This window comes from Roseomonas aerilata DSM 19363 (assembly GCF_000711725.1).
Classification (GTDB): domain Bacteria; phylum Pseudomonadota; class Alphaproteobacteria; order Acetobacterales; family Acetobacteraceae; genus Roseomonas; species Roseomonas aerilata.
Genome location: NZ_JONP01000008.1, coordinates 1 through 111210, shown reverse-complemented (window position 1 = coordinate 111210; position 111210 = coordinate 1). Strand labels below are relative to the sequence as shown.

Annotated in this window: 108 protein-coding genes (1 of these 108 only partly in view); 59 read left to right on the top strand and 49 right to left on the bottom strand. The window is 72.3% G+C overall.

Translation table 11 applies throughout. The features are described 5' to 3' along the window. The 4 genes from eutC to acnA form a co-directional block, all read right to left on the bottom strand. A protein-coding gene (gene eutC, locus BO39_RS11335; RefSeq protein WP_043833121.1) for an ethanolamine ammonia-lyase subunit EutC crosses the window boundary here: on the bottom strand, positions 1 to 673 show its 5' portion. It extends 92 nt beyond the left edge of the window; 673 of the gene's 765 nt are visible here — the first part of the coding sequence; its start codon is at positions 671 to 673; its stop codon lies beyond the left edge, outside the window. Further along, positions 666 to 2066: an ethanolamine ammonia-lyase subunit EutB gene (locus BO39_RS11330; protein WP_043833119.1), complete on the bottom strand. Its 1401-nt coding sequence runs from the start codon at positions 2064 to 2066 to the stop codon at positions 666 to 668. Before BO39_RS11330 ends, eutC begins: the two co-directional genes overlap by 8 nt. Positions 2067 to 2217: 151 nt before the next feature. Then, positions 2218 to 3213 carry a GntR family transcriptional regulator gene (locus BO39_RS11325; RefSeq protein WP_052401959.1) on the bottom strand — a complete coding sequence of 332 codons (996 nt, stop codon included), beginning with the start codon at positions 3211 to 3213 and terminating at the stop codon, positions 2218 to 2220. A 15-nt stretch (positions 3214 to 3228) separates the two neighbouring features. After that, positions 3229 to 5859, bottom strand: coding sequence for an aconitate hydratase AcnA (acnA, locus tag BO39_RS11320; RefSeq protein WP_043833117.1), 2631 nt, complete (start codon positions 5857 to 5859; stop codon positions 3229 to 3231). 405 nt (positions 5860 to 6264) lie between these two features. Between acnA and otnK the strand changes: the two genes are divergently transcribed. Then, positions 6265 to 7521: a 3-oxo-tetronate kinase gene (otnK, locus tag BO39_RS11315; RefSeq protein ID WP_043833116.1), complete on the top strand. Its 1257-nt coding sequence runs from the start codon at positions 6265 to 6267 to the stop codon at positions 7519 to 7521. A 5-nt stretch (positions 7522 to 7526) separates the two neighbouring features. Further along, a complete protein-coding gene (gene otnC / locus BO39_RS11310; RefSeq protein ID WP_043833114.1) occupies positions 7527 to 8159 on the top strand; it encodes a 3-oxo-tetronate 4-phosphate decarboxylase in 633 nt (210 codons plus the stop codon). Between the two features lie 319 nt (positions 8160 to 8478). Here otnC and cysG read toward each other — a convergent pair whose 3' ends face one another. Next, positions 8479 to 9807 (bottom strand): siroheme synthase CysG, encoded by a 1329-nt coding sequence (cysG, locus tag BO39_RS11305; protein ID WP_052401958.1) that lies wholly within the window; start codon positions 9805 to 9807, stop codon positions 8479 to 8481. A 136-nt stretch (positions 9808 to 9943) separates the two neighbouring features. On the opposite strand from cysG, the gene BO39_RS11300 reads away from it, so the two are divergent. Continuing rightward, positions 9944 to 11635, top strand: a complete 1692-nt coding sequence (locus tag BO39_RS11300; protein WP_043833113.1) for an NADPH-dependent assimilatory sulfite reductase hemoprotein subunit — start codon at positions 9944 to 9946, stop codon at positions 11633 to 11635. Between the two features lie 50 nt (positions 11636 to 11685). Beyond that, positions 11686 to 11862, top strand: a complete 177-nt coding sequence (locus tag BO39_RS32555) for a hypothetical protein (RefSeq protein ID WP_156963651.1) — start codon at positions 11686 to 11688, stop codon at positions 11860 to 11862. 45 nt (positions 11863 to 11907) lie between these two features. Here the strand turns inward: BO39_RS32555 and BO39_RS11295 are convergent, their stop codons facing one another. Next, a complete protein-coding gene (locus tag BO39_RS11295; RefSeq protein WP_084698042.1) occupies positions 11908 to 13026 on the bottom strand; it encodes an SDR family oxidoreductase in 1119 nt (372 codons plus the stop codon). A 229-nt stretch (positions 13027 to 13255) separates the two neighbouring features. On the opposite strand from BO39_RS11295, the gene BO39_RS11290 reads away from it, so the two are divergent. Next, positions 13256 to 14356, top strand: coding sequence for a baeRF3 domain-containing protein (locus BO39_RS11290; protein ID WP_043833110.1), 1101 nt, complete (start codon positions 13256 to 13258; stop codon positions 14354 to 14356). Positions 14357 to 14366: 10 nt separating this feature from the next. Then, positions 14367 to 14693 carry an HPF/RaiA family ribosome-associated protein gene (locus tag BO39_RS11285; protein ID WP_043833107.1) on the top strand — a complete coding sequence of 109 codons (327 nt, stop codon included), beginning with the start codon at positions 14367 to 14369 and terminating at the stop codon, positions 14691 to 14693. A 42-nt stretch (positions 14694 to 14735) separates the two neighbouring features. Here the strand turns inward: BO39_RS11285 and BO39_RS11280 are convergent, their stop codons facing one another. After that, positions 14736 to 15722: a 2-dehydropantoate 2-reductase gene (locus tag BO39_RS11280; RefSeq protein ID WP_043833104.1), complete on the bottom strand. Its 987-nt coding sequence runs from the start codon at positions 15720 to 15722 to the stop codon at positions 14736 to 14738. 314 nt (positions 15723 to 16036) lie between these two features. Here BO39_RS11280 and BO39_RS29860 point away from each other — a divergent pair, with 314 nt between their 5' ends. Then, complete coding sequence (locus BO39_RS29860; protein ID WP_052401957.1) at positions 16037 to 18679, top strand: ATP-binding protein; 2643 nt, start codon at positions 16037 to 16039, stop codon at positions 18677 to 18679. Between the two features lie 52 nt (positions 18680 to 18731). Here the strand turns inward: BO39_RS29860 and BO39_RS11270 are convergent, their stop codons facing one another. Continuing rightward, complete coding sequence (locus tag BO39_RS11270) at positions 18732 to 19697, bottom strand: Bug family tripartite tricarboxylate transporter substrate binding protein (protein ID WP_043833382.1); 966 nt, start codon at positions 19695 to 19697, stop codon at positions 18732 to 18734. Between the two features lie 523 nt (positions 19698 to 20220). Between BO39_RS11270 and BO39_RS11265 the strand changes: the two genes are divergently transcribed. The 10 genes from BO39_RS11265 to BO39_RS11220 all read left to right on the top strand — a co-directional run bounded on the left by BO39_RS11265 (position 20221) and on the right by BO39_RS11220 (position 30415). Continuing rightward, the gene (locus BO39_RS11265) at positions 20221 to 20964 is read left to right on the top strand and encodes a uroporphyrinogen-III C-methyltransferase (RefSeq protein WP_342666320.1); all 744 of its coding nucleotides are present in this window, start codon (positions 20221 to 20223) and stop codon (positions 20962 to 20964) included. Then, positions 20954 to 21958, top strand: coding sequence for a glycosyl transferase family protein (locus BO39_RS11260; RefSeq protein ID WP_052401954.1), 1005 nt, complete (start codon positions 20954 to 20956; stop codon positions 21956 to 21958). The genes BO39_RS11265 and BO39_RS11260 overlap by 11 nt, the downstream gene beginning before the upstream one ends. Positions 21959 to 22150: 192 nt before the next feature. After that, positions 22151 to 23110, top strand: a complete 960-nt coding sequence (locus tag BO39_RS11255) for an ABC transporter substrate-binding protein (RefSeq protein ID WP_043833102.1) — start codon at positions 22151 to 22153, stop codon at positions 23108 to 23110. Position 23111: 1 nt separating this feature from the next. Next, positions 23112 to 23933, top strand: coding sequence for an ABC transporter permease (locus tag BO39_RS11250; RefSeq protein ID WP_211257432.1), 822 nt, complete (start codon positions 23112 to 23114; stop codon positions 23931 to 23933). After that, positions 23930 to 24721 carry an ABC transporter ATP-binding protein gene (locus BO39_RS11245; protein ID WP_211257431.1) on the top strand — a complete coding sequence of 264 codons (792 nt, stop codon included), beginning with the start codon at positions 23930 to 23932 and terminating at the stop codon, positions 24719 to 24721. The genes BO39_RS11250 and BO39_RS11245 overlap by 4 nt, the downstream gene beginning before the upstream one ends. Next, a complete protein-coding gene (locus BO39_RS11240) occupies positions 24714 to 26432 on the top strand; it encodes an FAD-binding protein (RefSeq protein WP_245615110.1) in 1719 nt (572 codons plus the stop codon). The genes BO39_RS11245 and BO39_RS11240 overlap by 8 nt, the downstream gene beginning before the upstream one ends. Continuing rightward, positions 26429 to 26785 (top strand): 2Fe-2S iron-sulfur cluster-binding protein, encoded by a 357-nt coding sequence (locus BO39_RS11235; protein WP_052401953.1) that lies wholly within the window; start codon positions 26429 to 26431, stop codon positions 26783 to 26785. The genes BO39_RS11240 and BO39_RS11235 overlap by 4 nt, the downstream gene beginning before the upstream one ends. Next, positions 26782 to 29118: a xanthine dehydrogenase family protein molybdopterin-binding subunit gene (locus tag BO39_RS11230; RefSeq protein ID WP_043833098.1), complete on the top strand. Its 2337-nt coding sequence runs from the start codon at positions 26782 to 26784 to the stop codon at positions 29116 to 29118. Before BO39_RS11235 ends, BO39_RS11230 begins: the two co-directional genes overlap by 4 nt. After that, positions 29115 to 29945: an FAD binding domain-containing protein gene (locus tag BO39_RS11225; RefSeq protein WP_043833096.1), complete on the top strand. Its 831-nt coding sequence runs from the start codon at positions 29115 to 29117 to the stop codon at positions 29943 to 29945. The genes BO39_RS11230 and BO39_RS11225 overlap by 4 nt, the downstream gene beginning before the upstream one ends. Continuing rightward, complete coding sequence (locus BO39_RS11220) at positions 29942 to 30415, top strand: (2Fe-2S)-binding protein (protein ID WP_043833093.1); 474 nt, start codon at positions 29942 to 29944, stop codon at positions 30413 to 30415. Before BO39_RS11225 ends, BO39_RS11220 begins: the two co-directional genes overlap by 4 nt. On the opposite strand, the gene BO39_RS11215 is transcribed toward BO39_RS11220, so the two are convergent. From BO39_RS11215 to BO39_RS11200, 4 genes are all read right to left on the bottom strand, one after another. Next, entirely contained in the window at positions 30412 to 30936 is a 525-nt protein-coding gene (locus BO39_RS11215) for a MarR family winged helix-turn-helix transcriptional regulator (RefSeq protein WP_043833091.1), read from the bottom strand. The two genes, BO39_RS11220 and BO39_RS11215, sit on opposite strands and share 4 nt — an antisense overlap. Before the next feature lie 270 nt (positions 30937 to 31206). Then, the gene (locus tag BO39_RS11210; protein WP_043833088.1) at positions 31207 to 32445 is read right to left on the bottom strand and encodes an FAD-dependent oxidoreductase; all 1239 of its coding nucleotides are present in this window, start codon (positions 32443 to 32445) and stop codon (positions 31207 to 31209) included. A 122-nt stretch (positions 32446 to 32567) separates the two neighbouring features. Then, entirely contained in the window at positions 32568 to 33215 is a 648-nt protein-coding gene (locus BO39_RS11205; RefSeq protein WP_052401952.1) for a GntR family transcriptional regulator, read from the bottom strand. Between the two features lie 77 nt (positions 33216 to 33292). Next, complete coding sequence (locus BO39_RS11200; RefSeq protein ID WP_043833086.1) at positions 33293 to 34036, bottom strand: maleate cis-trans isomerase family protein; 744 nt, start codon at positions 34034 to 34036, stop codon at positions 33293 to 33295. 82 nt (positions 34037 to 34118) lie between these two features. Between BO39_RS11200 and BO39_RS11195 the strand changes: the two genes are divergently transcribed. Continuing rightward, the gene (locus BO39_RS11195; protein ID WP_043833084.1) at positions 34119 to 35099 is read left to right on the top strand and encodes a Bug family tripartite tricarboxylate transporter substrate binding protein; all 981 of its coding nucleotides are present in this window, start codon (positions 34119 to 34121) and stop codon (positions 35097 to 35099) included. Positions 35100 to 35122: 23 nt separating this feature from the next. On the opposite strand, the gene BO39_RS11190 is transcribed toward BO39_RS11195, so the two are convergent. From BO39_RS11190 to BO39_RS11165, 6 genes are all read right to left on the bottom strand, one after another. Beyond that, entirely contained in the window at positions 35123 to 36319 is a 1197-nt protein-coding gene (locus tag BO39_RS11190) for an FAD-dependent oxidoreductase (protein WP_043833082.1), read from the bottom strand. A gap of 277 nt (positions 36320 to 36596) precedes the next feature. Continuing rightward, positions 36597 to 37229 carry an isochorismatase family protein gene (locus BO39_RS11185; RefSeq protein ID WP_043833080.1) on the bottom strand — a complete coding sequence of 211 codons (633 nt, stop codon included), beginning with the start codon at positions 37227 to 37229 and terminating at the stop codon, positions 36597 to 36599. Between the two features lie 246 nt (positions 37230 to 37475). Continuing rightward, the gene (locus tag BO39_RS11180) at positions 37476 to 38468 is read right to left on the bottom strand and encodes a Bug family tripartite tricarboxylate transporter substrate binding protein (RefSeq protein ID WP_084698037.1); all 993 of its coding nucleotides are present in this window, start codon (positions 38466 to 38468) and stop codon (positions 37476 to 37478) included. A 12-nt stretch (positions 38469 to 38480) separates the two neighbouring features. Further along, the gene (locus BO39_RS11175; protein WP_043833078.1) at positions 38481 to 39362 is read right to left on the bottom strand and encodes an isocitrate lyase/PEP mutase family protein; all 882 of its coding nucleotides are present in this window, start codon (positions 39360 to 39362) and stop codon (positions 38481 to 38483) included. A gap of 28 nt (positions 39363 to 39390) precedes the next feature. Further along, entirely contained in the window at positions 39391 to 39873 is a 483-nt protein-coding gene (locus tag BO39_RS11170) for a LeuD/DmdB family oxidoreductase small subunit (protein WP_245615108.1), read from the bottom strand. An 8-nt stretch (positions 39874 to 39881) separates the two neighbouring features. Then, the gene (locus tag BO39_RS11165) at positions 39882 to 41165 is read right to left on the bottom strand and encodes an aconitase/3-isopropylmalate dehydratase large subunit family protein (protein ID WP_043833073.1); all 1284 of its coding nucleotides are present in this window, start codon (positions 41163 to 41165) and stop codon (positions 39882 to 39884) included. 333 nt (positions 41166 to 41498) lie between these two features. On the opposite strand from BO39_RS11165, the gene BO39_RS11160 reads away from it, so the two are divergent. The 5 genes from BO39_RS11160 to BO39_RS11140 all read left to right on the top strand — a co-directional run bounded on the left by BO39_RS11160 (position 41499) and on the right by BO39_RS11140 (position 45252). Next, positions 41499 to 42554 (top strand): LacI family DNA-binding transcriptional regulator, encoded by a 1056-nt coding sequence (locus tag BO39_RS11160; RefSeq protein ID WP_052401950.1) that lies wholly within the window; start codon positions 41499 to 41501, stop codon positions 42552 to 42554. 99 nt (positions 42555 to 42653) lie between these two features. Further along, a complete protein-coding gene (gene metX, locus BO39_RS11155; protein WP_043833071.1) occupies positions 42654 to 43808 on the top strand; it encodes a homoserine O-acetyltransferase MetX in 1155 nt (384 codons plus the stop codon). A gap of 50 nt (positions 43809 to 43858) precedes the next feature. After that, positions 43859 to 44461, top strand: a complete 603-nt coding sequence (gene metW, locus BO39_RS11150; RefSeq protein ID WP_043833361.1) for a methionine biosynthesis protein MetW — start codon at positions 43859 to 43861, stop codon at positions 44459 to 44461. Between the two features lie 23 nt (positions 44462 to 44484). Further along, a complete protein-coding gene (locus BO39_RS11145) occupies positions 44485 to 44790 on the top strand; it encodes a hypothetical protein (protein WP_245615106.1) in 306 nt (101 codons plus the stop codon). A gap of 54 nt (positions 44791 to 44844) precedes the next feature. After that, a complete protein-coding gene (locus BO39_RS11140) occupies positions 44845 to 45252 on the top strand; it encodes a hypothetical protein (RefSeq protein ID WP_043833067.1) in 408 nt (135 codons plus the stop codon). A 319-nt stretch (positions 45253 to 45571) separates the two neighbouring features. Here BO39_RS11140 and BO39_RS11135 read toward each other — a convergent pair whose 3' ends face one another. Continuing rightward, positions 45572 to 46066 carry a BLUF domain-containing protein gene (locus tag BO39_RS11135; protein WP_052401949.1) on the bottom strand — a complete coding sequence of 165 codons (495 nt, stop codon included), beginning with the start codon at positions 46064 to 46066 and terminating at the stop codon, positions 45572 to 45574. Continuing rightward, entirely contained in the window at positions 46066 to 47436 is a 1371-nt protein-coding gene (locus BO39_RS11130) for a putative bifunctional diguanylate cyclase/phosphodiesterase (protein WP_084698036.1), read from the bottom strand. The genes BO39_RS11135 and BO39_RS11130 overlap by 1 nt, the downstream gene beginning before the upstream one ends. A gap of 177 nt (positions 47437 to 47613) precedes the next feature. Between BO39_RS11130 and BO39_RS11125 the strand changes: the two genes are divergently transcribed. The 5 genes from BO39_RS11125 (at position 47614) to BO39_RS11105 (ending at position 51242) form a co-directional block, all read left to right on the top strand. Further along, a complete protein-coding gene (locus BO39_RS11125) occupies positions 47614 to 48144 on the top strand; it encodes a CHAP domain-containing protein (RefSeq protein ID WP_245615104.1) in 531 nt (176 codons plus the stop codon). 135 nt (positions 48145 to 48279) lie between these two features. Continuing rightward, positions 48280 to 48474, top strand: coding sequence for a twin transmembrane helix small protein (locus tag BO39_RS11120; RefSeq protein WP_043833353.1), 195 nt, complete (start codon positions 48280 to 48282; stop codon positions 48472 to 48474). Positions 48475 to 48688: 214 nt separating this feature from the next. Next, entirely contained in the window at positions 48689 to 49441 is a 753-nt protein-coding gene (locus BO39_RS11115) for an electron transfer flavoprotein subunit beta/FixA family protein (RefSeq protein WP_043833065.1), read from the top strand. Continuing rightward, positions 49438 to 50355, top strand: coding sequence for an electron transfer flavoprotein subunit alpha/FixB family protein (locus tag BO39_RS11110; protein WP_043833063.1), 918 nt, complete (start codon positions 49438 to 49440; stop codon positions 50353 to 50355). Before BO39_RS11115 ends, BO39_RS11110 begins: the two co-directional genes overlap by 4 nt. Continuing rightward, the gene (locus BO39_RS11105; protein WP_281175543.1) at positions 50352 to 51242 is read left to right on the top strand and encodes a 3-hydroxybutyryl-CoA dehydrogenase; all 891 of its coding nucleotides are present in this window, start codon (positions 50352 to 50354) and stop codon (positions 51240 to 51242) included. Before BO39_RS11110 ends, BO39_RS11105 begins: the two co-directional genes overlap by 4 nt. 204 nt (positions 51243 to 51446) lie before the next feature. Here the strand turns inward: BO39_RS11105 and BO39_RS11100 are convergent, their stop codons facing one another. Continuing rightward, positions 51447 to 52349 (bottom strand): LysR substrate-binding domain-containing protein, encoded by a 903-nt coding sequence (locus BO39_RS11100; protein ID WP_043833061.1) that lies wholly within the window; start codon positions 52347 to 52349, stop codon positions 51447 to 51449. A gap of 136 nt (positions 52350 to 52485) precedes the next feature. On the opposite strand from BO39_RS11100, the gene pcaH reads away from it, so the two are divergent. Together pcaH and pcaG are read left to right on the top strand one after the other, a co-directional pair. Then, positions 52486 to 53199 (top strand): protocatechuate 3,4-dioxygenase subunit beta, encoded by a 714-nt coding sequence (gene pcaH / locus BO39_RS11095; RefSeq protein WP_043833059.1) that lies wholly within the window; start codon positions 52486 to 52488, stop codon positions 53197 to 53199. A 2-nt stretch (positions 53200 to 53201) separates the two neighbouring features. Further along, positions 53202 to 53804, top strand: coding sequence for a protocatechuate 3,4-dioxygenase subunit alpha (gene pcaG / locus BO39_RS11090; protein ID WP_052401947.1), 603 nt, complete (start codon positions 53202 to 53204; stop codon positions 53802 to 53804). Between the two features lie 4 nt (positions 53805 to 53808). On the opposite strand, the gene BO39_RS11085 is transcribed toward pcaG, so the two are convergent. Next, the gene (locus tag BO39_RS11085; RefSeq protein WP_043833057.1) at positions 53809 to 55053 is read right to left on the bottom strand and encodes an amidohydrolase family protein; all 1245 of its coding nucleotides are present in this window, start codon (positions 55051 to 55053) and stop codon (positions 53809 to 53811) included. A gap of 128 nt (positions 55054 to 55181) precedes the next feature. On the opposite strand from BO39_RS11085, the gene BO39_RS11080 reads away from it, so the two are divergent. Both BO39_RS11080 and BO39_RS11075 read left to right on the top strand, forming a co-directional pair. Next, positions 55182 to 56183 carry a Bug family tripartite tricarboxylate transporter substrate binding protein gene (locus BO39_RS11080; RefSeq protein ID WP_043833055.1) on the top strand — a complete coding sequence of 334 codons (1002 nt, stop codon included), beginning with the start codon at positions 55182 to 55184 and terminating at the stop codon, positions 56181 to 56183. A gap of 5 nt (positions 56184 to 56188) precedes the next feature. Next, positions 56189 to 56599, top strand: coding sequence for a nuclear transport factor 2 family protein (locus BO39_RS11075; RefSeq protein ID WP_043833052.1), 411 nt, complete (start codon positions 56189 to 56191; stop codon positions 56597 to 56599). 39 nt (positions 56600 to 56638) lie between these two features. Here BO39_RS11075 and BO39_RS29855 read toward each other — a convergent pair whose 3' ends face one another. Continuing rightward, complete coding sequence (locus tag BO39_RS29855) at positions 56639 to 57259, bottom strand: DUF992 domain-containing protein (RefSeq protein ID WP_052401946.1); 621 nt, start codon at positions 57257 to 57259, stop codon at positions 56639 to 56641. Between the two features lie 41 nt (positions 57260 to 57300). Continuing rightward, positions 57301 to 58128: a methyltransferase domain-containing protein gene (locus tag BO39_RS11065; protein WP_052401945.1), complete on the bottom strand. Its 828-nt coding sequence runs from the start codon at positions 58126 to 58128 to the stop codon at positions 57301 to 57303. A gap of 39 nt (positions 58129 to 58167) precedes the next feature. Between BO39_RS11065 and gloB the strand changes: the two genes are divergently transcribed. The 4 genes from gloB to BO39_RS11045 all read left to right on the top strand — a co-directional run bounded on the left by gloB (position 58168) and on the right by BO39_RS11045 (position 60407). Continuing rightward, positions 58168 to 58917, top strand: a complete 750-nt coding sequence (gene gloB / locus BO39_RS11060; protein ID WP_043833049.1) for a hydroxyacylglutathione hydrolase — start codon at positions 58168 to 58170, stop codon at positions 58915 to 58917. A gap of 4 nt (positions 58918 to 58921) precedes the next feature. Further along, positions 58922 to 59563 carry a flavin reductase family protein gene (locus BO39_RS11055; protein WP_052401944.1) on the top strand — a complete coding sequence of 214 codons (642 nt, stop codon included), beginning with the start codon at positions 58922 to 58924 and terminating at the stop codon, positions 59561 to 59563. Continuing rightward, on the top strand, positions 59560 to 60009 hold the full coding sequence (locus tag BO39_RS11050) for a cupin domain-containing protein (RefSeq protein ID WP_043833047.1): 450 nt from the start codon (positions 59560 to 59562) through the stop codon (positions 60007 to 60009). Before BO39_RS11055 ends, BO39_RS11050 begins: the two co-directional genes overlap by 4 nt. 83 nt (positions 60010 to 60092) lie before the next feature. Beyond that, on the top strand, positions 60093 to 60407 hold the full coding sequence (locus BO39_RS11045) for a hypothetical protein (RefSeq protein ID WP_043833045.1): 315 nt from the start codon (positions 60093 to 60095) through the stop codon (positions 60405 to 60407). Between the two features lie 233 nt (positions 60408 to 60640). Here the strand turns inward: BO39_RS11045 and BO39_RS11040 are convergent, their stop codons facing one another. Together BO39_RS11040 and BO39_RS11035 are read right to left on the bottom strand one after the other, a co-directional pair. Next, a complete protein-coding gene (locus BO39_RS11040; protein ID WP_043833043.1) occupies positions 60641 to 60952 on the bottom strand; it encodes a hypothetical protein in 312 nt (103 codons plus the stop codon). Further along, on the bottom strand, positions 60949 to 61626 hold the full coding sequence (locus BO39_RS11035) for an AzlC family ABC transporter permease (RefSeq protein WP_043833040.1): 678 nt from the start codon (positions 61624 to 61626) through the stop codon (positions 60949 to 60951). Before BO39_RS11035 ends, BO39_RS11040 begins: the two co-directional genes overlap by 4 nt. Before the next feature lie 98 nt (positions 61627 to 61724). Here BO39_RS11035 and BO39_RS11030 point away from each other — a divergent pair, with 98 nt between their 5' ends. Continuing rightward, on the top strand, positions 61725 to 63032 hold the full coding sequence (locus BO39_RS11030) for an NAD(P)/FAD-dependent oxidoreductase (RefSeq protein WP_043833038.1): 1308 nt from the start codon (positions 61725 to 61727) through the stop codon (positions 63030 to 63032). 233 nt (positions 63033 to 63265) lie between these two features. Here BO39_RS11030 and BO39_RS32550 read toward each other — a convergent pair whose 3' ends face one another. The 3 genes from BO39_RS32550 to hslV form a co-directional block, all read right to left on the bottom strand. Then, positions 63266 to 63424, bottom strand: a complete 159-nt coding sequence (locus tag BO39_RS32550; protein WP_156963649.1) for a hypothetical protein — start codon at positions 63422 to 63424, stop codon at positions 63266 to 63268. A gap of 73 nt (positions 63425 to 63497) precedes the next feature. Then, the gene (gene hslU, locus BO39_RS11025) at positions 63498 to 64835 is read right to left on the bottom strand and encodes an ATP-dependent protease ATPase subunit HslU (protein ID WP_156963648.1); all 1338 of its coding nucleotides are present in this window, start codon (positions 64833 to 64835) and stop codon (positions 63498 to 63500) included. 2 nt (positions 64836 to 64837) lie between these two features. Next, the gene (hslV, locus tag BO39_RS11020; protein WP_043833337.1) at positions 64838 to 65401 is read right to left on the bottom strand and encodes an ATP-dependent protease subunit HslV; all 564 of its coding nucleotides are present in this window, start codon (positions 65399 to 65401) and stop codon (positions 64838 to 64840) included. 242 nt (positions 65402 to 65643) lie between these two features. On the opposite strand from hslV, the gene BO39_RS29850 reads away from it, so the two are divergent. From BO39_RS29850 to BO39_RS10985, 7 genes are read left to right on the top strand one after another with little or no spacing between them, the layout of a single operon-like run. Then, complete coding sequence (locus BO39_RS29850; protein ID WP_052401943.1) at positions 65644 to 66813, top strand: energy transducer TonB; 1170 nt, start codon at positions 65644 to 65646, stop codon at positions 66811 to 66813. A 58-nt stretch (positions 66814 to 66871) separates the two neighbouring features. Continuing rightward, positions 66872 to 67477: an imidazoleglycerol-phosphate dehydratase HisB gene (hisB, locus tag BO39_RS11010; protein WP_043833035.1), complete on the top strand. Its 606-nt coding sequence runs from the start codon at positions 66872 to 66874 to the stop codon at positions 67475 to 67477. Next, a complete protein-coding gene (locus BO39_RS11005; RefSeq protein ID WP_052401942.1) occupies positions 67477 to 67842 on the top strand; it encodes a DUF2628 domain-containing protein in 366 nt (121 codons plus the stop codon). Before hisB ends, BO39_RS11005 begins: the two co-directional genes overlap by 1 nt. After that, entirely contained in the window at positions 67839 to 68489 is a 651-nt protein-coding gene (gene hisH / locus BO39_RS11000; RefSeq protein WP_043833032.1) for an imidazole glycerol phosphate synthase subunit HisH, read from the top strand. Before BO39_RS11005 ends, hisH begins: the two co-directional genes overlap by 4 nt. Beyond that, positions 68486 to 69061 (top strand): GNAT family N-acetyltransferase, encoded by a 576-nt coding sequence (locus BO39_RS10995; protein ID WP_043833030.1) that lies wholly within the window; start codon positions 68486 to 68488, stop codon positions 69059 to 69061. The genes hisH and BO39_RS10995 overlap by 4 nt, the downstream gene beginning before the upstream one ends. Positions 69062 to 69089: 28 nt before the next feature. Further along, a complete protein-coding gene (gene hisA / locus BO39_RS10990) occupies positions 69090 to 69806 on the top strand; it encodes a 1-(5-phosphoribosyl)-5-[(5-phosphoribosylamino)methylideneamino]imidazole-4-carboxamide isomerase (protein WP_043833027.1) in 717 nt (238 codons plus the stop codon). A gap of 7 nt (positions 69807 to 69813) precedes the next feature. Continuing rightward, positions 69814 to 71205 carry an MFS transporter gene (locus tag BO39_RS10985; RefSeq protein WP_052401941.1) on the top strand — a complete coding sequence of 464 codons (1392 nt, stop codon included), beginning with the start codon at positions 69814 to 69816 and terminating at the stop codon, positions 71203 to 71205. Positions 71206 to 71377: 172 nt separating this feature from the next. Here the strand turns inward: BO39_RS10985 and BO39_RS10980 are convergent, their stop codons facing one another. Both BO39_RS10980 and BO39_RS10975 read right to left on the bottom strand, forming a co-directional pair. Then, positions 71378 to 71875, bottom strand: coding sequence for a hypothetical protein (locus BO39_RS10980; RefSeq protein WP_052401940.1), 498 nt, complete (start codon positions 71873 to 71875; stop codon positions 71378 to 71380). Between the two features lie 95 nt (positions 71876 to 71970). Continuing rightward, complete coding sequence (locus tag BO39_RS10975; protein WP_408735168.1) at positions 71971 to 72609, bottom strand: bactofilin family protein; 639 nt, start codon at positions 72607 to 72609, stop codon at positions 71971 to 71973. A gap of 422 nt (positions 72610 to 73031) precedes the next feature. Between BO39_RS10975 and BO39_RS10970 the strand changes: the two genes are divergently transcribed. Both BO39_RS10970 and BO39_RS10965 read left to right on the top strand, forming a co-directional pair. Then, complete coding sequence (locus tag BO39_RS10970) at positions 73032 to 74027, top strand: adenosine kinase (RefSeq protein WP_043833025.1); 996 nt, start codon at positions 73032 to 73034, stop codon at positions 74025 to 74027. Positions 74028 to 74149: 122 nt separating this feature from the next. Further along, on the top strand, positions 74150 to 74785 hold the full coding sequence (locus BO39_RS10965; protein WP_043833023.1) for a hypothetical protein: 636 nt from the start codon (positions 74150 to 74152) through the stop codon (positions 74783 to 74785). Between the two features lie 49 nt (positions 74786 to 74834). Here BO39_RS10965 and BO39_RS10960 read toward each other — a convergent pair whose 3' ends face one another. Continuing rightward, positions 74835 to 75065, bottom strand: coding sequence for a DUF4170 domain-containing protein (locus BO39_RS10960; RefSeq protein WP_043833021.1), 231 nt, complete (start codon positions 75063 to 75065; stop codon positions 74835 to 74837). Positions 75066 to 75263: 198 nt separating this feature from the next. Between BO39_RS10960 and BO39_RS10955 the strand changes: the two genes are divergently transcribed. Both BO39_RS10955 and BO39_RS10950 read left to right on the top strand, forming a co-directional pair. After that, a complete protein-coding gene (locus tag BO39_RS10955; protein ID WP_043833019.1) occupies positions 75264 to 76586 on the top strand; it encodes a putative DNA modification/repair radical SAM protein in 1323 nt (440 codons plus the stop codon). Further along, complete coding sequence (locus BO39_RS10950) at positions 76579 to 78258, top strand: UdgX family uracil-DNA binding protein (RefSeq protein WP_043833018.1); 1680 nt, start codon at positions 76579 to 76581, stop codon at positions 78256 to 78258. Before BO39_RS10955 ends, BO39_RS10950 begins: the two co-directional genes overlap by 8 nt. A gap of 284 nt (positions 78259 to 78542) precedes the next feature. Here BO39_RS10950 and BO39_RS10945 read toward each other — a convergent pair whose 3' ends face one another. Further along, a complete protein-coding gene (locus BO39_RS10945) occupies positions 78543 to 79370 on the bottom strand; it encodes an alpha/beta fold hydrolase (RefSeq protein WP_043833016.1) in 828 nt (275 codons plus the stop codon). A 98-nt stretch (positions 79371 to 79468) separates the two neighbouring features. Between BO39_RS10945 and rfaE1 the strand changes: the two genes are divergently transcribed. Next, entirely contained in the window at positions 79469 to 80926 is a 1458-nt protein-coding gene (gene rfaE1 / locus BO39_RS10940; RefSeq protein ID WP_043833324.1) for a D-glycero-beta-D-manno-heptose-7-phosphate kinase, read from the top strand. 238 nt (positions 80927 to 81164) lie between these two features. Here the strand turns inward: rfaE1 and purH are convergent, their stop codons facing one another. Continuing rightward, positions 81165 to 82739, bottom strand: coding sequence for a bifunctional phosphoribosylaminoimidazolecarboxamide formyltransferase/IMP cyclohydrolase (gene purH / locus BO39_RS10935; RefSeq protein WP_043833322.1), 1575 nt, complete (start codon positions 82737 to 82739; stop codon positions 81165 to 81167). Between the two features lie 376 nt (positions 82740 to 83115). Here purH and BO39_RS10930 point away from each other — a divergent pair, with 376 nt between their 5' ends. Next, entirely contained in the window at positions 83116 to 83943 is an 828-nt protein-coding gene (locus tag BO39_RS10930; protein ID WP_052401939.1) for an SDR family oxidoreductase, read from the top strand. Continuing rightward, the gene (locus BO39_RS10925; protein ID WP_043833013.1) at positions 83943 to 85724 is read left to right on the top strand and encodes a glycoside hydrolase family 15 protein; all 1782 of its coding nucleotides are present in this window, start codon (positions 83943 to 83945) and stop codon (positions 85722 to 85724) included. Before BO39_RS10930 ends, BO39_RS10925 begins: the two co-directional genes overlap by 1 nt. A gap of 280 nt (positions 85725 to 86004) precedes the next feature. On the opposite strand, the gene BO39_RS10920 is transcribed toward BO39_RS10925, so the two are convergent. From BO39_RS10920 to BO39_RS10910, 3 genes are all read right to left on the bottom strand, one after another. Then, positions 86005 to 87504 (bottom strand): tripartite tricarboxylate transporter permease, encoded by a 1500-nt coding sequence (locus BO39_RS10920; protein ID WP_043833011.1) that lies wholly within the window; start codon positions 87502 to 87504, stop codon positions 86005 to 86007. Continuing rightward, positions 87504 to 88013, bottom strand: coding sequence for a tripartite tricarboxylate transporter TctB family protein (locus BO39_RS10915; RefSeq protein ID WP_052401938.1), 510 nt, complete (start codon positions 88011 to 88013; stop codon positions 87504 to 87506). The genes BO39_RS10920 and BO39_RS10915 overlap by 1 nt, the downstream gene beginning before the upstream one ends. Before the next feature lie 109 nt (positions 88014 to 88122). Further along, positions 88123 to 89112: a Bug family tripartite tricarboxylate transporter substrate binding protein gene (locus tag BO39_RS10910; protein WP_043833010.1), complete on the bottom strand. Its 990-nt coding sequence runs from the start codon at positions 89110 to 89112 to the stop codon at positions 88123 to 88125. Positions 89113 to 89401: 289 nt separating this feature from the next. Between BO39_RS10910 and BO39_RS10905 the strand changes: the two genes are divergently transcribed. Then, a complete protein-coding gene (locus BO39_RS10905) occupies positions 89402 to 90835 on the top strand; it encodes a hypothetical protein (protein WP_043833008.1) in 1434 nt (477 codons plus the stop codon). After that, positions 90832 to 91719 (top strand): hypothetical protein, encoded by an 888-nt coding sequence (locus tag BO39_RS10900; RefSeq protein WP_043833006.1) that lies wholly within the window; start codon positions 90832 to 90834, stop codon positions 91717 to 91719. The genes BO39_RS10905 and BO39_RS10900 overlap by 4 nt, the downstream gene beginning before the upstream one ends. A 289-nt stretch (positions 91720 to 92008) precedes the next feature. Here the strand turns inward: BO39_RS10900 and BO39_RS10895 are convergent, their stop codons facing one another. The 11 genes from BO39_RS10895 to BO39_RS10845 form a co-directional block, all read right to left on the bottom strand. Continuing rightward, complete coding sequence (locus tag BO39_RS10895) at positions 92009 to 92545, bottom strand: NUDIX domain-containing protein (RefSeq protein ID WP_043833003.1); 537 nt, start codon at positions 92543 to 92545, stop codon at positions 92009 to 92011. After that, a complete protein-coding gene (fabG, locus tag BO39_RS10890; RefSeq protein WP_043833001.1) occupies positions 92542 to 93258 on the bottom strand; it encodes a 3-oxoacyl-ACP reductase FabG in 717 nt (238 codons plus the stop codon). The genes BO39_RS10895 and fabG overlap by 4 nt, the downstream gene beginning before the upstream one ends. After that, positions 93255 to 93665 (bottom strand): hotdog family protein, encoded by a 411-nt coding sequence (locus tag BO39_RS10885; RefSeq protein WP_043833000.1) that lies wholly within the window; start codon positions 93663 to 93665, stop codon positions 93255 to 93257. The genes fabG and BO39_RS10885 overlap by 4 nt, the downstream gene beginning before the upstream one ends. Next, positions 93662 to 94465 (bottom strand): beta-ketoacyl synthase chain length factor, encoded by an 804-nt coding sequence (locus BO39_RS10880; protein WP_156963646.1) that lies wholly within the window; start codon positions 94463 to 94465, stop codon positions 93662 to 93664. The genes BO39_RS10885 and BO39_RS10880 overlap by 4 nt, the downstream gene beginning before the upstream one ends. Then, a complete protein-coding gene (locus BO39_RS10875; protein WP_043833315.1) occupies positions 94462 to 95643 on the bottom strand; it encodes a beta-ketoacyl-ACP synthase in 1182 nt (393 codons plus the stop codon). The genes BO39_RS10880 and BO39_RS10875 overlap by 4 nt, the downstream gene beginning before the upstream one ends. Positions 95644 to 95738: 95 nt before the next feature. Beyond that, a complete protein-coding gene (locus tag BO39_RS10870) occupies positions 95739 to 98105 on the bottom strand; it encodes an MMPL family transporter (protein ID WP_052401936.1) in 2367 nt (788 codons plus the stop codon). Beyond that, positions 98102 to 99604 carry an LpxL/LpxP family acyltransferase gene (locus BO39_RS29845; RefSeq protein WP_052401935.1) on the bottom strand — a complete coding sequence of 501 codons (1503 nt, stop codon included), beginning with the start codon at positions 99602 to 99604 and terminating at the stop codon, positions 98102 to 98104. The genes BO39_RS10870 and BO39_RS29845 overlap by 4 nt, the downstream gene beginning before the upstream one ends. Further along, a complete protein-coding gene (locus BO39_RS29840) occupies positions 99601 to 99888 on the bottom strand; it encodes an ApeI family dehydratase (protein ID WP_052401934.1) in 288 nt (95 codons plus the stop codon). The genes BO39_RS29845 and BO39_RS29840 overlap by 4 nt, the downstream gene beginning before the upstream one ends. Then, positions 99885 to 101225: an AMP-binding protein gene (locus tag BO39_RS10855; RefSeq protein ID WP_052401933.1), complete on the bottom strand. Its 1341-nt coding sequence runs from the start codon at positions 101223 to 101225 to the stop codon at positions 99885 to 99887. Before BO39_RS10855 ends, BO39_RS29840 begins: the two co-directional genes overlap by 4 nt. Then, on the bottom strand, positions 101218 to 101706 hold the full coding sequence (locus BO39_RS29835; protein WP_052401932.1) for a hypothetical protein: 489 nt from the start codon (positions 101704 to 101706) through the stop codon (positions 101218 to 101220). The genes BO39_RS10855 and BO39_RS29835 overlap by 8 nt, the downstream gene beginning before the upstream one ends. Before the next feature lies 1 nt (position 101707). Then, a complete protein-coding gene (locus BO39_RS10845) occupies positions 101708 to 101983 on the bottom strand; it encodes a phosphopantetheine-binding protein (protein ID WP_281175540.1) in 276 nt (91 codons plus the stop codon). 92 nt (positions 101984 to 102075) lie between these two features. Here BO39_RS10845 and BO39_RS10840 point away from each other — a divergent pair, with 92 nt between their 5' ends. Both BO39_RS10840 and BO39_RS10835 read left to right on the top strand, forming a co-directional pair. Beyond that, on the top strand, positions 102076 to 102960 hold the full coding sequence (locus tag BO39_RS10840) for a DUF3473 domain-containing protein (protein WP_084698033.1): 885 nt from the start codon (positions 102076 to 102078) through the stop codon (positions 102958 to 102960). A gap of 192 nt (positions 102961 to 103152) precedes the next feature. Next, a complete protein-coding gene (locus BO39_RS10835) occupies positions 103153 to 104916 on the top strand; it encodes a DEAD/DEAH box helicase (protein ID WP_043832999.1) in 1764 nt (587 codons plus the stop codon). A 20-nt stretch (positions 104917 to 104936) separates the two neighbouring features. Here BO39_RS10835 and BO39_RS10830 read toward each other — a convergent pair whose 3' ends face one another. Continuing rightward, positions 104937 to 106337 (bottom strand): efflux transporter outer membrane subunit, encoded by a 1401-nt coding sequence (locus tag BO39_RS10830; RefSeq protein ID WP_043832998.1) that lies wholly within the window; start codon positions 106335 to 106337, stop codon positions 104937 to 104939. Positions 106338 to 106503: 166 nt separating this feature from the next. Between BO39_RS10830 and BO39_RS32545 the strand changes: the two genes are divergently transcribed. The 4 genes from BO39_RS32545 to BO39_RS10815 form a co-directional block, all read left to right on the top strand. Then, positions 106504 to 106659 (top strand): hypothetical protein, encoded by a 156-nt coding sequence (locus tag BO39_RS32545; RefSeq protein ID WP_156963645.1) that lies wholly within the window; start codon positions 106504 to 106506, stop codon positions 106657 to 106659. A gap of 42 nt (positions 106660 to 106701) precedes the next feature. After that, a complete protein-coding gene (locus BO39_RS10825) occupies positions 106702 to 108870 on the top strand; it encodes a peptidase domain-containing ABC transporter (protein WP_211257430.1) in 2169 nt (722 codons plus the stop codon). After that, entirely contained in the window at positions 108867 to 110309 is a 1443-nt protein-coding gene (locus BO39_RS10820; RefSeq protein WP_052401930.1) for an HlyD family type I secretion periplasmic adaptor subunit, read from the top strand. Before BO39_RS10825 ends, BO39_RS10820 begins: the two co-directional genes overlap by 4 nt. Before the next feature lie 400 nt (positions 110310 to 110709). Next, positions 110710 to 111210: hypothetical protein (locus tag BO39_RS10815; protein WP_420493638.1), on the top strand; the 501-nt coding region annotated here is incomplete at its 3' end.

Here is a 111210-nt window from a genome sequence, read left to right as displayed (position 1 = left end):
CTTCCCGCATCAACCAGGCGAGCTTCGCCGCCGCCAGTTCCGGCGCGAGGCCGCCGGCGGCGTGGATGTTGGAGATGCAGTTGCGCTCGGAATCGCGGCGCCCGGTCCGGGGCTCGTAGGTGAGATAGATCCCCAGGCTGTCGGGCACGCTCAGCCCCGGGCGCTCGCCGATGAGCACGGCGACGAGGCGCGCGCCCAGCCGCGCCCCGATCTCGTCACCGAGCGCCACGCGCGCCTGGGTGGCGATGACGGCGGGCGCGATCCTCCAGCCTGCCAGCCGTTCGAGGCAGGCGTGGAACACCGGCGCGGCGTGGCGCTGCACGGCCGTGGCGGAGAGCCCGTCCGCCAGCACGAAGGCCACGTCGCAGGAGGCGCCCTCGGACAGGTCGAGGCTTTCCGGGCTCAGACGCCGGCCGAGATCGGGACGACGCAGGTAGGTGCTGCGGTCCGGCGCCATGCTGCGGGCATGCAGCACGGGATGCGGGCGCAACGCCGCTTCGAGCGCTTTCCCATCCAACGGCGTGTGCACGGCATCGCGCGCCAGGGCATGGGCCATCTGGAAGTCCAGCACCTCGCGCAGCGGGAGCGCGTCGCCGGTCAGGCCGAGGCCGATCCGGGCACGGGTGGCGGCGCGCAGCCGGGCCCAGGGGTCCTGCACGGGCGCGTCAGCCACGCGCGCCGGCCTCCTGCGCGAGTTGCATGAGGCGGGAGGAGGCGAGTTCCGGCGGGTGGATGGCCCCGTTTGGCCCGGCGATGCCCATGCGGGCCAGCCAGGCCTCGAATTCCGGTGCCGGGCGCAGGCCGAGCATGCTGCGCAGCGCGAGAACGTCGTGGAAGGAGAGGCTCTGGTAGTTGAGCATGATGTCGTCGGCGCCGGGCACGCAGATGAGGAAGTGCACGCCCGCGACAGCGAGAAGGGTCATCAGCCCGTCCATGTCGTCGCCGTCAGCCTCGGCATGGTTGGTGTAGCAGACATCGACGCCCATCGGCAGGCCGAGCAGCTTGCCGCAGAAATGGTCCTCCAACCCGGCGCGGATGATCTGCTTGCCGTCGTAGAGGTATTCGGGGCCGATGAAGCCCACCACCGTGTTCACCAGAAGCGGCCGGAAGGCGCGGCAGACGGCGTAGGCGCGGGCCTCCAGCGTCTGCTGGTCCACACCGTGATGCGCCTCGGCCGAGAGGGCGCTTCCCTGGCCGGTCTCGAAATACATCACCTCGCCCGAAGGGCCGGCGCGGCCCAGGGCCAGCGCCGCGTCGCGCGCCTCGCGGAGGATGGCGAGATCGACACCGAAGCCGCGATTGGCACCCTCCGTGCCCGCGACCGACTGGAAGACGAGGTCCACGGGCGCGCCGCGGCGCATGATCTCGATCGCGTTGGTCACATGCGTCAGCACGCAGGTCTGCGTCGGGATGTCGTAGCGGGCGCGCAGCTCGTCGAGCATCCTCAGCAGGGCCATTGCGTTCGGCACGCTGTCCGTCGCGGGATTCACGCCGATGACGGCGTCGCCCGAGCCGTTCAGCAGCCCGTCGAGCGTGGAGGCGGCGATGCCGCGCGGATCGTCGGTCGGGTGGTTGGGCTGCAACCGCGTCGCCAGCCGCCCCTCCTGCCCGAGGGTGGAGCGGAAGGCGGTGACCACTCGGCGCTTGCGGGCCACCGTGATCAGGTCCTGGTTCCGCATGAGCTTCGAGACGGCCGCAGCCATCTCCGGCGTCAGGCCGGGGGAGATCGCGGCGAGGGCCGCGGCATCCGCCTCGTGCGAGAGCAGCCAGTCGCGCAGCCCGCCGACGGTCAGGTGGGCGATGGGGGCGAAGGCGGCGGCGTCATGCGTGTCGAGGATGAGCCGCGTGACCTCGTCGGCCTCGTAGGGCACCACGGCCTCGTTCAGGAAGGCGCGCAGGGGCAGGTCCGCCAGGGCGAAGCGGGCGGCCACGCGCTGCGCGTCACTGGCAGCGGCGAGGCCGGCCAGTTCGTCGCCGGAGCGGCGCGGCGAGGCGGCGGCGAGCAGATGGGGCAGGCCGTCGAACACGTGCCGCTCCCCACCGGCGATGGCGCTCCAGCTCCCCATAATCAGGCCACCGCCGTTTGGCACGGGCCGGCGGCGGGGGGTCGATACCTCATGCGTCAGGCCTTGTTGCGGCCGTGCGATCCTGGCGGTGGGCCATCGCCGTCAGCGGCGGAATGTGCCGCATTGGGCATTTCTCCGCCCCGGCTGTCCATCATCGATTCACGGCGTCCCCGTCGCCGGTCGGCCCGCCTGACACGCCCCGTCCGGGGCTGCCGAGGGCGCCCCTGCCCTCCGGCGCGAGGGCCGTCAGCCCTTCCAGCTTCAGCCGCGCATCCGCCAGCAGCCGCGCCTTGGAGGCGCGGCCCGCGTCGAGGTGGCAGAGCAGCAGCACCGCCGCCCCTTCGCGGTCCCCCTCCTCCAGCCGGTCGAGAATCGCAAGGTGCTCCTCGGATTGCGTGGCGAGGCGGCCCTGGTCGAGGGCGATGACGTAGCCCACCACGCGCCGCAGCCGCGTCACCCGCAGCGCGGCATCCGCGAAGAAGCGGTTGTTGGAGGCCTGAACAAGGGCGAGGTGGAAGCCCGAGTTCAGCTCGAAGACCTCACGCGGGCTCGCCGTCGCGGCGCGCCCAAGTAGGTCCCGCTGCTCCCGCCGCAGCCGCGCGAACACGGGGGCGGGCAGGTGGAAGCCGGGATCGAGCAGCGCCGCCGGCTCGATGGCACGTCGGAAGCGGTAGGATTCGTCGTAGCTCTCCGGCCCGTCGATGAGGGAGAGGAAGCGCCAGGTGCCGGCGGGCGCCCGCTCCGTCCAGCCCTCGCCCATGGCCTGCAGCAGCGCGCGGTGCACCGGGCCGCGGGCGGCGCCGTAGCGCCGCGCCAGCTCCGCTTCTCCAACGACGTCCGGCAGGGCTCCGGACAGCCGGTCCGCGGCCAGGCACCAGTAGATCCGCTCCGCCGCGCCGGCCTCGGGCGCATCCTCCCCGGTCGGGGGAAGTTCGCGCAAGGTCAGGCGCCCGTTTTCCAGCCGCGTCACGACCCCTGCGTCGAGCAGGAGCCGGAGGGCGCCGCGCACGGGGGAGCGGGAGGTGCCGAGGCGCGCCGCCAGCTCGCTCTCGCGCAGGAACTCGTCCGGCTCGGCCGAGGTCCGCAACCCCTCGACGATGGCGCGGGCGAGCTCACGGTGCAGGATGGCGGCGGGCGGGCGGGGCATGGCAGCGCGCGGGCCTCAGGCGCGGGTCGCTTCCGGCACGCGGCTCGCTTCCAGGGCGCGACGCAGGATCATCGGGATCATCCCGCCGGCCCGAACGAGGGCGACCTCCCGCGCCGTGTCGAGCAGGGCGGTCGCGGTGCCGGCCAGCGCGGTTCCGTCCGCGCGCCGCAGCGTCACGCCGACCGCCGCGCGGGGCGTGAGCGCGGCGGGATTCCAGTCGATCTCAAGGAGGTCGCCGGGACCGATGCCCAGCGTCTCCGGCCGCCACCCTTCCGGCAAGCGAAGCGGCAGAACGCCCATGCCGACGAGGTTGGAGCGGTGGATGCGCTCGAAGGAGTTCGCCAGCACCGCGCGGGCGCCGAGAAGCTGCGCGCCCTTGGCCGCCCAGTCGCGGGATGAGCCAGTCCCGTAGCGCTCCCCCGCCACGAGGACCACGGGCAGCCCCGCCTCGGCATAGCGCGCGGCGGCGCGCCATACGGGCAGGACCTCGCCGGTCGGGGCGAAGACGGTCAGGCCCGCCTTCAAGCCAGGGCGGAGGTGGTTCACCACCGTGCGGTTCACGAAGAGGCCGCGCAGCATCACCTCCCAGTTGCCCCGCCGGGAGGCGTAGACGTTGAGGTCGCGCGGGTCCTCGCCGCGCTCCACCAGCCAGGTGCCCGCGTCGCTCCCGGGAGCGATGGCGCCGGCGGGGGAGATGTGGTCCGTGGTGATGTCGTCGCCGAGCACCATCAGCGGGTGGGCGGCGAGCGTGCCGGCCGGCGCCTCCTCCGGCCCGAAGTTCACGAAGGGCGGCCGGCGGAGATAGGTGGAGGCCGGATCCCAGGGGAAGCGCGGCGTGGCCGGCGCGTCCAGCGCGGCCCAGGCGGCGGAGGCGTCGGCCTCGGCGCCCGCGGCGGCGATGTCGGCGGGATCCAGCCCTTGCCGCGCGAGGGCCTCGATCTCTGCGGCGCGCGGCCAGAGATCGCTCAGGTGGACGGGCCGCCCGCCGGAATCGGTGGCCAGCACGTCGCGCCCGATGTCGATCCCCGCCCGGCCCGCAACCGCATAGGCGACGACGAGCGGGGGCGAGGCGAGCAGCCCGGATTCAAGTTGCGCATGCACCCGGCCGGGGAAGTTGCGGTTGCCCGAGAGCACGGCGACCGGCTTCAGGCCGTCGCGCTCCATCGCCTCCTGCACGACGGGCAGGAGAGGGCCGGAATTGCCGATGCATGTGGCGCAGCCGTATCCGGCAACGCCGAAGCCCATCGCCTCCAGGTCGTCCAGCAGCCCGGCGCGGCGCAGGCGCCGCTCGGCGGAGGGCGAGCCGGGGGTAAGCGAGGTCTTCACCCAGGCGGGCACCGAGAGGCCGCGCGCCCGCGCCCGCCGCGCCACGAGGCCGGCGGCCACCAGCATCGGGAAGTCCGAGGTGTTGGTGCAGGAGGTGATGGCGGCGATGGCCACGGCGTCGGAGGGGATGCCCGCACCCGCCGCGCTGTCCGGCACCGTCCCCGACGCCGCGAGGGCGGCCGGCACCTCGGCCGTCGCCAGCCGGTCCTGCGGGCGGCGCGGGCCGGCAAGGGACGGGCTGAGCGAGGACAGGTCCAGCTCCAGCACCCGCGTGTAGCGCGGTGCGTTCTCCGGGTCGTGCCAGAGCCCCTGCGCCCTGGCATAGGCCTCGACGAGGGCGACTTGCGCCTCGGGGCGCCCTGTCTGGCGCAGGTAGTCCAGCGTGTGCGCGTCGATCGGGAACATGCCCGTGCTGGCGCCGTATTCGGGCGCCATGTTGGAGACGACCGCGCGCTGCCCGGCCGTGAGGTTGCCGACGCCGGGGCCGAAGAATTCCACGAACTCGCCGGAGACCCCTGCCTTGCGGAGGAGTTGGGTGACCGCGAGCGCCACGTCGGTGGCGAAGGTCCCGTCCGGCAGGGCGCCGGTCAGCCGCACCCCGAAGACCTCCGGCACGCGCAGCGAGACGGGCACGCCGAACATGACGCCCTCCGCCTCGATGCCGCCCACGCCCCAGCCGAGCACGCCGATGCCGTTGATCATCGGCGTGTGGCTGTCCGTGCCCACCAGCGTGTCCGGCACGGCCCAGGCCACGCCGTCCCGCGTTTCCGTGGTCACGACGGAGGCCAGGCGCTCGAGGTTGATCGTGTGCATGATGCCCGTGCCGGGCGGGAAGACGCGGAAGCCGCGCACCGTGTTGGCGGCCCATTTCATGAAGCGGTAGCGCTCGGCGTTGCGCTCCATCTCGCGCGCCATGTTGGTGCCGAGCGCGCCGGGGGTGGCCGAGACGTCCACGGCGAGGGAGTGGTCGGTCGAGGTGGCGACGGGGACGGAGGGATTGAGGCGCAGGGGATCGCCGCCGGCCTCGGCCAGGGCGTCGCGCATGCCGGCGATGTCCACCAGGGCGGGGCCGCAGGTGGTGTCGTGCATCAGGATGCGCGCGGGGGCGAAGGGGATCTCCGCTTCGCTCGTGCCTGTCCTGAGCCAGGAGAGGATGGCGGTGCGGCCAGCCTCCCGCACGGCTGCGTCCTCCTGCCGCAGCACGTTCTCCAGCAGCACCCGATGCACCCAGGGCAGGCGCGGCAGGTCATCCCCAGCGGCTTCATGCAGGTCTCTGATGCGAAGGCGGCCGAAGGCGCCGGCCAGGATGCATTCGGACATAGGGGTCTCCCGGTCGGCAAGGTCCTGACACAGCCAGGAGGTGGTAGTTTATTATCATAGAAAACACTACTGCTTGTCTGCCCCGGGTTGAGCGCAGCATTCTGGGATGCCTTCACTCTCCGACAGGTGGGGCCGGCCATTGGTCCCCGGCACCGCGAATCACCCCTGAGCAGCCCCTTCCTGTGCCATCCTCGCCCAGCGGATCGGCTGCGGCGCTTCCGTCGGACCGTCGGCGGCTTGAAGAGTTGGCTTGCGGGGGGTAGCGCCAGCGGGCTGCCGCCCAGCCGGCGGAAACGAAGATCAGGAAGCGGGAGAACGATCCATGTCAGGAGCGGATCACAGGGCGCACTCTGGAACGCGGAGCCGGGAAGCCGTGGTACTCGCACCCATGGTTGGGCTCGCCTGATGCCGCTGCTCGGTTGCGTGGCGGACGACTTCACGGGAGCGACCGACCTCGCGAGCACCCTCGTGCGGGGCGGCATGTCCGCGGTTCAGGTGATCGGCGTGCCGGAGGGTCCGCTGCCGGAGGCGGATGCCGTGGTGGTCGCGCTGAAATCACGGACCAACCCGCCGGCCGATGCCGTGCGCGACAGCTTGGCCGCGTTGGATGCGCTGCGGGACGCGGGCTGCCGTCAGTTCTTCTTCAAGTACTGCTCCACCTTCGACAGCACGGATGAGGGCAATATCGGCCCCGTGGCGGACGCGCTGCTGGAGCGGCTGGGCGCCGGCTTCGCCCTTGCCTGCCCGGCCTTCCCCGCCAATGGCCGCAGCGTCTATCGCGGCCATCTCTTTGTGGGCGACGTGCTGCTGAGCGAGAGCGGGATGAAGGACCATCCCCTCACGCCCATGCGCGACCCGAACCTCGTGCGCGTGCTCGGGCGGCAGACAGCGGGGCGTGTGGGCCTCGTGAACTTCCCCGTGGTGGAGCGCGGCGCAGGCGCGATCCGGGATGCCATGGCGGCCCTGGCCACGGAAGGTCACCGCTACGCCATCGTCGATGCCGTCACCGAGGCCGACCTGATGGCGATCGGCGAGGCGGCGGCGGAGCACCCGATGCTCACCGGTGGCTCGGGCGTGGCCATGGGCCTGCCGGAGAACTTTCGCCGCCAGGGCCTGCTGCCCGCGCGCGATGCGGCGGCCCTGCCGACGAGGAGGGGGCACAAGGCGGTGCTCGCCGGCTCCTGCTCGCGCGCGACGCTCGGCCAGGTCGCCGCGGCCCGCGCGTCCCTCCCGGTGCTGGAGCTGGACCCGCTGGCGACGCCGGACGCCGCCGCCCTTGCCCGCCAGGCGCTGGACTGGGCGGAGGCGCGGCTGGGCGAGGTGCCGGTCGTCATCGCCGCCTCCGCCCCGCCCGAGAAGGTGGCCGCCCTGCAGGCGCAACTCGGCCGCGGCGACGCCGGCGCGCTGGTGGAGGAGGCGTTGGCCACGGTCGCGGAGGGGCTGGTCGCGCGCGGCGTGGGGCAGCTCGTCGTCGCCGGGGGCGAGACCTCGGGTGCGGTGGTCTCCCGCCTCGGCCTGCGAACCCTGCGGATAGGCCCTGAAATCGATCCGGGCGTGCCCTGGACGCATGCGGAGGGCGCTTCGGGCGGGCTGCACCTCGCTCTGAAGTCGGGCAACTTCGGCGCAGCCGATTTCTTCACCAACGCCTTCCAGGGGGAATGACGGCGATGGACGAGACGGCGCTGCGCGAGGCGATCTGTGCCCACGGCCGGCTGCTCTTCGGGCGCGGGTACTCGGTGGGCAGCGCGGGCAACATCTCCGTTCGCCTGCCGGACGGATACCTGATGACGCCCACCAACTCCTCCCTCGGGCGGCTGGAGGCGGCGCGCATCAGCAAGCTCGACACCGAGTGGCGCCACGTCTCCGGCGACAAACCCTCCAAGGAGGTCTTCATGCACCGGGCCGTGCTTACGGCACGGCCCGAGGCCGGCGCGGTGGTGCACCTGCACTCGACCCACGCGACCGCCATCGGCTGCCTCGCGACACCCGGCGAGGACGCGCCCATCCCGCCGCTGACGCCCTACTTCGTCATGCGCATCGGGCGGCGCCTGCCGGTGATCCGCTACTACCGCCCCGGCGACGCGGCGATGGAGGGCGACATCCACGAGGCGTCGAAAGGCGCGCGCGCCGTGCTGCTCGCCAACCACGGGCCGGTCGTGTCAGGCAGCACGCTCGACGACGCCGTCTACGCCGCCGAGGAACTCGAAGAGGCCGCCCGCCTTGCCCTTCTCCTCCGCGGCCTGCCCGCCCGGGAGCTCACGCCTGAGCAGGTGGACGATCTGCTGAATACGTTTGGATAGGTGGGGCCTGCGCGCCTTCGGGCGGTGCTCCGCGGCTCCCGGAGAGGGCGCTGCCCTCTCCGGACCTCACCTGCCAAGGGCCTGAGGCCCTTGGATCCCCATCTGGCTGTCGCGGATGCGATGATCAGAGCCGGTTCTCTCCTGGCGCCTTTCCTGCGTCTGCAGTCGCCTCGGGTCAGTGACCCGAGGCGCACCGGCCGCAAGGCGTCCTAAACTCAAAGAAAAAGATGATGGTGAGGGGTCCGGGGAGAGGAAGAATTCCTTCTTTCTCTCCCCGGATTCACCCGCACCGGCCGGTCAGAACATGGACCCACTGCGATCAGGCAGCCCTGGCAGCCGCCGTCCGAGCTTCCGCCGTGACGTGGCCGATGAGTGTCATGACGGGCCCGCCACGCTGCCACGCGGGCGCTTGGGCGACGAGGTCGTCGAGGCTGCCCTGGAGGAGACGTTGGTCGGGGGTGCCGCCCGCCTCGATGAGCGCCGCGGGGGTTCGGGGATCGAGACCCGCCGTCAGCAGCCCGTCACGGAGCGCGGGCAGGGTGGAAACACCCATGTAGATGGCCAGCGTCTGCCCTGGGCGGGCCAAGGCCGCGAAATCGAGGTCGAGGCGTCCATCCCGCGTGTGGCCGGTGGCAAGCGTCACGGCACGGGCATGGTCGCGATGGGTCAGGGGTATGCCGGTCGAGGCGCCGCAGGCCAGCGCCGCGGTGACGCCTGGCACCACCTCGCAGGCGATGCCGGCGGCGCGACAGGCCTGTAGTTCCTCTCCGCCGCGGCCGAAGACGAAAGGATCGCCCCCCTTGAGGCGCACGACCCGCTTACCCTCGCGGGCGAGGCGCACCAGCAGGGCGTTGATGCCTTCCTGGGGAAGGCAGTGGTTGGCGCGGCTCTTACCGACATAGATGCGCTCGGCGTCACGCCGCGCGAGGTCCAGCACCGCCTCTCCGACCAGGCGGTCGTGGACGATGACGTCCGCCTCTCCCAGCAGGCGGAGCGCGCGCAGCGTCAGCAGGTCGGCGGCACCGGGACCGGCACCGACGAGGTGAACCACGCCGGCCGGCCGCGCCTCGGCGGCGCCCAGGGCGGCGGTGAAGGCGGCCTCGGCCTCGGCTTCGCGCCCGGCAACAGCCAGGTCGGCGGCAGGGCCGGTCAGCGCGGCATCCAGGAAGCGCCGGCGGGCGGCGAGGTCGGGCAGGGCGGCGCGCACGGCCTCCTTGAAGCGCCCGGCAAGCGCGGCGAGCCGCCCGAGTGCCGGTGGCAGCACGGCCTCGATCCGCGCCCGCACGAGGCGCGCGAGCACGGGGGCGGCGCCCCCGGTGGAGATTGCGATGGTGACCGGCGCCCGGTCCACGATGGCCGGCATCACGAAGGAGCAGAGGGAGGGGCGGTCAACGATGTTCACGGGCACCCCGCGCGCGATGCAGGCATCTGCGAGGGCCCGAAGGTCGTCATCGGGTGCGCCGGCGCCGATCGCGATGGCGCAGCCCTCGGGCAGCGTGGCTCCTGCCACGGGGTCGAAGGTCGGCAGGCGCTGCACCACCGCCCCTGCGCGCGCGAGAAGCGCGGCCTTGACCTCCGCCGCCTCGCCCTCACCCACCACCAGCGCCACACGCCCGCGCAGCGAGAGAAACAGCGGAAAATGGTCCATCACCCAGCTTACCCGGGCAGCCAACGCGGTGAAATGGACGGAATAAACTAAAATCGGCCGTCAATTTGGAATACCGTTCCCTTGTCGGGATCGTGAAATCCAGCCTTCTACTGGAGGAGAGTGGAGGGATCACGACATGGCAGCCAAGCCGAGCGGGGCTGAAGCGATCAAGTCGGCCAGCGCCGGGCTGCGCGGCACCATTGCCGAGGAACTGGCCCAGGCAGACGCGCCCGGCGGGCTGAGCGAGGCCGCCTACACGCTGCTTAAGTTCCATGGGACCTACGAGCAGTTCGACCGCGACACGGCGACCGCCCGCAAGCAGTCCGGCCAGGACAAGGACTGGCAGTTCATGGTGCGCGTGCGGGCGCCTGCCGGGCGGCTGACCGCGGCCCAGTGGCTGGCGCTCGACGCGCTGGCGGACGAGGACTCGGACGGCACGATGCGCCTGACCACGCGCCAGGGCCTGCAGTTCCACACCGTCCGGCGCGGGAAGCTGACGCACTGCATCGCCTCCATCGAGGAGGCGCTGCTGACGACCATGGCCGCCTGCGGCGACGTGGCGCGCAACATCACAACCTCCCCCGCACCGCGGCGCGACGCGCTGCACGCGCGGCTGGAGCGGGAAGCCTTCGCCCTTTCCGCCGCCCTGCTGCCGCGCACGCGCGCGCACCACGAGATCTTCCTCGGCGGCGAGAGGGTCGGTGAGGCGGAGGAGGAGCCGCTCTATGGCCCGACCTACCTGCCCCGCAAGTTCAAGACCTCCCTCGCGCATCCGGCGGACAACACGCCGGACATCCTCTCCAACGACCTCGGCTTCATCGCGCAGACGGACCAGGCCGGGGAGGTGACGGGCTGGATCGTGACCATCGGCGGCGGCATGGGCATGACCCATAACAAGCCCGCCACCTACCCGCGCCTGGCGGACCCCGTCACGGTGATCGGGCCGGACGAGGTCGAGGCGATGGCGCGCGCCGTCCTGCGCCTCTTCCGCGATCACGGCGACCGATCGGACCGGCGCCACGCCCGGCTGAAATACGTCGTGGCGGAGCGCGGCGTGGAGTGGGTGCGCGAGCGGCTGTCGGAGGATCTCGGCCGCGCATTGCCCCCTGCCCCGCCCCTGCCGAAGCTGGAGGTGCCGGAGCTTCTCGGCTGGCACGATCAGGGCGACGGGCGCTTGTGGCTCGGCGTGCCCATTCCCTCCGGCCGCATCGCGGACCGGCCGGGCATGCGGCTGCGCACCGCGTTGCGCGAGGCGGTGGCGCGCTTCGGGCTCGACCCAATCGCGACCCCGCAGCAGGACCTCATCCTCTCCAACGTGCGGCCGGAGGACCGGACCGCGCTGGAGGTTTTGCTGCGAGGCCACGGCATCGTCCTCGCCGAGGAGCTCTCGCCGCTCGCGCGCTGGTCGCTCTCCTGCACGGCGCTGCCGACTTGCGGGCAGGCGCTGGCCGAGGGCGAGCGCGTGCACGCGCCCATCGTCGCGCAGGTGCAGGCGTCGCTCGCGCGGCACGGCCTTCTGGACGAGCGGATCTCGCTGCGCCTCACCGGTTGCCCGAACGGTTGCGCGCGGCCCTATGCCGGCGAGATCGGCGTGGTCGGGCGCTCGCCGGGCATATACGCGCTTTTCGTCGGTGGCGACTTCGAGGGAACGCGGCTGTCCTTTCCGCTGGTGGACAAGCTGCGCACGGAGGCGGTGGGCGCGACGCTCGATCCGCTGCTGGCCCGCTTCGCGTCCGAGCGCGAGCCGGGCGAGGCTTTCGGCGACTTCTGCCACCGCCAGGGCCCGGACGCGCTGCGCGCCCTGCTCACGCCGGCGGTTGCCGCTTGATCGCCGCGGAGCGGACGGTGCGTGGCCCTGGACGTTCCGGAGGGAGAGTCATGAAGCGAGCGCCGACAACGCTTCGTGCCTCGCCGGGCGCGGCCGCCCCTCCCCGCCTTCCCTCCGCGCCTTTCTCTATCGACCTTCGCCGCGTCGCGGCCTTCGTGGATGGGCCGCTGCGCGTGATCACGCTGGTTATCGTCGTCCTGATGTTCGTCAGGATCTTTCTCAACTGAGGAGGGTGCCCCACGCGCTTCGGCGCAGGGACCGTTCCCATTCCGCTACTTCGACTTTGGCCCCGGCTTACCAAGTGGGTTCATCGCCTCCAGGATGCGGGCGGTGGTGGTGAGGCCGAGATCGGCCATCCGGAAGGGCAGCATCGCGAGGTCGAGCGGAATCGCGGCGGCGGCCGTCATGGCCGCGAGCGGCGCACCGCCGCTCTCGACATCTTTGCGCCAGCCACCGCTGACGCCGCGGCCGTCGCGCACGGGCTCGAACAGCGCGCCGGTCGTGTCGTCGCTCTGGCCGCTCGAAAGAAAGCCGCGATGCAGGCTGCGGCCGGTGAACCAGGTGGTGAAGGTCGGCGCCATGCGCTTCTGCGCGATCGCGACCTTGCCGAAGCCGCCGACCACGACCTCGGCCTCCGGGCGCTGGGAAAGCCCCACGACCGCCTCCGCCACCTCCTCCGCCGTGTAGACCGGCGGCGCGGCGCGCACGTTGCGGCCGCTGAAGTTCGCGGCGTGATGGAAGAAGGGCGTGTCGATCACCGAGGGCAGCACCGTGCAGATGTGGATGTCCTGCTGATCCAGCACCTCCTGCCGCAGCGCCTCCGAAAGGCCGCGGATCGCGAACTTGCTGGCGGCGTAGGGGGTGCCGTCCGGCTTGGCCAGTTCACCGACGATGGAGCCGTTCTGGACGAGCGTGCCGTGGCCCTGGAGGCGGAACTGCCGCATCGCCACGCGCGCGCCGTGGACGTAGCCGAACAGGTTCGTCTCGATGACACGGCGCCAGACGTCCATCGGAATGGATTCGAGCCGGCCGAAGGCTGCGATGCCGGCATTGTTGAACCAGAGGTCGATGCGGCCGAAGCGCTCGAGCGTGCGGCGGCCAAGTTCCTCGACCTGCTCCTCGCTCGTCACGTCCGTCGGCACCACCAGCGGCACGCCGCCGAGCTCGCTGCACTCGCCCGCGGCCTCGTCGAGCATCTCCGCACGACGCGCGGCGAGAACCACGGCGGCGCCTCGCCTCGCGAAGGCATGGGCGGTGGCGCGCCCGATGCCGCTGGAGGCGCCGGTGATGACGACAACAGGACGACCGGATGACGATGTCACCGCGCGTCCTTTCGAAGCGGGCGTCGGTTCGGACGGCGTGACGGAGATCGCGGTGGAGGGATCGGACATGGATGTTCCGCTTCGCCGGCGCCCGTTCGGGGGATGGTCCCACGGGCGCGGATGGTCGCGGCCGCCTGATGCACGATGCAGCTCGGGCACGCCGCCAACCTATGTGAAGAGAGCGGCGTATAACGGGCTCACCTCTACGCGATCCGCATCAAAGGCCTGCCGCACGCTCTGTTTCGGCAACCAGAATGGACGATATCGCGTTCGATGCTCCTCACTGCAGGTGATCTCAATGCTTGATCCCACACTCCTCGCCGGCCTGGTCGATCGACATGACCTTGCCATCTCGATGTACGTGCCGCTCACACCCGAGATGCGCGACATCCGCATGCAGTCGGCGACGCTGCGTGATGCCGTCGGGGAGATCGAGCGCAAGCTGGAGCAGCGCGGCCTCGACCCTCGCCAGCGCGAGGAGATCCTGACCCCGCTGCGTGAAGGTCTCGGCGGCCTCGACATCGCGCAGCACCGCGATCCCGCGCTCGCAGTCTTTATGGCGAACGGCGCCCCTCGCGTCGTGCCGCTGCCGGAGGAGGTCGCGTCCAGCGCCACCGTCGGGCACCACTTCCACGTCAAGCCGCTGCTGCCGCTGATGGTGCGCAACCGTCGCTTCTGGCTGCTTGCCCTCTCCGGCGCGAAGAGCAAGCTCTACACGGTGACGCCCTTCGGGGCGCAGGAGGTGCCGCTCGACCTCGGCACGCCGGATGCCGATCCGCCCGAGGGCTACGAGCACGGCTCGGACGACAAGGACCAGGGCGTCGGAAATCCCGCGCTGGGTGACGCCACGTCCTCGCTGATGGACGACCAGCCGCGGCTCGTCCGCGCGCTGCAGAACGCGATCGGCAGTGACCCGGCGCCGCTGATCCTCGCCGCGGACGCGAAGATCATGGGGCAGATCCGCAAGCTGAACGTGCTGCCCGGTCTGCAGGAGGAGGGGCTGACGATGAACCCCTTCGCTTTCCCACCGTCCGAGCTGCACCAGCGCGCGCTGACACTGATGCAGCCGGTGTTCGAGCGCGAGATCGACACGGTGCTCGACCAGATCAACGCGCGTCTCGGCGATGCCGCATCGAACGTCGCCATCCGCCTCGAGGAAATCCTTGCCGCCGCCGAGGAGGGGCGCGTGGATTCGATCGTGGTTGCGGCCGACGAGAATCTCTGGGGCGGCTTCGATCCGGCCACGGGGATCGTCGCGCATGGGCGTCCATCCGGCCCTGACGAGGACCTGCTGAACCAGGCGGCGGCCGTCACGCTGCGCCATGGCGGCTACGCCTACGCGCTGCCGCGCTCGCGCATTCCCCGCGCGGTGCCCGCTGCCGCCACGCTTCGCTACTGAGGAGGCCGACATGGACCGCCCGCTCGACATCGCCTTCCACAACATCGAGCCCTCCGAGGGGATCAAGGACGAGATCCGGCAGCACGCGGAGAAGCTGCAGAAGCGGCACTCCGAGCTTGTCGCCTGCCGTGTCTCGGTGGAGGCGCTGCACAACCAGCATCAGACGGGCAACGTCCCGGAGGTGCATATCGTCCTCTCGATTCGCGGCCGCGACCTCGCCGTCTCGCGGGAGCCGCATCAGTCGGGAAATCGCTACGCCCATCCTGATCTGCGAACCGCGATCCGCGATGCGTTCAAGGCGGCGGAGCGGCAGCTGGAGTCGGCCAGGGGCAAGTAACGCGCGCCCGGGCAGGAGGCGGGAGCGGCCGCTCCCGCCTCCTCAGCGGCGCTCCACCTTCCCGGCAAGGCCGAGGTTCAGCGCCAGCAGGCGCAGCAGCCCGTGGACACCGGCCAGGGTCGGCACCGGCTGCCCCAGCCGGGCCCCGAGTTCCACCAGGGCTCCGAGGATCGGCCCCAGTTCCATCTCCCGGCCGGCCTCGAGATCCTGCACCATCGAGGTCCGGAAGGCGCCGAGCCGGCGCGTGACCGTGATCCGCCCCTCCGGATCGCCGAGGCCCGTGAGCCCGATACGCTCGCCGAGATCCGCCATCTCCCGCATCATTGCCAGCGCCAGGCCGCGCGTGCCGTCGTCGTCCAGCAGTTGGAGCACGTCCGCCCGCGCGAGGGCGCCGAGCGTGTTCATGTTCGAATTGCCCCAGAGCTTGGTCCAGACCTCGCCGCGGATGTCTCCGACGGCCTCCGCCGGGATGCCGCCGGCGCGGAAGGCCGCCGCAAGCGCGGGCGCCTGGCCCGTGCCGTCCGGGTCGCCCAGCAGCACACGATCGGCCTTCATCAGGCGGATGCGCCCGGGCGCCTCCACCCGGCTACCGGCGTGCACGACGGCGCCGACCACGCGCGACGCCGGCAGCGCCGCGGCCAGCGCGCCGCCGGGGTCCACCGAGTCCAGCACCATCCCCTCGGCGGGCCCGCCGAAGCCCTGAAGGAACCACCAGGGCAGGCCGTTGAGCGCTGCCACGACCCGCGTGTTCGGGCCGAGCAGAGCGCGGATGAGGGGCAGCGCACCCGGCAGATCCTGCCCCTTGAGGCCGAGCAGCAGCAGGTCCGGTCCGGCGAGGGCCGCCGGGTCGTCTGTCGCCGCGACCGCGAAAGCCTCGGAGCGCTCGCCCTCCGACAGCACCAGCCCGTCGCGTTGCAGCGCGGCAAGGCTGGCCCCGCGCGCGAGGACCCCGACCTCGTTCCCGGCCCTCGCCAGCCCCGCGGCCAGCCAGCCGCCGATCGCCCCCGCGCCGAGCACCGCCACGCGCATGCCGCCCTTCCCCCGATCCTGCCGGGAGATTATGGGAGGGCGCGGCGGGCGCCCAGCTTCGGCTCCTGGCGGAAGGGGCCCGCATCACCGCCGGGGCCCACGTCCTGCCCGATACCGCGCCCGTCCAGATCCATTTCCCGCATCCGGGCGCGACGATTTTGCCTCTGCTGCCGCGCGGCGAGGGCTTCCCAGGACCGCCCATTCCCGCGCCCGCGCGTTGTTGCCGCTGGACGACCCGACGACGCCACCGATGACGCCGAGAAAACCCGCGATGCCTTCCCCGATGTCCTGCCAGCCGCTTCGATAGCGCGCCCGTGCCAGCCCGCTCCCCGACCATTCGCGCGCGCCTTGTCGCCATCGTCTTCGCCATGGTGCTGCCCTTTGGCGCCGTCGCCGCGGCCACCGCGGTCCTCACCTGGCGGTCTGGCCGGGAGGCGACGGAGCGCGACCTGCAGGCTCGCGCCGCCTCCCTGAGCCTCGTCGTCGCGCGCGAGCTCGACGTGGCCCGGGCGACGCTGGCGGTGCTCGCCTCCTCCAGCACCCTCGACACGGGGGACCTGGCCGGCTTCTACGAGGCCATGCAGCGGGTTCCCCGGCCGGAGGGCACGCGCATCATGCTCTCGGACGCCTATGCGAGGATGCTCGTCAACTCCATGGTGCCTTTCGGCACGCCCCTTCCACGGCGTGGCGACACCGGCATCATCGGACGGGTGTTCGAAAGCGGTGAGGCCCATGTCTCGGACCTCTACACGGGGCCGATCACGAACGAGCCGCTCATCGCGATCGACGTGCCCGTCAGCCGGGAGGGACGGGTCCTCTACGACCTGAGCATGGGCTTCCGCCCCGCCATCCTCGGCCGCGTGCTGGACGGCCAGCGCCCCCCGGGCAGCGCCTGGGTCGCCGCGGTGCTCGACGGCAGCGGGACGATCGTCGCCCGCACGCCGGATATGGATGCCTATCTCGGCCGGCAGGCCACGGCCGAGGCTCGGCAGGCCATCCAGGCCGCCGAGGCCGGCCTCTTCGAATCGCCCTCCGTCGATGGCAAGCCGATCCTTGCCGCCTTCAGTCGCATGCCGGGCTCCCGCTGGACCGTGGTGGTGGCGATCCGCCAGGCGCGGCTGCGCGCCGGGCTGTGGCGCTCGCTGGCAGGCTTCGGCGCGGGCGGCGCTGCCCTTCTGCTGTTCGGCCTCGCCCTCGCCTGGCACCAGTCACGGCGGATCGCTGGGGCGATCGGGGGGCTCGCCACGCCCGGCGCGCCCACGACCGGCGTGCGGGAGGTGGAGGAGGCGGCGCGGGCCCTGGCGGAGGCCGCCACGGCCCGCGATCGCGCGACGATGGCCCTGGCCGGCAGCGAGGCGCGCCTGCGGCGGGCGCAGCTGGCCGGGGGCGTGCACCCCTTCGAGATCGGGCCGGATGGGGTGGCCCAGTGCGGCGATGGCCTGCGCGCCCTCTTCGGCCTGCCGCCGGGCGCGCGCTTCGACCACGTGACCTGGTCCGCCTGCCTGCACCCGGCCGACCGGGCACGGATGACGGCGGAGTTCGACCGGCTCGCGCATGAGGGCGGCTCGACGGAGATCGAGTACCGCGTGGCGCCGCCGGGCGGCCCGGCGCGCTGGCTGCTCAGCCGCGCCGAGTTGCAGCCGGGCGAGGGCGGCGGTCCCGGCACGATCGTCGGCGTCACGCTCGACGTCACCGGCCGCCGCCTTGCCGAGGAGCGGCTGCGCGAGAGCGAGGCGCAGCTGCGCGCCCTCGCAGGCACGCTGGAGGAGCGCGTGCGCGAGGAGGTGGCCGCGCGGGAAGCGGCGCAGGACCGGCTGGCCCAGGCCGAGAAGCTGACCGCGCTCGGGCAGCTCGCCGGCGGCATCGCGCACGACTTCAACAACGTCATGCAGGCGGTCCAGGGCGGTGCCGGGCTGATCCGGCGCCGGCCGGAGGATGCGGAGGGTGCGGAGCGCCTGGCGGGCATGATCGAGGACGCGACACGGCGCGGCGTCTCGATCACCCAGCGGCTGCTCGCCTTCTCCCGACGGGGCGAGCTGCGGGCCGAGGCGGTGGATGTGCCGGCGCTGCTGGGCGGGCTGCGCGAGGTGCTCGCGCACACCCTCGGCGCAGGGATCGAGGTCGTGGTGGAGGCGCCCGCCGGCCTGCCTCCGGTACTGGCCGACCGCGGGCAGCTCGAGACGGCGCTGGTCAACCTCGCCACCAACGCGCGCGACGCCATGCCGGGCGGCGGGCGCCTCACCCTCTCCGCAAGCGAGGAGAAGGTCGCGGAAGGGAGCCGGCCGGAGGGCCTCGCGCCCGGCTCCTACATCCGCATCGCGGCGTCCGATACCGGCACGGGCATGGACGCGGCCACCCTGGCCCGCGCCATGGAGCCGTTCTTCACCACCAAGGTGGTGGGCAAGGGCACCGGCCTCGGCCTGCCGATGGCACGCGGCTTTGCCGAGCAGTCGGGCGGGATGCTGGGCGTTTCGAGCGAGCCGGGGCAGGGCACCACGGTCGCGCTCTGGCTGCCGGTGACGAGCCCTATGGCGGAGGGCAGGCCCGGCCTGCCCGGGTCCGGCGGGGTGGCCGCGGGAGCACGCATCCTGCTGGTGGACGACGAGGATCCAGTGCGCGATGTCCTTGCCGAGGGGCTGGAGGATCGCGGCTACCACGTCCTGCAGGCGGGGAGCGGCCCGGCCGCGCTCGCGCTGATCGATGCGGGCGAGGCGGTGGACCTGCTCGTTTCCGACCTGTCGATGCCGGGCATGGACGGGGTGGCGCTGATCGGCGAGGCGCAGCGCCGCCGGCCTCGCCTGCCGGCCATCCTGCTGACCGGCTATGCCGGGGATGCGGCGACGCTACCGGCGGACGGCGCGCCGCGCGGCGCCTTCAGCCTGCTGCGGAAGCCGGTTGGCGCGCCGCAGCTCGCCGACCGCGCCGCGGCGCTGCTGAAGGCCGCGGGGCCGGGCTAGGATCTCGCCGCGGCTCCGGTGGCGGCGGCGAGGTCCCCCCCGGCCGGCGCCGCTACTGCCGCTCGATGCCGGCGCGCGCCACGACCTCCGTCCAGCGCGCCACCTCCGCCGAGACGAAGCGGCGCATCCCCTCGGGCGAGGTCGGGCTTACCTGGGTGCCCAGCCCCTCCAGGCGTTCGCGCACCGCCGGCTGGGCGAGGGCCGCGCGCAGTTCGCCGTTCAGGCGCTCCACCACGGCCGCGGGCGTGCGTGCCGAGGCGGCGAGGCCCACCCAGGAGACCACCTCAAAGCCCGGCACGGCCGCGGCGACCGGCGGCACCTCCGGCAGCGCCGGCCAGGGCGCCGCGCTGGTGATGCCGAGCGCGCGCAGCTTGTCCGCCGCGATCGCCGCGCCGGTTACGGTGACCGAATCCACCATCACGTCGATGCGGCCCGAGAGCAGGTCCGTCAACGGCTGGGTGCCGCCGCGATAGGGCACGTGGGTGAGCCGGATGCCCGCCATCTGCGCCAGCAACTCGCCCGTCAGGTGCTGGGTGGAACCCACGCCGACCGAACTGAAGGTGAGGCCGCCAGGATCGCGCCGCGCGGCGGCGATCAGCTCGGCCAAGCTGCGGATCGGCCCGTCCGCCCTGGTCGCGACCACGAAGGGGAAGACGGAGACGAGCGAGACGAAGGCGAAGTCCTCCACCGGGTCGAAGCGCAGGCTGCGGTACATGGCCGCCGAGACGGCGTGCCCGCCTGTGAGCAGGATGAGGGTGTGCCCGTCCGGCGTGGCGCGCGCGGCGTACTCGCTGGCGATGTTGCCGCCCGCCCCGGTCCGCGCCTCGACCACCACGGGCCGGCCGAGTGACTCTGACAGCGGCGCGGCGATGACGCGGGCGATGACATCGGCATTCCCGCCGGCGCCGAAGCCGTGGACGAGGGTGATGGGGCGATCGGGCCAGGACTGCGCCCGGGCCGCCCTCGTCAGACCCGCGAGGAAGGGGGCCGCAATGAGCCCCCGCCGGATGTTCTGCATCGACCTTTCCCTCCCTGAACCGCCCTCCTTGTCCGGGACGGTGGCGCGCCGACGCTCATGACTGATCAGAAGCAGGAGCCCATGCGATGGCTCGGCGCTGAGCGTGGCGATCTTCGCGCCAGCATGGCCCTCGCTTTCGAGGCCCGACAAGCCCCCTGGGCCAGCGTCTCCTGCACTGGCGGACGGCATCGCGGAACGGGTGCCGTCCTGCCGGATACTTGCGCGCAGGCGCTCGTTGCCTGAGCGCGGGGGCGCTGCCGGCCTACTCGCCTGGCGAGGCTCAGAAAGGATGACCGTGAGAGGCGGCGAGAAATGTGCTGGCCATGTGTTCAACCCACGCGCGGATGACTGATTTGCAGGCAGCGAAACGAGCCTTTCGCGCGCAGAACTGCAGTCGTCGTGAAACGCTCCTGGCCAACTTGCTGATGCACGATGTCGATAGACCTGAGAGGTCGATGAGCCTCTCCTTTCTGCCCCTTCTCAAGGCAGATTCTTCCTGCCAGTCAACGCAGCGCCGTGATCTATCGATGCACGCGGGTCGGCCTGCAGCGACGCAGGCCGTGGCGGTCTCCCAGCCTCGCAGACGGCGGTCGAACGGCGGCTCGCCTCCCGGCTTCCCATCGATGGAATTTCGGAGGACCCGCGTTATGGATCCCTTCACCCGACGCCCATCGATGTCGGCAAGCGCTGCGGTCGCCACTCGATGAACCAGGCCGCGATCAACGCGCTTCTCGTTCGTTACTCGCGGGAAGGCCTGCGGGGGGTGCGGCTGAAGGGCGGCGCCCCGTGTATCTTCGGCTACGGCGGAGAGGAGATGGCGGCGATGCGCGAGGCGGGCATGGCGGTGGAAGTAGTGCCGGGCGTTATGGCCTCCGTCGCGGTGACGCCGGGTATTCCATTCACCCATCGGGGCGTCTCGCGCGGCCTGCACGTCATCACGGCGCAGGGGGCCGAGAACCGGCTTCGCAACCATGAATGGCAGGCACTCGCCCAGGTCGGCGGCACGCTCGCGGTCTATATGGGCGTGCGCATGCTGCCGAAGCTCGACGCCCGGCTGGCCAGGGCTGGCCTTCCCCTTTCCACGCCCGTGGTCGCCGTGGAGAATTCAACCCTACCGGGACAGCGGGCGATCCCGGGTGGGCTGGGCTGCATCGCCGGGCGGGTGGCCGGGATCGCGCCGGAGGGCCCGACGCTCCTGCTGATCGGCGAGGCCGTCGCCCCAGGGCACAGGCGCTGCGCGGAGGAGGAGCTGCTGGATGCCGCATGACCGTGCCGGGCCCGATATCGACGAGGCCGAGCCTGAGCACCCCTTCGCCCCCTTCGTCCGCACGCTCGGCCGCGGGCCCGGCCGCTCCCGCGCGCTGACGCGGGAGGAGGCGCGCGAGGCGCTGGGGATGATCCTCTCCGGCGCGGCCGAGCCCATCCAGGTCGGCGCCTTCCTCATGCTGCTGCGCTATCGCGGGGAGGACTCGGAGGAGCTGACAGGCCTCGTCGAGGCGGCGCGGGCCGAGGTGGGAGCCGGTCCGGCACCAGCGGGGCAGGCGGTGGCGCTGGACTGGCCCTCCTACGGCTCGGGCCGGACGCGCGGCGCGCCGTGGTTCCTGCTCGCGGCCCTTGCCCTCGCGCGCGCGGGGCACCGCGTCCTCATGCACGGCTCCAACGCCTTCACCAGCGGCGTCCCGGTGCTGGAGGCGCTGCCGCTGCTCGGCCTGCGCGCCGCGGAGAGCCGAGAGGAGGCCCTCGACCAGGTCGAGCGGACGAACTTCGCCTACCTGCCTTTAAGGGCCATGAGCCCCCAGCTGGACGGGCTTCTGCACCTGCGCGCCCTGCTCGGGCTGCGCTCGCCCATCAACACGGTCGCGCGCCTCATCAACCCGGCCGACGCGCCCGCCGGCGTGGATGGCGTCTTCCACCCGCCCTATATCGCCGCGCATCTGGCGGTGGCGCAGCGCATGGCCCGGCCTCGCCTTCTTGTCGTGAAGGGTGGCGGGGGGGAGGCGGAGCGCGGCCCCGCCAAGCCGGTGGCCGCGCACCTGATGACTGGTGCGGCGGTGGAGGTGCTCACCCTGCCCGCGCTGTCCGACAGCCGGTCCACGACGGCAGACTTCGCGGGGGTCTGGCAAGGCAGCGTCCGCGACGCCCACGCCGAGGGGACGATCGTCGGCACGATCGCGCTCGGCCTCCTGGCGATGGGGATCGTCGCGAGCGCCGAACCGGCCGATGCCGAGGCGGAGAGGATCTGGGGAAAACGGTTCGGTTGACGCTCGGTCCGAAGGCCTGAACGCGCACCGACGCGACGGCGCGGCTTGCGCTGGCCTGCTTCATGCACAAGCTCGGTCAGGTGCATCAGGCAGCCGAGCCTTCCTAGGCAAAACCACGATCCGCCATGGGGCAGCATTTGCCAAGCACGGAAGTGGGCGGTTAATTGGGGCAAAGAGATGGAGCCTGGCTCTATGATGCTGCGAAACAAGCTGGCGGGAATGATCCTTCTCGCCACTCTCCTGGTCACGGCGGCGTCTGCCAGCGCCCAGACGAAGGTGGTCATCGGCGCGGCATCGGCGAGCGAGATGGCGGCGCCGATCTACGTCGCCATCGACCAGGGCTATTTCCGTGAGGCCGGGCTAGAGGCCGAGCTGGTCGATTTCCGCGGTGGCGCGCCGGCCATCCAGGCCCTCGTCGGCGGTGGCATCAACGTCTGCATCTGCGCGGTGGACCACGTGGTACGGTTGCGGAGCCGCCGGCAGGACGTGGTGGTGGCCGTGGAGCTGGACACGCGCCACTCCTACGCGCTGGTCAGCCGGACGGGCACGAGCTACGCCTCCGTCGCCGATCTTCGGGGCAAGCGCATCGGCATCACCTCGCCGAGCAGCCTGACGGACAACACGCTGCGCTGGGCCCTGGCCAAGGCCGGCCTCAACCCGGATCGCGATGTTGAGATCGTGGGTGCCGGGGGTGGTGCGAGCATGAAGGCCGCGATCGACAGCGGCCGCGTGGAGGCCGGCATGGTCATCAACGCGGACCTGCTTCACATGCAAACCGGGAGCAACAACGGCTACCGGGTCGTGCAGGATTTCCGGGGGATCCCGTATCCTTCCCTCGCGCTGCTGACGCGGGAATCCTGGTTCACGCAGCAGCCGGACGCTGCGCGCGGCTTCGTTCGGGCCGTGCTGCGCGGGGTGCGCGCCATCCGCGCGGACCGCGCCGTGGCCCTGGCCGGGCTGCGGCGGCAGTTCCCCGACTACAGCGAGGCGGAGATCGACGCCCTTGCGGCGGACGTGCAGGCGCGGCTGGCGCCGGACGGCCGGGTGGAGGAGGCGGGCTACCAGACGCTGCTCGAGATGCTGCTGCCGGCCGAGCCCGGCCTGCGCCGCATCCCCTTCGCCGAGATCTCCATCCCCCCGGTCCGGGACTGAGATGCCCGCCGCGGTCGAGGAGGCACCCGCGCTGGTGCCGGCAGGCGCGCCGGCCCCGCGCCGCGGCATGCCGGGCTGGCTGACTATCACCCTGCAGCGGATCCTGCTGGTGGGCGCCGTGCTCGCCGCGTGGCAGGTCGCGACGGACCATTTCATTGACCCCTTCTGGGTCAGCCAGCCCTCCGAGATCGCCCTGCGCCTCTGGACGATGGCGGCCAGCGGCGACCTTCTCTTCCACGCCACGGCCACGGCCTGGCAGGCGCTGCTCGGGCTGCTGCTCGGGCTCGTCGTCGGCGTGCTGGCGGGCGTCCTCTACGCGGCCTTCCCGCGCGGGGCGCAGGTTGCCGATCCGCTGGTGATGGGCCTCTACAGCGTGCCGCGCGTGGCCTTCGCACCGCTCTTCATCATCTGGTTCGGCATCGGCCTTTTCTCGAAGGTGATGATGGCCTTCTCCATGGTCGTCTTCGTCTATCTCCTCAACACGGCCCAGGGATTGCGCGAGGTGGATCGGGACCTGCTGGACGCGATGCGCAGCATGCGGGCGCGGCCGCTCTGGTTGCTTTGGCACGTGCGCCTGCCGGCCATCCTGCCCTGGATCTTCGGGGCGACCCGGATCGGCATCGGCCTCGCGCTCGTCGGCTCCGTGCTGGGCGAGCTGCTGGGGGCCAATCGCGGCCTCGGCTGGTATGTGGAACGTTCGGGCGGGCGGCTGGACACGACCGGCGTGATGGCAGGCCTCGTCGCTCTGATGGCGATCGCCGTCATCGGCAACGAGATCGTGCGGCTTATCGAGCGCCTGGCCCTGCGCGGAGCGGCGCGGTGAGTGCCGCCATGGGCGCCACCGGGCCCTCCCCCAAGCTCGCCTTCGAGGGCATCACCCTCGATTATCCAGGCCTCCGTGTGCTGGACGGCATCGACCTGTCCCTCGCGGACGGCGAGTTCCTGGCGATCGTCGGCCCCTCCGGCTGCGGCAAGTCCACGCTGCTGCGCCTGGCCTCGGGGCTGCTGGACCCGACGGGCGGCCGCGTGCTGCTGGATGGGAAGCCCGTCTCGGGTCCGCCGCCCGGCGTCGGCTTCATGTTCCAGCGGGACACGCTGATGCCCTGGGCCGATGTGCGCCGGAACGTGGAGGTCGGGCTGGTGCTCGGCGGCACCCCCACCCGCGAGCGACCGGCGCGGCTGGCGGAGCTGCTGGCGCTTGTCGGGCTGACGGACTTCGCGGGGCATCGCCCGGCTCAGCTCTCGGGCGGCATGCGCCAGCGCGTGGCCCTCGCGCGGCTGCTCGCCTACGCGCCCGACATCTACCTGCTGGACGAGCCCTTCGGCGCGCTCGACGCGCAGACGAAGATCACCATGGGCCGGGAACTGCTCCGCATCTGGTCGCAGCGCCGGCGGAGCGTCGTCTTCGTCACCCACGACATCGAGGAGGCGGTCACGCTCGCCGACCGCGTCGTCGTGATGGCGCCGCGCCCCGGTCGGGTGCGTTCCATCCATCGCGTGGACCTGCCGCGCCCGCGCGACCCCCGCTCCCTGCGGGCCGACGCCCGGTTCCGCGAGATCTGCGCGGCCATTTGGAACCACATCGTTGAGGAGGAGCCCGCCCATGACTGAAGCGATGCCGGGCGTGCGTGGACAGGGCGCGGCAGGACATATCGAGACCGACGTGCTGGTGATCGGCGCGGGCGGCGCCGGGCTCTATGCCGCCATCGAGGCCGCGCGCTCCGGCGCCCGCGCGCTGGTCATCGACCGCTCCCTCATCGGCCGGGGCGGCGCGACGGTGATGGCGCAGATGACCGTCGCCGCGGCGATCGGCACGGAGCAGCCGGACGACTGGCGGGACCACTGGCGCGATACGCTGGCCGCCGGCCGCGGACTCTGCGACGCGCGGCTCGCGCGGCTGCTCTGCGAGGACGGCGTCGAGGTCATCCGCGAGATGGACCGCTGGAAGGTCGGCTGGGCGCGCCACGCCGATGGCCGGATCCGCCAGGCCTTCGCCCCGGGGCACGACCGCCCGCGCTGCGTCTACGTGGATTTCCTGAGCACCGGCCCTGCCGTCTCCCGCACCCTGCGCACCCAGGCGCAGCGGCAGGAGGGTGTCCAGCGGATGGGCGAGATGCTCGTGACCGACCTCGTCGTCTCGGACGGCGCGGTGCAGGGCGTGGTCGCGCTCGATCTTGCTCATGGCGTGCCCGTCACCATCGCGGCGGGGGCCACGATCATCGCGACGGGCGGGCTGACGCGGCTCTACCGCCGCAACAGCGCCTCGGCCAACATGGCGGGCGACGGCTACGCCCTCGCGCTTCGCGCCGGCGCCGCGCTGATCGACATGGAGTTCGTTCAGTTCTTCCCCATCGGCCATCTCGCGCCGCGCATGGTAGGGATGGACCCGATCATGTGGGACCCCTTCCGCTATAAGCTCGGCGGGCGCCTGCTGAACGGCGTGCGCGAGGAATTCGTGGACCGCTACGGCAGCACGGACTCCGGGAAGTACGTGACCACGCGCGACCTCGCGACCTACGCCATCACCAAGGAGGTCGCGGCCGGCCGCGGCTCGCCCGCTGGCGGCGCCTGGCTGAGCTTCGAGCACGTGCCCGAGGCGGTGCTGCGCGAGAATTTCGGGCCGGTGATCGACCGCCTCGCCGCCAACGGCATCGACCTGACGAAGACCGCCATCGAGGTGGCACCGATCGCACACTACCACATGGGCGGCATCCGCGTGGACACGTCCATGTCCACCGGCCTTCCCGGCCTTTACGCCGCCGGCGAGGCGGTGGGCGGCGCGAACGGGGCCAACCGCCTCTCCGGCAACGCCATCACGGAGGCGCTGGCCTTCGGCCGCGTCGCGGGACGCGAGGCGGCACGCTTTGCCAAGGGCGGCATCGCCTGGGATGCAGCTAAGGCGGCCGATGGCGTGGCGCTGGCGCGGGCCGCCGGCCCTGCACGGCCAGGCTGGAACCCGGCCGCGGGTTTCGCCCGGCTGCAGGACATCATGTCGGACCTCGTCGGTCCCTTCCGGACCGAGGCGGGACTGGCGGAGGCCGCGTCGCGGCTCAGCGCCTTGGCCGCGGAGCTGGGCGAGGTGCCGCCCGGCCCGCCCCTTCCGCACGACCTCGCGCGCGCCGACTGGTTCGACCTGCGCGCGGCCCTGCTGGTCGCCGAGACCGTCATCCTTTCCGCCACGGAGCGGCGCGAGAGCCGCGGCGCGCATCAGCGCGAGGACTATCCGGGCCTGGACCCGGCATGGGAGACGAACCAGGTGCTGACACTGGACGGCGGCGCGCTGCGGCTTGCGCAGCGCGCGGTGGTGAAGGAGGCGGCATGAGCGTCGCGCTTCTCGACATCCGGCGCGGCGGCCCGGGCGAGGCGCCGCGGCGCCAGCGCTACGAGGTGCCCTTCGAGCCCGGCCGCTCCGTGCTGGACGGGCTGCGCTGGATCCGCGAGCACGAGGATCCCTCCCTTGCCATGCGCTACGCCTGCCTGAACGCGAACGCGTGCAAGGAGTGCATGATGCTGCTCGACGGTGCGGTGATCTACGCCTGCACCGCTCGGCTGGAGGAGCGCGAGATGCGGCTCGATCCCCTGCCCAACAAGCCGCTGCTGCGCGACCTCGCGACCTCCATCGCCCCGCCGGACGAGCGGCCGCCGGAGCCCGCGCGCCCCGCCCCCGCCCCGTGACGGCGGCCGAGGCGCCGGCCTGGCTCGGGCGCCGTGTTCCGCGGATCGAGGACGCGGCGCTGCTGCGCGGGCGCGGACAGTTTGTCGGCGATATCGTGCGGCCGGGGATGCTCCACGCGCGCTTCGTCCGCAGCCCCGTCGCGCATGGCCGGCTGCTCGGGCTGGAGGTGGAGGCGGCGCGCCGCGCCCCCGGCGTGCGCGGCGTCTTCACGGCCGAGGACTTCCGCCCTCACCTCACCTCTCCCGAGCTCGCGGTCGCCATGCCGGCGGGGGCGATCCGCTACGTCGTGAACCCGCGCGTGCTGGCGGCCGACGAGGTCTGCTATGCCGGCGAGGCCGTCGCACTGGTGGTGGCTGACACCCCGCATGCGGCCGAGGACGCGGCGGCGCTCGTCCGGCTCGACATCGAGCTCCTGCCGCCTGCGCTCGATCCGGGGTCCGCGCTGGAGCCCGGCGCGCCTCGGGCGCGGCTCGGCTGCGCCGACAACCTGCTCGCCCGCTTCACCGTCGCCTATGGCGAGGTCGCGCCCGCCTTCGAGGTGGCACCGCACGTGTTCCGGGACCGCTTCCACCTGCACAAGGGTGGCGGCCACTCGGTGGAGACGCGCGGCGTGCTGGCCGAGCACGACCGTGTGGACGACATGCTGACCGTCTGGTCCTCCGCGCAGATGCCGCACCGGAACAAGGGCGTGATCTGCGCGGCCCTCGGCCGGGCGGAGGACCGGGTGCGGGTGGTCGCGCCCGATGTGGGCGGCGGCTTTGGCCCGAAATTCGTCTGCTACCCCGAGGACGTGGCGGTGCCGCTCGCCGCGCTGCTGCTCGGCCGCCCCGTGCGGTGGATCGAGGATCGGCGCGAGAACTTCGCCGCCACCACGGCAGAGCGCGACCAGCTCTGGGATGTGGAGGTCGCCGCGGACGCGCAGGGGCGCCTGCTCGGCCTGCGCGGCCGGCTGTTGCACGACCACGGGGCCGATACGCCCTATGGCATCGCCCTGCCGCAGAACTCGGCTACGAACCTGCTCGGCCCCTATGTGCTGCCGGCCTACCGGCTGGAAATCTCCGTCGCGCTGACGAACAAGGTGGCGGCGACGCCGACGCGCGGGGCGGGGCGGCCGCAGGGCACCTTCGTGATGGAGCGGATGCTCGACCGCATCGCCGACGAGTTGGGGATAGAGCGCGCCGAGGTGCGGCGCCGCAACCTCATCCCGCCCCTCGCCATGCCCTACCGCACGCCGCTGACGACGCGCGACGGCGCGGCCATGATCTACGACAGCGGCGACTATCCCGCCTGCATGGCGGATGCGCTGCGGCTTGCGGGCTACGAGGATTTTCGTGCCCGGCAGAAGGCCGCGCGCGAGGCGGGTCGGCACATCGGCATCGGCCTGTCCAACTACGTGGAGGGAACCAGCCGCGGGCCCTTCGAGACGGCGGCGATCAGTATCGGACCCTCCGGGCAGGTGGTGCTCTCCACCGGGGCCTCCGCGCAGGGGCAGGGAACGGCGACGGTGCTCGCGCAGGTCTGCGCGGGGGTGCTGGACATGGACCCCGCCCGGATTACCGTTCGCACCGGCGACACAGCCGCGATCGCGCAGGGCCTGGGCGCTTTCGCCAGCCGGCAGGGACCGGTGGCGGGCGCCGCCGTGCTGCAGGCCGCGCGGCTGGTGCGGGAGAAGGCGCTGCTCGCGGCCTCGCACCTGCTGGAAGCCGCGCCGGAGGATCTGGAGCTCGTCAACGGAGCCGTGCGGATTCGCGGCATCCCGGCGGACCGGCTCTCGCTCGGGCAGGTCGCGCAGGTGCTGCAGGGCATGCCGGGCTTTCCGCTGCCGCCGGGCCTGTCGCCGGGCCTGTCCTCCTCCGTCGCCTGGCAGCCGGAGGCGCTGAGCTACGCCAACGGCACGCATGTCGCCGAGGCGATGGTGGATCCCGAGACCGGCCGGATTACGCTTCTGCGCTACCTCGTGGTGCATGACAGCGGCCGGCTGCTGAATCCCTCGCTCGCGGAAGGGCAGATCCTCGGCGGCGTCGTGCACGGGATCGGCCACGCCCTGCTGGAGGAGACGCTTTTCGACGCGCAGGGCGTGCCGGCCACACTCGGCTATCCCGCCTATCGCCTGCCCTCGGCGCCAATCCTGCCGTGGATCGAGATCCACCACCGTGAGACGCCGACGCCGCTGAACCCGCTGGGCGCCAAGGGCGTCGGCGAGGGCGGCACGATCCCCGCGGCCGCCGCGATCGTGGCGGCCGTCGAGGACGCGCTGCGCCCCGCGCGCATCCGCATCACGCAGCTGCCGATCACGCCCCGGCGGCTGCGAACGCTGCTGGCCGCCGCATGAAGCCCGCTGCCTTCTGCTACCACGCGCCGCGGAGCTTGCCGGAGGCGCTGGCGATCCTGGAACAGCATCCGGAGGCGCGGCCGCTCGCGGGCGGGCAGTCGCTGATGCCGCAGCTGAACGCGCGTCAGGTCACGGCGCCGCACCTGCTGGACCTGAACCGCCTGGACGGACTCGACGGGATCGAGGAGGCGGAGGGGTGCCTCCGCATCGGCGCCATGGTGCGGCAGGCCGCGCTGCTCCGCTCGCCCCTGCTGCGCCGGCACCTGCCAGTCCTCGTCGAGGCGGCGGTGCTGGTCGGGCATGTCGCGACGCGCAACCGGGGCACGCTCGGCGGAAGCCTCTGCCAGCTTGATCCCTGGGCCGAGCTGCCGCTGGTCGCGACGCTGCTGGATGCAGAACTGGAATTGGCGGCGCCCTCGGGCACACGGCGCCTTGCCTTCCGGGATTTCGCGCAGGGCCCCGGGCGGAACGCGCTCCGGCCGGGCGAGCTGCTGACGCATGCGCGATTCCCCATCCCGGCGGCGGGAACGCGGCAGGCCTTCGTGGAGATCGCCGACCGGCCCAACGATCCCGCCGAGGCCGCCGCCGCGGTCTCGCTGCGGCTGGGTGCGGCCGGCGAGGTGACGTCCGCCGCCCTCGCGGTCTGCGGGCCCTTCCCCATGGCCAGGCGGCTGCCAGAGGGAGAGGCAATGCTCCTGGGATGGCGACCCGGCGCCGATCCTCGGCCGCTGGTCTCCGGCATGCCGCTCCCTGACGCGGCGGACGATGACCGCGCGGCGATGGTCCGTGTTGCCCTGCGGCGCGCGCTGGAAAGGGCGATGGCTTGAGCGAGGAACGCTTCCCGATCTCCGTGACGGTCAACGGCGAACCGCATCGGCTGGATGTGCCGGCGCGGCTGAGCCTGGCGGACCTGCTGCGCGAGGGGCTGCGGCTCACCGGCACGCATCTCGGCTGCGAGCACGGGGCCTGCGGCGCCTGCACGGTGCTCGTGGACGGCGCCTCCGCCCGCGCCTGCCTCATGCTGGCCGTGCAGGCGGACGGGCGAAGCATCACGACCGTGGAAGGGCTGGAACGCGCCGGCCGTTTGCACCCGCTCCAGCAGGCGCTCTCCGAGCGCCACGGGCTGCAATGCGGCTTCTGCACGCCGGGCGTGCTGATGACGCTGGTGGAACTGCTCGACGCCTCTCCCTCCCCGGACGAGGCGGAGATCCGCATGGCGCTGGCCGGCCATCACTGCCGCTGCACGGGCTACCAGGGCATGGTGGATGCGGCGCTGTCGCTGTCGGGCGGCGGCTAGCGGCCGTTCTCCGTCCCGGCGGTGAGATCCCCGTCGAGGTCGGGCGGCAGCAGGCTCGCCGCCTGGTAGACATTGCCCTGCATGCGCGCGAGCGTCCGCAGGAAGCGGGCCTTCTCCTCCGGCCCGATGCCGTGGAAGGCCTCCTCCAGCCGGTCCGCGACATTGGGCTCCATCACCCTGTCGAACAGCGCGAAGCCGGCCTCCGTCATGTGCACGTGGACCATGCGGCGGTCCTCCGCGTGCAGGCGCCGCCCGACCAGCCCCCGCTCCCCCAGCGCCGCCACCACGCGGCTGACGAAGGATCGTTCCAGCACGGCATAGGCCGCGATGTCGCCGATCGTCATGCCGTCGCGGTACTGCAGCGTCGCCAGCACTCGCCAGTCCGAGTGCTTCATCCCGTGGCGCCGCAGTCGCACCGCCATGTTGGCGTCGTAGCGCTGCAGGATGTGGGCCATGTAGTACATCGGGTAGTCGGCCAACTCGAACCGGGACCGCCGCGGCGCCCGCTTACCTGCCTCCATCCTTCTCGCGCCGGCTTTCGCCAAGTGGATCCTCCGGCCGCTCCCGTTGTCCCAGCCGATGCCCGGCGGGCGATGCGGCACATACCGCCCGGCCGCCAGCCCTGCCTAGACCGCCATAGCCTGACTGAGAATCCGTGCTTAGGCACGAGTTTTATCTTGTGCTTCGCGAGATCACGACCGCAGCCCGGGTGGGTCCCCGCGCGTCATCGAAATGCAACAAAACGTCAACTGATCAATCGGCGGAGAGGGTTCGGTCCCTCGGCCAGCGTGTCAGAGGATCGCCCCCTGGCGCAGCAACTCCGCCCGTACGGCAGCAGCATCGCTGGCCACGAGCGCCGCGGCCACGCCCGCGGCCTGGCCCGTCGCGAAGGCCGTGCCCATGACGCGGGTGGAGCCGTAGGCCGCGCGGTCGGCACCAGCGACGCGGCCAGCGTAGAGGAGGTTGTCCACGCCCTGAGCGCGCAGGGTGTCGAGCGGGATGTCGTAGAAGCCCTCCCCGCCCACCGGCGTGTAGGAGGTCCGACCCGGTGCCTCGTGCACCTCCATCGGCCAAGCGCCCCGCGCGATGCCCTCCGGGTCGCGCCGCCCCTCGGCGACGGCGGCGCCCGTCACCTCCGCGAGTGCCGCGCAGCGCCGCGTCTCCCGCACGCCGAATTGCGGCCCTGTGGCGAGGAGGCGCGCCCCGCCCATCCCCGGCTCCTCCCGCAGCGCGGCGAGCACCGCCCAGGCGGCGCGGCGCGCGACCGTCTCGGCCCGCGTGAGGCTTTCGGCCGTCAGCCCGTCGGTCGGCAGGTCCACGCACATCCACCAGACCTCGCCCGCTCCCAGCATCGGCATGAAGACCCCGCCATCGGGGCGAACCGGGGCGCCGGGCAGCGCCGCATTCGCGCGTGCCGCGACGCGGGCCAGTGTGTCGCGATCCGGCATCGCCTCCGGCGGCAGCCCGCCCAGGCGCATCGTCGCGGAGCCCGGCTGCACATGCCCGTCCGACCCCGGCACCACACTCGGCACGCCGGCGAGTGACGCGAGCGTGGCCTCGCCGCTCGCGTCCACGAAGGCGCGCGCGGCGATCTCGGTGGTGCCCGCATGGTCCGTGACGCGCAGGGCGCCGAGCGTCGCGCCCGTGCGCGTCGTGCCCGTCACCAGCGCGTGCAGCCGGCATTCGGCACCGGCCGCCCCGACCACCTCGTCCGCCGCGCGCTTCAGCGCCTCCGGGTCGAAGGGAACCACCCAGTTGCCGCTGCGCGAGCGGATGGGCGCGACCTCGCCGCCCAGCGCCGCCAGACCGGCGAGCAGCCGCTCCGCCGCGCCGCCCACGGCCTGCCGCGGGGTCTCCCCGGCCTGGTAGAGGCCGCAGTAGGTGAGGACACCCGCATTCGTCGCGGCCCCGCCAAGGAAGCCGTAGCGCTCCAGCAGCAGCACCCGCGCCCCGGCCGCGGCCGCGCCCAGCGCGGCGCCGATCCCGGCCGCGCCGCCGCCCGCGACAACCACATCATACGTCTCGACCAAACCATGCCCTCCCGCAGGGGCGCAGGTTGCGCCCGGACGGGAGGAAGCGCCAATCGGGAGTCAGCGGGCCCGCTACCCACCCATCGATGCAAGGCCTGCGCGAGAGGCGCGGGATCCGCCGCTCAGGCCGCTCCGTCGCGGAGCAGGTCGCGAGGCGTGGTGGAGATGATATGCGCACTGGTGGCCAGCGCGGCCCATTCCGGGTTGCCGGCGCTCAGCGCCGCCAGGATCTCGCGGTGCTGGCGGTTGGACCGCTCGATCCCGACACGCTGCTGCAGCCGGTACTCCTTCAGCAGCACGAGGGGCATCGCCACCAGCCGCCGCAGCATTCCCTCCAGCCGGCGCGAGCGGGACGCCCTTGCGAGAACGGCGTGGAACTCGCCGTTGAGGTCCGAGAAGGCGCTGATCCCCGCCTCGGCGGCCGGGTCCACCCGCTCCATCCGCTCCGCCAGCGCCTCCATCTCGGCGAGCTCCTCGGGCGTGATGCGCGTCGCAGCCTTGCGCGCCGCGTGGCCTTCCAGCAGCGCGCGCAGCTCGAACTCGTCGGCCAGTTCCTCGGGGCGGAGATTGGCGACGAAGCTGCCCTGGTTGCGCGTGCTCTCCACCAGCCCGTCCGCCAGCAGGCGCCGCAGCGCGTCGCGCACGGGCGTGCGGCTGACCCCGATCTCGGAGGCCAGCATCTCCTCGCGCAGCGGTGCGCCCGGCGCGAAGCCGCCGCGAAGGATCCGGTCGCGGATCACCTGGTAGGCGCGCTCCGCCGCGTTCGGCATCCCCGTGTCGTCCCCCTGCCCCCGCGCCCATCCTAGGGGCGCCGCGCCGGAAGCGGCACCCTCCCGCGCCGGAATCCTCAGAAGTCGGAGAGCAGCCGCCCGAAGCCCTCCATGCGGTCCGCGATGCCGTTCTCGCGCAGTGCGTGCCACCAGGTCGCGGTGTTGATGGCGATCACGGGCTTGCCGAGCCACATCTCCGCCGCCGCCGCCAGCCGCACCATGGACAGATTGGTGCCGACCTGCACGATCGCGTCCACGTCCGGCCCGTCCAACTCGCGCAGCCGCAGGCGCAGCTCCTCCGGCGTCACCTCGGCAATGGCGGTCCAGGAGGGGCATTGCAGGCAGAGGTCGCGCACCACCTCAAAGCCTTCTTCCGTGAAGTAGCGCCGCACCTCCTCGTTCGCCGCGGGGTAGTAGGGTGAGAGAAAGGCGATGCGCTTCGCGCCATAGGCCCGCAGCGCCGCCGTGGTTGCCAGGCTGCCGCAGCTGAGCCGCACGCCAGCCTCCTTCTCAACGCCCTCACGGAAGGCCTCCGCGCCCGCCTTGCCACCGAAGAAGGTAACGGCGGACATGCCCATCACGAGGTAGTTGGGCGAACAGGTCATCACGCTCCGCACGGCGTCGATCACGCCTTCGGCGATCTTCATCGCGCCGGCGCGGAAGCTCTCGTTGCTGATGGCCTTGGCGTTCGGCGTGAAGATGCGACTGTAGTGCGCGGTGATGCCGGGCGGGCGCATCATCTCGAAATCCGGCTGCACCACCGTGTTGGTGGAGGGGCCGAGAACGCCGTACTTCCCGCGATAGCCGAGAACGTCGCGCATGATACCTTCCTTCTCCGATCCCGCTGCCGACTGGCGCGGTCCGTGCATTGGCGGTCACCAAACTTCAGAGAGGCGAACCGACATGTCAGCATCCTCCCTTCCTCGTCGCCACTTCCTGGGTGCCGCAGCACTGCTCGCTTCACCGGGCCTTGCTCGCGCCCAGGGAGACTGGCCAAGCCGCCCGATCCGCTTCATCGCCACAGGCCCTGCGGGCGGCGCGGGCGACGTGATCTCGCGCCTCGTCTGCGAGCGCCTCACCGCGCGGCTGGGGCAGCCGGTCGTAGTGGAGAACCGGCCGGGCGCGGGCACGAATATCGGCATGGCCGCGATCGCCCGCAGCCCGGCAGACGGCTACACGATCGGCCTCGCCTCCATCGCGTCCAACGCGGTGAACCGCTGGCTCTACAAGTCCCTGCCCTTCGATCCCGAGAAGGACGTGGTGCCGGTCTCGCTGATGGCGCTGACGCCGAACCTGATGGTCGTCTCGCCCTCGCTGCCCGTGCGGAACGTCGCCGAGTTCATCGCTTACGCGAAGTCGCATCCCGGCTCGCTCAATTATGGCTCGGTCGGGTCGGGCTCCTCGCAACACCTCGCGGGCGCGCAGTTCGCCCTCGCGAACGGGCTCGACATGCAGCACGTGCCCTACAACAACTCCGGCCAGCTCAACACGGACATGATGGAGGGCCGCGTGCAGGTTCTCTTCCAGTCCGTCTCTGCCGTGGCCGAGATGGCGCGCAGCGGCCGCATGCGCCCGCTCGCCGTCACCGGCACCGAGCGGCTGGACGCCTTCCCCGAGGTGCCGACCCTGCGCGAGGCTGGCGTGAACATCACCTCCATGGGGTGGTTCGGCGTGGTGGCGCCCACGGGCGTGCCGGAGCCGATCCTGGAGAAGCTCAACGCGGAGACGGTCGCGGCCCTGGGCGAGCCGGACCTGCGCCGCCGCATCACGGAGCTGGGCTCCATCCCGCGCCCGATGACGCGCGTGGAGTTCGGGCGCTGGATGGCCGATGAGACCGCGAAGTGGCGGCCGGTGGTCCAGGCCACCGGCGCCACGGCCGACTGAGGCGGGCGCCGGGCGCCGCCGCATCAGGCGACGGCGTCCAGCTCCCGGAGGGAGCGGATCATCGAGGTCCGCATCAGGTGTTCCTTGTGTCGCGCCGGATCCTCCGCCGTGCGCCGCAGGTCGTCCAGCGCCGCCGCGCGCACGGCGGGATCGCGCTGGTTCAGCGTCGCGCGGTTGCGCAGCGCCTGCTGCTGCACGACGTCGAGCGCGACCTTCCGCCGCTGCCGCTCGTACCGGCCGAGAAGCGCGGGATCGCCCCCGCGCCATACCTCGGCGAGCTTGTCCGCGAGATTGAAGGCATCATGGATGCCGCCGTTCATGCCCATGCCGCCGAGCGGGTTGTTCACATGCGCCGCGTCGCCCGCCAGCAGGATGCGGCCGACCGCGTAGCGCTCCGCCACGCGCTCGTGCACGCGATAGGCGGTGCGGTGGCGGATCTCGTAGTCGCCGCCGATCGGCAGCACCTCCTTCATGCGCTGCTGGATGCGCGCGTCGGAGAGCATCACCTCCTCGGGCTCGCTCGCCTCGGTCGGTAGCAGCAGGCGCCACACGCCGGCGGTGCGGAGAAGGACGAACCACTCCTCCGGGTCCGAGATATAGGCGATGTTGGAGAGCTGCGGGATCGCCTCGTGGAAGGGATAAGGGGTGGAGAGGGTGAGGTAGAGCTCTGGAATGGTCTGGCCGTCGAAGGGCACGTCGATCGACTTGCGAACCACGCTGCGCGCGCCGTCCGCGCCGATGAGATAGGCGCCTTCCAGCACCTCCTGGCTGCCGTCCTCGCGCTCGATCACCAGGCGCACGCCGTCCGCATCCTGAGAGGCCGAGACGGCGCGGGCGTCGTACATGATCTCGACGTTCGGGTCGGCGTCGAGCCGCTGGCGCAGGAGGCGCGTCAGGCGCCACTGCTCGCATTGCAGCCGGTAGGGGTGGTTCGTCTCGCCCCGCAGCAGCTCCATGTCGAAGGTGGCAACGGGGCCGGTGCGGCGGTCGCGGAACTGCCAGTGGCGGCAGATCAGTCCCTGCTCGACCAGCGGGGCGGCGGCGTCCAGCCGCTCCAGCATGTCGAGGGTAGGGGGATGGAAGGTGGAGGCCCGCAGCCCGTCCGGCAGGTCGCGCTCGGCCTCTACGACCAGCACGGGGATGCCCGCATCGGCCAGGCAGGCGGCGACGACGAGGCCCACGGGCCCCGCGCCGGCGACGATGACACGCGCGCGGGTCATGCGGCGGTCCGGGAGGCTTGGCCGTGATGGATCACGGGCATGAGGAGGAAGGTCATGCTCGATTGTGTACAACTGTTGAGGAGGAAGCAAGCCTGACGTTAGAGAAGTAGAGAGGACAGATAGGACAGGTAGAGCCGGGCGACACAGGATCGGAAGAAGTCAGACCCCGGGCAATCCTCATCAAAGAGCGACCATTGTGCACAACAAATCAGCCAATCAGTGAACAAGGCACAGCAAGCAAGGAAGTCCGTCCCGCCGGTCCTTCCTTGAACGTCCGTCAGGACGTCGCGCCCGCGAGGCTGCTTGTCCGCAGCTCCTCCAGGCTCATCAGGTCCGCGTATTTCTGCCCCATGTCGAAGAGATTGGCCTCGTGTGGGGCAAGGGCGCGGTCGCCCACGCAATCCGTCACAACCACCGTTCGGAAGTTGTGCGAACAGCTGTCCACCACCGTCGCGCGGACGCAGCCGCTGGTGGTGCAGCCCGCAACGAGCAGCGTGTCGACGCGGCGGAAGGCGAGCCAGCCCGCGAGCTCCGTGCCGAAGAAGGCGCTCGCCTGCCGCTTGCGGACCACGAGCTCCCCCGGCACCGGCGCTACCTCGGGCAGGATCTGTGATAGCGGGCTCGTCTCCGTCAGCTTGGACAGGCCGGTGGCCTTCAGCGCGAAGGCGCCGGCGTCAGAGCCGTCATCGGCATAGACGACGCGGGTATGCGCCACCGGCCAGCCGCGCGAGCGCGCGAGCGCCAGCAGCTCGGCCGTGCGGGAGATGGCCGGGCCGATGTTCCCGCCACCGAAGTGCTCGGGATCCGCGAAGCCACGCACGAAATCCACCACCACCACGGCGAGGGCCTTGCCCAACCCCATGCTCCCGCCCATGCCCTGGCGGCGATAGATGTCCAGTTCGTCCGTCATTGTGGCGGTCTCTGTCCCCGTTCATGCAAGCGCACCTCCCGCGGCGCTCGGGCGGCCAGGGGCGGATTGCGCCACCCGCGCCTTGAGGCCGGCAGCAAGACAATTGTGCACAGTCTACCCAGCAGGGTGAAGCAAGTCTTCATCGAGCATTCGGTAGCTCCGGCCCGTTAAGGCCGCACCACGATCCAAAAACAGGCAGTCGACCCCCATTTGTGCACAATGAGGCGTGATCGCCTGCTGGGCCCGTCACTCCGTGCGGATGCCGCCCTCGCGGATCACGGGCGTCCAGGTGTCATATTCCTTCCCGAGGAAGCGGGCGAAATCCTCCCGCGAGCCGCCGATGACCTGCCCGGCCTGGGTGTTGAACACGGCCTCGCGCACCTCCGGCAGGGCGGCGATACTGCCGAAGACCTCGTTGACGCGGTCCGCGAGGTCCGGCGCCATGCCGGCAGGGGCGGCGACGCCGTACCAGACGGCGATGTCGAAGCCCGGCAGGGTGTCGCTCACGGGCGGCACGCCGGGCAGGGCCGGGCTGCCACCGGGGTTGCCCATAGCGATCGGGCGGATGGCTCCCTCCTTCAGCATGGGCAGGGCGGAGGAGAGGCTGGGAAAGCCGAGCTGCGTCTCGTTCCGCATGACGGAGGTGACGATCTCCGACCCGCTGCGATAGGGCACGTGCACCATGGAGATCGCGGCGCGGCGGCAGAGCAGCGCCACGAAGAGGTGGCTGCCGTTGCCCACCCCGGCGGAGGCGTAGGTATAGGCGTCCGGCCGCGCCTTCGCCTTGGCGATCACCTCCGCCACCGTCTTCTCCGGCACCGAAGGATGAGCGAAGAACACCGCCGGCAGGTTCACGAGCTGGATGATCGGCGTGAAGGCCTTCATCGGGTCGTAGCCGAGGCGCGGGTTCAGCTCCTTGCCGATGGCATTGGCGCCGATATCGGCCATCAGCAGGATGTTGCCGTCCGGCCGCTGCCCCGCGACATAGGCGCCGCCGACCAGCCCGCCGGCACCCGCGCGGTTCTCGACCACCAGGGTCTGCCCGCCGGTGAAGCGGGGGAAGTGCTGCCCCACCAGCCGCGCCAGCGTGTCCGAGGCGCCGCCGGGGGTGAAGGGGACCACCAGCGTCACCGGCCGGTCCGGCCAGGTCGCGGCGGCAGCACGGCCGAGCAGGGCCGGGGCGGCGAGCAGCCCCGCGCCGAGCGCGCCCAGGCGGCGGCGGGTGAGGCGGTGGTCCATGACCCTCCCCTCCTACTCGGCGGCTTGCTGACGGTCGGGGCGCGCCCACTTGGCGTCGAATTCCCAGACCTCAGGGAAGCCCATCAGCTCGTTCATCTCGGCGAAAGGCAGCACCTCCAGCCCCGCGCTGTCGCCGCGCTCGCGCAAGTGGGCATAGGCGCTCTCCAGCACCTTCGCGACGCTGAGGAAGCCGATCGCGGGATAGATGGCCACGTCGTAGCCAATGGACTTCAAGGTCGCCGCCGGCAGGATCGGCGTGCGGCCGCCTCCATCGACGTTGTTGGCGAGCAGGAAGGCATCGATCTCGCCGCCGATGCGGCGCATCTCCTCCTCGCTCTCCGGGCTCTCGACGAAGACGATGTCGGCGCCGGCCTTCGCGTAAAGCTTCCCGCGGCGGATCGCCTCGTCGAGGCCGAGGGTCGTGCGCGCGTCGGTGCGGGCGATGATGAGGAAGTCGTCGCTCTTGCGGGCCTCGGCCGCGACCTCGATCTTCAGCGCCATCTCCTCGGCGGGGATCACGCGGCGGCCCGGCGTGTGGCCGCACTTCTTCGGCACCTCCTGGTCCTCGATCTGAATGGCGGTGACGCCGCCGGCCTCGTAGCCCATGACGGTGTGGCGCACGTTGAGCAGCCCACCATAGCCTGTGTCGGCATCGGCGATGACTGGCGTGGTGCTGCCCTGCGCGAAGCGCGACATACGCGAGACCATGTCGGTGTAGGTGGCGATACCCGCGTCCGGCACGCCGAGATGGGAGGCGACGGTGCCGTAGCCCGTGGCGTAGAGCGCGGTGAAGCCCATGCGGTCCGCGACGCGCGCGGAAATCATGTCGAAGATGCCGGGGGCCACGACGAACTCGCCCGCGCGGAGCGCCGCCTTCAGCTTGGGATCGGCCATGGGAAAGTCTCCTGTTGAAGGGGGGTGGTCAGGCGGCGAGCGCGGCGCGCACGCGCTGCACCAGCCCGCCGGCCGCGAGAATGGCGCGCACCTCCTCGCCGAGCGGCTCGGCCCGCCACTCGGTGCCGCCCTGCCGCACGGTGGCGGTTGCGAGGTCGATGCCCGCGGGCTCGCCCTCCTGCAGCGCCAGCGCGGCCTCGGGGCAGATCAGCACGGGCAGGCCGAGGTTGACGGCGTTGCGGTAGAAGATGCGCGCGGCGCTGACGGCGACGATGGCGCCGACACCCGCCGCGCGCAGCGCGACCACCGCGTGCTCGCGCGAGGAGCCGCAGCCGAAGTTCCGCCCGACCGCGAGGATGTCGCCCGGTCGGACGCGGCCGACGAAGCCAGGATCCAGCCCCTCCATGCAGTGCTCGCGAAGGTCCTCCGGCCGGCGGAGCGCGAGGTAGCGCCCGGGCAGGATGACGTCCGTGTTCACCTCGTCCCCGAAGCGGTGGATTCGGCCCCTCATCGCCGCGCTCATGCGGCGGCCTCCAGGGCAGGAAGCCGTTCCGGTGGCACGATCTCGCCCGCGACGGCCGCCGCCGCTGCCACCCAGGCATTGGCGAGGAAGACCTGAGAATCCGGGTCGCCCATCCGGCCGCGATAGTTGCGGTTGGTGGTGGCGATCGCGGTCTCCCCGGCGGCAAGGATGCCCATGTGGCCGCCGAAGCAGGCACCGCAGGTGGGGGTGGAGACGGCGGCGCCGGCGGCCGCCAGCGCGTCCAGCAGCCCTTCCGCCAGGGCCTGCCGCCAGATGCGCTGCGTGGCCGGCACCACCACCAGCCGCACGCCCGGTGCCACGCGCCGGCCGCGCAGGATCTCGGTTGCCTGACGGAGATCGGTGATCGTGCCGTTCGCGCAGTTGCCGATATAGACCTGGTCCACGCGCTGGCCCCGCAACGCCTCCACCGGCACGCCGCCGGCGGGAGAGGGCGGCTTCGCGACGAGGGGCGAGAGCGCGCCGAGGTCGATCGAGACCTGCTCGCGGTAGCGCGCCCCCGGGTCCGCCATCACCGCTGCCGTGGCGGGCGCGCCGAACCCGGCCTGGCGGGCGGCGGATTGGCCGTCGCCCTCGAAGACGCAGGTGTCCGCGCCGGCCTCCACAGCCATGTTCGCGACGGCCATCCGCGCGTCCATGGAAAGGGCAGCCACGCCCGGCCCGCCGAACTCGAGCGAGGCATCGGCCGCCCCGTCCGAGCCGATGCGGCGGATCACCTCCAGGATCACGTCCTTGCCCGCCACATAGGGGCCGGGCTGCCCGGTCAGCTCCACGCGGATCGACTCCGGCACGCGCATCCAGAGCCGCCCCATCGCCAGCGCGGCCGCGAGGTCGGTGGAGCCGAAGCCGATGCCCAGCGCGTTGAAGGCGCCCGCCGTGCAGGTGTGGCTGTCCGCGCCGAAGACGATGCCGCCGTGCCCCACCATACCGAGTTCCGAAAGCAGCGTGTGCTCGATGCCGCCGTTCCCCGGCTCGTAGAAATGGGCGATGCCGTGCCGCTCCGCGAAGTCGCGGGTCATGCGGATGGCGCCCGCAGCTTGGACGTTCGGGGCGGGGGCAAAGTGGTCGGCCACCAGCACGATGCGCGCGGGGTCGAAGGGGTGGGTGGCGCCCATCCTCTCGAAACCCTCGAAGGCGAGCGGGCCGGAGACGTCGTTGAGCAGAACGACGTCGGGGCGAACGGTCACCGTCTCTCCCGCACTCGCGCGGCCCTCCACGGCATGCGCCGCAAGGATCTTCTCGGTGATGGTCTGTCCGGCCAAGCGGGTCGTCCTCTTCCGGGTGGTAACAGGAGGGGGCCCGATCAGCCCGTGCGCCCGGCCCCGGCCGGCCATGCCGCACCGGATGACGAAAAAGCTGTCGCCTGGATGGCCCCGCTCACCCGGTGCATCCGCTCCCTCCACCCGATCTTGTCATGCCCGGCATCGTGGCGGCCGGTGCACTCGGAGCATGGCGCGGCCAGCACCCCCTGTTCAAGAGTTTTGTTCAAAGGTTTGCGCGGCCCGTTTGTGCAGCGCGGAAACGAGGGATCCTGTGCCGGCTTGCTTTGCTGATGCAAAGCTTTGCCATGCCGGGCAAGCTGCTAGGATGAGCGGATGGATCATCCGGTCTCACGCTCCCGGCCGGCCCGCCCCCGGGCCACGCTGCTCTCCCTCTCCCAGACCGCGGGTGTGTCGATCTCCACCGTCTCCCGCGCCCTGCGCGGCGATACCCGCATCTCCCCCGCCACGCGCCGGCGGATCAGCGCCCTGGCGGCGGAGGCCGGCTACGCGCCGGACACCCTGGCCCGCACCCTGCTCGGCGGCCGGAGCGGGCTCATCGGCCTCGTGCTGGGGCCCATGCGGAACCCCTTCTACCCCGCCCTGCTGGAGGAACTGGTCGCCCAGGCCGCCGATCGCGGGCTGCGCCTGCTGATCCTCCACGCCGGGGAGGGCTCCATGGAGGAGCGCACCGCCCAGGCTCTGCTCGGATACCGCGTGGACGGCTGCATCGTGACCTCGGCCGTGCTGCCCTCCCGCGTCACCGCGATCTGCGCGGAGAACGCCGTGCCGCTCGTCATGGTGAACCGCGTGGCGCGCGACCACGGCACGGCCGTGAGCTGCGATAACGCGGAGGGCGGCGCCCGCCTGGCCGGCCTTCTCCTCGCGGCCGGGCACCGGCGCTTCGCGGTCGTCGGCGGCCACGCCGATACCTCCACGAGCCAGGATCGGGAGCGCGGCTTCGCCACCCGCCTCGCGGAAGCGGGCCACGGCCTTGCCTGCCGCTTCGACGGCGGCTCCACGCGGGAAGGCGGGTGGGCGGCCGGCCTGCGCATCGCGGCCCTGCCGCCCGAGGCGCGCCCCGATGCCGTCTTCGCCGTAAGCGACGGCATGGCGATGGGCCTCATCGACGCCCTCCGCTCGGCCGCCATTCCCGTGGGCATGACAGAAGGCATCTCCGTCGTCGGCTTCGACGGGGTGGCGACCGCCCTGCACCCTCCCTACGAGCTGACCACCATCGTGGTCCCCGTCCCGGCCCTCGTCCGGCGCGGCCTCGACCTGCTTCTCGCCCGCGTCACGGAGCCCGACGCCCCGGACGAACTCGTCACCCTGCGCGGAGAACTGCATCCCGGCCGCTCGGCGCGCCTTCCCGCGATGCTGGAAGGCGCCTGACCGCGGGCGCCCACGGCCTCGCCCCACCGATCCCCCGGGCCTCCCTCCCGGGTCCGCCCGACCTTGCCCGCCCGCCGCAGGGCTCCTAATCCTCCCGCCATGAATGAGGTCGTGCCGTTCTCCCCGGACGTGGCGCACCAGCGGGCCGTCTTCCCGGACGGCCTGCTGCTGGACAGCAGCGCCACGATCGCGCCGCTGATCGTGGCCTACGAGACCTACGGCACGCTCGACGCCGCCCGCGGCAACGCCGTGCTCGTCTGCCATGCCCTGACCGGCGACCAGTACCTGGCCGGCCGCCATCCCGTGACCGGTCGCCCCGGCTGGTGGGAAGCGGTAGTCGGCCCCGGCCTGCCCATCGATACTGACCGCTTCTTCGTCATCTGCGCCAATGTCCTCGGTGGCTGCATGGGCAGCTCCGGCCCGCGGGAGGAGATGACGGATGCGGAGGGCCAACCCCTCGGCCGCCCCTGGGGCACCGATTTCCCCAGCGTCACGATCCGCGACATGGTCCGCGCCCAGAAGCGGCTGGTGGAGCATCTCGGCATTGAGCGGCTGCTGGCGGTGGTCGGCGGCTCCATGGGGGGCATGCAGGCCCTGCAATGGGCAGCGACCTACCCGGAATCGGTCTTCGCCTGCGCGCCCATCGCGACGGCGGCCCATCACTCCGCCCAGAACATCGCCTTCCACGAGGTCGGCCGCGCCGCCATCCACGCCGACCCCGACTGGTGCGGCGGCGCCTACTGGCGGGAGGGGCGGCTGCCGGCGCAGGGCCTCTCGGTCGCGCGCATGGTCGCCCACATCACCTACCTCTCGGAGAGCGCGCTGACGCGGAAGTTCGGCCGCCGCCTCCAGGGCGCCAAGGCCGTCACCTTCCTCGAGGACGTCTTCGCGGTGGAGAGCTACCTGCGCCACCAGGGCAGCACCTTCATCCGCCGCTTCGACGCGAACTCCTACCTCACCATCACCCGCGCGATGGACTATTTCGATCTCGCCGCCGATTTCGATGGCGATCTCTCGCAGGCCTTCCGCGGCACGCCGACCCGCTTCTTCCTCGCCTCCTTCTCCTCCGACTGGCTCTTCCCGACGGCCGAGAGCCGGGCGATCACCCGCGCGCTGAACCGCGCCGCCGCCCGCACCTCGTTCATCGAGATCGCCTCCGACAAGGGCCACGACGCCTTCCTGCTGGACGAGCCCGAGTTCCACGCGGCCCTCGGCGGCTTCCTGCGCGGCGCGGCCGACGCGGCGGGGGCCTGAGCATGGGAATCCGCCCCAAGGGTGAACCCATCCGCTACGTCGCGAAGAACATGCGGCTCGACCTTCGCCTGATCGCGGAGATGATCCCGACCGGCGCGAAGGTGCTCGACATCGGCTGCGGCGACGGCGCCCTCATCGAGTACCTGACGCGCGAGAAGGGCGCCGACGCCCGCGGCATTGAGATCGACATGGCCGAGGCCACGCGCGCCGTCGCCGCGGGCCTCGCCGTCATCCACGGCGACGCCGACGCCGACCTCGCGCAGTACCCGGACGGCGCCTTCGACTACGTCGTGCTCTCTCGCACGCTGCAGGCGGTGGAGCGCCCGCGCGAGGTGCTGCGGCAGATGCTGCGCATCGGCAGCCACGCGATCATCTCCTTCCCCAATTTCGGCCACTGGCAGATGCGCTGGCGCCTGCTCTCCACCGGGCGGATGCCGGACACGGACACCTGGAACCGCCCCTGGTACGAGACGCCCAACATCCACCCCTGCACGATCCTCGACTTCGTGGCCCTCTGCGAGACGGACGGCTACGCCGTGGACGGCTGGCTGGCGGTGGACGAGCGCGGGTTGCGCGCCCCCTGGCGCCGCGGCCTGGGCCTGGCGAACCTCTTCGGGGAACAGGCCCTCTTCCTGCTCAGCCGCAAAGCCTGACGCGCGCCGCGATGAAGTACCCGGTGACACCGGACGGCCGCTACTTCGTCGTCCGCGGCCGGCTGTGGCGCCTGTCCAACCCCGCCCTTCCGCCCGGGGAGCGGGAGGCGCTGACGAAAGCCCTGATGGCCGCCCGCCGTTCCGTCCGCGCGGCGCTCCGCGCGGGGGATGCGGCGGCCCTGGCGGAAGCCCGCGCCGCCGTGGACAAGGCCAAGCGCGCCCTGGGCGAGCGCGGCCCGGTCTGGTGGACGGACGGCGCCCCCGACCTTAACCGCAAGATGGTGGGGAACACCCCCTACGCCGCCTGGTACGCAGGCCTCGATGCCTGACGGGCGCCACCAGGAAGCCTTTTAAATCAGGGGCCTGATCCCCATATCGGGGCCATGCGCAAGACCCCTGCGGGGCCCCGCGCCGATGCGTCCCCGCCCCTTTCCCGACCTCTTCGCCGCCGGATCGCCCGCCTCGCCCAGGCGGTGCGGGAGAGGCGCGCGCTCGAGCTCTTCTACGGCGGCGCCTGGCGGGTGGTGCACCCGCACGCCATCGGCCGGATGGGCACGGGGCGGGTTGGCCTGCTGACCTGGCAGACCGCCGGACTGGCCCGCGGCCCCGGCGACCCCGGAGAGGGCTGGCGTATGTTCGATGTCGCGCGCATCGGCGCCAGCCGCGCCCTGCGCGCCCATTTCGCGCCGCGCCCCCGGCCCGGCTCAGCTTGGACCCCCGGCATCGACGCCCCCGTGGCCGAGGTGCCCTCGCGCGACGAAGCCCTCTCGGCGGTGCCGCTGGCGGCCTGATCCTCCCCCTATTTAAAACCCCGCCCTGGGGAGGGCTCTGCCTTCTCCGGACATCCGAGGCAGTGCCTCAGATCCGCCAAGGGCCTGACGCCCTTGGATACCCATCTGACTGGCGTGAGTGCGGTGATGGGAGGAGTTCTTTTCGGATGCCCTTCCTGCGCGTGCAGTCGCCTCGGGTCGGTGACCCGAGGCGCACCGGCCAAAGGGTGATTCCAACCGGATAGAAAAAGATGATGGAGAGGGGTCCGGGGAGAGGAAGAATTCCTTCTTCCTCTCCCCGAGTCACTCGCGCAGCCTCACGAGCGCCCGAAGGAACCTCTCAGCCGGCGTGTACCGGCTTCAGCACCCGTCGAAGCAGTTCCAGCACGCGTCGGGCTTCCGCACTGCCCGTTCCCGGCATGGTCAGGGCGGAGTAGCGGCCGTTCTCGACCTGGCCGGCATAGGCCATCGACCACGCGCCGAACTCCCTGATGGCGACGGGTTCGCAGGCAAGCACGACGGTGTCCCGATGACGCTCGTCGCACTGGATGCGCTCGAACACCTGCTGCACGGCGGGCAGCGGGCCTTCCAGGGCCTGCGCGAAGAAATCGGGGCTGAACAGCAGCGCGCCGGTGATGCCCGCGCGCGTATTGTTGCGCCGGGATGCCTCAAGGATGCTCAGGACCTCGGCCTCGACCTCGCCGGGTGAGCCGGCCAGGAGGTTTTGGCTGACATAGATCAGCCGGTGCAGGCCGATGCCTGGCGCGCCGGGGCTGTTATCCCCTTCCGGTGCGTGAACAGCGTGAACAGCGTGAAGCGGTCCGCCCATGTCCATCACGGCAGTCTTTCACTTGTGTGGCCGGCATCGGTGAAGCGCGCGATGAGCTTTGGCACGTCGACGGCCGGTACCGGCTTGCTGAGAAGGTACCCTTGGGCCTCCGTGCAGCCGTCCTCACGGATCCGCATCATCTGCTCGGCGGTTTCCACGCCCTCGGCCGTGATGCGGATGCCGAGGCTCGTGCCCAGCGCGGCGACGGCGCGCACCACCGCGCTGTCATCGGCGAAGGAACGGTCGATCTTCACCTTGTCGAAGGGAAAGCGGCGCAGCTGCGTCAGCGAGGAGTAGCCGGTCCCGAAATCGTCGAGGGAGATGCGCACGCCGAGCGCCTTCAGCGCCGAGAGCTGCTGCAGCGTGAAGCCGCTGTCGTGCAGCAGCGCGGTTTCGGTGATCTCCAGCTCCAGCAGAGGGCCGGGCAGCGAGGTGGCCTTCAGCGCTTTCGTGACGACCGGCAGGAGCGAGCCGCCAATGAACTGGGCGGGCGCGACGTTCACGGCCACGCTCAGCTTGCCTCCCCAGCGCACCGCCTCGGCGCAGGCCTCGTGGATCACCCATTCGCCGATGGGGGTGATCAGGCCAAGTTCCTCGGTCAGGGGGATGAAGCGGTCGGGCGGTACGAGGCCGCGCACCGGATGGCGCCAGCGGATCAGCGCCTCGAAACCCGAGAGCTGCTGCGAGTGGAGGTGGAACTGCGGCTGGTAGAAGAGCTCGAACTGGTTCAGGGCAAGAGCGGCGCGAAGGTCGAATTCGAGCCGCTGCCGCTCCTCCGCCGCCTCCTGCAGGGATGGCTCGAAGAAGTGGAAACGCTGCCGCCCGCCCTCCTTGCTCTTGTACAGGGCGAGATCGGCGCGGCGGAGCACGCTGTCCACGTCAAGGCCTGGCGGCACGACGGCGATGCCGACACTGGCTCCCACATTGGCGATCCGCCCCTCCACCAGATAGGAGCGGCCAAGCAGGTCCACGAGCCGGCCGGCGATGCCGACCACCGCCTCCTGGCTGGCCGGGCTGCCGAGGAGGACCGCGAACTCGTCCCCGCCCATGCGGGCGGCGATGTCCTGCTGCCGCAGCAGGCCGCGCAGCCGCTGGCCGACGTGGCGCAGCAGCGCGTCCCCCGCGGCGTGGCCAAGGCTGTCGTTCACGGATTTGAAGCGGTCGAGATCGACGAGCAGCACCACGACCTCGCGCCGCTTCTCGCGGGCGCTCCGGTCGCAGGGCTGGTTGGGGGACAGGGCCTCCTTCAGCCGGGCTCGGAATTCCAGCCGGTCGGCCAGGCCCGTCAGATGATCGCCCTGCCAGAGCGGCCGCGCGCAGGCCGGGCAGTGCCCTTCCCGCTCCCCACCCGGCGGCGGACCGATCATTCCATCCATGGACGCAACCGTCTCCCCTGTCGCGACAACCACCGGCACAGCCTAGGTGCAATCGGTGGATGCGGGGTAAACGGCGCCTTCCCAAAGGGATCGTTACGGGGCGCTGACAGGCCGGGCCGCTGACGCTAGGCTGGTCCCGGGCCTCGGGGGAGGTCCACCTGGGGGAATGGGTCAATCGTGGCGGGAATCTTCCTGCGCCTCGTGTTGCTGGCGCTGGCCGGCGGGGCGCTCTCGGCCTGCGGGTCCACGCGGGGCGGCCCGTCCGCGGGCTATGGCTACGAGGCTTCCGACAGCTACCAGTCCTGCGTGCCCTACGCCCGCGCCCGCTCGGGGCTCGAGTTGCGCGGCGATGGCTGGCAGTGGTGGGAGGCGGCGCTGGGCCGCTACCAGCGCGGGCAGCAGCCGCGCGAGGGCGCCGTCCTTGTTTTCCAGCGAACCTCCCGCCTGCGGGACGGTCATGTCGCGGTCGTCGCCCGCGTGGTCGGGCCGCGGGAGATCCGGGTGGACCACGCCAACTGGGCCTCGGGCGGGCTGCGTGGGCGGGTGGCGCGGGACCAGCCGGTGATCGACGTCTCCACCCGCAACGACTGGTCGGAGGTGCGAGTGTGGTACCCGCCGGCGGCGGTGATCGGGAATACTGTCTTCCCCGCCTACGGCTTCATCCTGCCGGCGCGCCCGTCGATCTGGCACTCGGCCTCGCTCGACTGAGGCGACCGGGTTGGCGAAACGCCCGCCAAGTCTTGTGAAGGGGCGGGGAAAAGCAGCGAATCGACCCCCGGCATTCCCTCTTTGCGGGGCGCCCGGCGTTGCCGGGTGGGCGGGCATGCCCACATCCTGGCGGTCATGATCACATTCCTCACCATCCTCGTCGCCCTTGGGATGCTCGCCACCCTGGGCACCCTCTTCTACGGCATGGTCGGCATGGCCCGAGGAAGCAGCGACTCCCACAAATCCAACGCCCTGATGCGCTGGCGCGTCACCCTGCAGGGCGTTACCCTCGCCCTCTTCGCCCTGCTCCTCTACCTCATGCGGGGCTGAGGGCCGCCGGGCGAGCAGCCAGCTGCCGCCGGGCGCGTGGCTTGTCGCCGCCGGGGGCGGGCCGTATAGACCCGGCTGACTCCTGGCACGCGCGGCTCCGGCCGCGCCTTGCCCTGCCCACCTGTCCGGGGCCCGCCACGGTCCCGCAAGCGCACCGGCCCCGACCCTGGCCGCTGCCCAGCAGAGGATCGCCAACAATCATGAGAATCCGGGCATGAAGCTCCTCGTCCCCGTCAAGCGGGTGGTGGACTACAACGTGAAGGTCCGGGTTCGCCCGGACGGCACGGGCGTCGAGACCGCCAACGTGAAGATGTCGATGAACCCCTTCGACGAGATCGCCGTCGAGGAGGCCGTGCGCCTGAAGGAGAAGGGAGTGGCGACCGAGATCGTCGCCGTCTCCGTCGGCCCCACCCAGGCGCAGGAGCAGATTCGCACCGCGCTCGCCATGGGCGCTGACCGCGGCATCCTGGTCGAGACGACGGACACGGTCGAGCCGATCGCCGTCGCCAAGATCCTGAAGGCCATCGTGGACAAGGAGGGCCCGCAGATGGTCATCCTCGGCAAGCAGGCCATCGACGACGACATGAACGCGACCGGCCAGATGCTGGCCGCCCTCCTCGGCTGGGGCCAGGGCACCTTCGCCAACAAGGTCGAGGTCGCGGACGGCAGCGCGAGCGTGACCCGCGAGGTGGATGGCGGCCAGGAGACGGTGAAGCTCACGCTCCCGGCCATCGTCACCACCGACCTGCGGCTGAACGAGCCGCGCTACGCCAGCCTTCCGAACATCATGAAGGCCCGCAAGAAGCCGATCGAGACGGTCAAGCCCGCCGATCTCGGCGTGGACACGACGCCCCGCCTGAAGGTCATCAAGGTCGAGGAGCCGCCGAAGCGCCAGGCCGGCGTGAAGGTGGCGTCCGCCGCCGAGCTCGTCTCGAAGCTGCGCAACGAAGCGAAGGTGATCCCATGACGGTCCTCGTCCTCGCCGACCACGACAACGCGGCGATCAACCAGCCGACCCGTTCGGCCATCGCCGCCGCCGGCAAGCTGGGCGATGTCCACCTGCTGGTGATCGGGCCCGAGGCCGTGGCCGGAGCCGGTGCGAAGATCGAGGGCGTGGCGAAGGTTCTGCACGCTCCGGCCGAGCACATGCTGGCCGAGCCGGACGCGGCCCTCATCGCCTCCCTCGCGGAGGGCTATACCCACATCCTCGCCCCGGGCTCCGCGCTCGGCAAGAACGTCATGCCACGCGTCGCCGCCCTGCTCGACGTGCAGCCGATCAGCGACATCTCGGGCATCGTGGACGCCGACACCTTCGTGCGGCCGATCTATGCCGGCAACGCGCTGGCCACGGTCCAGTCCTCCGACACGAAGAAGGTTCTGACGGTGCGCGCCGCCTCCTTCGACCCCGCTGCCCCCGAGGGCGGCAGCGCGGCCGTCGAGCCCGCGCAGCCTGCGGCCGATCCCGGCGTCTCCACCTTCGTGAACGCCGAGCTGGTGAAGAGCGAGCGGCCGGAGCTGACGGCGGCCCGCATCGTCGTCTCCGGTGGCCGCGCGATCGGCTCGGCCGAGAACTTCAAGATCCTCGACGGCATCGCGGACAAGCTCGGCGCTGCCGTCGGCGCCTCGCGCGCCGCGGTCGATGCCGGCTACGCCCCGAACGACCAGCAGGTCGGCCAGACCGGCAAGATCGTGGCACCCGAACTCTACATCGCCTTCGGCATCTCGGGCGCGATCCAGCACCTCGCGGGCATGAAGGACAGCAAGGTGATCGTCGCCGTGAACAAGGACGAGGAGGCGCCGATCTTCCAGGTGGCCGACTACGGCCTCGTCGGCGACATCTTCAAGCTCATCCCGGAGATCGAGGCGGAGCTGGCGAAGTGAGCGACGCGGCGCCGACAATCGGATCCGTCGGCGTCATCGGCGCCGGGCAGATGGGCAACGGCATCGCGCATGTCGCGGCCGGGTCCGGCCTCACCGCCATCATGATCGACGTGAACCCGGAGGCGCTGGACAAGGCCCGCGCCACCATCGCGAAGAACATGGAGCGCCAGGTCTCCAAGGGCACGCTGGAGGCCTCGGCCCGTGACGCGGCGCTCGCCCGCATCACCACCGGTACCGACATGGCGATGCTCGGCACCTGCGACATCGTCATCGAGGCGGCGACGGAGCGGGAAGAGGTCAAGAAGTCGATCTTCAAGGCGCTCTGTCCGCACCTGAAGCCCGACGCGATCCTCGCGACCAACACCTCCTCCATCCCGATCACGCGGCTGGCGGCGGTGACGGACCGGCCGGCACGCTTCATCGGCATGCACTTCATGAACCCGGTGCCGGTCATGAAGCTGGTGGAGGTCATCCGCGGCATCGCGACGGACGACGCGACCTACCAGGCCGTCGATGCGCTGGCGCGCAGGATGGGCAAGACCACCGCGACGAGCGAGGACTTCCCCGGCTTCATCGTCAACCGCATCCTGATGCCGATGATCAACGAGGCCGTCTACACGCTGCACGAGGGCGTGGGCGACGTGGCCTCGATCGACACCGGCATGAAGCTCGGCACCAACCAGCCGATGGGGCCGCTGGAACTGGCCGATTTCATCGGCCTCGATACCTGCCTCGCCATCATGCAGGTGCTGCACGAGGGGATGGGCGACAGCAAGTACCGCCCCTGCCCGCTGCTGGTGAAGCATGTCGAGGCCGGCTGGCTCGGCCGCAAGACCGGCCGCGGCTTCTACGACTACTCCGGCGAGAAGCCCCGCCCCACGCGCTGATACGGGGCGCTGAAGCCGGGCGCCCCCTACCGGCGACGGAACCAGATCGTCAGCATCATTACGGCCACCATGATGATGACGCCGGTGCGGTTCTCGGCGATCCAGGCCAGCGCGGGGTCGAGCAGCACGGCGTCCTCCCTGCGGCAAGGGGCCGCGGGAAGGCTTTAGGGCCGGCGGCGCGAGGGGGCAAACAGAGCCGCCCTCTCATCCGCCTCCCTCCTTCCTCGGGGCGGAGGCAAGCTGCAGGAAGCGCCTGAGAGCGGCCGAGGTGCCGGCGGCGCTGTAGAGGATGGCCAGGCCCGTCTCGGCCCCCGGCCCCGTCACGTCCAGCAATTCCACCCCGTGGATGTTCACGCGCCGGAGGGAGGCCGGAACGAGGCTGACGCCGAAGCCGGCCGCCACCAGGCCCATGGCGCCGATCACGTCCGCCACCCGCGCGCTGATCCGCGGCGTGAAGCCCGCCCGCCGGCAAAGGCTCCAGGCGCTGTGCCCGAGGCCCAGCCCGTCGGGGTCGCGCAGCACGATGAAGGGGAACTCCGCGAGATCGGCGGGACTGATCGCCGTGCCGAAGCGGGCGGCGACCGCCGAGGGCACGGCCGCGAGCAGCCGCCCGGCCTCGAAGGGCCGCGACCCGATGCCCGGCGGAAGCGGCCCGGCGGGCTCGCGAACGATCGCCAGATCCAGCCGCTGCTTCTGGAGGCCGAGGAGCTGGTCCGCCACCACCGCTTCCTCCAGGTGCAACCCGACCTCCGGCACCTCCGCCCGGAAGCGAAACAGCAGCTCCGGCAGCGCCGGCTCCAGCATGGCGGTGCTGACATAGCCGATGTTGAGTGAACTCGCCTCGCCACGCCCCACGCGGCGTGCGACGGCGATGGCGTGCGCCTCCTGCTCCAAAGTCGCCCGCGCCTCCGGCAGCAGGGCGGTGCCCGCCTCGGTCAGGGCGATGCCCCTCCCGGCCCGGCGCACCAGCGGCACGCCGATCTCGGCCTCGAGCACGCGGAGTTGCTGCGTCAGGGCGGGCTGGCTCATCCCCAGCACCTCCGCCGCGCGGCCGACATGCAGCTCCTCGGCGACGGCGACGAAGTATCCAAGGCGGCGCGACGGCATGACCAACCAATAGGTTCAGCCTATGAATTCCGCCAGATCCGCGCATTGATGGGCATGGCGCGGCGGTGTGATCCTGCGGCGAAGGGCGGGTCCCGCCGCGACCCAAAGGGATCTTGTCGGAGAGGGAGGAGAGGTGATGAGCGAGGTGGTGCATGGCTATCGTCGTCCTGGGGCGGGGACGCAGCCGCCGCTGAACAGCCCGGCCTATGGCAGCACGCGGGCGCGCCACCCGCAGCAGCCCTTGCTGGAACTGCCGCACACGCTGACGGAGACGAGCAGCCCGCTCTTCACCGCGGCGCGGTACCCCGAGGTGGTGGACCTGACGGTGCTGGAGAACGGCGCGGGCGCTGCCATGGGCGAGCGCATCATCGTGGGCGGGCGGCTCACCGACGAGGACGGGCGCCCCATTCGCCACGCCATGGTCGAGGTCTGGCAGGCCAATGCCGCCGGCCGCTACAACCACGAGGGCGACGACCACGACGCCCCGCTCGATCCCAACTTCCGCGGCATGGGCCGCGTCTTCACCGACGAGGACGGCTGGTACCGCTACGTCACCATCCGCCCCGGCGCCTATCCCTGGCGCAACCACCAGAACGCCTGGCGGCCGAACCACATCCACTACTCCCTGTTCGGCCACGGCTTCGCCCAGCGCATGATCACCCAGATGTACTTCCCGGGCGACCCGCTGCTGCCGCTCGACCCGATCTTCAACACGGTGCCCGACGAGGCCGCGCGCAACCGGCTGGTCGCAAGCTTCGATCTTGAGCTGACGAAGCCCGAATGGGCGCTCGGCTACCGCTTCGACATCGTGCTGCGCGGCCGCGAGGCCACCCCGATGGAGGACCAGTGACCATGGCCGACGCCACGCCCGAGCTCGCCCCCTCCGAGGCGACCATTGCTTCCGCCCACCAGACCGCCGGCCCCTACTGGCACCTGGTGGACTTCCCGGAATGGGCGGACACCACGCGCCACTTCGCGGGGGAGCTGCCGCCCGGCGAGCGCATCGTGCTCACCGGCACGCTCCGGGACGGCACCGGTGCGCTGGTGACCGACGCCATGGTCGAGATCTGGCACGCCGACCCCGAGGGCCGCTACCCGGACCCGAACGGCGACCCCACGGCTTTCCAGGGCTATGGCCGCTGCGCCACCGACAAGGAGGGGCGCTTCCGCTTCACCACCCTCAAGCCCGGCCCGGTGCCGGTGGGGCCGCATGCAGGGGCCAACGCCCTGCAGGCGCCGCACGTCGCACTCGCCGTCTTCGCGCGCGGGCTGCTCCAGCACGTCTGCACCCGCCTCTACTTCGAGGGCGAGGCGCTGAACGGGACCGACCCCGTGCTCAACGCCGTGCCCGAAGCGCGCCGCGGCACCATGATCGCCAAGCCCGCCGTCGACGGCACCTGGAACCTCGACCTTCGCCTCCAGGGCGAGGGCGAGACCGTGTGGATGGCGGTTTGAGCCGCTAAGGGGCGGCGGACGCGCGCCCGTCCAGCACGACGGCGCCCGCCGCCATGACGAAGCCCGGCCGACGCACCAGCCTGATGTCGCGCCGGGGGTCGCCGGGCAGCGCCACGATATCCGCCGCCCGCCCAGGCAGGAGGGTGCCGGTCTCCTCCCCAAGGCCCAGCAGCGCCGCGCCCTCCGCCGTGCCCGCCAGCAGCGCCCGCTCCGGCGCCATGCCGGCCTCCACCAGCAGTTCCATCTCGCAGGCATCCGGCCCCAGCGGCGTGAAGGGCGGGCCGACGAAGTCGGTGCCGGCCGCGATCCGCACGCCGTGCCGCATGGCCAGTTCCAGGGAGCGCCGCTGCACCTCGCGGTGTCGCTGCCAGTGGGCGGCCACCGCGGGCGGCGCGCGCTCCGCCCGCAGCGCCGGCAGGGCGAGGGTCGGGACGAGCCAGATCCCCTCCCCCGCCATGCGCCGCACCGCCTCCTCGGAGGCGCCGTGGCCGTGCTCCACGCTGTGCACGCCGGCGGCGACCGCCTGGGCCACCGCCGCCTCGCCGATCGCGTGGGTCGCGACGCGGAGCCCGTTCCGCCGGGCCTCCTCGACCACGATCCGTACCTCCTCGTCCGAGTAGGAGAGGCGCAGCCGGCCGGGGTCGTCGCCCCAGGGGCGGAGCGCGTCGGCGTGCTCGCCCACGGAGCCGCCGATCTTGATGAAGTCAGCCCCCTGGCGGACGCGCTCTCGCACGCGGCGCCGGCACTCCTCCGGCCCGTCCGCGAGCATCCCCAGCTCCTCCGCCCAGCGCTGCGGGAAGGCGACGTGGTCCCAGGTGCCGGCGCGGGAGCAGATGAACTCCCCGGCCGCGACGATCCGCGGCCCTGCCACCACGCCCTCCCGCACCGCGCGGGCGAGGGAGGGGCCGAGCGGCCCGCCGCAGCAGCGCACGGCGGTGATGCCGCCCGCAAGCAGCGCGCCGAGATCCGCGACCGCCCGAGCCGTGCGATAGGCCTGCGGCCAGTTCCACAGCGCGGCGGGCTCGGATAGGTCCAGGCCCCAGAGGTGCAGGTGCGCGTCCACGAAGCCCGGCAGCAGCCAGTGGGCGCCGAGATCGACCACGCGCGCGTCCTCGGGCGGGGGCCGCTCGCCCTGACGGCCGAGCCAGGCGATGTGGCCGGCCTCGACATGCAGTTCCGCCCGCTCGACGGGCGGCGCGCCGGTTCCGGTCCAGGCGGCCGCGGCCCGCAACACCACCCCTGCCGGCATCGGCGCTCCCTTTCTTCCCCCGTCCGCCACTGACGGACCTTCCCCATCTCCCGGGATAGGGCATCCTCCCCGGCGAAGACGAGTCAACCGGGCCGCAACAGGCCGCACCACCGCCGGAGGAGCCAAGAATGACCCCCACCCGCCGCCGCCTGCTTCAGGCCGCGCCCGCCCTGGCCGGCGCCGCCTCCCTGCCGATGGGCGCGGCCATGGCCCAGGGCCGGGACGCCGTGGCCTATCCCAACCGCGCCGTGTCCGTGATGGTGCCCTTCGCGCCCGGCGGCTCCACGGACTTCATCGCGCGCCTGCTGGCGCAGGAGCTCTCCACCGCGCTCGGCCAGCAGTTCGTAGTGGACAACCGCGCGGGCGGCAGCGGCACGGTCGGCATGGCCTTCCTCGCCCGCGCGCGGCCGGACGGCTACACGCTCGGCGTTGTGCCGAACGGCACCTTCGCCATGGCGCCCGCCATGTACGAGCGCCTGCCCTACGACAACGACAACGCCTTCGCGCCCATCGGCCTGCTGGCGACGAACGCGATGTTCCTCTGCGTCGAGCCGAACTCGCCCTACAAGACCCTCGCGGCCCTCATCGACGCCTCCCGCGCGCGGCCGGGGGCGATCACCTTCGCCTCCGCCGGCTCGGGCGTCGCCAACCATCTCGGGCCCGAGCTGCTGCAGGACATGGCGAAGGTGCAGTGGCTGCACGTGCCCTATCGCAGCGGCGCCGCCGGCGTGCAGGCCGTGATCGCGAAGGAGACCACCCTCTCCTTCGTCGATTCCGTCACCGCCATCCCCTACCTGCGCGACCGCACCCTGCTCGCCCTCGGCTACTCGGGCGCCGAGCGCAGCCCGCAGGCGCCCGATGTCCCGACCATCGCCGAGCTGGGCTATCCCGGCTACCGCGCGAGCACCGATTTCGGCTTCTTCGCGCCCGCGGGAACGCCCCAGCCGGTGCTTCAGCGGCTCTCGGAGGAATCGCGGCGGATCATGCTCTCGGCCGCCACCAAGGCGCGGCTGGAGCCGCTGGCCATCGACCCCGTGGGCGGGACGCCCGAGCAGTTCGGTCCCTACGCGGCCGGGGAGCGGAGCAAGTGGGGCGAGCTTATCCGCCAGCGGAACATCAAGCCGGAATAGGGCTCTTGGCAGAGGGCGCGGCGACGGGCGGGGTGGAGGAAGCGGCGCGGGCGGTGCTCGGGCGCTTCCTCGCGGCCTTCACGGCCGCCGATCCCGCGGCCATTCGCGCCCTGTTCTGGCCGGATGCCCTCGTCTGGGGGACGGCCATGCCGGAACTCGCGACGGAACCGGAGGCGGTGCGCAGGTATTTCGCGCCGCTCGGGCGCCGCGGGCCGGGGGAGCGGCGGGCAGCCTGGCGGTCCGGAACAGTCCTCGCCGCGTCGGAATCCGTGGCCCTCGTCTCGGGCCAATGGGAGGTCGGACCGGATTCGGGAGGCGGGGTGGAGATCCTGCCGCTCCGCCTCAGCATCGTCGTCACCCGGCGGGACGGCGACTGGCGCATCCTCCAGTTCCACAGCTCGCCCCTGCCGGGCTGACTTGCCGGGCAGGGGTCGGAGCGATGGGTGCGGCGGCCCTCAGCCCGCCGGGCGCAGCGACAGCTCGGCGATGCCGGCCGCGAGGTTCACGCCCGTGCTGCTCTCGATCGAGAGCGGCTGGAGCGCCACCTGGTCGCCGCTGCCGCCGATCAGGGCCGCGCTGCCGAGGCCGAGCCCGGCCGCGATGTTGGAGGAGGCGCCACCGTAGTTTCCGGCCAGGCTACCCGGCGCGATGTCGGAACCCGTGCTGACCACGGTCCAGACGATCGTGCTGCGGCCGGTGAAGCCGATATCCACGCCGAAGCGGCGGATCTCGCCGGCGTAGAGCTCAACCGGGCCGTTGGAGGGCCGGAACTCGCAGGTGAGGGAGCGGGTAGAGCCGAAGACCCAGCTGATGCCGCCCGCCACGTCGCAGCGAAGCTGGCCGGTGCGGGTGTTGCCGCGGGGCGGGCCGGGGTCGGTCTGGATGATCGTGGCGCCGGGGACGAGCGGCTGCGGCACCGTGCCGGGCGGGAGAGAGCTCTCGGGCACCATCGGCTGCACGAGCACCGGCGGGCCGGCGGGAACCATGCGCGTCGTGGCGTCCTGGGCCAGGGCGGGGCCGCCGGCGGCCAGGAGAGCCCCCGTCAGGGCGGTGGCGGTCAGGAGGGCACGGGTCATGGCGAAAATTCCTCTGATCCTCGGCCCTAGGGGGCGGCGGCCTATTGGGCCCTTCGCGCCCTTGCGGCCGGGATCGGGGAACGCACCGGCGGCGTACCGGCTTCATCGGCCACCGCCCAGCCCTGCCGCACCGCCTGGGCACGAACCGGCCGCCGCAGGGGCCGCGCCGGAGCCTCCAGTGCTGGGATAAGGCCCTGCACGGACTTCCGCGCCTCGATCACCGTCACGCCGCCGAGCTGCGGCAGCAGGCTGCGCCCCGCCGCCTCCCACAGCTTGGCACCGCGCAGCAGCGGGCGCAGGCCGAAGGGCGGGATGAAGAGCGCGGCCTCGCGCCGCTCCACCTCGAACATGGAGCGTTCCAGAAGCCGGGCGAGCTGGCCAGGGGAATAGGGCTGGCCGTGGCCGAAGGGCGTGCGCTCAAGATGGGCCCAGACGGAGCGGCGGTTGGCCACCACCGCCAGCAGCCGCCCCTCCGGCCGCAGCACCCGCCAGGCCTCGCGCAGCAGGCGCCGGCCGTTGCCCGCGGCTTCCAGGCCGTGGACGAGGAGCACGTTGTCGAAGGAGACGTCGGCGAAGGGCAGCCGGTCCTCCTCCGTGAGCGCGGCGCAGCAGGGGCCGTCCGGCGGCCAGGGCGCCATGCCGTTGCCGACCGCGAGCGAAACGGGGGTGGTCGCCACCAGCCGCGCCGCGCCCCGCCGCCAGAGCCGCAGGTAGGGCCCGGCATGACCGATGCCCAGCACCTCCCGCCCCGTCAGCTCCGGCCAGAGCTGGCGCAGCCGCGCGCGCAGGATCCGGCGCGTGACGGCGCCCAAGGGGGCCTCGTAGAAGCCCTGCAATCCCCAGGCGGTGAAGTGGACCTCGGCGACCATGGGGGGGATATAGGGGTTTCGGACCTCAGGAGACAGCGGATGAGCGGGACGACAGGCTGGACCACCAAGGCGGTGCCCAATCTCTCGGACAACTATGCCTGGCTGCTGCGGGACGAGGCTACGGGGCTGGTCGCCCTCTGCGACCCCGGCGAGGCGCGCGCGAACCTCGCAGCGCTGCAGGACATGCCCGAGCCCGGGCGGCTCGACTGGGTCCTGCTGACCCATCACCACCCCGACCACATCGACGGCGTGGCCGAGATGGTGAGCAAGACCGGCGCCAAGGTGCTCGGCGCCGCGGCCGACGCCCACCGCCTGCCGAAGCTCGACATCGCCGTGAAGCCGGGCGACCGCGTGCCGCTCGGCAGCGGCGAGATCGAGGTGCTGGACAGCCCCGGTCACACCATCGGCCACGTCGCGCTCTACATCGCCGCCGCCCACGCGGTGCTGGCGGGGGACACGCTCTTCTCCCTCGGATGCGGGCGGCTGCTGGAGGGCACGCCCGCCGACATGTACCGCGCGCTGCGCCTGCTGGACGCGCTGCCGGGCGACACGCTCGTGCTCCCCGGCCACGAGTACACCGAGAGCAATGCCCGCTTCGCCCTGACCGTGGAGCCGGACAACGCGGCGCTGAAGGACCGGGCGGCAGAGGTGCGGGAGCTTCGCAAGGCAGGACTGGCCACCGTGCCGACGACCCTCGACCAGGAGCGCGCGACCAACCCCTTCCTGCGGGCAGTGACCGTGGAGGAGCTGGCCGAGCGGCGCGCCGGAAAGGACGTGTTCAAGGGCTGAGCGCGTGTTCTACGAGCCCCGGAACGGCCACGGTCTTCCCTGGGACCCCTTCAAGGCCATCGTCGCCCCGCGCCCGATCGGCTGGATCTCGACGATCGACGCGGCGGGGCGCGCCAACCTCGCGCCCTACAGCTACTTCGCCATCGTCCACAACGCGCCGCCGATGGTGGCCTTCGGCAGCGAGGGGCTGAAGCACTCCGCCGCCAATGCGCGGGCCACGGGGGAGTTCGTGTTCAGCCTCGCCACGCGCGACCTGTTCGAGGCGATGAACGCCTCCTCTGGCAACCAACCGGCGGGGGAGAGCGAGTTCGAGACCGCGGGGATCGAGGCGGCGCCCAGCTGGATGGTCCGCCCGCCGCGGGTCGCCGCCAGCCCGGCCGCGCTGGAATGCCGCGTCGTCCACGCGCTGGAGCTGCACGACGGGGAGGGCCGGCCGAGCAACGGCTTCCTCACCATCGGGCAGGTCGTCGGCGTGCATATCGACGAGCGCTGCCTGCGCGAGGGCCGCTTCGACATGGTCGAGGCCGGCACCATCGCCCGCTGCGGCTACCGCGACTACGCCCAGGTGACGGAGCTGTTCGAGGCGCTGCGCCCGACCGATGGCGGCGCCTTTCCGCCCGTGCTCGTTCGCAGGCCGCCCCCGTGACGCCCGGCATCGACCTCCGCGACCCCTCGCTGGAAGCGGCCGCCGTCATCGCCGCCCTCGGCCTGTTCCCCCACCCCGAAGGCGGGCACTACCGCGAGACTTGGCGCGACACGCCCCCAAGTGGCGGCCGCGGCGCGGGCACCGCCATCCTCTTTCTCCTTTCCGCCGGGGAGCGCAGCCACTGGCACCGGGTGGACGCGGCGGAGGGCTGGCACTGGCAGGCCGGCGCACCGCTCCTCCTCCGGGTCTCGGACGGCGGGGCGCCGAACCCCCACCGACTGGGCCCGGACCTTGGCGCGGGTGAGGGCCTCTTCGCCACCGTGCCCGCCGGCGCGTGGCAGGCGGCGGAGAGCCTCGGCGCCTGGTCGCTCGTCGCCTGCACCGTCAGCCCCGCCTTCACCTTCGAGGGCTTCGAGATGGCACCCCCTGGTTGGGAGCCCGGGTAGATTCCCCGCGCTCGCCCGACCACGCCAGCAACCTCCCGCCGCGCCAGGGACTGAACCGTTTTTGATGGGGAGAAGGGCAGCGGATGCGGGCAAACGACGCGGCGAAGCTGGCGCGGGTGCTGGCGCTGCTCGGCTCCGAGCACGACGGGGAAAGGGCCTCGGCCGCCCTCGCGGCTCACCGGCTCATGCATCGCCTCGGCCTCACCTGGCAGGACGTACTGATGCCCAAAGCCACGCCCGAGCCGCACGCGCCCCCGCCGCCCGACATGCTCCGCGCCGCCGAATCGCGGCTGCGCCAGTGCCAGCGGGAGAACGACGATCTCAGGCGCCAGCTCTCGACACTCCGGCGGCGGATGGAGGCGCGAATTCAGCGGCCGGAGCCGTGGGACGAGGACTGATGGCGTTGGTGGCTCCCGAAGAGGGCGCTGCCCTCTCCGGACCTCACCCGCCAAGGGCCTGAGGCCCCTGGACCCCCATCTGGCTGTCGCGGAACCTCCCTGAACCTGCAGTCGCCTCGGGTCATCGACCCGAGGCGCACCGGCCTCCCAGAATTTCCAACAGATAGAAAAAGATGAGTGGGGGTCCGGGGGAGAGAATTCATTCTCTCCCCCAGAGTCACCAGCGCCGCCCCTCACCGCAGCAGCCAATCCGCCACCCAGATTGCCGCCAGTCCCGTCGCCATCCCCGGCAACAACCGGCGCCCCGTGAGGAAGAAGGTTCCCAGCGCCACCCCCGCCCCCGTCAGGCGCACCGCGACCGGAAAGGCCCCGGGCGAGACGAGGGCGAGCACCACCCAAGCCGAGAGCGCGGCCTCGCTGACCGCCGCCGCCCAGGCGATGGCGGGATGGGTGGCCGGCAGGCGCCAGGCGAGGATGAGGCCGGTCGCGCGCAGAAGCAGCGTGGCCAGTGCCGCGACGAGCAGCGGTCCCCAGCCCTCGGTCATGGCCGCTTCCGCAGGAGGAAGGCCGCGGTGCCGCCGATGAGGGAGGCGCCGAGCAGCCCCCAAGCCGGCGGCACCCCTTCCGGCAGCAGCAGCGCGAAGGGCGCCACGACCGCCCCGGCCAGCGAGGCGCGCCAGGGCCCGCCGCGCGCCACCCCTGCCGCGATCAGCAGCGCGAAGTAGAGCACGTTCAACATCAGCAGGAGCCGCAGCACTGGCGGCGAGAGGTACCCCGCGATCGAGTGGCCGATCGCGGTGGTGACAAGCCCTACCGTCCAGACCGTCACCCCGAAGCCGATGAACCAGCGGGGGCGGTCGGGCGCGGGCAGGTCGGGCAGGCGGCGCATGGCCGCGGCCCAGGGCGTGATGGAGATGAAGGGCACGCAGAGCGGCGCCAGCCGCCCGCGCACCAGCGGCGCGAGGGAGGCCGCCATGGGCAGGAAGCGCGCGTTGGCCATCAGCGACCCCGCGACCGCCGCCGCCGAGGCGCCGGGCCGGGCGCCCAACAACACCATCTGCCCCGCCATCCCGTAGATCCCGCCGGAGGAGAAGAGGCCCCATCCCAACCCGAAGCCCGCCGCGTGCACGGCCGCGCCGAAGGCGATGAAGGTGGCGGCCATGGCGACAGCCTGGGCGCCGAGCGCCTCGCGGACGCCCAGCCGGAAGGCGGGATGCATGGGGCCAACCTGCCACGGCCCGCCGCTCCGCGCGATGCACCCCCAGAGGATAGCTTGGATGCTTGACGCTCGGCCCCGCCCGCTGGAAATCTCGCACCATGGAACAGAGCGCCGCACCCGATGTGCTGATTGTCGGCGGGGGCCCCGCCGGCTCCACCGCCGCTGCCCTCCTCGCCAAGGCCGGCCGCGACGTCGTGCTGGTGGAGAAGGAGGCGCATCCCCGCTTTCATATCGGCGAGAGCCTGCTGCCCCGGAACCTCGACATCCTCGAGCGTCTCGGCATGCTCGAGGCGGTGCGCGAGATGGGCGTGCACAAGCCGGGCGCCGAGTTCGTCTCGGACCGCACCGGCCGCTCCTGCGCCTTTCCCTTTGCCCAGGCGCTGAACAAGGCGCGCACCTATTCCTGGCAGGTGCGCCGCTCCGACTTCGATGCCGCGCTCTTCTCCAACGCCAGCCGCCTCGGCGCGACCACGCTCGAGGAAACGCGCGTCACCGATATCGCCTTCGGCGCGAAGGGCGAGCGCGCGACCGTCAACGCGCGCACGAAGGAGGGCGTGGACCTCACCTTCCGCCCGCGCTTCGTGCTCGACGCCTCCGGCCGCGACACCTTCCTGGCCGGCAAGATGCAGCTCAAGCGGTCGAACAAGTACAACAACACCGCCGCCATGTACGCCCACTTCCGCGGCGTTGAGCGGCGCGAGGGAGAGCTGGACGGCTACATCTCCATCCACCTCGCCGAGGACGGCTGGTTCTGGCTCATCCCCCTGCCGGGCGACGTGATGAGCATCGGCTTCGTCGGCAACCAGTCCGCCTGGAAGGGGCGGAAGGGATCGGCCAAGGACCTGTTCCTCGACCGCATTGCCTCCAGCCCCACCGTCTCCGCCCGCACCCGCCGCGCGGAGATCGCCTCCGAGATCTACTCGACCGCGAACTACTCCTACCGCGCCGCCTCCGGCTCGGGCGAAGGCTACCTCATGATCGGCGACGCCTTCGGCTTCGTGGATCCGATGTTCTCGACGGGCGTGCTCATGGCCATGACCGCCGGCGAACTCGGCGCGAAGGCCGCCGACACCTGGCTCGACGACCCCGTGCGCGGAGAGGCGGCCTGCCGCGCCACCAACAGGGAACTGGCCCAGGCGATGGACCGCATCGGCTGGCTCATCTACCGCATCAACGACCCGGTCATGCGCAGCCTCTTCATGGCACCGCGCAACACGCTCTGGATGCGGGATGGCATCATCAACATGCTCGCCGGCAACCTCGCCGGCGGCCGCTTCGGCGACCCGCGCGCGATCCTGCCAATCCTGTCCTTCAAGGCCGTCTACCACACCCTGTCCTGGCTCCACCGCCACGGCATGGGGCCGGATATGCCGGAAGAGCGGTCGGTGATGGTGGCGGCGGAATAGGCCGGCGCTGCTGACTCCGGGGGAGAGAATGAATTCTCTCCCCCGGACCCCCACTCATCTTTTTCTATCTATTGGAAATCCTGGGAGGCCGGTGCGCCTCGGGTCACTGACCCGAGGCGACTGCATGTTCAGGAACCAATCGCGAAAGCCAAATGCAGGTCCAGGAGCCTCAGGCTCCTGGCGGGTGAGGTTCGGAGAGGGCAGAGCCCTCTCCGGGAGCCACCAGCGCCAACCTACTCCCAGAGATCGCCGGAGGGCCGGAACCCGAAGCCTCGGTGGAAGTAGTACCGGTCGAACCGCTCATGCCCGCTGCGGTCCGGCCAGGGATCAGCCGGCGCGGCGCAGGCGAGAAGACCAAGGCAGGCGAGAAGGGCGACTATTCTTCCGTGCATGGCGCGGCGCACCGTCCAGGGGAGGCGGGTGCCTCCCCCGGCGCGGGACAAACGCTTCGCGTTTGCCCGGAGCTCAGAGGATGAAGCGCGACAGGTCGGTGCTGGAGGCCAGCGCGCCCACCTTGTCCCGCACCATCGCTGCATCCACGCGCACGGTGTCGCCGCGCCGGTCGGAGGCGGTGAAGGACACCTCCTCCAGAAGGCGCTCCAGCACCGTCGCCAGGCGGCGCGCGCCGATGTTCTCAACGCGGTCGTTGATGTCAGCCGCCATCTCGGCGACGGCGTCGATCGCGTCCGGGCCGAAATCGAGGGTAACGCCCTCGGTGCCGAGCAGCGCGGTGTACTGCGTGGTCAGCGCGTGCTCGGGCTCGGTCAGGATGCGGCGGAAGTCGTCGCGCGTCAGGCCCTTCAGCTCCACCCGGATCGGCAGGCGGCCCTGGAGTTCCGGCAGCAGGTCGGACGGCTTGGCGAGGTGGAAGGCGCCGCTCGCGATGAAGAGGATGTGGTCGGTCTTCACCGGGCCATGCTTCGTGTTGACGGTCGTGCCCTCGATCAGCGGCAGCAGGTCGCGCTGCACGCCTTCACGTGAAACATCGCCGCCGCGGAAGCCGCCCTCGCTCGTGCGCGCGCAGACCTTATCGATCTCGTCGATGAAGACGATGCCGTTCTGCTCGGCGTGGGCAACGGCGTTGCGGGTCAGCGCCTCCTGGTCGAGCAGCTTGTCGGCCTCGTCGCGCTGAAGGGCGCTACGGGCCTCGGCCACCGTCATCTTGCGTGCGCGGGAGCGGCCGCCGAACATCTTGCCCATCATCTCCTGGATGTTCCCGGCACCGGGCGGCATCCCCGGAATATCCATCGCGCCGATCGGCGTGGCCTGCTCGGCCACCTGCACCTCGACCTCCTTCGTCTCCAGCGATCCCTCGCGGAGCATCTTGCGGAACTTCATCCGCGTCTCGCCATTCGCCTGCTCGCCGACCAGGGCGGTGACGAGGCGTTCCTCGGCGGCGAGTTCCGCCTTGGCCTGCACCTCGGCGCGCCCGCTCTCGCGCAGCTGGGTGATGCTGGCCTCCACGAGGTCGCGCACGATGCTGTCCACGTCGCGGCCGACATAGCCGACCTCGGTGAACTTCGTGGCCTCGACCTTGAGGAAGGGCGCGTTGGCCAGGCGGGCCAGGCGGCGGGCGATCTCGGTCTTGCCGCAGCCGGTCGGGCCGATCATGAGGATGTTCTTCGGCACCACCTCCTCGCGCAGGCCGGGCGCGAGCTGCTGCCGGCGCCAGCGGTTGCGGAGCGCAATGGCGACCGCACGCTTGGCGTCGTGCTGGCCGACGATATAGCGGTCCAGCTCCGAGACGATCTCGCGCGGGGAGAGGTTGACGGCTTCGTTCACGGCTGTGCTGTCCAGGGGCATATTCAGAGAGTCTCCACCACGAAGCGCCCGTTCGTATAGACGCAGATATCGGCGGCGATGGTCATGGAGCGGCGGGCGATCTCGTCGGCCTCGAGGCCGTCCACCGTCATCAGGGCGCGGGCGGCAGCCAGCGCGTAGTTGCCGCCGGAGCCGATGCCGATGACGCCGTCCTCGGGCTCCATCACGTCGCCCTGGCCGGTGATGAGGAGGGAGCGGTCCTTGTCGGCCACCGCGAGCAGGGCCTCAAGGCGGCGCAGGCTGCGCTCGGTGCGCCAATCCTTTGCCAGCTCCACGGCCGCGCGCTCGAGCTGGTCCGGGAAGCGCTCCAGCTTCGCCTCCAGTCGCTCCAGCAAGGTGAAGGCATCGGCGGTGGCGCCCGCGAAGCCCGTGATGACCCGCCCGCCGGCGATGCGGCGGACCTTGCGGGCATTGTTCTTGACGACCGTCTGCCCCATGGAGACCTGGCCGTCGCCGGCCATGGCCACGCGGCCGTCCTTGCGAACGCAGAGGATGGTCGTGCCGTGCCAGCCGAGGGGATCGTGTGCGGTGGTGGGTGAGTTATTCATGATGGTTGCCATGTGAAGGCGCCCATGTGGCGACGGGATCGCGCTGTTGCAATCGGGCCGGTTTCGTCCCCGGCGCGGGCGACCTATGTGGTGGGTCAGGACGGGATCGGTGGTGCCGGGGTGGCCTTGGGTTCGGGCAGGGGATGAGCGCCGCGAAATTTTCTGCGGGGGGGCTGCGGCTCCAGGGGGCGCCATTGGGGGCACCGCTGGGGCGGCCACGGCGATCCGTCCGCCGGGCAGCGATGCGGCGCGGCTGGCGCGGGCCGGCGCTCGCGCTGTCGCTGCTGCTGCACCTGGCCGCCGGCTGGTGGCTGCTCTTCGGCCTGCCGCCGCGGAAGATGCCCGAGGCGGATTCGCCCTCCACCGTGGACGTGGTCTTCGAGGGAGGCGCGCCCGAGGACGTGCCGGCCCCACCTTCCGAGGGGCCGCCCGCGCCGTTGGAGCCGCCCACTCCCGGCGCCCTCCCCACACCGCCCTCGCCCATGCCACAGGTCGCGGAGCCGTTGCCGCCGGCCGAGGCGCCGCGCGTGGCGGAGGCGCCGCCCCTGCCGGCCCCCTTCGCGCCGCCCGCCCTCGTGCCGCCCGCCGCACCGCCGCTGCCGGCACCGCCGAGCGAGCGCCCGCCGGCGCCGCCGCCCCTTGCCCAAGGCCCGTTCGCCGCCCCGCCTCCCGCGCCGCCCCTGGCGGAGCCGCCGGTCGCCCGCGCGCTGCCCCTGCCGCCGCTGCCCTCGCGACCCGCGCCCTCCGACCTCTCCATGCCGCCGCCCCCGCCACCGGCGGAAACGCCGCGTGAATCCGAGGTGGCCGCCCTTCCCCTGCCACCGCCCCCCGCGCCCGAGCCGCCCAGCGCACCGCCCGAGCCGGCCCAGGCCCAGGCGCGGCCCGTGCCCGCTCCCCGGCCGCAGCCGGCGCCCGCACGGCCACGCCCCTCGCCGCTCGCCAACTCGCCTTTCGCCGGGGCGCTGGATCTCAGCCAGGGTCCACCCGTGACCCTCAGCCGTCCTTCGGCATCCTCCGCTCCCGGGGGCGCCGGGACGCGGCTGGAACAGCAAGCGGCCTCCTCCAATGCGCGGCCTCAGCCGAATTTTCAGGACACCAACATCCGGTCGAGGGGCGCGAACCCTGGGGCGTCCTGGTGGGCGGCGGTCCGCAGTTTCGTCAACGAGCGGAAATACTATCCGCAGCAGGCCGCCATGGCGGGGGAGGACGGTCCTGCCACCGTGCGCTTCAACGTGGACCGGAACGGCCGCATCAGCGACCTGCAGATCCTCCACCGCTCCGGCTCGTACTTGCTCGATGCCGCCTGGCTCGGCGTCTTCCGCGGGGCCACGCTGCCGCCCTTTCCACCGGGCACGGCCGGCGACACCATCGAGATCGAGTTCACCCTCACCTACATCCTCGTCCGCCGCTGACGCGGTGACGGTGGCCCGCCCGCTGGCCGCCATCCCCCCACGGGTCTAAAGAGCCGCCATGGACGCCTTCCCCCGACGCGCCGAGATCGCCCGCGAGACCTCCGAGACTCGGATCCACCTCAAATTGGACCTGGACGGCACCGGGCGCGCCGAGATCGTCACCGGCATCGGCTTCCTCGACCACATGCTGACCGCGCTGGCCCGGCACTCCATGATCGACCTGGCCGTGAAGGCGGAGGGCGACCTGCACATCGACTTCCACCACACCACCGAGGATGTCGGCATCGTGCTCGGTCAGGCGATCCGCAAGGCGCTGGCCGACAAGCGCGGCATCCGCCGCTACGGCCAGGCGCTCGTGCCCATGGACGAGGCGCTGGCCGAATGCGCCATCGATATCTCCGGCCGCCCCTTCCTCGTGTGGTCCGCGAGCTTCCCGCGCGACAAGGTCGGGGAGATGGACACGGAGCTGTTCGAGGAGTTCTTCCGGGCGCTTGCCATGAACTCCGCCATGACCGTCCACCTGACGCAGCGCGCCGGCACCAACGCGCACCACATCGCCGAGGGCCTGTTCAAGGCTTTCGCCCGGGCGCTCCGCATGGCGGTGGAAGCGGACCCGCGCGCCGAGGGCACCATCCCCTCCACCAAGGGCATGCTGGAGGCGTGATGCGGCTCTTCACCGTTCACGCGAGAGACGGCGCCAAGCCCGCGACCCGGCTGGTGCGGGAGGGCTTCTCCTTCGCGGCCTTCCTCTTCGGCCCGCTCTGGTTGCTCTGGCACGCGCTCTGGCTGGGGCTGCTCGGCTATCTGTTGCTGGCCGCCGCCATCGCCGCCCTCCCGGCCCCCTGGGAGAACCCGGCGGCGCTGGCGCTGCAGATCCTGCTCGGCCTGCACGCGCGGGACATCCAGCGCTGGACCCTCGCCCGCCGCGGCTTCACGACCGAAGGCGTGGTCGCCGGGCGCGACGAGGAGGAGGCGCTGCTGCGGCTGGTTTCCGCCCGGCCCGGCCTCGCGCGCGGGGTGATGGCATGAAGGTCGCGGTCATCGATCCCGGCTCGGGCAACCTCGCCTCCGTCCGCCGCGCCTTCGAGCACGCGGCGCGGGAGGAGGGCATCCCCCTCGACCTCACCGTCACCACCACGGCCGATGAGGTGCGCGCGGCGGATCGCGTCGTGCTGCCCGGCCAGGGCGCCTTCGCCGCCTGCGCGCGCGGCCTCGACGCCCTGCCCGGCGTCACGGAAGCGCTGCGGGAATCGGCCATCGAGCGCGGCCGGCCCTTCCTCGGCATCTGCGTGGGCATGCAGCTCATGGCCGAGCGCGGGCTGGAGCACGGCGTCACCCCTGGCCTCGGCTGGATCGCCGGCGAGATCGCGCCGATGGACCCGCGCGACGAGGGCGGCACGCCGCTCCCCCTGCCGCAGATGGGGTGGAACGCGCTCGACACCCATGCCGCCCATCCCCTGCTCGCCGGGCTGGGTGAAGGGGCGCACGCCTATTTCGTCCATTCCTATGCCCTGCGCGGCGGCAAGCGCGACGAGCTGCTCGCCAGCACCGCCTATGGCGGGGAGGTCGCGGCCGTGATCGGGCGCGACAACCTCGCGGGCACCCAGTTCCACGCGGAGAAGTCGGGGCCCGTCGGGCTCCGGATCCTGCGGAACTTCCTCCGCTGGAATCCATGACCCAGGCGACCCACACCCTTCTGGTCGAGCGCGTGGACGCGCTCTCCGAAGCCGACCTCGCCGATCTCTGCGAAGCGACGGATGCCGCCATCATCGAGGGTGGCGGCTTCGGCTGGGTGGCCGCCCAGGGCCGCGAGGCGCTGACACGCCACTTCAAGGGCGTGCTGCTGGTGCCCGAGCGCGTGCTGTTTGTGGCGCGGCTGGACGGCCACCCCGTCGGCTCCGCCCAGCTCGTGCGCCCCCCCCGGCACAACGAGGCCCAGGCCTGGTCCGCCCAGCTCACTCACGCCTACATCGCCCCCTATGCCCGCGGCCACGGCCTCGCGCGGCTGATGGTCACGCGCGTGGAGGAGCACGCGGCCGCGACCGGCCACCGCGTGCTGAACCTCGACGTACGAGAGACGCAGCGCACCGCGATCGCGCTCTTCGAGGGGCTCGGCTACACCCGCTGGGGCACCCACCCCGCCTATGCCCGCATCGAGGGCCGCACGGTCGCGGGTCACTACTACTACAAGGCGTTGGAGCCGGTGCGCGGCCGCCCCAAGGGCGCGCTCTTTCCCCCCGAACGCTGACGCCCGAACCGCTAGGCCGATCCCCACGATGAGCTTCACCCCCTACCCCGCCATCGACCTCAAGGGCGGGCAGGTCGTCCGCCTGAAGCGCGGCGACATGGCGCAGGCCACGGTCTACGGCGACCCCGCCACCCAGGCCCGCGCCTTCGACGAGGCCGGCTTTCCCTGGCTGCACGTGGTGGACCTCGACGGCGCCTTCGCCGGCCGCCCGGCCAATGCGGAGGCGGTGCGCGCCATCCTCGGCGCCACCACGCGCCCGGTGCAGCTCGGCGGCGGCATCCGCGACATGGCGACCGTCGAGGCCTGGCTCGAAGCCGGCATCGCCCGCGTCATCCTCGGCTCCGCCGCCGCCAAGGACCCGGACTTCGCCCGCGCCGCCTGCCGCGCCCATCCCGGGCGGGTGGCCATCGGCATCGACGCGCGCGACGGCCGCGTGGCCACGGAGGGCTGGGCAGAGACGGGCACGCTGACCGCCCTCGACCTTGCCCTCATGCTCGAGGACGCGGGGGCGGCCGCCATCATCCACACCGACATCGACCGCGACGGCATGCTCGGCGGGGTGAACGTCGAGGCCACGGCGGCGCTCGCCGCGCGGCTCTCCACCCCCGTGATCGCCAGCGGTGGCGTCGCCGGCCCCGCCGACCTCGCGGCGCTGCGCGCCACCGGCACCATCGCCGGCGTCATCATCGGCCGCGCCCTCTACGACGGGCGGCTGACGGCGCGGGACGCGCTAGCGGCAGGCTGAAGCGGCCATGAGCGACGCCGGCAAGACCGCCCCGTCCCCGGAGCCCTCCGACGACGGCCTGCCCATGCCGCGCCGGCTCTGGGCGGTGCTCGGCGTGCTGCTGGGCACCTTCCTCGGCACGTTGGACACCTCCATCGCCAACGTTGCCCTGCCGACCATCGCGAACGACCTCGGCGGCACGCCCGCGGCCTCGGTCTGGGTGGTGAACGGCTACCAGCTCGCCACCGCCATCGCCCTGCTGCCCCTCGCGAGCCTGGGGGAGCGGATCGGGGCCAGGCGGCTCTATCTCTGGGGCACGCTGATCTTCACCATCGCCTCCCTCGGCTGCGCGGTGGCGCCCGATCTCGGCTGGCTGGTGGCCGCGCGCGTGATGCAGGGGCTTGGCGGCGCCTGCTCCTCGGTCGTCGGCGGGGTGCTGATGCAGGCGATCTTCCCCAGGCGGCTCATCGGGCGCGGCATCGCCCTTTTCGGGCTCACGGTCGCGATCTCCACCGCCCTGGGCCCGAGCGTCGCGGCCGGCATCCTGACCTTCGCGAACTGGCGCTGGCTCTTCGCCGTGAATCTGCCGATCGGGGTGCTGGCGCTGGCCGTCGCACTCGCCTTCCTGCCCGCCAGCCGCACGCAGCACCGGCGCTTCGACGCCCCGGGCGCGCTGCTGAACGCGGCCGCGATCGTGCTGATCGTGCTCGGCGTGGATGCGATCGGCTCCTCCATGGCCCTCGGCCTCGCCACCACGGCGGCGGGGCTGGCGCTGATGGCGGGGCTGCTCTTCCAGCAGCGCAACCGCCCGCATCCGCTCGTGCCGCTCGACCTGCTGCGGATCCCGGTCTTCTCGCTCTCCTTCGTGACCTCCATCCTCTCCTACGCGGCCCAGACCGTCGCCTATGTCTCGCTGCCCTTCTTCCTCCAGCACGGGCTCGGCTACGACGCGGTGCGGACCGGCCTGCTGATCACGCCCTGGCCGCTGGTGATCGTGGTGGTCGCGCCCCTCTCGGGATACCTCTCCGACCGCTACCCCGCGGGCATCCTCAGCAGCATCGGCATGGGCTGCCTCGCCGCCGGGCTGCTCGCGCTGGCCCTTCTCCCGGACGCGCCCTCCGACCTGAACATCGTCTGGCGCATGGTGCTCTGCGGCATCGGCTTCGGCTTCTTCCAGACCCCCAACAACCGCGTCATCCTGACCGCCGGGCCCATGAACCGCGCGGGCGCGGCCAACGGCATGATGGCCCAGGCCCGATTGCTGGGCACCACCCTCGGCGCGGCCGTGGTGGCGCTCGGCTTCAGCCTGATGGGGGACGCCGCCACCATGCCCCTCCTGCTGGCGGGCGCGGTGTTCGCGGCGGTGGGGGCTGTCGTCAGCCTCAGCCGACTGGGGCTGCGGGCACCGGCGAGGAACTGATCGAGCGGGGCGGGTGACCTCGGGGGAGAGAATGAATTCTCTCCCCCGGACCCCCACTCATCTTTTTCTATCTGTTGGAGACACTGGGTGGCCGGTGCGCCTCGGGTCGATGACCCGAGGCGACTGCACGTTCAGGAAGGTTGCGCGACAGCCAGATGGGGGTCCAGGGGCCTCACCCCGCCTGAAGTTCCGAGAGGCACCCCGCCTCCGTCTGCCGCTGGGCGCCGGCGGCACGGGCGGCGGCCCAGGCCACGCGGGGCGTGTTGCTGTCGCGGTAGAGCACGACGTCGAGCGCGCAGTTCGACCCCTGGTAGAGCCAGATTTCGGCATCTCCTTCCGGCCGCCGGCGGGTGGGCTGGCCGAGGACCGAGACCACCCCCTCGCGCGACTGGCCGATCAGGGCAGCGACGCTGCCGGGGGCGCCGCGGCGGGCGGCCGCGGGTGTGCCGAGGGCGTTGGGCGAGGGTTTGGTCGCGGCCGGCGCGCCGTCGAGCACGGCCATGCTGGCGCGGTGGCTCTCCAGTACCTCCTCCAGCACGCGGCTGGCGGTGCGGTCCGGTGCGGGAGTGCATCCGCCGAGCATCAGCAGCAGGGCCGCGGCGGCCAGCCCGGCAGGGGCGGCGCGGCAGCCGGGAGCGCGAACGGACGGGGTGGAGATGGCCGGTGGCATGGCCGTTCTGGCCTGGGAGAATGCGGCAGGGATGCGGGCGCGCGGGGATCCCACGCACCCGCCGGAAAGGGGATGCCCCGTGATGGGGCCGCTGCTCAGTAGCGCGGCGGCGCCATGTTGGGCTCCGCGTACTGCGGTGCCTGGCCCGATTGGCCGGAGGAGAGGGCCTGCGGCGGCGCGGCGGCCTGGGCGTCCGTCAGCATCTCCATGCTGCCCGAGAGCTGCCCGCCCTCCTCGACCGAGAGGCGGCGGGTGCGGGCTGTGCCGAGCACGCGGCCGGTCGCGCGGATGGTCAGGCTGCCGCGGGCGGTGATGGTGCCGTCGAACACGCCGGCGATCTCCGCGTCCTCCACCTGCACCGCGCCCTTGAACACGCCGGAAGGGGTGATCTGCAGCTCAGTCGCTTGGATCATCTGGCTCTCGACCGTGCCGTCCACCACCAGGCGCTCGGCGTCCGCCACCGTGCCCTGGAGAGAGATGCCCTTGCCGACGACGAGGGTGCGGCGCTCGGCGCTCACCGGGCGCGAGGCGGGACGGGGCGGCATGGTCACGCCGGGCGCGGTCGGCACCTGGGGCATGGTGGGCTTGGGCGGCAGGCTCATGAGAGGGTCCTTGGGCGCTTGGCCCTGGGTGGGACGAAAGGGGGGCATCGCCAGGTCCGGATCACGGGAGACGGGCACGGTGGTCGGTTCGGACGGCCCCTGGTCGGCGGGGCGGCGGCGGAAGACGGACATGGCAATTCCCCTGCAGGCAGGCGATCTGGTCTGGCTCGGCGGACCGCCCGCAGGTTCCGGCGTGCAAGAAGGTTGCAAGCTGCGGACCAGCGCGGACAGAGGACCCGGCACGGTGGGAACCCCCGGCCCCGCACCTGCGCCCCCCCGGCTATCACGGGCGGGAGATCGGGCACAACGGGAGGATGGCGGGAGGGCGCGGATTATTGCGGTGTACGGCTCTCGGGCGGCCTCGAGCGGAGGAAAAGCGTCCGCCGCATCGACATTCCGGATTCGCACCGGGACGTCGCCCCCAGGCGGTCCTCCGAGGGGGGCCTGCCGGATATGGCCGCGCGTGCTATGGCGGCGCCGGAAACCGGCACGCCACGGGCGCCGGCCCGGACCCCGCTCATGGAGCGGCGGGCAGAGAGCGAAGGAAGACCAGCATGGCGCAACCCGGCCCGGCCTCGGCGGCCCTCGACATCCTCGGCATCGGCAACGCGATCGTGGACGTGGTCGCCTCCGCCACCGAGGCGACGCTGGCCGAATGGGGCATGGCCAAGGGCGGCATGGCGCTGATCGACACGCAGCGCGCCGAGGCGATCCACGCCTCCCTCACCGCCAGCGTGCAGACGGGCGGCGGCTCGGCGGCGAATACCTGCGCGGTGGCAGCCGCGCTCGGGGCGAAGGTCGGCTATCTCGGCAAGGTCGCGGACGACGAGCCGGGCCGCACCTTCGCCGAGGACCTGAAGGCGCTGGGCATCCGCTTCCCCACCGCGCCCCTGAAGGGCGGCGACCCGACGGCGCGCTGCCTCATCCTCGTCACGCCAGACGGGCAGCGGACGATGAACACCTATCTCGGCGCCTGCGTGACCTTCGGGGAGGAGGACGTGGACCAGGCCTCGGTCGAGTCCGCCGCCGTGACCTACCTCGAGGGCTATCTCTTCGACCCGCCGGCCGCCCAGGCCGCCTTCCGCCGCGCGGCTGCCGTCGCCCACGGGGCGGGGCGCCGCGTGGCCCTCACCCTGTCGGACGCCTTCTGCGTCGGCCGGCACCGCAGCGCCTTCCTCGACCTCATCACGCGCGACTGCGACATCGTCTTCGCCAACGAGGCCGAGGCCCTCTCGCTCTTCCAGGTAAACGACGTGGAGGAGGCGACCCGCGCCTTCGCGGCCACGGGCAAGCTCGTCGCCCTCACCCGCAGCGAGAAGGGCAGCCGGATCATCGGCGGCGGGGGCGTGATCGAGGTGCCGGCGGCGCCCACCACGGTCATCGACTCCACTGGCGCGGGTGACGCCTATGCCGCCGGCTTCCTCGCGGCCCATGCGCGGGCCCTGCCCTTGGCGGAATGCGGCCGCTGGGGCAGCGTGGCGGCCAGCGAGGCGATCTCGCATTTCGGGGCGAGGCCCCAGGCCGACCTGAAGGCGCTCGTCGGGGCCTGATGCCGCGCGAGGCAGACGCGCCCCGCGCTCCCGAAGGCCTCCCGCGGCGCGATCCGCGGGCCCGCCGCCTGCCGCCATGCCGGCGCGGCGCACCCCCCTCCCCCACGGCAGAAGGTAACGCCATGAACCGCTCGACCAGCACCCTCGCCATCGCCCTCGCGGCCCTCGCGCTGGCGGGGCCCGCCCTCGCCCAGTCCGGCGTTCAGTCCGGCGTCCAGTCCGGCCCCTCGTCGAACACGCCTGATCCTGCGGTGCGCGAGATGCAGCGCGCGCGCGGCAATCCCGCCGCCGTTCCCTATATCCCCGCGCAGGACCGCAACGCCGCCACGGCCGATGCCATCGACGTCCAGACCGCCCGCGGCCTGATGGCCGAGGCGCGCGCGGCCCTTGTCCGCCGTCGCGCCGGCATGGCCGTGGAGGCGCTGGAGCGCGCCGAGTCGCGCCTGCTGACCAACTCGGTGCTCGCGAGCCAGGCGAATGTCCCGCAGAGCAGCGCGGCGCTCAGCCAGCTCGCGGCCGCCCGCCGCCTGGCCGGCCAGGGCGACACGCGCTCGGCCCTGCAGGCGCTCGACCGCGCCGAGGCGGCGCTTCCCGCCACCCCCACGGGCCCCGGTGCCACCCCCCTGCCGGAGGGCGTTCCGACGGCCATCGACGTCCAGCCGCCGGTGCCGCCCGCCGTCCAGCCGCGGCCGGTCCGTCCCCGTCCGGCGCCGCCCGCCCCTGCCCTGCCGGGCGAGGCCGTGCCGCCGCGCGGCTAGGCTCCGCCGGAGAAAAGCGGGAGGGACGGCGCGCCGCCCCTCCCGGCGCTCAGCCCGCGTTGCCGCCCGGCCGCGGCACGCTGATCACGAAGAGACGGTGATTGGCGATGTCGATGTTGCGCCGCGCCTTCTCGTTCCAGATGCGGTCCGCAGTGCGCTCGTCGTGATAGGGGCCGTAGGCCTCCTCCGTTCCAGGCTCGAGCGTGGTGAAGCTCGCGTCGGTAAAGACGCCGCCCCAGATGAAGTGGAGCTTGGAGGAGGTGGCAGAAGAATCGGGCATGGGTTCCGGCTTGGCGCGTTGCGGTGCAGCACATAATCTCATGGCCGCCATTTCCCAAGCGTAAGCGGGCTGCGGAAACCGGCGGGCAGGCCTGCCAAGCCGCGTGAATGCAACCCCTCCGCTCCTCTTTGTTCACTCTTCGTGCTTGTTGCTGCGCGCGCCGGAGCCATATCCTGGCACCAGCCCGAAGGACGCCGCATGGAGCTGCGCGAGAAGCTCGAGATCCTCGCCGATGCCGCGAAATACGACGCCTCCTGCGCCTCCTCCGGCACCGAGAAGCGTGACAGCCGCGACGGCGGTCTCGGCAGCACCGAGGGCATGGGGATCTGCCACGCCTACGCGCCGGACGGCCGCTGCATCTCGCTGCTGAAGGTGCTGCTGACGAATGCCTGCGTCTTCGACTGCGCCTACTGCATCAATCGCGCCTCCTCCAACGTGCGCCGCGCCCGCTTCTCGGTGCGCGAGATCGTGGAGCTGACGCTCGACTTCTACCGCCGCAACTACATCGAGGGCCTGTTCCTCTCCTCCGGCATCATCCGCTCCCCCGACTACACGATGGAGCAGCTGGTGCGCGTGGCGCGGGAGCTGCGCGAGACCCACGGCTTCAAGGGCTACATCCACCTCAAGACCATCCCCGACGCCGACCCCTCCCTGCTGGCCGAGGCCGGGCGGCACGCGGACCGCCTCTCGATCAACGTCGAACTGCCCCAGCCCGACAGCCTGAAGGCCCTGGCGCCCGAGAAGGACGCCGGGCAGATCCGCGTTGCCATGGCCGGGCTCCGCACCCGCATCGACGAGGCAAAGGAGGCCCGGGCGGAGGCGTCGGTCACGCGCGTGGCCCTCGCGGGCGGCCGCCGCGCCGCGGCCCCGCGCTTCGCCCCGGCCGGCCAGTCTACCCAGATGATCGTCGGCGCCGATGCCTCGACGGACGCGACCATCCTCGATGTCAGCGCGAACCTCTACGGCTCCTACCGGCTCAAGCGCGTCTACTTTTCCGCCTATTCTCCCATCCCAGACGCCGCGGCGGCCCTTCCCCCGTCCGCGCCGCCGCTCGTGCGGGAGCACCGGCTATATCAAGCGGACTGGCTGCTGCGCTTCTACGGCTTCACCGCCCCCGAGGTGATGGCGGGCGGTGAGGGCGGCATGCTGGACCTGGAGGTGGACCCGAAGCTCGCCTGGGCCCTCAAGCACCGCGCCGCCTTCCCGGTGGACGTGAACAGGGCCGACCGGGAGATGCTGCTCCGCGTGCCCGGCCTGGGTGCCAAGACGGTGGACCGCATCATCGCCGCCCGCCGCGTGCGCTCCTTCCGCATGGCCGACCTCGCGCGGCTCCGCGTCAGCCTCCGCAAGGTCGCGCCCTTCGTCACGGCGCTGGACCACCATCCCCGCGGCGGCCTGCTCGACCGCGCCGACCTCCGCGCCCTGGTCGTGCCGCGCGACGGGCTGGCGGAGCGCAACGCCATCCTGCCCGCCGGCCTCATCGCCCGCCCGGTCCAGCTTCCCCTCTTCGCCCATGTATAGCCTCCGCCTCGCCGCCCCCGACGACTTCGACGGCTGGCGCGAGGCCGCGCGCGGCCTCGTCATGGCGGGCATCCCACCCGAGGAGGTGGACTGGCTGGTAGAGGGCGACCCCGTGCCGCTCTTCGGCGGCGGTGCCCCGCCCGCGCCGCCCGTCGATGCCCCGCAGCCCCGCGTGCCCCGCGACTTTCCGGAGCTGGCGCGCCTCGTCTGCCGCCACCGTGACCCCGCGCGCTTTGCCCTGCTGCACGGGCTGCTTCACCGCCTGCAGCGCGAGCGCGGGCTGCTGGAGGACGCCGCCGACCCGGCCGTCGCCCGCGCCAATGCCATGGCCCGCGCCGTCCGGCGCGACGCCCACAAGATGCACGCCTTCCTCCGCTTCCGGGAGGTGCGGGTGGAGGACGGCGCGCCCGCCGCCCCGCTGCCGCCCCCGCCGCCCGTCGCGGTGCCGAACGATCCCGCGCCCGCCCGCAACGCTCGCAGCGTGGCGCTCGCGCTGCGCGACCTCGGCCGGCTGGAGGATTCGGGAGAGCCGGAGCCGCTTCCGGAGGCCCCGCCTGCGATTGCCCCCGCGCCCGACAGCCGCTTCGTTGCCTGGTTCGAGCCGGAGCACCACATCCTGCGCGCCGAGGCCGGCTTCTTCGTCCGCCGCTTCGCCATGCTGCGCTGGTCTATCCTGACGCCCGAGCTCTCCGCCCACTGGGATGGGCAGGAAGTCGCCTTCGGCCCCGGCGCCCGCCGCGCCGACGCCCCCGCCGAGGACGCGGCCGAGGGCCTCTGGCGCGCCTATTTCGCCTCCATCTTCAACCCGGCCCGCCTCAAACCTGACGCCATGCGCGCGGAGATGCCGAAGAAGTACTGGCGCAACCTGCCGGAGGCGCAGGACATTCCCCGGCTGATGGCCGAGGCCCCTAAGCGCGTCGCCGAGATGGTCGCGCGCGGCGCTACCCCACCCGCCGAACGCCGCCAGCGCACGGTGCACCTGCCGGCCCATCTCCGCGCCCCGCAGCCCGAGGCATCCACCGGCGTTGATGCCGTCATGCCCGCCGATCTGTTGACCGAAACGCTGGATTTCCCGGAGGCGCAGGCCGCCCTTCGCCGCGACCTGTTGGCGCGCAACGACCTGCCGCCCTGGGTCGCAAACGCCACCCAGCCTGTGATGGGCGAGGGGCCGCAGCACCCCCTGCTGATGTTCATCGGCGAGCAGCCCGGCGACGAGGAGGACCTGAAGGGGCAGCCCTTCGTCGGCCCCGCCGGGCGCCTCTGGAACAAGGCGCTGGAGGAGGCGGGCGTCTCGCGTACCGAAGCCTACGTCACCAATGCCGTGAAGCACTTCAAGTTCACGCCCACCGGCAAGCGCCGCCTGCACCAGTCCCCCGATGCCGGGGACATCACCTTCTACCGCCCCTTCCTGCTGCGCGAGATCGGCTTCGTGCAGCCGCGCCTGATCGTCACCCTCGGCGCCACCGCGCTCCGCGCCGTCTCCGGCCGGGCCATGCCGGTGACAAAGCTCCGCGGGTCCCTGTTGCGCGACCCCGAGGGACGGCCCTTCTACCCGACCGTCCACCCCTCCTACCTGCTACGGCTGCCCGACCCCGCCAGCAAGGCGCGGGAATACGACCGCTTCGTGGAGGATCTGGGCCAGGCGGCGGCGACGGCGCGCGGGCTGTCTTAGGAGCTTGCAATGGTGGCCCCGGAGAGGGCGCCGCCCTCTCCGAACCTCTCGCACCAAGGGCCTGAGGCCCTTGGATCCCCTCTGGCTGTCGCGGAAGCGATGATCGAGAGCCGGTTCTCCTGGGCGCCCGTGCTGCCCGTGCAGTCGCCTCGGGTCACTGACCCGAGGCGCACCGGCCGTCACGCATTCCAAACCCGAAGAAAAAGATGACGCTGGCGACCCCGGGGGAGGAAGAATTCCTTCTTCCTCCCCCGGGGTCGCCAGCGGCACCATTCCAGAAAGCCCTACCGCGCCGCCTGGAGCAGCGCCGCGTTCACCGGCTCCGGCGCTTCGAAGGCCACCCAGTGCCCGGCGCCGGGGATGACGCGCGTCTCGGTTCCCCTTGCCCGGAAGAAGGCGATGCGATCGGCGAGGTGCGGCACGGTGATGGCGTCGTGTTCCCCGTAGATGACGGAGAGGGGCGTGCGCACAGCGTCCAGGGCGTCGCGCAGGCTGGTGGCGGTGGTGACGCGGCGGCTGGGGAAGCGGGCGTGGTCGCTGTTCCAGGCCTGCACCGCGAGGGCTTCGGCGTCGATCCGGCCGGGGTCGGCGATCATCAGGCGGGCCAGGTTCTCGCGGTGCGCGGCCACGCGGTCCTCGCCTTCGCGTTCGCGCACCGAGACGAGGGGGATCGGCTGGCGCGGCAGGCCGAGGGCGCCGGCACCGAGGAGGATGAGGGAGGTGAGTTCCGCCCCCGCCCGGGCCGCGACATGGCCGGCGATGACCGCGCCGAAGGAGAAGCCGGCCAGGGCGTAGGGCGTGCCCGGCCCCAGCCGTGCCGCGATCCCGGCGGCGACGAGGGCTGCCAGGCCCCAGAGATCGGTCTCCGGCGGCGGAAGGCTTGATTCGCCAAGCCCCGGCATGTCCGGCGCGAGCACGCGGTGATGGCGGGCGAGCGGCTCGATGTTGCGCAGCCAGTGCCGCCAGGAGCCCGCGCCGCCGTGCAGCAGGACCAGCGGCGAGCCCGCGCCCCACTCGTGCCAGACCATGCGCCCGGCCCCGAGGGGCGTCTCGGCGCGGGTGGCGGTGGCGGCGAGCCGGGAGAGGCGGTCGGTGGCGGTGCCGGTATCCATGGCGGCGTTCTCGGCCGAACGGCGCCGGATGGGAACCTCCTGCCGCGCCAGGCCGATCTCCGCTAAGGGGTCGGGACGCCGTTGGAGGGGGACCGATGATCGACTTTCGCGGGCAGCGGATCCTGTGCCTCGGCGATGTGATGCTGGACCGGTTCCAGTACGGCCGGATCGACCGCATCTCGCCCGAGGCGCCGGTGCCGGTGGTGCGGGTGGTGGACAGCCGGGCGATGCTGGGGGGCGCGGGGAACGTGGCGCGCAACATCGTCTCCCTCGGCGGGGAGGCGGTGCTGGTCGGCCTGGTGGGTGAGGACGGAGCGGGTCGCGAGGTCGCCTCCCTGATCGCGGCGAGCCCTGGCCTGGTGGACGCGAACGTGCGCTCGGCCGCGCGCCCGACCATCGCCAAGACCCGCATCATCGCCGGCCACCAGCACGTGGTGCGCCTGGACGAGGAGGTGACCGAGGGCGTCTCGGCAGCCGAGGGGGCGGCGGCTCGCGCCCGCGTCTCTGAGATGCTGCCCGGCTGCCGGGCGCTCGTGATCTCGGACTACGCGAAGGGCCTTCTCTCGGCCGAGGTGGTTGGCCACGCGATCGCGGAGGCGCGCCGGCTGGGCCTGCCCGTGCTGGTGGACCCCAAGCGCGACGACTTCGCCTTCTACCGCGGCGCCACCGTGCTCACGCCCAACCTGCGCGAGCTGCGCGCGGCCGCGCGGCGGATCGGCGTGCCGGTCGAGACGGATGAGGAGGTGGCCGAGGCCGCCCGTGCCCTGATGCTGGAGGCGGAGGCGGGCGCCATCCTCGTCACGCGCTCCGAGAAGGGGATGCTGCTGGTGGAGGCCGGCAGCGGCGCGCAGGCCGTGCCCGCCCATGCGCGGGAGGTCTTCGACGTCTCCGGCGCCGGGGACACGGTGATCGCCGTGGTCGCGCTGGCGGTCGCCGCGGGCCAGGCCCTGCCGCGGGCCATGCGCATCGCCAATGCGGCCGCGGGCGTGGTGGTTGGCAAGCTCGGCACCGCGACGCTGGACATCGCGGAACTGGCCGCGGCCGTGGAGGCCGATGCCGGCGAGGACGCCGAGGTCGCGGGCAAGGTCGTGGCCTCCGCCGGACAGGCGCTCTCGGTCGTGGAGGGATGGCGGCGGCGCGGGCTGGAAGTGGGCTTTACCAATGGCTGCTTCGACATCCTCCACCGCGGCCACGTGACCATGCTCCAGGCCGCCCGCGCGAAATGCGACCGGCTGGTGGTGGCGCTGAACACGGACGAGAGCGTGGCCCGCCTGAAGGGCCCCGGGCGGCCGGTGAACGCGCTGGAGGACCGACAGGCCGTGATCGCCGCGCTGCAATCGGTGGACCTCGTGCTCTCCTTCGCGGAGGACACGCCGCTCGACCTCATCACCCGGTTGGGGCCGGACGTGCTGTTCAAGGGCGCCGACTACACGGAGGACCAAGTGGTGGGTGGCGAGGTCGTGCGCGCGCGCGGCGGACGCGTGGCGCTGATCGACCTCGTACCGGGGCGGTCCACGACGAGTATCATCGCGCGCAGCCGGGCCATGGCCGGGTGAGGGTGGCCTCCGAAGAGGGCTCTGCCCTCTCCGGACCTCTCCCGCCAGGAGCCTGAGGCTCCTGGACCTGCATTGGGCTGTCGCGAAGCCTTTCTGAACAGGCAGTCGCCTCGGGTCCACGACCCGAGGCGCACCGGCCGCGGAAGTTCTTCAAACTTGAAAAAGAAGATGATGGTGAGGGGCCTGGGGAGAGGAAGAATTCCTTCCTCCTCTCCCCAGAGTCACCCGCGCCGGCCTCTCAGTGCCGGAAGTGCCGCATCCCCGTCATCACCATTGCCAGCCCCGCCTCGTCCGCCGCCGCGATCACCTCGTTGTCGCGCATCGACCCGCCGGGCTGGATGACCGCCGTGGCGCCCGCCGCGGCAGCGGCCTGGAGGCCGTCGGCGAAGGGGAAGAAGGCGTCGGAGGCCACGACGGAGCCCTGAGCGAGCGGCGTGTCGAGGCCGGCGACCTTGGCGGCCTCGGCGCTCTTCCAGGCGGCGATGCGGGCGGAATCCACCCGGCTCATCTGGCCGGCGCCGATGCCGACGGTGGCGCCGCCCTTGGCGTAGACGATGGCGTTCGACTTCACGTGCTTGCAGACGCGGAAGGCGAAGACGAGGTCGTTCATCTCCTGCGCCGTGGGCTCGCGCTTCGTCACCACGCGGAGGTCCGCCATGGCCACTCGTCCGGCGTCGCGGGATTGCGCGAGGAAGCCGCCGCCGACGCTGCGGAAGACGGTGCCGGGGGCGGAGGGGTCGGGCAGGCCGCGGGTGAGCAGCAGGCGAAGGTTCTTCTTCGTCGCGAAGACCGCGCGCGCCTCGTCGTCGGCGTCGGGAGCGATGACCACCTCGGTAAAGATGGAGGTGATGCGCCGCGCGGCCTCGGCGTCGAGCGGGCGGTTGGCCGCGACGATGCCGCCGAAGGCCGAGACGGGGTCGCAGCGCAGGGCGGCGTCCCAAGCCGCGTTCAGGTGCTCGGCCGTGGCCACGCCGCAGGGGTTGGCGTGCTTGACGATGACGATCGCGGGCTGGTCGAACTCGGCCACCGCCTCGAAGGCGGCGTCGGTGTCGTTGAGGTTGTTGTAGGACAGCTCCTTGCCCTGCACTTGGTCGGCTGTCGCGATGCCCGGGCGGTGGGTGCCGTCGAGGTAGAAGGCGGCGCGCTGGTGCGGGTTCTCGCCGTAGCGGAGCGTCTGCTTCAGCAGGCCGGGCACCGAGAGGCGCTGCGGGAACTCCTCCTCCAGCTCGGCGGCGAACCAGCGGGAGATGGCGCCGTCATAGGCGGCGGTGCGGGCATAGGCGGCGGCGGCCAGGCGCTTGCGGGTGGCCAGCGAGGTGCCGCCGGTCTCCGCGATCTCCTTCGCCACCTCGATCAGCTGCTCGGGCTCGGTCAGCACGGCCACGTGGGCGTGGTTCTTGGCGGCGCTGCGGATCATGGCGGGGCCGCCGATGTCGATGTTCTCGACGCAGTCCTCGTAGGAGGCGCCGCGCGCCACCGTGGCTTCGAAGGGGTAGAGGTTCACGCAAACAAGGTCGATCGGGGCGATGCCGTGCTTCTCGACCTGCGCCACGTGCTCGGGCAGGTCGCGGCGGAAGAGCAGGCCGCCATGGACGCCGGGGACGAGGGTCTTCACCCGTCCATCCAGGATCTCCGGGAAGCCCGTGTGGTCGGAGAGCTCGACCACGGGAAGGCCCGCCTCGCGCAGGGCCTTGGCGGTGCCGCCGGTGGAGAGGATTTCCGTTCCCCCCGCGGCCAGGCTGCGCGCGAATTCCACGAGCCCGGTCTTGTCGGAGACCGAGAGGAGGGCGCGGCGGATCGGGAGGGTGGACATGGCGGGCGGATAGCGCGGGCGGCCGCCCGATGCCAGCGCGCCGTTGCGCGGGGCAGGTCCGACATCGCCGGGAGGGTCGAGCGACTCGGAGCGCCGCAGGGGGTCGATCTGGCACGGAGAGAGAACCTGCTTGTGGCTGACAGACGAGATGACCACTACAGGTAGTGGCTTATCACTTGAGAACACACGTCAGCGATTCGTTCGCGCGACTCGGGTGAGGCCCATGATTCGGCGGCTTTTCCAAGAGAACCCGTTCGGCACTTGTTCAAGCCACCAAATCGTCGCCGTGGGAACATCGGGTTGCATTGCGACAACCAACTCCGCGGGAGATGACACGTTCCGCGCTCTGCCGATCCGGCGAGACGAGGACCCATCCATGACGTCTGGCGCATCCGAGACCCAAGCGGCGCGTCCCCTCCTGGCCGGGCGCCGGGCGCTGGTGACCGGGGCCTCCTCCGGGATCGGCTTCGCGGTGGCGCGGGGACTGGCCGCCGCGGGGGCGGCCGTGGCGGTGAACTACCACTCCCACGGGGAGGCAGCGGAGGGGCTGGCGGAGGAGATCCGCGCGGCCGGCGGGAAGGCGGTTGCCCTCAAGGCCGACGTCTCCAAGGAGGATGACGTGGCGGGGCTGGTGGACCGCACCGTCGCCGAGTTCGGGGGCCTCGACGTGCTGGTGGCTAATTCCGGCATCCAGAAGGACGCGCCGGTGGGGGAGATGACCCTGGCCGACTGGAACGCCGTTATCTCGCTCAACCTCACCGGCCAGTTCCTCTGCTGCCGGGAGGCGATCCGCGCCTTCCGGGCGGGGCCCGAGCGGCAGGGCGGGGCGCGCGGCTCCATTGTCTGCATGAGTTCGGTGCACGAGCTGATCCCCTGGGCCGGGCACGTGAACTACGCGGCGGCCAAGGGCGGCGTGCGGATGATGATGCAGACCCTCGCCCAGGAGATGGCGCCCGAGCGCGTGCGGGTGAACGCGATCGCGCCCGGCGCCATCCGCACGCCCATCAACAAGGAGGCCTGGGGCACGCCCGAGGCGCTGGAGAAGCTGCTGCACCTCATCCCCTATGGCCGCATCGGCGAGCCCGAGGACGTGGCCCGCGCGGCCACCTGGCTGGCCTCGGACGAGGCGGACTACGTCACCGGCGTCACCCTTTTCGTCGATGGCGGGATGTCGCTCTATCCCGGCTTCGTCGGCAACGGCTGATGGGGGAGCCGATCGAGAACCACGGCATCGTCGGCGATCTCCGCACGGCGGCCCTGGTCGGCTTCGACGGCACGGTGGACTTCCTCTGCTGGCCCCATTTCGACAGCCCGAGCGTCTTCGTCTCCCTCCTCGACGACGAGAAGGGCGGACGCTTCGAGCTGGCGCCGGTGCTCGAAGGCGTGCGCCACCGCCAGCTCTACCTTCCCGACACCAACGTGCTGCTGACGCGCTTCCTCTCGCATGACGGCGTGGCCGAGATCTCCGACTACATGGCGGTCGGCGGCACGCAGCGCCTGGTGCGCCGCGCCAAGGCCGTGCGCCAGTCCATCGGCTTCCGCCTGCGCTGCGCCCCGCGCTTTGACTACGCCCGCGCGGTGCCCACCCTGCGCGAGGAGGGGGGAAGCCTCGTTTTCGAGGGACCGGACGGGGCCGCGCTGCGGCTGCGCGCTACGGTGCCGCTTCTCGCGGAAGGCGCGGACGGTACTGCCGCCTTCCAGCTGCAGGCCGGCGAATCGGCGGCCTTCGTGCTGGAGGATGCGGCGCTCGGCAACGCGCGCCCGGCCTACCCGCGCGAGGTGGCCGAGTGCTTCAAGGCCACCGCGGACTACTGGCGCGGCTGGACCGCGCGCTCCACCTATCGCGGGCGATGGCGGGATATGGTGAACCGCTCCGCCCTCGTGCTGAAGCTGATGACCTCGGGCGAGCACGGCTCGATCATCGCGGCCCCCACCTTCGGCCTGCCCGAGACGATCGGAGGCGTCAGGAACTGGGACTATCGCTACACCTGGATCCGCGACGCGGCTTTCACCGTCTATGCCTTCCTGCGCCTGGGCCATGTCGCGGAGGCGAACGCCTTCATGCGCTGGCTCGGCATCCGCAGCGCGAGCTCCGGCCACGATGGGCACCTCGACCTCATGTACGGCTTCGACGGGCACCGGCAGCTCGACGAGCAGGAACTGCCGCACCTCTCGGGCTATCTTGATTCTCGCCCCGTCCGCATCGGCAACGGCGCCGCCGGCCAGCTCCAGCTCGATATCTACGGCGAGCTGATGGACGCCGCCTACCTCTCCGACAAATACGGCGAGCAGATCTCGCACGACGCCTGGAAGGGCATCACCCGTTCCATGGACTGGGTGGCGGAGAACTGGGAGCAGCCGGACGAGGGCATCTGGGAGGTGCGCGGCGGGCGGCAGCACTTCCTGCACTCCCGCCTGATGTGCTGGGTGGCGCTGGACCGAGCGCTGCGCCTCGCGCGCAAGCGATCCCTCCCCGCGCCGCTGCTCCGCTGGGCCGAGGCGCGCGACGCCATCCACGCCGACATCCACGAGAACTTCTGGAACGCCGATCAGGGGGCTTTCATGCAGAGCCGGGGCGGCACGTCGCTCGACGCCTCCTGCCTGCTGATGCCGCTGGTCCGCTTCATCAGCCCGACCGACCCGCGCTGGATCTCCACCCTGCGCGCCGTCGGCGAACGCCTCGTCGTGGACAGCCTCGTGCGCCGCTACGAGGACGAGGCGGTGGACGGCCTCGACGGGATCGAAGGCAGCTTCAACATGTGCACCTTCTGGTACGTCGAGTGCCTCGCGCGCGCCGGAGACCTCAAGCGCGCGCGCTTCCTCTTCGAGAAGATGCTCGGCTACGCGAACCACCTCGGCCTCTACGCGGAAGAACTGGGACCGGCCGGCGAGCACCTCGGAAACTTCCCCCAGGCCTTCACGCATCTCGCGCTGATCAGCGCAGCCTATTATCTCGACCGGGCGCTGTCGGCGGCGGAGATTTGAGGGCAGGTCTTGCCGTGCGGTACTGGTGACTTCGGGGAGAGGAAGAAGGAATTCTTCCTCTCCCCGAACCCCTCGCCATCATCTTTTTCTGAGGGTTTGCGATGCCCTGCGGCCGGTGCGCCTCAGGTCATTGACCCGAGGCGACGTGGCTCACAGGAAGGTTCCGCGGAAACCAGAAGAGGATCCAAGGGCCTCAGGCCCTTGGCGGGCGCCGGATGAACGCTGCGCGCTCACCCGGAGGTCCGGAGAGGGCAGAGCCCTCTCCAAGGGCCACCGGCGCCTACCCCTCCGCCCGACGCTGCCGGAATGCCCAGAGCCGCGGCCCCACCAGCGCCACAACGGCCAGCGCGAGGATCGTGGCCGAGATCGGGCGTGTCAGGAAGGTCGTCCAGTCGCCCTGGCTGATCGTCAGCGCCTGACGCAGCGCCTGCTCCGCCATCGGCCCCAGGATCATGCCGATCACCACGGGCGCCGTCGGAAAGTCGAAGCGGCGCATGAACATCGCAATGATGCCGATGCCGTAGAGCAGCACGAGATCCGTCACGGAGTTGCTGATCCCGTAGGTGCCGATCGTCGCGAAGACGAGGATACCCGCGTAGAGCTGCGGTGTCGGGATCTTCAAGATGCGCGCCCAGAGCCCGACCAGCGGCAGGTTCAGCACCACGAGCATGACGTTCGCGATGTAGAGCGAGGCGATGAGCGTCCAGACGAGCACCGGCTGCTGCGTGAACAGCATCGGCCCCGGCTGGATGCCGTAGGACTGGAAGGCCGAGAGCATGATCGCGGCGGTGGCCGATGTCGGCAGGCCCAGCGTCAGCATCGGCACGAGGATGCCGGCGGCGGCGGCGTTGTTCGCCGCCTCCGGCCCCGCCACGCCCTCGATCGCGCCGGTGGTGCCGAATTCGTCGCGGAACTCCGGCTTTACCATCTTCCGCTCAGCGTAATAGCTCAGCATCGTCGGCATCTCGGTGCCGCCGGCGGGCAGCACGCCGAAGGGAAAGCCGAGAAGAGAGCCACGGATCCAGGGGCCGATGCTGCGCCGCCAGTCGGTGGCGCTCATCCACAGGCGGCCGATCTCGCGAACCTCCTGCCCGCCCTCCACATGGCGCCAGGCGAGGTACATCGTCTCCCCCACCGCGAACAGCGCGACGGCGACGAGCACCACGTTCACCCCGTCCAGCAGCTCCGGCACGCCGAAGGTGAGGCGCGGCTGTCCCGTTTGAAGATCGATGCCGACCAGCCCCAGCATCAGCCCGAAGGCGAGCGAGGTGAGCCCGCGCAGCGCCGAGCCGCCCAGCACCGCGGAGACGGTGACGAAGCAGAGCAGCATGAGGGAGAAGTACTCCGCCGGCCCCAGCTTCAGCGCCAGATCCACCACGATCGGGCCGATGAAGGAGATACCGAGCGTCCCGACCGTGCCGGCGACGAAGGAGCCCACCGCCGCCGTGACCAGCGCCGGCCCCGCCCGCCCGTTGCGGGCCATCTTCGCGCCCTCCAGCGCGGTGATGATCGAGCCGGATTCACCGGGCGTGTTCAGCAGGATCGAGGTCGTCGATCCCCCGTACATCGCGCCGTAGAAGACGCCGCAGAAGAGGATGAAGGCGCCCGTCGCCTCCACCTTGAAGGTGACGGGCAGCAGCAGCGCGATGGTCAGCGCCGGCCCGATGCCCGGCAGCACGCCGATCGCGGTGCCGAGGAAGCAGCCGAGCAGCGCCCAGCCGAGGTTGATGGGCGTCAGCGCGTTGGCAAACCCCATGGCGAGGCCGGCGACGGAGTCCATCAGATGATTCCCTCCAGCACGCCCGCGCCGATGTTCACGCCGAGCAGCCTCGCGAAGGCGATATAGGCGCCGAGCGTCACCAGGATCCCGATCAGCAGGTCCCGCAGCGGCCGCCTCGAGCCGAAGGCCGAGCAGACGAGCACGTACTGGATCGTCGCCGCGATGACGAAGCCGAGCCAGTCGATGAGCGCGAGCTGCACGACGAGCCCCGCCCCCAGCAGGCCGAGCGCCCGCCAGTTCGTCGGCGGTGCCGCCATCTCCTCCTCGAGCCCGTGGCTCCAGCCGCCCTTGGCCGCGGTGGCCGAAAGCCCGATGCCGAGCGCCACCAGGATGACGCCGACGAGATAGGGGACCGCCTTCGCCCCCACCTGCGCGTAGAGCGGGGATTCAGGGATCGCCCAGGCGGCGTAGAGCACGAGCAGGCCGAGCACGACGACGCCAAGGCCGACGACGAGGTCGGCCCGCGGCGTCCCGGCTGCCGTTCCTGCCCGGTGGGATAGCTGGTTCATGCGTTCGTTCCTGGCCCTGCCACGCCGGACTGCGGGCCTCAGGGGGGGCGCCTGAATGGCACGGGGGCGTGGGAGAGTGGAAGCCGGGGGTCTGCCCCCGGCCCGCCGCTCAGGCCAGCCCGATTTCCTTCAGCACCGTGAGCGTCGCCTCGCTGTCCCTGCGCAGGAACTCCTCGAAGGCCGGCCCCTCCATGTAGGCGTCCTCCCAGCCGCGGGTTTGCAGCAGCTCCTTCCAGGCGGGCAGCGCGTGCAGCTCGGCCGCGAAGCGCGCGTGGTTCGCCCGCGCCTCGGCATTGATACCGGGCGGCGCAAAGAGGCCGCGCCAGTTGCCGACGACGATGTCGATCCCGCTCTCCTTCAGGGTCGGCACGTTGGGGTCGATCCGCGTCTCCCCGCTCGTCGCCAGCGCGCGCATCCGGCCGGACTTGATCTGCTCGGCGAACTCCGAATAGCCGGAGATGCCGGCCTTCACCTGCCCGCCGAGGATCGCCGCCTGGGCCGGCCCGCCGCCCGCGAAGGCGACGTAGGAGGCCTCCCGCGCGTTGCGGCCGACGGACTTGATGAGCAGCCCGAGCAGGATGTGGTCGATGCCGCCCGCCGAGCCGCCGCCGACGGAAACCGCGCCGGGGCCGGCCTTCAGCGCGTCCATCAGGCCCTTGACGTCCTGGATGTCGGAGTTCGCCGGCACCACGATCGCGGAGCTCTCGTCGGTCAGCCGCGCGACCGGCGTCACGTCCTTGATCGTCACCGGGCTCTTGTTGGTCAGCGTCGCGCCGACCATCACGGCGCCGGCCACCATCAGCGCCTCCGGCCGGCCGCGGCGCTGGGCCACGAAGCGCGGCAGGCCCACCGCGCCGCCGGCACCACCCACGTTCTCGAACTGGATGGAGCCCACCAGCCCCGCCGGGCGTGCCACCTGCTCGATCGCGCGGCCCAGCCCGTCCCACCCGCCGCCGGGCGCGGCGGGGATGAACATGCTCAGCGCCGCGTAGCGCTGCGTTCCCTGCGCCCCTGCCTGATGCGCGAAGGGTGCGGCCGCGAGGGGCAGCGCCGCGGCCCCCGCCAGCAACTGGCGACGGCGGACAAGGTGGCTGTTCATGCGTGCGTTCCTCCCGGAGGTCAGGTCGCGCCCACCTTAGGCCGGCTCCGTCCGGAGATGAATTCGCCCCCGGCATCAAAGCCCGGGATGATCGCGCCGGCTTGAACGAACCCGGAGAGGCAGCCGCGAGACGGCGAGGCGACTGTGTCTTTTCGGCAATTGCGCCGTGGCTTTCATGCGACGATCCTGCACCGCACCACGCCGGGCGGGCCGGCTTGGGACGGACCGGAAGTCTCTCATGCGTGGGTTCCTGCCCGGCTCATCGCCGGGGTCCAGGGCTGGACTCGGGTTGGCGGCAGGGCTCCTCGCCCTCCTCCTCGGCGCGTTGCCGGCCCCCGCGCAGTCGCCCGGCCGGGCGAGCGCCGAGCGCGAGGCGGTGATCGCCAACGAGACCGGCATGGCGGTGCGCGAGCTCTACCTAGCCCCCGCCACGGAGACGGACCCGGGCCCGGACCGCCTGGGCGCCGATACCCTGCCGCCCGGCAGCAGCCTTCGCCTCCGCCTCGGGCGCAACCAGGCCTGCGCCTGGTCGCTGCGCGCGATCCTGGCCGATGAAACGGCCGACGAGCGCCGCGTGGACCTCTGCCGCAGCCCGCGCGTCGTCCTCGGCGACCCCTCCGCCCCCTCGCGGGAGGTGGTGGTCAACAACGACACCGACCTCGACCTCCACGAGCTCTACGCGGCCCCCGCCGGCGCTCCCCGCGGTCCCGACCGGCTGGGCGCCGAGATCGTGCCCGCCGGCCGCCCCTACCGCCTCCGCCTCGGCCGCCGGCGCGACTGCGTCTTCGACATCACCGCGGTGCTGGCCGACGGCACCGAGGTCGCGCGCCCGCGCACCGATGTCTGCCGCAACGCGCGCGTGACCCTCGCCGATCCCTCCCTCACCTGGCGGGAGATGACGGTCGCGAACCGCTCCGGCCGCGTGCTCGCCGGCCTGCACGTCGTCCCCGGCGGCCGCTCCCCCGCGCTGAACGCGGAGGATGGCTGGGGCGTGAACCGGATGGGCAGCGAATCCGCGCCCGACGGCAGCACCTTCCGCCTGCGCCTCCGCCTGCCCGGTTGCACGGCCGATCTCCGCGCCACCTATGCCGACGGCTCGGCCGAGGCACGGCGCGACGTCGATCTCTGCCGCCAGGCAGACGTCACCTTCGATGGCAGCGGCATCCCCCGTCCGCCCGAGCGGGGCGTCACCTTCGTCAACCGCCACCTCGCCCGCATCGACGAGGTCTACGTCTCCTCCTCCACCGAGGGCGACTGGGGGCCGGAGCGCCTACCCGGTGGCCTCGCCCGGGGCGAGCGCCAGCTCCTCACCCTGCCCGTGGACTGCGTGGTCGATCTCCGCGTCGTCTTCCCGACCGGCGGCGCGGAGGAGCGGCGGGAGGTGAACATCTGCCAGACCGCCACGATCGTCGTCCGCCCGGGCTGGACCACCGCCGCGCGCATCGACGAGGGCGAGGAGGACGAAGGTCCCCGCCCCGGCAGCATCCGCCTGCGCAACACCGCGGCGCTGCCGATCGTGGAACTCTACATCGACGCGCCCGGCGCCCCGCGCGGGCCGGACCGCCTTGGCGCCACCGTGCTCGGCCGCAACGAGACGCTTGACGTCGCCCCACCCGAGGGCGCCGGCTGCGCGGCCCGCCTGACCGCCGTGCTGCGCGACGGCCGCGAGGCGACGCGCGAGCCCGTGGACCTCTGCGCCGGCATCGAGGTGCCCTTGCCATGATCCGCCCTCTCCTCGTCCTCGTCCTCGCCCTCCTCCTGCCCCTCGTGGCCCGGGCGCAGGGGACGCAGCCCCTCACCCCGGTGCCGGAGGCCCTGCGCGGCGCCTGGTTCGCGGGCGACTGCACCTCGCCGGCCACCATGCTCGTCCTCTCCGCCCGCGGCGCCGCGCGCGTGCCGTCCGACGGCCCCGCCCGCCTCCTCCGCTTCACCGAGACGCGCACGGCATCCGGCTGGACCATCGGCACCGGCCGCGGCGCCGAGGCCCCGCGCCTCCTTCTCCGCGCCGCCGGGCCGGCGCTGGAAACCGCCGAGCCCACCAACAAGACTCGCGACGACCGCCTGCCCGGGGATGCGCCTGTCACCACCTGGCGCCGCTGCCCCGCCACCCCTCTCCCCTTCGCCGCCCAGGGAGAGGGCGTCGCCTTCCTCGGGGCCATCGAGGTGCTGGAAGCCGCCTGCGGGCCCGACACCGGTCCCGGGGTTGGCCCCGGGGTTGGCCCCGGAGTTGGCAGCGTGCCGGACTGTGCGGCCGCCATCATCCGCGTCGGCGATGTCTCCGGCGACAACCTCCTCGGCACGGCGGAACTCGCCCGCCTCTTCCGCGGCGCGGCTTGGCTGATCTCCATCCAGTCCGAGGCCACGCCGGAACTCGCGGGCCTCGCGGGCGGCGCCGGCACCCTCGGCGGCCTGGCCGCCGCGAAAGTTGCCCTGGAAAGCCTCGACTACGACGGCGACGGTCGCCTCTCGGCCCGCGAACTGACCCAGGACCGCGCCAGCCTCGCGACCACCGGCGACGCGCGCGGACGACCCCTCGCCCTCGAGCGGCTGTCCGAGGGTGTTTCGCTCCTGCGCGGGGTGATCGAAGGCCTGCTCGGGACGGAATAGCGGCCAGGTTTCGACGGGCGGTGCGGGTGACTCCGGGGAGAGGAAGAAGGAATTCTTCCTCTCCCCGGGCCCCTCACCATCATCATCTTCTTCGAGTTGGAGTTACTCAACGGCCGGTGCGCCTCGGGTCACTGACCCGAGGCGACTGCACGCGCAGGAAGGGCACAAGAAGAACCGGCCCCGATCACCGCATCCGCGACAGCCAGATGCAGGTCCAGAAGCCTCAGGCTCCTGGCGGGTGAGGTCCGGAGAGGGCAGAGCCCTCTTCGGTCCCGCCAGAGGACACGATTTATACCAGCCCCTTGAGCCGCAGCAGCCCGAAAGCGGCCATGCTCATCGCGTCGCGGATCACCCCGTCGCGCAGCATGGCTTCGAGTTCCGCCATCGAGAAATCCCGGCAGATGAGGTCCTGCTCGGTTGCCTCGCGCGAGGTTTCGCCGCGGGTCAGCTCGGTTGCCAGGAAGACGTGGCCGCGCTGGTTGCAGTAGCCGGCGCCCTGGAACATCTCTCCGGCATAGGTCATGCGGCCGGCGATGAGGCCGGTCTCCTCGCGCAACTCGCCGGCCGCGATCGCGGCGGGGTCGATGCCCGGGCGGGTTTCCCACATGCCCATGACGAATTCCCAAAGGCGCTCGCGCACGGGGTAGCGGTACTGCTCAACGAGCGTCACGCGGCCGTCCTGCACGGGCACCACCACCACGAAATCGGAGCGCTCGACGACGCCGTAGAGGCCCTGGCTGCCGTCGGCACGGCGGATGATGTCCTCGCGCACGCGGGTCCAGGGGTTTTCGTAGGTGATGCGCGTCGAAAGCGTCTCGATGGTCACGCCATTCCCCCGTTGATCGAGATGACCTGCCCGGTGATGTAGGCCGCGCGGTCGGAGGCGAGGAAGGCCACCAGCTCCGCCACCTCCTCCGGGCGGCCGGCCCGGCGGGCGGGCACCATCGCGCGGATCTGTTCCTTGGTGAACGCTTCTGCCGCGGGGCTCTCGATCAGCCCGGGAGCGACGGCGTTGACCGTGACGCCGCGCGGCGCACACTCCATCGAGAGGGATTTCACCGCGCCGTGCAGCCCGGCCTTCGCCGCCGCGTAGTTCGCCTGGCCGCGATTGCCCATGACGCCCGAGACGGAGGAGATGGCGACAATCCGCCCGCGGCGCGTGCCGATCATGGGAAGCAGCAACGGCTGCACGAGGTGGAAGAAGCCGTTCAGCGACACGTCCACCACGGAATGCCACTGGCGCGCGGACATGCCGGCCATCGGCGCGTCGTCATGCGTGCCGGCGTTGTGCACGACGGCCTGGATGGCGCCGCCCTCCAGCAGCCGCGCGAGAGCGGCCTCGCAGGCGGCGGCGTCCGTCAGGTCGAAGGCCACGGCCTCCGCGCTGCCGCCGGCCGAGGCGATCTCCGCCGCGACGGCGCGCGCGCGGTCGGGATTGCCGCTGCCGTGGACGATGACGTGGTGCTCGTCCCGCGCCAGCGCGCGCGAGATGGCGGCGCCGATCGGGCTCGCGCCGCCGCTGACAAGCGCGCGGATCATGCGGCCTCCGGGATGATGATGGCCGCCTGGCCCGAGAGCAGCGCCTCGCCCCCGGCCGATACCTCGAAGGCGTAGACGAAGCCGCGCGCGGCGCGGGAGAGGGCACGCGCCTCCACGCGCAGATCCGCCGCGATGCTGTCCAGCCGCGCGACGCGGAGCGAGACGCCGCGCAGGCTGGCGAGATAGCCGGCCGCCTGCGCCGTGCCGTCGCCCGTCAGCGCCCCGTGCGCGGCCATGGCCTGCAAGGCGTACTCCACGCCGCAAACGGCGGGCAGCATCCCGTCCCGCCGCAGCGGGTTCGCGGGGTCACGGTGCGAGACGGCGGCGCAGAGAATCGAATCGGCGTCGTGCGACAGCACGCGATCCAGCAGCCGCATCGCGCCGGCATGCGGCACCTGCGGCGTCACGCGCCGACCTCAAGCACCACCGCGCCGCCATCGGCGAGCGGCAGCGCGACCCGCGCGGCGCGGCCCGCCGCGAGCGCGCGCAGCAGCGGCAGGGAGCGCGCGGCGGGATTGCCCCGCGCCAGCGCCTCCATCTCACCGGCGGGCGTCACCTCCGCATCCGGCGCCAACTCGACCGAGAGCGGCACGCCACCCTCCGGCACCAGCACCAGCGCCACGGCGAAGGGCGCGTCGGTGGGGCGCTTGGCGTCGAGCGGCGGCGCGAGCGGCGCGTCATAGGCGCAGAACAGCACCGGCACGCTCCTCGCCACCACGGAGGCCACCGCCTGTACCAGCCCCGTCGCGAAGCTGTCGTCATGCCCGCCGAGGCTCACCGAGGCGCGGGTAGAGCCCATGGCGATGCCCCAGTATCCCGCGGCCGCGTTGTGCACGGAGTTGTGGAACTGCGTCGGCGAGATTGCCCCGTCCGGCACTGTCAGCGCCTCGAGGATCGAGCCGACGACCGCGCCATCGCCGTTGGAGGAGGCGAAGACCGTCTCCAGTTCCGCCGGCGGCAGCCCCGAGCCCTCGGCCGCCTCGCCCGCGGCGGCGAGGGCGAGCCGCACGGAGGGGCTGGTGCGCCGCCGCTCGGTCGGCGGCAGGGCGGCGGGCGGCGGCAGGGCGACGGGCGCGGGTTCCCAGGGCACCCCGCCCGCAAGTACCGCGCGGCTCGCCTGCCAGCCGGGCAGGCCGGGACCCAGCAGGCCAATGCCGGCGATGCCGCACCTCATCGGGCGGCGGGGAACCTCGTGCTCGACGGTCACGCCCGGCCGATCACCAGCGCGAGGTTGCTGCCGCCGAAGCCGAAGGAATTACTCAGCACCCGCTGCACCGGCGCGGCGCGGTTTCCGACCGCCAGGTCCACGCCGAACTCCGGGTCGGGCGTCTCGACGCCGAGGCATCCCGGCACTAGCCCGTCCTCCACGCAGATCGAGGCGATCACCGCCTCCAACGCGCCCGAGGCCCCGAGCGTGTGCCCCGACCATCCCTTGGTGGAGGAGCAGGGCACGCGGTCCGCGAAGAGCGCGCGGATGGCGTTGCCCTCCATCGCGTCGTTCGCCCTCGTGCCGGTGCCGTGCATGTTGATGTAGTCGATCGGCCCGTCCCCCGCGGCGTCGAGGGCGGCGCGCATGGCGGCGACGGCGCCCAGCCCCTCCGGATGGGGGGAGGACATGTGGTGCCCGTCCGCGCTCGCCCCGGCGCCGAGGAGCGCCAAGCTGCCGGGCGCGGCGTCCCCGGCCCGCACCAGCAGCACGAGCCCCGCGGCCTCGCCGATCGAGATCCCGTCCCGGTCCGCGGCGCAAGGGCGGCAGGCGCCGCGCGAGAGCAGCTCCAGCGCCCGGAAGCCGTGCAGCGTCATGCGGCAGAGCGTGTCCACGCCCCCCACCACCGCCGCGTCGCAGAGGCCGGCGGCGATCATCACCTGCGCCTCCAGAAAGCTCCGCGCGCCCGAGGTGCAGGCGGTGGAGATCGAGACCGCCGGGCCCGAGAGGCCGAGGCGCGCGCGCACGTAGCGCGGCAGCGCGTGCAGATCGTGGGTGTGGGTGAAGTCGAATTCCGCCGGCAGCGCGCCGTCCTCGCCGCGCCGGGCATAGGCGGCCTCGGTCTCGGCGATGCCCGCGGTGCTGGTGCCGAGCACCACGGCCACGCGATGCGCGCCGTAGCGGTCAGCCGCCGCCGCCACCGCCTCGGCGAAGCCGTCCGTCCCCAGCGCCAGCTCCGCCAGCCGGTTGTTGCGGCAGGCATAGCGGGCCAGCGCTTCCGGCAGCACGACCTCCTCCAGCCCCGGCACGCGCCCGGTCCAGATCCCCTCCGGCATGCCCGGCAGGTCGCAGGGCGCGAGTCCCCCGCGCCGGGCGTGCAGCGCCTCGCGCGTCGCCGCCAGGCCGGTGCCCATGGCACTGACGGTACTGCGGGCGGCAAGGGCGAGAGGGGGAAGCATGGATGACATCTGAAGGCTCTATCGCATCGGGCAAGCCCGCTGTGCAGCGGGGAAGGGGTTGAATTCCATCCCGCGGGCACGGCCGCAAGAGCGTTTCACGGAATGGATCGCCCTGCGCGCGGCGCCAGCCCGAGCGCGAGCAGGAAGGCCGCCGCCACCCCCACCGAGACCGTCAGACCGATCCCGTGCAGCACCGGCGTGGCGCAGAGCGCCAGCATCCCGAAGGTCAGCAGCGTCGTCACCGTGCAGGTGAGCACGGCGGCCAGGGTGCGCGCGGCCTCCGTCGGATCGGGCTCCGCCCGGCCGAGAAAGAGGGCGTAGTCCAGCCCGACGCCGGCCATCAGCAGCAGGGCCGCAAGGTGGAAGGGCGTCAGCCGCTCCCCCGTCGCCGAGAGGACCGCCAGCACCACCAGCACCGCGCCCGCGATCGGCGCCGCCCGCAGCAGGGCGGGCAGGGGGCCGCGCAGCCCCGCCGCGAGCAGCGCCAGCACGGCCAGGGCGCCCACCCCGCACCAGAGGAGGGCGCCGCGCGTGGTGGCGGCGATCATTCCTTCCGTCTCCCCCTTCACGTCCACGAAGAGGATCCCGGGGTCGCGGAGGCCCGCCACCGCCGCCCGCACTGCGCCCGCATCGGCCACACCCGAGAGCAGCCCGAGGCCCTGCCACCCCTCCCCCCGGCGCGACAGCATCGGCGAGAGACGGGCCGAGATCAGCGGGGCCGCCGCCAGGGCTCCGAGGTCCAGCAACGGCAATGTCCGGCTGTCCTCCACCGCTGCCAGAAACGGAGCGAAGGCCTCGGGGCGGAAGGGAAGCCCCGCCATGGCCTCGGCCAGCCGCGCCGAGAGGACCTCCGGCGTCGGCATCGCCGCCTGGCGCACTTCCTGCGCGGCGCGGCTCGGCAGGTAGCGGCTCGGCAGGTCCAGCCCGCCCAACCTTCCATCGGCCAGCAGGGGCGCCAGGGCGTCGCCCACCCGCTCGGAGGCACGGAGCACCGCCTCCTCGCTCCGCCCGCGCAGCGCCACGAGGTGCCGTACGTCGGGGGCGCCGAGCTGGGTGCGGAGTTCCCCGTCGAGGTTCCGCTCCGCCTCCGGCACCGGGCTCAGCCGGGCAATGTCGTCCTCCCAGCGCGGAAGGCCCGCGACCGCCAGCCAAGCTACCGAGAGCGCCACCACGCCTCCCGCCAGGGCACGCTGGCCGCGCAGCCCGCCGAGGGCCCGCAGCACCGGCGCCGGGAGGGGACGCGCCACGACCGCCTCGGATTGCAGCAGCCGCGGCAGGCCCCAGCGCGTGACCGCCACCCCCACCAGCAGCCCCGCCGCCCCGAAAAGCCCAAGCTGCGCCAGGCCGGGAAAGCCCGAGGCCATCATCGCCACCAGCCCCAGCGCCGCCGCCCCGGCGGCCAGCCGCAGCGTCGGCCAGATCCGCCGCGCGGCCGCCCCCAGCGCCTCCTCCGGCCGGCGGGCCGTCAGCAGCAGGATGGGATAATCCACGGCAACACCCAGCATCGTCACGCCGAAGCCAAGCGCCGCCCCCTGCACCCGCCCGAAGACGAGCGCGACGGCCACCGCCCCCGCGAGGCTGCCTGCCAGCAGCGGCACCCCCGCCGCCAGCAGCATCGCGCCCGAGCGGTAGCGCCAGACGAGGAAGCCCAGCAGCAGCGCGCCCGAGAGGATCGAGACCCGCTCCACATCCGCTTTCACCGCCGCGGCCGCGCTGGCGGCAAAGACGCCGGGCCCGGAGAGCAGCAGCCGCACCCCTTTCGGCCCGGCGCCGGCAAAGGCGGCGCGCACGGCCTCGGAAGCCTCCCGCTGCCCCTCCATGTCCGTCCCCGCGGCCCGGCTGCGCGCCACCAGCAGCGCGCGCGGCAGCCCCTCGCCACCCGCGAACCAGGCGCCCTCCTTCATCGTCACGGTGCTGCCGCCGAGCCAGCCACGCAGCATCTCCAGGAAAACCCCCGTGGGGTCAGCGAAGCCGAGGCGCGAGAGCACGCCCGAGAGGGAGGAGCGCAGCCCATCCAGCAGCGCCTCCAGCCCCTGCCGCAGCGCCGGCACCTCGAAGATCCCCTGAGCGGGGGAGAGAAGGTAGCGGTAGCGGAAGAGCAGCGCCTGTTCCCCCTCCGTCAGGTCGCCCGTGCCGTTGCCGACAAAGGCGAAGAGCCCACCGTCGCGCAGCGCGGCGCCCATCGCCTTCGAGACGCGCGCGAGCTCCGGCACCTCGGCGCCCCCGGGCGCGCCAGCACCCTCCAGCCCCACCAGCAGCAGCGTCGTCGCCGCGCCGTCGCGCAGCTCGCCCAGCAGGAAGGCGGCCTCGGGCGTCGCAGCGGGGGGGAGGAAATCCGCCATGTCCGTGCGGATCTCGATCAGCCGGAACAGGAGAGCGCCGAGCAGGGCGAGGAGCAGCAGCGCGAGGGCCGGGCGCAGGGCGGCCCGGCCGCGCATGGCACCCGTGGAGGGACCGGTCACGAGCGCGGCGTGACCCGCATGACCGAGGACTCGTTCCCCACCGTCTGGAACCAGCGGATGCCGCCCTCCACGCCGCGGATCTCCACCCGCTGCACCACCGCCCGCACCCGGACCGAGAGAGGGTGCAGCACGATCGTCCAGGCCGGCAGCGCCCCCTCGAAGGAAACCTCATAGAAGCGGCGCAGCGTCGCCAGGTCGCCGGCGAGGGTGGAGCGGATCGCCTCCACCAGCGCCCGCACTTCCGGCGCCTGGTCGAGGTTCACCTCCTGCCGCTCCCCGCGCGACGGGCGCTCGTAGACCAGCCGGTCCCCACTCACGACCACCCGCTCCTGGAAGGGATCGGTGACACGCTTCTCGAGGGTGGAGGGCGATTGCCACAGCAGCGTGCCACTGCTCGGCAGCGTATCGGCCAGGCCCGCGATTTCCTTCGTCTCGACGAAATCCGCCTCGGTGCGCCGCACGGCGGCCAGCGCGGCCATCACCGCCTCCAGCCCGCCCCCCTGCTGCGCGGCGGCGGGAGAGGCCATCAGGGGCAGGGCCAGCACCGCACGCCGCGCGGCAGCGGGCGCCGATTGCGGCACGGCCTCAGCGGCGGTGGCGGCCGCGCCCATCTCCTCCCAGAAGTCGTAGAAGTTGAACCAGTTCGCCGGGTGCTCCCGCGCCACCTCCTCCAGCCGGGCGGCGTAGCGCAGCACCGAGTCCCGCAGGTCCGCCTCGCGCGCCGAGCGCCGCAGCACCACCCGTTCGGCAAATTCCTCGAAGCGGATCTCGTAGCGCCGTGGGCCGCGCCAGATGCCGAAGGCGAGCATCACGGGCGCTCCGAGCACGGCCGCGAGGATATGCGGCCCCGCCGGCAGCGGCGCCGTGGCGCCGAGGAAGGGCACCGGCACCACCCGGTCCTCCCCCACCGCAGGGCGGCGGTCGGCCAGGATGCCCACCAGCCCCCCGCGATCAAGGCACTCCTTCGCGCGCAACATCGAATCGGGACGGCCGAGGGCCACCACCCGCTCCGCCTTCTCGGGCGAGAGGGCGCTGAAGACGGCGTTGGCGAGGCGCGCGTTGGCCTCGTACATAAAGGCCATCACCTCCACCGGGCAGCCGCGGTCGGCCAGGGCGCGCATCGCTTCGAAGGAGCCGAGATGCGCGCCGAGCAGCACGCAGCCGCGCCCGGCCGCGATATGCGCGTCCAACGCCTCCAGCCCCGTGACCGTGATCCTGAAGCCCGCCGTGCGGCCCTGGAGGAGATAGACCCGGTCCAGCATCGTCGCGGCGAAGGCGAAATAGGGGCGCCAGAGGTCGGGCCAGCCGGGCTCGCGCCCCAGGGCCCGCCGCTGGAAGCGCCGCACCGCCTCCCGCTGGTGTGCGGGGGCGGAGAGCATGAACCAGGCCGTTACCGGGAGGAGCAGCGCGTAGGAGAAGCGCCAGCCCATGCGCCGCGCGATCCAGGCCATCAGCCGCAGCGCCGCACCGCCCCGCTCGCGCTCGCGCGTCCAGCTCATGGCGGCGCGACCTCACCGCGGAAGGCGAGTTCCCCGCCCACATGCCCGGTGAAGGCAAGACGGCCGCCCTCCAGCGGGCGCAGCTCGACCAGCACCTCCTCCCCCGGCAGCACGGGCCGCAGGAACTTCGCCGAGGGCAGCCGCACCGCGCCGCCAAGCCCCGCCGCCGCCATCACGCGGTCGAGCAGCACGACGCCCGGCACCACGGGGCGGCCGGGGAAGTGCCCGGGCAGGCAGGGGTGCTCCCCCGGTACCGAGAAACGGAAGGCGAGGCCCTCGCTCACGCCCCGCTCCCTGAGGCCTGCGGCAGGCGCTCGCGCAGCGAATCGAGGCTCCGCTGCGTGATCTTGCCCACGGCATCCCGCGGCAGGCGCTCCACCATCACCACCAGGCGGGGCAGGAAGACGTCCTCCACCCGCCCGCGCAGGGCGAGGAGGATCCCGGCGGGGGTGAGGGTCGGCGCCACGACATAAGCGGCGAGGCGGGCGGCCGGGTTGGCGTCGAGGTCGTCGGGCGCGAGGAAGACGCCGTCCTCCACCCCCTCGATCTCGCTCAGCACGCGGTTCAGCCCGGCCAGCGAGGCCCGCCTTCCACCGCGCTTCACGATATCCCCCCGCCGCCCCAGCAGGCGGAAGCGGCCGTCGGGGGCGAGCTCCACGAGGTCCGAGAGCGGCACCGGCGCGGGAAGGCCGGGCACGAGGGCGCTGACGACTTCCTCCCCCTCCGCCCGCAGGGAGACACCGTCGTAGAGGGTCCAGGCATCGCCCTCCACCGTGCGGCGGCTGGCGATGGAGCCCATTTCCGTCGCGCCGTAGATTTCCAGCACCGGGATCGCGCCGCCGCCGAGCGACGCCTCGGCCGCCGCGGCGAGGGAAGGGGCGAGCGGGGCCGTGGCGGAGATCACCGCCGAAACGCCGGACACACCCCCCGCGACGAGGGCGCGAAGCTGCAGCGGCGTCGTCACCAGCACGCGCCTCCCGGGCGCGGCGGCCACTGCCTCCGCGACCTCAATGGGGTAGAAATGCGGGCCGGAATGGATGGCCACCGGCGCGCGCAGCGGCAGCATCATCGTCGTCTCGAAGCCGTACATATGCGCCGCCGGCACGGTGCCGATGACCGTCGCGGGGTCGGCGGGATCGTCCAGCCCGAAGCGCCGCGCCGCCGCCCGCGCCCCCGCGACGAGCGCCCCCCAGGGCTTGGCATGCGCCGCCGGCTCCCCCGTGCTGCCGGAGGTGAAGCCGATGGCGGCCACAGCCTCGGCGGGGATGGCGAAGTTCGCGCCCGCCCCCTCTCCCCAGGCCCCGGCCACAGCGGCGGGAATCACTGTCTCCGCCCCGTCCGTCAGCGCATAGGTGCCGGGATAGCGAGCCGCCAGCGCCCGCTGCCGGTGCGGCGAGCGGTCGGCCGAGAGCAGCGTGACCTGACCCCGCGCCAGCGCCGCCCCGAAGCCCACGAGCGCGAGGTAGCGGTCGGCGCAGAGGTTCAGGACGCAAGCGCCGTCCGGCAGCCGCGCGGCCAGCGCCGCCACGTCCGCGAGGAAGCGCGCGGCCGTGACGGCCTCCGCGCCGCGCCGCGCCAGCACCTCGCCCGGCGCGCGGTCGAGGAAGAGGGGATTATCCATGACGCGCCCGCTCCGCCCGCAGGATGGCGCGGAAGGTCTGGTCGGGCCAGGCAATGCCGCCCGCCGGAAAGCACAGGCTGCGCACCACGTGCTCCCCCAGGAACAGCAGGAGGAGGGCGGCGAGCGGCAGCAGGTGCCAGGCGAGGCCGCCACCCCCCAAGGGAGGGAGCTGCGCGACGGCCGCGAGCGCGAGCGCCACCGCCCAGACCGCGGTGAGGCGACGGGCGTAAACAGCGCATTCCGCGCCGTCGCGCCGCTCGTCGAAGCGGATGTAGTGGGCGATCAGCGGCTCCCGCCCGTGCCGCAGGGTGCGCGCGAAACCCCAGGCGAAGCCGGCGCAGGCCATGGCAGGCAGGAGCGACAGCACGGCGTGCGCGGCGCCCTGACCGAAGGCCAGCCAGGCCGCGCCGAGCACGGCCGCGGGCGCGAGCCGTGTCCCGAGACGCCCCGCCAGCCGCGCGCCCCTTCGACGAGGCGGCATCTCAGCCCACCCGGTTCTTCTCGATATGCGCGGAAAGGCTGCGGAGCGAGGCGAAGATCCGCCCGTTGCGCTCGTCGTCCGAGCGGAGCTGGAAGCCGTATTTGCGCGAGACGGCGAGCGCCATCTCCAGCGCGTCGATGCTGTCCAGCCCCAGCCCCTCCCCAAAGAGCGGCGCTTCGGGATCGATCTCCGCCGGCGCCACTTCCAGTTGCAGGGCGCTGACGATCAGCTCCGCCACCTCCGCCTCAAGGGCCGTCATCGCCGTGATCGAAGCCACTCTTTCGTCTCCACCCTGGGCGCCTCCATCCTGGCCCCCATGTTGTCTCATGATTAAGCACAGAAGATGCCGTTGCGCTTTATGAAAGCCCCATGAGCAGGTGCGTTACAACACGGAAGGTGCACGCGGGCCACGCCCACTGCCCTTTCGCGCCGCTTCCGCAACGACTTACCTTCACGGCGGATGTGGAGCCCAGCCCGACTGACCCGACCGGTCGGCGCCACCTGGCCGCGACCGCGGCGCTGCTCGACCTGCTGGACGAGACCGGCGCGCGCGGCACCTTCTTCATCCTTGGCGAGGTGGCGGATGCCGAACCATGGCTGGTGCGCGACATCGCCGCCCGCGGCCACGAGGTCGCCTCGCACAACCAGACGCACCGGCCGCTCGAGGCGCTCGGCCCCGCTGGGCTGCTGGCCGAGGCCAGGCGCGCCCGCGCGACGCTGCAGGACCTCTCCGGCCAGGCGGTCGCGGGCTTCCGCGCGCCCTTCTTCTCCCTCACGGACCGCACCGAATGGGCGGCGCGGGTGATCGCCGGGGCCGGGCACGCCTACTCCTCCTCCGTGCTGCCGGCGCGCGGCTTCGGCCACGGGCATCCCCTCGCGCCCCGCCACCCCTTCGCCTGGCCGCTCGGCGACGGCGCGGAATTGCTCGAACTCCCGGTGCCCCTCGCCCGCCTCGGCCCGGCCCGCCTTCCCTTCCTCGGCGGCATGTATCTCCGCTACTTGCCCGCCTGGGACCTGCGCGCCATGGCGGGGCGGATAGAGGGGCCGCTCGCCTGGACCTACTGCCACCCCTACGACATCGACACCGGCGAGCCCTTCCGCCGCACCCCCGGCATCGGGCTGCTGAGCAGCGCCTTCCTCTGGGCCAACCGGCGCGTCACCCTCGGCCGCCTGCGCGCCCTGCTGCGCGGCCGCCGCTCGATCCCGCTGGGCGAGCGGCTGGAGGAGGCGCGCGCCCTCGCCGCGGCCCCGTAGGGCACTCCGCCCCGCCGCAGGGCTGGAATGCGCAGCTACCGGTTGTGGCAGACCGGCCGAACGCCGATATCCGTGCCTCCGGTGCCGCTTCAGCCGCGCCCGGCCCCCCGAACGCGCCGCCCCCCCGCGCCACGACGTGCCCTGACGCACGCCGGAGCCGCGATCAGGCGCCCTTCTTCATGGACGCCTGAGATGTCTTTCGATTCCCTGCCTCAGCCCCTGCGCGACGCCCTGTCCGCCCGCGGCTACGCCACCCCCACCCCCGTCCAGGCCGCCGTGCTGGCCGAGGGCACCGGCGCGCGCGACCTGCTGGTTTCCGCCCGCACCGGCTCGGGCAAGACCGTCGCCTACGGCCTCGCCATGGCCACCGACCTGCTCGGCGAGGCCCCGCGCCTGCCCGCCCCCGGCCACCCGCTGGCCCTGATCGTCGCGCCGACGCGCGAGCTGGCGCTGCAGGTGAAGACTGAGCTGACCTGGCTCTACGGCCCCTCCGGCGGCCGCATCGCCTCCTGTGTCGGCGGCATGGACCCGGTGGCCGAGCGCCGCGCCCTCTCGGCCGGCGTGCACATCGCGGTGGGCACCCCCGGCCGCGTGCGCGACCACATCGACCGCGGCAACCTCAAGACCGACGCCGTCCGCGTTGTCGTGCTCGACGAGGCCGACGAGATGCTCGACCTCGGCTTCCGCGAGGAGCTGGAGGCGATTCTCGGCGCCCTGCCCGAGACGCGCCGCACCCTGCTCTTCTCCGCCACCGTGCCGCGGCCGATCGCGCAGATGGCGAAGCAGTTCCAGCGCGACGCGCTGCGGATCGAGGCGACCTCGGGCGACGAGCCGCACGGTGACATCACCTACCGCGCCGCCCTCGTCGCGCCGAGCGACGTGGAGCGCGCCGTGGTGAACGCGCTGCGCCTCGAGGACGCGCCGATCTCGATGGTCTTCTGCGCCACCCGCGCGGCCGTCGCCCGCCTGCACGGCAACCTCTCCGAGCGCGGCTTCGCGGCGGTGGCCCTTTCTGGCGAGCTTTCCCAGGCCGAGCGCACCCGCGCGCTGCAGAGCCTGCGGGACGGCCATGTGCGGATCTGCGTGGCCACCGACGTCGCCGCCCGCGGCATCGACCTGCCGGAGCTGGACCTCGTCATTCACGCGGAACTCCCGCGCGACCCCGACACGCTGCTGCACCGCTCCGGCCGCACCGGCCGCGCGGGGCGCAAGGGCACGAGCCTGCTGATCGTATCGCCCTCCCGTCGCCGGATCGCGGAGCGGCTTCTCTCCGCCGCGCGCGTCGAGGCCACCTGGGGCCCCGCGCCCTCGGCCGAGGCCGTGCGCGCGAAGGATGCGGAGCGCATCGCCGCCCGCGCGCGCGAGCTGCTGACCGAGGAGCCCGCCGAGGAGGATCTGGCGATCGCCCGCACCCTCGTCGGCGCCGGCCTGCCGGTCGCGGCCCTCACCGGCGCCCCCGCCCCGAGCAACGACGAGGCCGCCTGGAGCCGCCCCGCGACGGAAGCGGCCCCGGACAAGCCCGCCGCCGCCGACCCGCTGGCCCTGGCGACCGCCCTGGTGAAGCTCATGCGCGCGCCGCTGCCGGCACCGGAGGAACTCGCCCCCGTCAGCGCCGACCGCGCCCGCCGCCCCATGGCGGACGGCCCGCGCGACGGCGGCCCGCCGCCTCCTTCCGAGGGCGTGTGGTTCCGCCTCAGCGTCGGCCGCGACGGCCAGGCGGACCCGCGCTGGCTGCTGCCCTTCCTCTGCAAGCGGGGTGACGTGTCCCGCGCGGAGATCGGCCGCATCCGGATCCTCGGGCGCGAGACGCAGGTGGAGGTGGCGCCCTACGCCGCCGCCCATTTCGCGGCCAACGCCCGCCGCCCCGGCGCCGAGGACGCGCATATCCAGGTGGAGGCGATGCAGCCCCTGCCGCGGAGCGCCGCGCCGCGTGCCCCGAGGCACCGCCGGGGCTGACCGCCCGGCGGGGGGATGCGTCAGCGCGCCGCCACCCTTGGGTTCGGCTCCGTCTGCCACCCGCCGCCGAGCGCCTTGAACAGGGCCACGACCTGGATCGTCCGCGCCGCCTCCGCCTGGGCAAGCGCGTCGCGGCTCGCCGTCAGGGCACGCTGGGCATCGAGCACCTGGAGGAAATCCGTCGCCCCCGCGCTGTAGAGGGAGCGCGCGGTGTCCACCACCTTTCCTGCCGTCAGTACGGTCTGCTTCAGGCCGTCGCGGTACTGCGTGAGGCTGCGCACCTGCGCCATGGCGTCCTCCACCTCCCGCAGTGCCTTGAGCACCACGGTGCGATAGGCGTGGCGCGCCTGCTCGGCCTGGGCGCGGCGGATATCCACCGCCGCCTCGCGCTGCCCGCCATCGAGGACCGGAACGCGAAGGCTCGGCGAGAGGGCGAAGAGTGGCGCCGCCATGACATTCGACAACGTGCCACCGCTGAGCGTCAGGCTGCCTGAGAGGCTGAGGCTCGGATAGCGCTCCGCCATGGCCGCCCCGATGAGCGCGACGCCGGCCGCGAGCTGCCGCTCCGCCGCGCGCACGTCCGGCCGGCGCCGGAGCAGGTCCGCCGGCACGCTCGGGTCCGGCAGCGGCCCCTGCGGGATGGGGCCGGGCGGCGAGAGCAGCGCCCTCAGCGCGTCCGGCGCCTCCCCGCAAAGGGTGGAGAGGGCGTTGATCAGGAGATCCGCGCGCGCCTGCAGCACCGGCCGCTGCGCCTCCTGCTGCTGCAGCAGCGTCGCGCCCTGGAGGATTTCCAGCCGGCTGCCGTCGCCCCCCGCCACGCGCCGCGCCGCGAGCTCGTTCGACCGTTTCTGGTTCTCGATCGTGAGATTCGTCGTCTCGATCCCCGCCTGGGTGCCGCGCAGTTCCACGTAGCTGCGGGCAACGTCGCCGAGCAGCGTCAGCAGCGCGTCGTCCGCCTCCGCCTCCGCAAGTTCCGCATTCGCGGCCGCCGCCTGCACCGTGCGCCGGTTGCGACCCCAGAGGTCGATCTCCCAGGAGGCATCGAATCCGCCCGTGCTGTAGCCCGACGTGCGCCCGTAGTAGTTCGGAGAGGTGAAGGAGCGCCCGTAGCTGGCCGATGCCCCCGCGTTGAGCTGCGGCGTCCCACCCCCCTGCGCCTGCGCCAGCGCCGCCCGCGCCTCCGCCACCACCGCCTGCGCCCGGCCGAGATCCGGATTGGCCCGCCGCGCCCGCTCGACCAGCCCGTCGAGGATCGGGTCGTTCAGCGTCAGCCACCAGGCGGTGGTCGGCAGCACGGGCAGCGTGCCCGCGCGCCCCGCGAAGGAGCCGGGCACGTTGTCGGACGGCCGCTGGTAGTCGGGGCCGATATCGCAGGCGGCCAGCAGGAGGGCCGTCAGCAGAGGGATGGAGCGGCGTAACATTTTTGCGCCTCGGGACAGGCGGGCAGATTGCCCGCGCCGGGCAAAGGATCGGTTAACTGCGACGGCCCGATTATGCCGTAGCCCGGGCAAAGGGGCCCACGATCTTCATCTTCTCTGAAGAGACGGGGGCTAGCCTGGGGGCCGACCTCTTCAGGAGTCGCTCTCCATGATGCCAAAAAACTTGGCAGGCGCAGGTTTCGCCGCGCTGACCGGAACAACGGTTCCGGTGCGTATCATCGATGTCGGCGCCGACCCCATCGAGGGCACGCCGGCCTGTGTGCCGCTGCTCGAGTCGAGGGCCGCGGAACCCATGCCCGCCTGATCCCCGGCCCCGTCGTGCACGCCCCATTCCCCGGAGGCCAGGATGCCGAATGACGGGCTTGCCGTCGCGGCGGCGACGATGATGTCGCCGCTGCACACGGCGCTGCGCTGCCTGTTCATGATTGCCATGTACCACGGTGTCCAGCTGCGGCCGGAGCACTTCTCGGTCGTGGCAGAGACGGACGTGCTCGGCTCCATCCTGCGCATCCTGCGGCAGGTGGGCCTGCGGGGGCGCGTGGTGCGGCGGCGGAAGTGGCAGCACCTCACCGCCCTCAGCCACACCTTTCCTGTCATGGCCCTGATGCAGGACGGGCGCTGGGTCATCGTGGTGAAGGCGACGACGGCGGAGTCCGGCGGCGCCCTCTACGTGATGAACCCCTTGGTAGAGCGCCAGGGCGTGCAGATGGTGGCAGGGGCCGAGTTCCTGCGCGACTGGAGCGGCGTGCTGGTGGTCTGCAAGGCCGACCGCAAGCCGCGCGCGGAGGGCACCTTCGGCCTGCGCTGGTTCCTGCCGGAGATCCTGCTCCACCGCAGCCTGCTGCGGGACGTGGTGCTGGCGGCGCTCATGTCGGCGCTGATCGCCTTCGCCACGCCGCTGATGTTCCAGATCCTGATCGACAAGGTGATCACCCACCACAGCTACCAGACCCTGCTGGCCCTGGTGGTGATGTTCTGCACGCTGGCCGCCTTCGACGGCCTGTTCGCCTATGTGCGGCAGTATCTGATGACGGTGGTCACGAGCAAGATCGACGCAAGGCTGGCCTCGCGCACCTTTCAGCACCTGCTGACCCTGCCGCTCTTCTTCTTCGAGGCCAACACGGCCGGCGTGCTGGCGCGCAACCTGCAGCAGACGGACACGATCCGTCAGTTCCTGACGGGGCGCCTCCTGCAGACCGCGCTGGATGCCGTGTCCCTGCCGCTGATGCTGACGGTGATGGTGCTCTACAGCGGCAAGCTCACCGCGCTCGTCCTCGGCTTCTCCCTCGTCATGGCGCTGGTGATCGGCTTCATGGTGCCGACCTTCCGCCGCAACCTCGAGGGACTCTACCAGGCCGAGGGCGCACGGCAGGGGCATCTGGTCGAGACGATCCACGGGATGCGCACGGTGAAGTCGCTGGCGCTGGAGCCTGCGCGCCAGGCCGTGTGGAACGAGAAGATCACTGCGGGGATGGAGCGCCGCGCCACCGTCGGCCGCCTCTCCGCGCTGGCCGGCGTGATGATGCAGGGGCTCGAGAAGCTGATGCAGATCAGCGTTCTCTCTCTCGGCGCGCTGGAGGTCTTCGACGGATCGCTCAGCATCGGCGCGCTCGTCGCCTTCAACATGGTGTCGGGCCGGGTGACCGGGCCGCTGGTGCAGATCGTCGGTCTGCTGAACGAGTACCAGGAGACGATGCTGGCGGTGCGGATGCTCGGCACGGTGATGTCCCACCCGGCGGAGCGGGACCCGGGCCACCAGGGATTGCGCCCGGAGGTCTCCGGCCAGCTTGTCTTTGACAACGTCACCTTCGCCTATCGTCCCGGCAGTCCGCCCGCGCTGGACGCGGTCTCCTTCACGGTCGCGCCCGGCCAGGTGATCGGCGTGGTCGGCCGCTCGGGCTCGGGCAAGACGACGGTCACCCGCCTGATCCAGGGCATCCAGACCGCGCAGGAGGGGGTGATCCGGCTCGACGGCGTCGATATCCGCCACATCGATCTCGTGCATCTCCGCCGCAGCATCGGTGTGGTGCTGCAGGAGAACTTCCTCTTCCGCGGCACGCTGCGCGAGAATCTTTCGGCCGTTCGGCCGGAAGCGACGCTGGAGGAGATCATGGAGGCCGCGCGCATCGCCGGTGCCGATGAGTTCATCAACCGCCTGCCGCATTCCTATGACACGATGATCGAGGAGAACGGGTCCAACTTCTCCGGCGGCCAGCGCCAGCGGCTCGCGATCGCCCGGGCCCTGCTGACACGGCCCAACCTCCTCATCTTCGACGAGGCGACCAGCGCCCTCGACCCCGAGAGCGAGGCGGTGATCCAGGACAACCTGGCCGAGATCGCCCGTGGCCGAACCCTCATCATCGTCTCCCATCGCCTGACATCCCTCGCCGGGGCTGACGCCATCCTGGTGCTGGAGCACGGCCGGGTGCTGGACTTCGCGCCGCACAAGGTGCTGCTCGAGCGCTGCGGGGCCTACCAGAACCTCTGGCGGCAGCAGACGAAGCACTTCGCGTGAGTGCCACGATCAACCACGAGCCGGCCTCTGTCCCCGCCGCCCCGCCGCTGGCGCGGTCGGGCTCGCTCGTCGCGCGGCTGCGCCGGCCGCGCCAATCATCGGAGACGGCAGCCGAGCGTGCCTGGCTGCAGCAGGGCTTTGCCCCGCCCCAGCCGGACCTCGAGGACTATCTCGCGCGTCCGGCGCCCTCCCTGCTCTGCAACACGCACCGGATCGCGGTCGCCCTCTTCCTGACGATGATCCTGCTGGCCAGCATCATTCATGTGGATGTGATCGTCGCGGGCACAGGCCGCCTGTCGATGGATTCGCCGACGATCGTGCTGCAGCCGATGCAGCTCTCGGTCATCCGGCAGATCCGGGTGAAGCCGGGCGAGGTCGTGCGCAAGGGCGACTTGCTCGCCTCGCTGGACCCGACCTTCGCGCAGGCCGACCGCGCCGTGCTACTCGCGCAGCAGAGCGCCATCCGCGCCCAGCAGGGAAGGCTGGAAGCCGAGTTGGACGGCACGCCCTTCGAACCCGAGTCCGGTTCGCAGGAGCTGATGCTGCAGCGCGCGCTCTACCGCCAACGCCAGGCTCAGTTCACGTCGCGCCTCGCCGATATCGACCAGCGACTCCGCAGCCACGAGATCGAAGTCGCGACGGCCCAGGCGACCCGCGAGCTGCTCACCCAGCAGGTCGCCCTCGCGCGCGAGGTCGAGTCGATGCGCAATACGCTGTTCCGCTCGCAGAGCGGCTCTCGGCTGAACTATGTGGAGGCCCAGGCCGCCCGTGTCCGCAACGAGCGAGAGTTGCAGGCGGCGATCGCCCAGATTAACACCGCCCAGCAGGCCATTCTCTCGCTCAAGGCCGACCGTCAGGCCTTCATCGACTCCTGGCGGCGCGAGCTGACGGAGCAGCTGGTCAAGACTCGCGCCGACTCGCTGGCCGTGGACGAGAACCTGTCGAAGGCGGACCTGGTGAACCGGCTGGTGGAGCTCACCGCGCCGGAGGACGGCGTCGTGCTGGAGGTGGCGAAGCGCTCAGTGGGCTCCGTGCTCAACGCGGCCGAGCCCCTGATCACGATGATCCCGAGCAGCGCCGCAATGATCGCCGAGATCGCAATCGGCTCCGCCGATATCGGCTATACGAAGCCGGGCGACGAGGTGCGGGTGAAGGTGGACGCCTTTCCTTACCAGAGGCACGGCCTGCTGACCGGCAGGCTGCGCGCCATCGTCGCGGATTCCGCGCCCTCCCCGGCGGGTGCGGCGGGCGGCTCGACGGCCTTTCACCGCGCCGTTGTCGAGTTGCGCGACAGCACGCTGCAGGGCATGCCCGAGGGCGCGCGGCTGATCCCGGGAATGACGCTGGCGGCGGAGATCAGGGTAGGGACCCGGACCGTGATCTCCTACATCCTCTACCCAATCATGCGCAGCATCAGCGAGAGTCTCCGCGAGCCCTGACGCGGGCTTCCGCGCCGGAGTCGCTAACCCGCTGGCCGCAGTATCGAAGACATGGCTCATCCTATTGCGGTGGGGTGCGCAATCCCCGCGCCTCCCCTCACTCCGCCATCGGGCAAACGGCATATCTTGTCACGTTCGGGGCCGGCGCCGTTACGATCCGGCAGTGGCCATCGCCGCTCCCGAAGCGTCGGACGGAGACGCCGCTTGTTAGAACTTTGGTAATGTAGCCCTGCCACGCTCCGCAACAGCAGCGAAATCAGACCGGTGCGCTCATGCGGTCCGGTCGACCTCCAACAAGTTTCACGGCTGGGAGCAGGATGATGCGGTTCAAGTCCACACCAAATTACGGCCAGGGCTGGGCCGGTGGCCGCCGCGAGGCCGTGACTGAGGTGTGCCCGTCATGAGCGGCGTCGCAGACCTTTCTGTCACCCAGATCCCTGGGCTGTCGACCACCGTCATCCAGGGCCTGTCGACGACCTCGATCGGCGCGCTGAGTGCAAGCCAGCTCGGCGCCCTGACGACCACCCAGGTGTCCGTCCTGACGACGACGCAGCTCGGCACGCTCGCCACGACGCAGCTCGCCGGCCTCAAGGCTACCCAGCTCGCGGCGATCACCACCACGCAGTTCGGCGGCCTCACCTCCGCCCAGCTCGGCGGCCTCACCGCCACCCAGCTTGGCGGTCTTACCTCCGCCCAGCTGGGCGCGCTCACCACCACACAGCTCGGCGGCCTCACCGCGGCCCAGCTCGGCGGCCTCACCACCGTCCAGCTCGCCGGCCTTACCACCACCGAGCTCGGTGCCCTCGACACCACCCAGCTCGCCGGCCTCAAGGCCACCCAGCTCGCGGCGCTCACCACCACCCAGCTCGGCGGCCTCACCACCACCGAGCTCGGCGCGCTC

Bases quoted from the DNA above. Each gene is read 5' to 3' on its own strand.
- BO39_RS11330 (WP_043833119.1), bottom strand. From the start codon at position 2,066: ATGGGGAGCTGGAGCGCCATCGCCGGTGGGGAGCGGCACGTGTTCGAC.
- BO39_RS11325 (WP_052401959.1), bottom strand. From the start codon at position 3,213: ATGCCCCGCCCGCCCGCCGCCATCCTGCACCGTGAGCTCGCCCGCGCC.
- acnA (WP_043833117.1), bottom strand. From the start codon at position 5,859: ATGTCCGAATGCATCCTGGCCGGCGCCTTCGGCCGCCTTCGCATCAGA.
- otnK (WP_043833116.1), top strand. From the start codon at position 6,265: ATGCCGCTGCTCGGTTGCGTGGCGGACGACTTCACGGGAGCGACCGAC.
- otnC (WP_043833114.1), top strand. From the start codon at position 7,527: ATGGACGAGACGGCGCTGCGCGAGGCGATCTGTGCCCACGGCCGGCTG.
- cysG (WP_052401958.1), bottom strand. From the start codon at position 9,807: ATGGACCATTTTCCGCTGTTTCTCTCGCTGCGCGGGCGTGTGGCGCTG.
- BO39_RS11300 (WP_043833113.1), top strand. From the start codon at position 9,944: ATGGCAGCCAAGCCGAGCGGGGCTGAAGCGATCAAGTCGGCCAGCGCC.
- BO39_RS32555 (WP_156963651.1), top strand. From the start codon at position 11,686: ATGAAGCGAGCGCCGACAACGCTTCGTGCCTCGCCGGGCGCGGCCGCC.
- BO39_RS11295 (WP_084698042.1), bottom strand. From the start codon at position 13,026: ATGTCCGATCCCTCCACCGCGATCTCCGTCACGCCGTCCGAACCGACG.
- BO39_RS11290 (WP_043833110.1), top strand. From the start codon at position 13,256: ATGCTTGATCCCACACTCCTCGCCGGCCTGGTCGATCGACATGACCTT.
- BO39_RS11285 (WP_043833107.1), top strand. From the start codon at position 14,367: ATGGACCGCCCGCTCGACATCGCCTTCCACAACATCGAGCCCTCCGAG.
- BO39_RS11280 (WP_043833104.1), bottom strand. From the start codon at position 15,722: ATGCGCGTGGCGGTGCTCGGCGCGGGGGCGATCGGCGGCTGGCTGGCC.
- BO39_RS11270 (WP_043833382.1), bottom strand. From the start codon at position 19,697: ATGCAGAACATCCGGCGGGGGCTCATTGCGGCCCCCTTCCTCGCGGGT.
- BO39_RS11260 (WP_052401954.1), top strand. From the start codon at position 20,954: ATGCCGCATGACCGTGCCGGGCCCGATATCGACGAGGCCGAGCCTGAG.
- BO39_RS11255 (WP_043833102.1), top strand. From the start codon at position 22,151: ATGATGCTGCGAAACAAGCTGGCGGGAATGATCCTTCTCGCCACTCTC.
- BO39_RS11250 (WP_211257432.1), top strand. From the start codon at position 23,112: ATGCCCGCCGCGGTCGAGGAGGCACCCGCGCTGGTGCCGGCAGGCGCG.
- BO39_RS11240 (WP_245615110.1), top strand. From the start codon at position 24,714: ATGACTGAAGCGATGCCGGGCGTGCGTGGACAGGGCGCGGCAGGACAT.
- BO39_RS11235 (WP_052401953.1), top strand. From the start codon at position 26,429: ATGAGCGTCGCGCTTCTCGACATCCGGCGCGGCGGCCCGGGCGAGGCG.
- BO39_RS11225 (WP_043833096.1), top strand. From the start codon at position 29,115: ATGAAGCCCGCTGCCTTCTGCTACCACGCGCCGCGGAGCTTGCCGGAG.
- BO39_RS11215 (WP_043833091.1), bottom strand. From the start codon at position 30,936: ATGGAGGCAGGTAAGCGGGCGCCGCGGCGGTCCCGGTTCGAGTTGGCC.
- BO39_RS11205 (WP_052401952.1), bottom strand. From the start codon at position 33,215: ATGCCGAACGCGGCGGAGCGCGCCTACCAGGTGATCCGCGACCGGATC.
- BO39_RS11200 (WP_043833086.1), bottom strand. From the start codon at position 34,036: ATGCGCGACGTTCTCGGCTATCGCGGGAAGTACGGCGTTCTCGGCCCC.
- BO39_RS11195 (WP_043833084.1), top strand. From the start codon at position 34,119: ATGTCAGCATCCTCCCTTCCTCGTCGCCACTTCCTGGGTGCCGCAGCA.
- BO39_RS11190 (WP_043833082.1), bottom strand. From the start codon at position 36,319: ATGACCCGCGCGCGTGTCATCGTCGCCGGCGCGGGGCCCGTGGGCCTC.
- BO39_RS11185 (WP_043833080.1), bottom strand. From the start codon at position 37,229: ATGACGGACGAACTGGACATCTATCGCCGCCAGGGCATGGGCGGGAGC.
- BO39_RS11180 (WP_084698037.1), bottom strand. From the start codon at position 38,468: ATGGACCACCGCCTCACCCGCCGCCGCCTGGGCGCGCTCGGCGCGGGG.
- BO39_RS11175 (WP_043833078.1), bottom strand. From the start codon at position 39,362: ATGGCCGATCCCAAGCTGAAGGCGGCGCTCCGCGCGGGCGAGTTCGTC.
- BO39_RS11170 (WP_245615108.1), bottom strand. From the start codon at position 39,873: ATGAGGGGCCGAATCCACCGCTTCGGGGACGAGGTGAACACGGACGTC.
- BO39_RS11160 (WP_052401950.1), top strand. From the start codon at position 41,499: ATGGATCATCCGGTCTCACGCTCCCGGCCGGCCCGCCCCCGGGCCACG.
- metX (WP_043833071.1), top strand. From the start codon at position 42,654: ATGAATGAGGTCGTGCCGTTCTCCCCGGACGTGGCGCACCAGCGGGCC.
- metW (WP_043833361.1), top strand. From the start codon at position 43,859: ATGCGGCTCGACCTTCGCCTGATCGCGGAGATGATCCCGACCGGCGCG.
- BO39_RS11140 (WP_043833067.1), top strand. From the start codon at position 44,845: ATGCGCAAGACCCCTGCGGGGCCCCGCGCCGATGCGTCCCCGCCCCTT.
- BO39_RS11135 (WP_052401949.1), bottom strand. From the start codon at position 46,066: ATGGACATGGGCGGACCGCTTCACGCTGTTCACGCTGTTCACGCACCG.
- BO39_RS11130 (WP_084698036.1), bottom strand. From the start codon at position 47,436: ATGGATGGAATGATCGGTCCGCCGCCGGGTGGGGAGCGGGAAGGGCAC.
- BO39_RS11120 (WP_043833353.1), top strand. From the start codon at position 48,280: ATGATCACATTCCTCACCATCCTCGTCGCCCTTGGGATGCTCGCCACC.
- BO39_RS11115 (WP_043833065.1), top strand. From the start codon at position 48,689: ATGAAGCTCCTCGTCCCCGTCAAGCGGGTGGTGGACTACAACGTGAAG.
- BO39_RS11110 (WP_043833063.1), top strand. From the start codon at position 49,438: ATGACGGTCCTCGTCCTCGCCGACCACGACAACGCGGCGATCAACCAG.
- BO39_RS11100 (WP_043833061.1), bottom strand. From the start codon at position 52,349: ATGCCGTCGCGCCGCCTTGGATACTTCGTCGCCGTCGCCGAGGAGCTG.
- pcaH (WP_043833059.1), top strand. From the start codon at position 52,486: ATGAGCGAGGTGGTGCATGGCTATCGTCGTCCTGGGGCGGGGACGCAG.
- pcaG (WP_052401947.1), top strand. From the start codon at position 53,202: ATGGCCGACGCCACGCCCGAGCTCGCCCCCTCCGAGGCGACCATTGCT.
- BO39_RS11085 (WP_043833057.1), bottom strand. From the start codon at position 55,053: ATGCCGGCAGGGGTGGTGTTGCGGGCCGCGGCCGCCTGGACCGGAACC.
- BO39_RS11080 (WP_043833055.1), top strand. From the start codon at position 55,182: ATGACCCCCACCCGCCGCCGCCTGCTTCAGGCCGCGCCCGCCCTGGCC.
- BO39_RS29855 (WP_052401946.1), bottom strand. From the start codon at position 57,259: ATGACCCGTGCCCTCCTGACCGCCACCGCCCTGACGGGGGCTCTCCTG.
- BO39_RS11065 (WP_052401945.1), bottom strand. From the start codon at position 58,128: ATGGTCGCCGAGGTCCACTTCACCGCCTGGGGATTGCAGGGCTTCTAC.
- gloB (WP_043833049.1), top strand. From the start codon at position 58,168: ATGAGCGGGACGACAGGCTGGACCACCAAGGCGGTGCCCAATCTCTCG.
- BO39_RS11045 (WP_043833045.1), top strand. From the start codon at position 60,093: ATGCGGGCAAACGACGCGGCGAAGCTGGCGCGGGTGCTGGCGCTGCTC.
- BO39_RS11040 (WP_043833043.1), bottom strand. From the start codon at position 60,952: ATGACCGAGGGCTGGGGACCGCTGCTCGTCGCGGCACTGGCCACGCTG.
- BO39_RS11035 (WP_043833040.1), bottom strand. From the start codon at position 61,626: ATGCATCCCGCCTTCCGGCTGGGCGTCCGCGAGGCGCTCGGCGCCCAG.
- BO39_RS11030 (WP_043833038.1), top strand. From the start codon at position 61,725: ATGGAACAGAGCGCCGCACCCGATGTGCTGATTGTCGGCGGGGGCCCC.
- BO39_RS32550 (WP_156963649.1), bottom strand. From the start codon at position 63,424: ATGCACGGAAGAATAGTCGCCCTTCTCGCCTGCCTTGGTCTTCTCGCC.
- hslU (WP_156963648.1), bottom strand. From the start codon at position 64,835: ATGCCCCTGGACAGCACAGCCGTGAACGAAGCCGTCAACCTCTCCCCG.
- hslV (WP_043833337.1), bottom strand. From the start codon at position 65,401: ATGAATAACTCACCCACCACCGCACACGATCCCCTCGGCTGGCACGGC.
- BO39_RS29850 (WP_052401943.1), top strand. From the start codon at position 65,644: ATGCGGCGCGGCTGGCGCGGGCCGGCGCTCGCGCTGTCGCTGCTGCTG.
- hisB (WP_043833035.1), top strand. From the start codon at position 66,872: ATGGACGCCTTCCCCCGACGCGCCGAGATCGCCCGCGAGACCTCCGAG.
- BO39_RS11005 (WP_052401942.1), top strand. From the start codon at position 67,477: ATGCGGCTCTTCACCGTTCACGCGAGAGACGGCGCCAAGCCCGCGACC.
- hisH (WP_043833032.1), top strand. From the start codon at position 67,839: ATGAAGGTCGCGGTCATCGATCCCGGCTCGGGCAACCTCGCCTCCGTC.
- BO39_RS10995 (WP_043833030.1), top strand. From the start codon at position 68,486: ATGACCCAGGCGACCCACACCCTTCTGGTCGAGCGCGTGGACGCGCTC.
- hisA (WP_043833027.1), top strand. From the start codon at position 69,090: ATGAGCTTCACCCCCTACCCCGCCATCGACCTCAAGGGCGGGCAGGTC.
- BO39_RS10985 (WP_052401941.1), top strand. From the start codon at position 69,814: ATGAGCGACGCCGGCAAGACCGCCCCGTCCCCGGAGCCCTCCGACGAC.
- BO39_RS10980 (WP_052401940.1), bottom strand. From the start codon at position 71,875: ATGCCACCGGCCATCTCCACCCCGTCCGTTCGCGCTCCCGGCTGCCGC.
- BO39_RS10975 (WP_408735168.1), bottom strand. From the start codon at position 72,609: ATGTCCGTCTTCCGCCGCCGCCCCGCCGACCAGGGGCCGTCCGAACCG.
- BO39_RS10970 (WP_043833025.1), top strand. From the start codon at position 73,032: ATGGCGCAACCCGGCCCGGCCTCGGCGGCCCTCGACATCCTCGGCATC.
- BO39_RS10965 (WP_043833023.1), top strand. From the start codon at position 74,150: ATGAACCGCTCGACCAGCACCCTCGCCATCGCCCTCGCGGCCCTCGCG.
- BO39_RS10960 (WP_043833021.1), bottom strand. From the start codon at position 75,065: ATGCCCGATTCTTCTGCCACCTCCTCCAAGCTCCACTTCATCTGGGGC.
- BO39_RS10955 (WP_043833019.1), top strand. From the start codon at position 75,264: ATGGAGCTGCGCGAGAAGCTCGAGATCCTCGCCGATGCCGCGAAATAC.
- BO39_RS10950 (WP_043833018.1), top strand. From the start codon at position 76,579: ATGTATAGCCTCCGCCTCGCCGCCCCCGACGACTTCGACGGCTGGCGC.
- BO39_RS10945 (WP_043833016.1), bottom strand. From the start codon at position 79,370: ATGGATACCGGCACCGCCACCGACCGCCTCTCCCGGCTCGCCGCCACC.
- purH (WP_043833322.1), bottom strand. From the start codon at position 82,739: ATGTCCACCCTCCCGATCCGCCGCGCCCTCCTCTCGGTCTCCGACAAG.
- BO39_RS10930 (WP_052401939.1), top strand. From the start codon at position 83,116: ATGACGTCTGGCGCATCCGAGACCCAAGCGGCGCGTCCCCTCCTGGCC.
- BO39_RS10925 (WP_043833013.1), top strand. From the start codon at position 83,943: ATGGGGGAGCCGATCGAGAACCACGGCATCGTCGGCGATCTCCGCACG.
- BO39_RS10920 (WP_043833011.1), bottom strand. From the start codon at position 87,504: ATGGACTCCGTCGCCGGCCTCGCCATGGGGTTTGCCAACGCGCTGACG.
- BO39_RS10915 (WP_052401938.1), bottom strand. From the start codon at position 88,013: ATGAACCAGCTATCCCACCGGGCAGGAACGGCAGCCGGGACGCCGCGG.
- BO39_RS10910 (WP_043833010.1), bottom strand. From the start codon at position 89,112: ATGAACAGCCACCTTGTCCGCCGTCGCCAGTTGCTGGCGGGGGCCGCG.
- BO39_RS10900 (WP_043833006.1), top strand. From the start codon at position 90,832: ATGATCCGCCCTCTCCTCGTCCTCGTCCTCGCCCTCCTCCTGCCCCTC.
- fabG (WP_043833001.1), bottom strand. From the start codon at position 93,258: ATGATCCGCGCGCTTGTCAGCGGCGGCGCGAGCCCGATCGGCGCCGCC.
- BO39_RS10875 (WP_043833315.1), bottom strand. From the start codon at position 95,643: ATGCTTCCCCCTCTCGCCCTTGCCGCCCGCAGTACCGTCAGTGCCATG.
- BO39_RS29845 (WP_052401935.1), bottom strand. From the start codon at position 99,604: ATGAGCTGGACGCGCGAGCGCGAGCGGGGCGGTGCGGCGCTGCGGCTG.
- BO39_RS10855 (WP_052401933.1), bottom strand. From the start codon at position 101,225: ATGGATAATCCCCTCTTCCTCGACCGCGCGCCGGGCGAGGTGCTGGCG.
- BO39_RS29835 (WP_052401932.1), bottom strand. From the start codon at position 101,706: ATGCCGCCTCGTCGAAGGGGCGCGCGGCTGGCGGGGCGTCTCGGGACA.
- BO39_RS10840 (WP_084698033.1), top strand. From the start codon at position 102,076: ATGAGCAGGTGCGTTACAACACGGAAGGTGCACGCGGGCCACGCCCAC.
- BO39_RS10835 (WP_043832999.1), top strand. From the start codon at position 103,153: ATGTCTTTCGATTCCCTGCCTCAGCCCCTGCGCGACGCCCTGTCCGCC.
- BO39_RS10830 (WP_043832998.1), bottom strand. From the start codon at position 106,337: ATGTTACGCCGCTCCATCCCTCTGCTGACGGCCCTCCTGCTGGCCGCC.
- BO39_RS32545 (WP_156963645.1), top strand. From the start codon at position 106,504: ATGATGCCAAAAAACTTGGCAGGCGCAGGTTTCGCCGCGCTGACCGGA.
- BO39_RS10825 (WP_211257430.1), top strand. From the start codon at position 106,702: ATGCCGAATGACGGGCTTGCCGTCGCGGCGGCGACGATGATGTCGCCG.